Source organism: Rariglobus hedericola (assembly GCF_007559335.1).
Lineage (GTDB): Bacteria > Verrucomicrobiota > Verrucomicrobiia > Opitutales > Opitutaceae > Rariglobus > Rariglobus hedericola.
The window spans coordinates 669,276-784,618 of the sequence record NZ_VMBG01000002.1 but is presented as its reverse complement, the minus strand read 5'-3'; the positions used below and the strand labels follow the sequence as shown (position 1 = coordinate 784,618).

Annotated in this window: 96 protein-coding genes and 1 tRNA gene (2 of these 97 cut by a window edge); 51 read left to right on the top strand and 46 right to left on the bottom strand. The window is 61.3% G+C overall.

Annotated elements, in window-relative coordinates:
• The 6 genes from FPL22_RS13645 to ribB all read right to left on the bottom strand — a co-directional run.
• On the bottom strand, positions 1–1,946 hold the 5' portion of the coding sequence (locus FPL22_RS13645) for a right-handed parallel beta-helix repeat-containing protein (protein WP_162525312.1). The gene continues 331 nt to the left of window position 1, outside the view; 1,946 of the gene's 2,277 nt are visible here — the first part of the coding sequence; it begins with the start codon at positions 1,944–1,946; the stop codon falls past the left edge of the window.
• A gap of 147 nt (positions 1,947–2,093) precedes the next feature.
• A complete protein-coding gene (locus FPL22_RS13640; RefSeq protein WP_144230960.1) occupies positions 2,094–4,421 on the bottom strand; it encodes a right-handed parallel beta-helix repeat-containing protein in 2,328 nt (775 codons plus the stop codon).
• Between the two features lie 121 nt (positions 4,422–4,542).
• Positions 4,543–5,460 carry a signal recognition particle-docking protein FtsY gene (gene ftsY, locus FPL22_RS13635; protein WP_144230959.1) on the bottom strand — a complete coding sequence of 306 codons (918 nt, stop codon included), beginning with the start codon at positions 5,458–5,460 and terminating at the stop codon, positions 4,543–4,545.
• Positions 5,461–5,536: 76 nt separating this feature from the next.
• Positions 5,537–5,995, bottom strand: coding sequence for a transcription antitermination factor NusB (nusB, locus tag FPL22_RS13630; protein ID WP_144230958.1), 459 nt, complete (start codon positions 5,993–5,995; stop codon positions 5,537–5,539).
• Positions 5,992–6,465 (bottom strand): 6,7-dimethyl-8-ribityllumazine synthase, encoded by a 474-nt coding sequence (gene ribH / locus FPL22_RS13625; RefSeq protein ID WP_144230957.1) that lies wholly within the window; start codon positions 6,463–6,465, stop codon positions 5,992–5,994. Before ribH ends, nusB begins: the two co-directional genes overlap by 4 nt.
• Positions 6,466–6,515: 50 nt before the next feature.
• Complete coding sequence (gene ribB, locus FPL22_RS13620) at positions 6,516–7,619, bottom strand: 3,4-dihydroxy-2-butanone-4-phosphate synthase (RefSeq protein ID WP_144230956.1); 1,104 nt, start codon at positions 7,617–7,619, stop codon at positions 6,516–6,518.
• 106 nt (positions 7,620–7,725) lie between these two features.
• Here ribB and FPL22_RS13615 point away from each other — a divergent pair, with 106 nt between their 5' ends.
• Both FPL22_RS13615 and FPL22_RS13610 read left to right on the top strand, forming a co-directional pair.
• Positions 7,726–8,160: a hypothetical protein gene (locus FPL22_RS13615; RefSeq protein WP_144230955.1), complete on the top strand. Its 435-nt coding sequence runs from the start codon at positions 7,726–7,728 to the stop codon at positions 8,158–8,160.
• 18 nt (positions 8,161–8,178) lie between these two features.
• A complete protein-coding gene (locus tag FPL22_RS13610; RefSeq protein ID WP_144230954.1) occupies positions 8,179–9,054 on the top strand; it encodes a transglutaminase family protein in 876 nt (291 codons plus the stop codon).
• Positions 9,055–9,066: 12 nt separating this feature from the next.
• Here FPL22_RS13610 and FPL22_RS13605 read toward each other — a convergent pair whose 3' ends face one another.
• Positions 9,067–10,677: a Na/Pi cotransporter family protein gene (locus tag FPL22_RS13605; protein WP_144230953.1), complete on the bottom strand. Its 1,611-nt coding sequence runs from the start codon at positions 10,675–10,677 to the stop codon at positions 9,067–9,069.
• Between the two features lie 52 nt (positions 10,678–10,729).
• Positions 10,730–12,085 carry a replication-associated recombination protein A gene (locus FPL22_RS13600; protein ID WP_144230952.1) on the bottom strand — a complete coding sequence of 452 codons (1,356 nt, stop codon included), beginning with the start codon at positions 12,083–12,085 and terminating at the stop codon, positions 10,730–10,732.
• A 94-nt stretch (positions 12,086–12,179) separates the two neighbouring features.
• Between FPL22_RS13600 and FPL22_RS13595 the strand changes: the two genes are divergently transcribed.
• Together FPL22_RS13595 and FPL22_RS13590 are read left to right on the top strand one after the other, a co-directional pair.
• Complete coding sequence (locus FPL22_RS13595) at positions 12,180–13,817, top strand: ComEC/Rec2 family competence protein (RefSeq protein ID WP_144230951.1); 1,638 nt, start codon at positions 12,180–12,182, stop codon at positions 13,815–13,817.
• 32 nt (positions 13,818–13,849) lie between these two features.
• A complete protein-coding gene (locus FPL22_RS13590) occupies positions 13,850–14,134 on the top strand; it encodes a hypothetical protein (RefSeq protein ID WP_144230950.1) in 285 nt (94 codons plus the stop codon).
• A 9-nt stretch (positions 14,135–14,143) separates the two neighbouring features.
• On the opposite strand, the gene FPL22_RS13585 is transcribed toward FPL22_RS13590, so the two are convergent.
• Both FPL22_RS13585 and FPL22_RS13580 read right to left on the bottom strand, forming a co-directional pair.
• Positions 14,144–14,578 (bottom strand): hypothetical protein, encoded by a 435-nt coding sequence (locus FPL22_RS13585; protein ID WP_144230949.1) that lies wholly within the window; start codon positions 14,576–14,578, stop codon positions 14,144–14,146.
• Positions 14,579–14,841: 263 nt separating this feature from the next.
• Positions 14,842–16,188: an FAD-dependent thymidylate synthase gene (locus FPL22_RS13580; RefSeq protein WP_144230948.1), complete on the bottom strand. Its 1,347-nt coding sequence runs from the start codon at positions 16,186–16,188 to the stop codon at positions 14,842–14,844.
• Between the two features lie 158 nt (positions 16,189–16,346).
• Between FPL22_RS13580 and FPL22_RS13575 the strand changes: the two genes are divergently transcribed.
• Positions 16,347–17,273: an alkaline phosphatase family protein gene (locus FPL22_RS13575; RefSeq protein ID WP_144230947.1), complete on the top strand. Its 927-nt coding sequence runs from the start codon at positions 16,347–16,349 to the stop codon at positions 17,271–17,273.
• 61 nt (positions 17,274–17,334) lie between these two features.
• On the opposite strand, the gene FPL22_RS13570 is transcribed toward FPL22_RS13575, so the two are convergent.
• From FPL22_RS13570 to nuoB, 13 genes are all read right to left on the bottom strand, one after another.
• Positions 17,335–18,858 carry an NADH-quinone oxidoreductase subunit N gene (locus FPL22_RS13570; protein WP_203235158.1) on the bottom strand — a complete coding sequence of 508 codons (1,524 nt, stop codon included), beginning with the start codon at positions 18,856–18,858 and terminating at the stop codon, positions 17,335–17,337.
• Between the two features lie 16 nt (positions 18,859–18,874).
• A complete protein-coding gene (locus tag FPL22_RS13565) occupies positions 18,875–20,395 on the bottom strand; it encodes a complex I subunit 4 family protein (protein WP_144230945.1) in 1,521 nt (506 codons plus the stop codon).
• Between the two features lie 21 nt (positions 20,396–20,416).
• Positions 20,417–22,339, bottom strand: coding sequence for an NADH-quinone oxidoreductase subunit L (nuoL, locus tag FPL22_RS13560; RefSeq protein WP_144230944.1), 1,923 nt, complete (start codon positions 22,337–22,339; stop codon positions 20,417–20,419).
• Positions 22,340–22,352: 13 nt separating this feature from the next.
• Positions 22,353–22,658, bottom strand: a complete 306-nt coding sequence (nuoK, locus tag FPL22_RS13555; protein WP_144230943.1) for an NADH-quinone oxidoreductase subunit NuoK — start codon at positions 22,656–22,658, stop codon at positions 22,353–22,355.
• Positions 22,655–23,185 (bottom strand): NADH-quinone oxidoreductase subunit J family protein, encoded by a 531-nt coding sequence (locus tag FPL22_RS13550; protein WP_144230942.1) that lies wholly within the window; start codon positions 23,183–23,185, stop codon positions 22,655–22,657. The genes nuoK and FPL22_RS13550 overlap by 4 nt, the downstream gene beginning before the upstream one ends.
• Before the next feature lie 65 nt (positions 23,186–23,250).
• Entirely contained in the window at positions 23,251–23,790 is a 540-nt protein-coding gene (locus FPL22_RS13545) for a NuoI/complex I 23 kDa subunit family protein (RefSeq protein ID WP_144230941.1), read from the bottom strand.
• Positions 23,791–23,811: 21 nt separating this feature from the next.
• Positions 23,812–24,981, bottom strand: a complete 1,170-nt coding sequence (locus tag FPL22_RS13540) for a complex I subunit 1/NuoH family protein (RefSeq protein WP_144230940.1) — start codon at positions 24,979–24,981, stop codon at positions 23,812–23,814.
• 15 nt (positions 24,982–24,996) lie between these two features.
• Complete coding sequence (locus FPL22_RS13535; RefSeq protein ID WP_144230939.1) at positions 24,997–26,685, bottom strand: NADH-quinone oxidoreductase subunit G; 1,689 nt, start codon at positions 26,683–26,685, stop codon at positions 24,997–24,999.
• 22 nt (positions 26,686–26,707) lie between these two features.
• A complete protein-coding gene (gene nuoF / locus FPL22_RS13530; protein WP_144230938.1) occupies positions 26,708–28,066 on the bottom strand; it encodes an NADH-quinone oxidoreductase subunit NuoF in 1,359 nt (452 codons plus the stop codon).
• A gap of 17 nt (positions 28,067–28,083) precedes the next feature.
• Positions 28,084–28,572: an NADH-quinone oxidoreductase subunit NuoE family protein gene (locus FPL22_RS13525; protein WP_144230937.1), complete on the bottom strand. Its 489-nt coding sequence runs from the start codon at positions 28,570–28,572 to the stop codon at positions 28,084–28,086.
• 22 nt (positions 28,573–28,594) lie between these two features.
• Positions 28,595–29,830 (bottom strand): NADH dehydrogenase (quinone) subunit D, encoded by a 1,236-nt coding sequence (gene nuoD, locus FPL22_RS13520; RefSeq protein WP_144230936.1) that lies wholly within the window; start codon positions 29,828–29,830, stop codon positions 28,595–28,597.
• A 56-nt stretch (positions 29,831–29,886) separates the two neighbouring features.
• Entirely contained in the window at positions 29,887–30,516 is a 630-nt protein-coding gene (locus tag FPL22_RS13515) for an NADH-quinone oxidoreductase subunit C (protein WP_144230935.1), read from the bottom strand.
• A gap of 19 nt (positions 30,517–30,535) precedes the next feature.
• A complete protein-coding gene (nuoB, locus tag FPL22_RS13510; protein WP_144230934.1) occupies positions 30,536–31,048 on the bottom strand; it encodes an NADH-quinone oxidoreductase subunit NuoB in 513 nt (170 codons plus the stop codon).
• 212 nt (positions 31,049–31,260) lie between these two features.
• Here nuoB and FPL22_RS13505 point away from each other — a divergent pair.
• Positions 31,261–31,348, top strand: a tRNA-Ser gene (locus FPL22_RS13505).
• Between the two features lie 25 nt (positions 31,349–31,373).
• Here the strand turns inward: FPL22_RS13505 and FPL22_RS13500 are convergent.
• A complete protein-coding gene (locus FPL22_RS13500; protein WP_144230933.1) occupies positions 31,374–32,558 on the bottom strand; it encodes a sulfatase-like hydrolase/transferase in 1,185 nt (394 codons plus the stop codon).
• 96 nt (positions 32,559–32,654) lie between these two features.
• On the opposite strand from FPL22_RS13500, the gene FPL22_RS13495 reads away from it, so the two are divergent.
• The 4 genes from FPL22_RS13495 (at position 32,655) to FPL22_RS13480 (ending at position 35,867) form a co-directional block, all read left to right on the top strand.
• The gene (locus FPL22_RS13495) at positions 32,655–33,509 is read left to right on the top strand and encodes a hypothetical protein (RefSeq protein ID WP_144230932.1); all 855 of its coding nucleotides are present in this window, start codon (positions 32,655–32,657) and stop codon (positions 33,507–33,509) included.
• A complete protein-coding gene (locus FPL22_RS13490; protein WP_144230931.1) occupies positions 33,506–34,159 on the top strand; it encodes a class I SAM-dependent methyltransferase in 654 nt (217 codons plus the stop codon). The genes FPL22_RS13495 and FPL22_RS13490 overlap by 4 nt, the downstream gene beginning before the upstream one ends.
• A gap of 92 nt (positions 34,160–34,251) precedes the next feature.
• The gene (locus FPL22_RS13485; RefSeq protein ID WP_144230930.1) at positions 34,252–34,992 is read left to right on the top strand and encodes a dienelactone hydrolase family protein; all 741 of its coding nucleotides are present in this window, start codon (positions 34,252–34,254) and stop codon (positions 34,990–34,992) included.
• 80 nt (positions 34,993–35,072) lie between these two features.
• Positions 35,073–35,867 (top strand): sialate O-acetylesterase, encoded by a 795-nt coding sequence (locus tag FPL22_RS13480; protein ID WP_144230929.1) that lies wholly within the window; start codon positions 35,073–35,075, stop codon positions 35,865–35,867.
• A gap of 157 nt (positions 35,868–36,024) precedes the next feature.
• Here the strand turns inward: FPL22_RS13480 and FPL22_RS13475 are convergent, their stop codons facing one another.
• Entirely contained in the window at positions 36,025–37,404 is a 1,380-nt protein-coding gene (locus FPL22_RS13475) for a hypothetical protein (protein ID WP_144230928.1), read from the bottom strand.
• A gap of 28 nt (positions 37,405–37,432) precedes the next feature.
• Positions 37,433–39,088: a hypothetical protein gene (locus tag FPL22_RS13470; protein ID WP_144230927.1), complete on the bottom strand. Its 1,656-nt coding sequence runs from the start codon at positions 39,086–39,088 to the stop codon at positions 37,433–37,435.
• Positions 39,089–39,160: 72 nt separating this feature from the next.
• Here FPL22_RS13470 and def point away from each other — a divergent pair, with 72 nt between their 5' ends.
• The 4 genes from def to FPL22_RS13450 all read left to right on the top strand — a co-directional run bounded on the left by def (position 39,161) and on the right by FPL22_RS13450 (position 42,342).
• On the top strand, positions 39,161–39,757 hold the full coding sequence (gene def, locus FPL22_RS13465; protein ID WP_144230926.1) for a peptide deformylase: 597 nt from the start codon (positions 39,161–39,163) through the stop codon (positions 39,755–39,757).
• A gap of 111 nt (positions 39,758–39,868) precedes the next feature.
• Positions 39,869–40,942 carry a Gfo/Idh/MocA family protein gene (locus FPL22_RS13460; RefSeq protein WP_144230925.1) on the top strand — a complete coding sequence of 358 codons (1,074 nt, stop codon included), beginning with the start codon at positions 39,869–39,871 and terminating at the stop codon, positions 40,940–40,942.
• A 170-nt stretch (positions 40,943–41,112) separates the two neighbouring features.
• The gene (locus tag FPL22_RS13455) at positions 41,113–41,712 is read left to right on the top strand and encodes an LA_2272 family surface repeat-containing protein (protein ID WP_144230924.1); all 600 of its coding nucleotides are present in this window, start codon (positions 41,113–41,115) and stop codon (positions 41,710–41,712) included.
• A gap of 102 nt (positions 41,713–41,814) precedes the next feature.
• Positions 41,815–42,342, top strand: a complete 528-nt coding sequence (locus FPL22_RS13450; RefSeq protein ID WP_144230923.1) for a cob(I)yrinic acid a,c-diamide adenosyltransferase — start codon at positions 41,815–41,817, stop codon at positions 42,340–42,342.
• 78 nt (positions 42,343–42,420) lie between these two features.
• Here the strand turns inward: FPL22_RS13450 and FPL22_RS13445 are convergent, their stop codons facing one another.
• Positions 42,421–44,001: a PhoH family protein gene (locus FPL22_RS13445; RefSeq protein ID WP_144230922.1), complete on the bottom strand. Its 1,581-nt coding sequence runs from the start codon at positions 43,999–44,001 to the stop codon at positions 42,421–42,423.
• A gap of 129 nt (positions 44,002–44,130) precedes the next feature.
• Positions 44,131–44,454 (bottom strand): hypothetical protein, encoded by a 324-nt coding sequence (locus tag FPL22_RS13440; RefSeq protein ID WP_144230921.1) that lies wholly within the window; start codon positions 44,452–44,454, stop codon positions 44,131–44,133.
• 110 nt (positions 44,455–44,564) lie between these two features.
• Between FPL22_RS13440 and FPL22_RS13435 the strand changes: the two genes are divergently transcribed.
• The 16 genes from FPL22_RS13435 (at position 44,565) to FPL22_RS13360 (ending at position 64,033) form a co-directional block, all read left to right on the top strand.
• Positions 44,565–45,377, top strand: a complete 813-nt coding sequence (locus FPL22_RS13435; RefSeq protein WP_144230920.1) for a hypothetical protein — start codon at positions 44,565–44,567, stop codon at positions 45,375–45,377.
• Between the two features lie 97 nt (positions 45,378–45,474).
• A complete protein-coding gene (locus FPL22_RS13430) occupies positions 45,475–47,085 on the top strand; it encodes a peptide ABC transporter substrate-binding protein (RefSeq protein ID WP_144230919.1) in 1,611 nt (536 codons plus the stop codon).
• A gap of 137 nt (positions 47,086–47,222) precedes the next feature.
• Entirely contained in the window at positions 47,223–48,197 is a 975-nt protein-coding gene (locus tag FPL22_RS13425) for an ABC transporter substrate-binding protein (RefSeq protein WP_144230918.1), read from the top strand.
• 37 nt (positions 48,198–48,234) lie between these two features.
• Positions 48,235–49,272 (top strand): ABC transporter permease, encoded by a 1,038-nt coding sequence (locus FPL22_RS13420; protein ID WP_144230917.1) that lies wholly within the window; start codon positions 48,235–48,237, stop codon positions 49,270–49,272.
• On the top strand, positions 49,269–50,168 hold the full coding sequence (locus FPL22_RS13415; protein WP_144230916.1) for an ABC transporter ATP-binding protein: 900 nt from the start codon (positions 49,269–49,271) through the stop codon (positions 50,166–50,168). The genes FPL22_RS13420 and FPL22_RS13415 overlap by 4 nt, the downstream gene beginning before the upstream one ends.
• 6 nt (positions 50,169–50,174) lie before the next feature.
• Positions 50,175–50,984 carry a creatininase family protein gene (locus tag FPL22_RS13410; protein WP_144230915.1) on the top strand — a complete coding sequence of 270 codons (810 nt, stop codon included), beginning with the start codon at positions 50,175–50,177 and terminating at the stop codon, positions 50,982–50,984.
• A gap of 138 nt (positions 50,985–51,122) precedes the next feature.
• Positions 51,123–52,487 (top strand): type III glutamate--ammonia ligase, encoded by a 1,365-nt coding sequence (gene glnT, locus FPL22_RS13405; protein ID WP_144230914.1) that lies wholly within the window; start codon positions 51,123–51,125, stop codon positions 52,485–52,487.
• A gap of 99 nt (positions 52,488–52,586) precedes the next feature.
• Positions 52,587–53,027: a nickel-responsive transcriptional regulator NikR gene (gene nikR, locus FPL22_RS13400; RefSeq protein ID WP_144230913.1), complete on the top strand. Its 441-nt coding sequence runs from the start codon at positions 52,587–52,589 to the stop codon at positions 53,025–53,027.
• A gap of 79 nt (positions 53,028–53,106) precedes the next feature.
• Positions 53,107–53,907: an urea amidolyase associated protein UAAP1 gene (locus tag FPL22_RS13395; RefSeq protein ID WP_144230912.1), complete on the top strand. Its 801-nt coding sequence runs from the start codon at positions 53,107–53,109 to the stop codon at positions 53,905–53,907.
• Between the two features lie 6 nt (positions 53,908–53,913).
• Positions 53,914–54,573: an urea amidolyase associated protein UAAP2 gene (locus tag FPL22_RS13390; protein WP_144230911.1), complete on the top strand. Its 660-nt coding sequence runs from the start codon at positions 53,914–53,916 to the stop codon at positions 54,571–54,573.
• 101 nt (positions 54,574–54,674) lie between these two features.
• Positions 54,675–55,076 (top strand): GxxExxY protein, encoded by a 402-nt coding sequence (locus tag FPL22_RS13385; protein WP_144230910.1) that lies wholly within the window; start codon positions 54,675–54,677, stop codon positions 55,074–55,076.
• Positions 55,077–55,123: 47 nt separating this feature from the next.
• Entirely contained in the window at positions 55,124–58,822 is a 3,699-nt protein-coding gene (gene uca / locus FPL22_RS13380; protein WP_144230909.1) for an urea carboxylase, read from the top strand.
• A gap of 6 nt (positions 58,823–58,828) precedes the next feature.
• A complete protein-coding gene (atzF, locus tag FPL22_RS13375; RefSeq protein WP_144230908.1) occupies positions 58,829–60,556 on the top strand; it encodes an allophanate hydrolase in 1,728 nt (575 codons plus the stop codon).
• Between the two features lie 202 nt (positions 60,557–60,758).
• Positions 60,759–61,490 (top strand): RNA polymerase sigma factor, encoded by a 732-nt coding sequence (locus FPL22_RS13370; RefSeq protein ID WP_144230907.1) that lies wholly within the window; start codon positions 60,759–60,761, stop codon positions 61,488–61,490.
• Between the two features lie 303 nt (positions 61,491–61,793).
• Positions 61,794–63,623, top strand: a complete 1,830-nt coding sequence (gene recQ / locus FPL22_RS13365) for a DNA helicase RecQ (RefSeq protein WP_144230906.1) — start codon at positions 61,794–61,796, stop codon at positions 63,621–63,623.
• Between the two features lie 8 nt (positions 63,624–63,631).
• The gene (locus FPL22_RS13360) at positions 63,632–64,033 is read left to right on the top strand and encodes a hypothetical protein (protein ID WP_144230905.1); all 402 of its coding nucleotides are present in this window, start codon (positions 63,632–63,634) and stop codon (positions 64,031–64,033) included.
• A 7-nt stretch (positions 64,034–64,040) separates the two neighbouring features.
• On the opposite strand, the gene FPL22_RS13355 is transcribed toward FPL22_RS13360, so the two are convergent.
• The 7 genes from FPL22_RS13355 to FPL22_RS13325 form a co-directional block, all read right to left on the bottom strand.
• Positions 64,041–66,098 carry an ATP-binding response regulator gene (locus FPL22_RS13355; RefSeq protein ID WP_144230904.1) on the bottom strand — a complete coding sequence of 686 codons (2,058 nt, stop codon included), beginning with the start codon at positions 66,096–66,098 and terminating at the stop codon, positions 64,041–64,043.
• Positions 66,095–66,487: a response regulator gene (locus FPL22_RS13350; protein ID WP_144230903.1), complete on the bottom strand. Its 393-nt coding sequence runs from the start codon at positions 66,485–66,487 to the stop codon at positions 66,095–66,097. The genes FPL22_RS13355 and FPL22_RS13350 overlap by 4 nt, the downstream gene beginning before the upstream one ends.
• Positions 66,484–68,751 carry a PAS domain S-box protein gene (locus FPL22_RS13345; RefSeq protein ID WP_162525311.1) on the bottom strand — a complete coding sequence of 756 codons (2,268 nt, stop codon included), beginning with the start codon at positions 68,749–68,751 and terminating at the stop codon, positions 66,484–66,486. The genes FPL22_RS13350 and FPL22_RS13345 overlap by 4 nt, the downstream gene beginning before the upstream one ends.
• Positions 68,752–68,942: 191 nt before the next feature.
• Positions 68,943–69,659: an ABC transporter ATP-binding protein gene (locus FPL22_RS13340; protein WP_144230901.1), complete on the bottom strand. Its 717-nt coding sequence runs from the start codon at positions 69,657–69,659 to the stop codon at positions 68,943–68,945.
• A 175-nt stretch (positions 69,660–69,834) separates the two neighbouring features.
• Positions 69,835–70,812 carry a FecCD family ABC transporter permease gene (locus tag FPL22_RS13335; protein WP_144230900.1) on the bottom strand — a complete coding sequence of 326 codons (978 nt, stop codon included), beginning with the start codon at positions 70,810–70,812 and terminating at the stop codon, positions 69,835–69,837.
• Positions 70,809–71,645 (bottom strand): ABC transporter substrate-binding protein, encoded by an 837-nt coding sequence (locus FPL22_RS13330; protein WP_144230899.1) that lies wholly within the window; start codon positions 71,643–71,645, stop codon positions 70,809–70,811. Before FPL22_RS13330 ends, FPL22_RS13335 begins: the two co-directional genes overlap by 4 nt.
• Before the next feature lie 187 nt (positions 71,646–71,832).
• The gene (locus FPL22_RS13325; RefSeq protein WP_144230898.1) at positions 71,833–73,848 is read right to left on the bottom strand and encodes a TonB-dependent receptor; all 2,016 of its coding nucleotides are present in this window, start codon (positions 73,846–73,848) and stop codon (positions 71,833–71,835) included.
• Positions 73,849–74,418: 570 nt separating this feature from the next.
• On the opposite strand from FPL22_RS13325, the gene metH reads away from it, so the two are divergent.
• The 4 genes from metH to FPL22_RS13305 all read left to right on the top strand — a co-directional run bounded on the left by metH (position 74,419) and on the right by FPL22_RS13305 (position 86,802).
• Positions 74,419–78,333 (top strand): methionine synthase, encoded by a 3,915-nt coding sequence (gene metH / locus FPL22_RS13320; RefSeq protein ID WP_144230897.1) that lies wholly within the window; start codon positions 74,419–74,421, stop codon positions 78,331–78,333.
• Between the two features lie 144 nt (positions 78,334–78,477).
• Positions 78,478–84,285: a S8 family peptidase gene (locus tag FPL22_RS13315; RefSeq protein WP_144230896.1), complete on the top strand. Its 5,808-nt coding sequence runs from the start codon at positions 78,478–78,480 to the stop codon at positions 84,283–84,285.
• A gap of 207 nt (positions 84,286–84,492) precedes the next feature.
• Positions 84,493–85,431, top strand: coding sequence for a DMT family transporter (locus tag FPL22_RS13310; protein ID WP_144230895.1), 939 nt, complete (start codon positions 84,493–84,495; stop codon positions 85,429–85,431).
• A gap of 66 nt (positions 85,432–85,497) precedes the next feature.
• Positions 85,498–86,802, top strand: a complete 1,305-nt coding sequence (locus FPL22_RS13305) for a mechanosensitive ion channel family protein (protein WP_144230894.1) — start codon at positions 85,498–85,500, stop codon at positions 86,800–86,802.
• Here FPL22_RS13305 and FPL22_RS13300 read toward each other — a convergent pair.
• Positions 86,785–88,137: an endonuclease Q family protein gene (locus FPL22_RS13300; protein WP_144230893.1), complete on the bottom strand. Its 1,353-nt coding sequence runs from the start codon at positions 88,135–88,137 to the stop codon at positions 86,785–86,787. The genes FPL22_RS13305 and FPL22_RS13300 overlap by 18 nt on opposite strands.
• Positions 88,138–88,166: 29 nt before the next feature.
• On the opposite strand from FPL22_RS13300, the gene FPL22_RS13295 reads away from it, so the two are divergent.
• The 4 genes from FPL22_RS13295 (at position 88,167) to FPL22_RS13280 (ending at position 90,386) form a co-directional block, all read left to right on the top strand.
• Positions 88,167–89,129 (top strand): aldo/keto reductase, encoded by a 963-nt coding sequence (locus FPL22_RS13295; RefSeq protein ID WP_144230892.1) that lies wholly within the window; start codon positions 88,167–88,169, stop codon positions 89,127–89,129.
• Positions 89,130–89,169: 40 nt separating this feature from the next.
• Positions 89,170–89,631 (top strand): hypothetical protein, encoded by a 462-nt coding sequence (locus tag FPL22_RS13290; RefSeq protein ID WP_144230891.1) that lies wholly within the window; start codon positions 89,170–89,172, stop codon positions 89,629–89,631.
• A 92-nt stretch (positions 89,632–89,723) separates the two neighbouring features.
• On the top strand, positions 89,724–90,134 hold the full coding sequence (locus FPL22_RS13285) for a low affinity iron permease family protein (protein WP_144230890.1): 411 nt from the start codon (positions 89,724–89,726) through the stop codon (positions 90,132–90,134).
• A 78-nt stretch (positions 90,135–90,212) separates the two neighbouring features.
• Positions 90,213–90,386, top strand: coding sequence for a DUF1328 domain-containing protein (locus FPL22_RS13280; protein WP_144230889.1), 174 nt, complete (start codon positions 90,213–90,215; stop codon positions 90,384–90,386).
• A gap of 98 nt (positions 90,387–90,484) precedes the next feature.
• Here FPL22_RS13280 and FPL22_RS13275 read toward each other — a convergent pair whose 3' ends face one another.
• Both FPL22_RS13275 and FPL22_RS13270 read right to left on the bottom strand, forming a co-directional pair.
• The gene (locus FPL22_RS13275; protein WP_144230888.1) at positions 90,485–90,931 is read right to left on the bottom strand and encodes a DUF5069 domain-containing protein; all 447 of its coding nucleotides are present in this window, start codon (positions 90,929–90,931) and stop codon (positions 90,485–90,487) included.
• Between the two features lie 187 nt (positions 90,932–91,118).
• A complete protein-coding gene (locus FPL22_RS13270; protein WP_238991418.1) occupies positions 91,119–91,814 on the bottom strand; it encodes a DTW domain-containing protein in 696 nt (231 codons plus the stop codon).
• Positions 91,815–91,990: 176 nt separating this feature from the next.
• Here FPL22_RS13270 and FPL22_RS13265 point away from each other — a divergent pair, with 176 nt between their 5' ends.
• Together FPL22_RS13265 and FPL22_RS13260 are read left to right on the top strand one after the other, a co-directional pair.
• Positions 91,991–92,980 carry a L,D-transpeptidase family protein gene (locus tag FPL22_RS13265; protein ID WP_238991417.1) on the top strand — a complete coding sequence of 330 codons (990 nt, stop codon included), beginning with the start codon at positions 91,991–91,993 and terminating at the stop codon, positions 92,978–92,980.
• A gap of 250 nt (positions 92,981–93,230) precedes the next feature.
• Positions 93,231–93,698, top strand: coding sequence for a ferritin-like domain-containing protein (locus FPL22_RS13260; protein WP_144230886.1), 468 nt, complete (start codon positions 93,231–93,233; stop codon positions 93,696–93,698).
• Between the two features lie 136 nt (positions 93,699–93,834).
• Here FPL22_RS13260 and FPL22_RS13255 read toward each other — a convergent pair whose 3' ends face one another.
• Positions 93,835–95,040 (bottom strand): NAD(P)/FAD-dependent oxidoreductase, encoded by a 1,206-nt coding sequence (locus tag FPL22_RS13255; protein WP_144230885.1) that lies wholly within the window; start codon positions 95,038–95,040, stop codon positions 93,835–93,837.
• 82 nt (positions 95,041–95,122) lie between these two features.
• Here FPL22_RS13255 and FPL22_RS13250 point away from each other — a divergent pair, with 82 nt between their 5' ends.
• Genes FPL22_RS13250 through ung form a run of 3 tightly spaced genes read left to right on the top strand, consistent with a single transcriptional unit; the run spans position 95,123 to position 97,431 of the window.
• Entirely contained in the window at positions 95,123–96,004 is an 882-nt protein-coding gene (locus FPL22_RS13250; RefSeq protein ID WP_144230884.1) for a hypothetical protein, read from the top strand.
• Positions 96,005–96,016: 12 nt separating this feature from the next.
• Positions 96,017–96,706, top strand: coding sequence for a hypothetical protein (locus FPL22_RS13245; RefSeq protein ID WP_144230883.1), 690 nt, complete (start codon positions 96,017–96,019; stop codon positions 96,704–96,706).
• A 26-nt stretch (positions 96,707–96,732) separates the two neighbouring features.
• Positions 96,733–97,431: a uracil-DNA glycosylase gene (gene ung / locus FPL22_RS13240; protein WP_162525310.1), complete on the top strand. Its 699-nt coding sequence runs from the start codon at positions 96,733–96,735 to the stop codon at positions 97,429–97,431.
• A 98-nt stretch (positions 97,432–97,529) separates the two neighbouring features.
• On the opposite strand, the gene budA is transcribed toward ung, so the two are convergent.
• On the bottom strand, positions 97,530–98,312 hold the full coding sequence (budA, locus tag FPL22_RS13235) for an acetolactate decarboxylase (RefSeq protein WP_162525309.1): 783 nt from the start codon (positions 98,310–98,312) through the stop codon (positions 97,530–97,532).
• A 134-nt stretch (positions 98,313–98,446) separates the two neighbouring features.
• On the opposite strand from budA, the gene FPL22_RS13230 reads away from it, so the two are divergent.
• From FPL22_RS13230 to FPL22_RS13220, 3 genes are all read left to right on the top strand, one after another.
• Positions 98,447–100,096 carry a S8 family peptidase gene (locus tag FPL22_RS13230; protein ID WP_144230880.1) on the top strand — a complete coding sequence of 550 codons (1,650 nt, stop codon included), beginning with the start codon at positions 98,447–98,449 and terminating at the stop codon, positions 100,094–100,096.
• A 95-nt stretch (positions 100,097–100,191) separates the two neighbouring features.
• Positions 100,192–101,091 carry a hypothetical protein gene (locus tag FPL22_RS13225; RefSeq protein WP_144230879.1) on the top strand — a complete coding sequence of 300 codons (900 nt, stop codon included), beginning with the start codon at positions 100,192–100,194 and terminating at the stop codon, positions 101,089–101,091.
• A 53-nt stretch (positions 101,092–101,144) separates the two neighbouring features.
• A complete protein-coding gene (locus tag FPL22_RS13220) occupies positions 101,145–103,364 on the top strand; it encodes a hypothetical protein (protein ID WP_203235157.1) in 2,220 nt (739 codons plus the stop codon).
• A gap of 69 nt (positions 103,365–103,433) precedes the next feature.
• On the opposite strand, the gene FPL22_RS13215 is transcribed toward FPL22_RS13220, so the two are convergent.
• Positions 103,434–104,360, bottom strand: coding sequence for a D-2-hydroxyacid dehydrogenase (locus FPL22_RS13215; RefSeq protein ID WP_238991416.1), 927 nt, complete (start codon positions 104,358–104,360; stop codon positions 103,434–103,436).
• A gap of 198 nt (positions 104,361–104,558) precedes the next feature.
• Between FPL22_RS13215 and FPL22_RS13210 the strand changes: the two genes are divergently transcribed.
• Positions 104,559–105,734, top strand: a complete 1,176-nt coding sequence (locus FPL22_RS13210) for an MFS transporter (protein ID WP_144230877.1) — start codon at positions 104,559–104,561, stop codon at positions 105,732–105,734.
• A 124-nt stretch (positions 105,735–105,858) separates the two neighbouring features.
• Here the strand turns inward: FPL22_RS13210 and FPL22_RS13205 are convergent, their stop codons facing one another.
• The 5 genes from FPL22_RS13205 to FPL22_RS13185 all read right to left on the bottom strand — a co-directional run bounded on the left by FPL22_RS13205 (position 105,859) and on the right by FPL22_RS13185 (position 110,177).
• Entirely contained in the window at positions 105,859–107,148 is a 1,290-nt protein-coding gene (locus FPL22_RS13205) for a hypothetical protein (protein ID WP_144230876.1), read from the bottom strand.
• Positions 107,149–107,214: 66 nt separating this feature from the next.
• Positions 107,215–107,838, bottom strand: a complete 624-nt coding sequence (locus FPL22_RS13200; RefSeq protein WP_144230875.1) for a flavin reductase family protein — start codon at positions 107,836–107,838, stop codon at positions 107,215–107,217.
• 51 nt (positions 107,839–107,889) lie between these two features.
• On the bottom strand, positions 107,890–108,354 hold the full coding sequence (locus FPL22_RS13195; RefSeq protein WP_144230874.1) for a Rieske (2Fe-2S) protein: 465 nt from the start codon (positions 108,352–108,354) through the stop codon (positions 107,890–107,892).
• Positions 108,351–109,403 carry an amidohydrolase family protein gene (locus FPL22_RS13190; RefSeq protein ID WP_144230873.1) on the bottom strand — a complete coding sequence of 351 codons (1,053 nt, stop codon included), beginning with the start codon at positions 109,401–109,403 and terminating at the stop codon, positions 108,351–108,353. Before FPL22_RS13190 ends, FPL22_RS13195 begins: the two co-directional genes overlap by 4 nt.
• Positions 109,404–109,421: 18 nt before the next feature.
• Complete coding sequence (locus FPL22_RS13185) at positions 109,422–110,177, bottom strand: IclR family transcriptional regulator (RefSeq protein WP_162525308.1); 756 nt, start codon at positions 110,175–110,177, stop codon at positions 109,422–109,424.
• A 174-nt stretch (positions 110,178–110,351) separates the two neighbouring features.
• On the opposite strand from FPL22_RS13185, the gene FPL22_RS13180 reads away from it, so the two are divergent.
• The 4 genes from FPL22_RS13180 to FPL22_RS13165 all read left to right on the top strand — a co-directional run.
• Positions 110,352–112,556 carry an alpha-galactosidase gene (locus FPL22_RS13180; protein WP_144230871.1) on the top strand — a complete coding sequence of 735 codons (2,205 nt, stop codon included), beginning with the start codon at positions 110,352–110,354 and terminating at the stop codon, positions 112,554–112,556.
• 2 nt (positions 112,557–112,558) lie between these two features.
• Entirely contained in the window at positions 112,559–113,089 is a 531-nt protein-coding gene (locus tag FPL22_RS13175) for a S24/S26 family peptidase (RefSeq protein WP_144230870.1), read from the top strand.
• A 79-nt stretch (positions 113,090–113,168) separates the two neighbouring features.
• The gene (locus tag FPL22_RS13170) at positions 113,169–113,876 is read left to right on the top strand and encodes a hypothetical protein (protein WP_144230869.1); all 708 of its coding nucleotides are present in this window, start codon (positions 113,169–113,171) and stop codon (positions 113,874–113,876) included.
• A gap of 46 nt (positions 113,877–113,922) precedes the next feature.
• Positions 113,923–115,343: the 5' portion of a protein-disulfide reductase DsbD family protein gene (locus tag FPL22_RS13165; protein WP_144230868.1), read on the top strand. Its footprint extends 670 nt past the window's final position; 1,421 of the gene's 2,091 nt are visible here — the first part of the coding sequence; the start codon lies at positions 113,923–113,925; its stop codon lies beyond the right edge, outside the window.

Below are 115,343 nucleotides of genomic sequence, written 5' to 3'. Positions count from 1 at the left end.
AAGCTGCCCAGATCGAGATACGCCACGCGGCCGGAATTCCTTTTTTTGGCGAGAAACGAAATCCAATAGGTCTCTGACAATGCTCCGAATGTCTTGGTCAACGTGCGCGTGATCTCCTGATTGCCTCCGGTGGCATCGTAAATGCGCAGATGATTTCCCGTGGCGGGAAGACCCGTCCATGCCAGACTGCCCGTGAGCACCTCCGCTACTCCCGTGCCGGTGCTCGTCCAAGAACCAGTCCAGCCCAAGCCACCACTTGCCGATGTCAGCGTGCCGGTCGTGTAGTCAAAACCCTCATACGCGAGCAAGCCGCCGTGTTCGTGTGCTCCGATATCGGTCGCGCCGCCACTGGGCACGGGATTTCCGTCGAAATCCACGAGTGAACCAAACGATGCGCCGGCATCAATGGCGGGAGACGCAGTCTGCAGATGAAAATTCCCGCCGGCGGCATTCACCCAAAGCGGATTGGTTGTCACGGTGTTCGTGTCCTGACCTGACGCAGTTCGATAGGCAGTGATCGTCGCATGATCCGTTCCCATCCACTCCGCGAAGTCGCCGGTGGCCTGGTCCTCCACGATATTGTTGTCCGAAACAAACGTCTGTCCGGGCCCCGTTCCGATCGGACCGGTGAATCGCATGCGCCGGGCCATCGTTCCGGTCGACGACCAGATGATGTTGTTTCGGAATGAGCCCGACATCAGCACACGGAAATTCGCCCCGTAAAGCGTGTCATAAAACACGTTGTTATAGACATGGATGTTCGCCTGCGGCGGAGCCACCGCCGGGCTCGTGACATACGCGCCGATCGTAATGCCCGAGCCCAGACAGCGGTTCACCACGTTGTAGCGGATGGTGTTGTTTTCCTGGCCCAGATTTTCCCAGCTGCGCAACGCGTCGTTGGAACCGGCATCCTCGATGTAGTTGTATTCCACGACCGTGTTCTTGGTGTAAAAAGCGATGCCGAACTTCCCCTTGTAAACGCGGTTTCCAGAAATGAGACCTCCCGTTCCTCCCGAGGCATCCGCCACGATAATACAGCCTTTGTTCGTCGTGTTGCTCTCGCGACGAACCACGTTGTCCTTGATGATGAAGTTGCTGATCGGCCTCTTGATGCCGTTGATCTGGATGCAATCCGGACCGTTGTCTCCGCCTTCATCAAGCAGGTGATCGATCTCGTTGCCGATGATCTCCGCGCCCGCCCCGCTTTGCACGTAGATGCCGTCTCCTTCCAACCAGGCCAGCCGGCAATTAAGAACACGAACACCGTCGCTGCGGTCCGCAATGACGCCGGCGGATGCGAACTGTCCGTTCGAACTGGCGAAATAAAATTCACAGTTCTCGAAAGTGTGGTGATGGGAAAACGACACCACGACAGCCAGATTGTAGTTGGCCTTCTCGAGGCGCAGACCGGAAAAAGTCAGATAGGTCTTTCCCGTGCTGGAATGCACGACGTAGTTGCGCTGCGCCGCCTCGTAGATCTTGCCCGTGGTATTCGGACTGCCCGCGGGATCCTTCACATAAAGCGTCGTGGCCGCTGCATCCCAAAAATACTGACCGTCAAGCAAAGCCGCCTGCGTCAAGGCGCGGACCATGTAGGTGTTGTTCACCGTCACCATGCGCGTCTGCACGGGCAGCGGCCGGCTGTAAACGCTACCGCCCACCGTGGTCCATCCCGAGGACGGCAGCACGATCGCCGTCGTCAGGATCGGCTTCGCGCCGGTGCCGTAAGCTCCATAGATAATGCGATTGGCGGACGTGCCCGAATGGGACGGCACGAGCGTGGCATCGCTATACACGCCACCGGCTTTGAAGAGAACCTGATCACCGGCGACCAGCGAGGCCGCGTTAACCTTGGCGATGGTGGCCCACGCATTGGCGTCGCTCAAACCGTCGGCAAGATCACTGCCGCCCGGTTTGACATGATAGGTTGCGGCGAAAGCAGACATGGCCGAAAGCGCGCCGGCCAAGACGAGGGATAAACTGCGAATACTCAGCAGCATTTTCATTGTAGTTGGGTTTCAGGCATTGGGGAAAATGGAAAAGCTGCACGGGCTCTTCATGCCCGTGCGCTTGGAATCATGAAGCACGCCGTATCAGGGGCCGGATACGACCGCGCCGAACGACGTGCCGAAGCGGAGTTCATCCCACTCGCTGCTTTGCGAGGAGTTGCCCCAAGGACCGTGCTTGATCTTGACCGTGTTGAACGTGAAGCCCGGGTCGCTGCGCGTGGCCGCGGCGCTACCGACGGAGGGCTCGCCCAACGCGATCACCGGATCAACCCACACATAAACGATGTCGCCCGATGCCATCGCATCCACTCGAGCGACAATCAGATGAAGCCCGGCATAATTGGAACTCGTGATGCCCGTGTAGCTCGTGGACGGAGTTTTCACCTGCCAGTCTCCGCTCGTCGCCTTGAACACAAACCCGTTCATATCGAGATACGCTTCGCGTCCCGATGAGTATTTTTTGACGAGAAATGACAGCCAATAGGTTTCGCTGATCGCACCAAATGTCTTGGTGAGCGTGCGACTGATTTCCTGATGCGCCCCGTCGGTGTCATAAATTCGGAAACGGTTTCCAGTAGCCGGCAAAGCCGTCCACGCATGACTGCACGTCAGGATTTCTGTGATGCCCGCGCTTCCGCCGACCGTCCACGATCCCGACCAGCCGAGTCCGCCGTTGGCCGAAGTGAGCGAACCCGCCGTGTAGTCAAAACCCTCATAAGCGATCAGGCCGCCGTATTCGAGCGGCCCGATATCGGTCGCGCCGCCATTCGGAACCGGATTGCCATCAAAGTCGGTCGTCGCGCCGAGCGCGGCACCCGCGTTGATTGCCGGCGAACCGGCCTGCAGATGAAAGTCCCCCGAGCCCGGCGACACCCAGGCCGGAGATGCCGTCAGCGAGTTTGCTTCCTGACCGGAACCGGCCTGATAGGTCGCCAGATCGTTGTAGGTCGTGCCCAGCCAGCTCGCCATCACGTTGGTCCCTTTGTCCTGGATGATGTTGTTATCTGAAACGAAGGTCTGGCCGGCAATGATGCTGCCAACCGTGAACCGCCGCTGCGGAGACGCATGGGCGTCGGACCAGATGATGTTGTTTCGGAATTCGCCCGAGACGGGCACGGAAACACCGACGCCCCAATATGTGTTATAAAACAGATTATTGTAGATCCGTATGTTGGCCATCGGAGTCGCCGCATACGTGGCGTTGCCCACGTTGAGGCCAGAGTTAATGCTCCCGTTCACGATGTTGTAACGCAGCGTGACGTTGGTCTGACCTTCGTTTTCCCACATCCGCAAGGCGCTGCCGTTGCCACTGTCTTCGACGTAATTGTATTCGACGACCGTGTCCTTGGTATAAACGGCGATGCCGAACGCGCCCTTGAAAACCCGGTTGCCAGAAACCAGACCTCCCGTGCCGCGCTGCACAATGATGCAGCCTTTGGCCGTCGTGTTGGTTTCACGCCGCACGATGTTGTCCTTCACGATGAAGTTGTTTGCAGGGCTCTTTAGTCCGTTCACCTGAATGCCGTCGGGACCGTTGTCGCCGCCCTTGTCGAAGAGGTGGTCGATCTCGTTGCCGATGATCTCCACGTTGGCGCCGCTCTGCGCATAGATGCCGTCGCCCTCCAGCCACGAAAAACGCGAATCAACGACTCGCAGTCCGTCGCAGAGATTGGAGAGAACGCCGGCGGACGCATATTGCCCGTTGGAACTCGCAAAAAAGAATTCGCAGTCCTCAAACGTGTAGTAGCTCGCATACGTGCCCAGCACCGCGAGGCCGAGATTGGATTTTTCCAGCCTCAAGCCGGAAAAAGTCTGATAAGGTTTTTTTGCCGTCTTCGTCGGATTTGAATGCACCACGTGATCGCGTTGAGCGGCCTCGTAGATTTTCCCCGTCGTATTCGGGCTGCCGGCCGGATCTTTCACGTAAAGCGTCCCGGTCGCCACATCCCAGAAATACTCTCCGTCGAGCAAAGCCGCCTGCGTCAACGCGCGCACCATGTAGGTGTTATTCACCGTCACCATGCGCGTCTCGGTCGCGAGCGGACGGCTGTAAACGCCGCCGCCCACCGTCGTCCAGCCCGACGATGGCAACACGATCGCCGTGGTCAGGGTCGGTTTCGCACCCGCGCCGTAGGCACTGTAAATAATGCGATTGGTGGAGGTGCCCGAGCCCGACGGCACGAGCGTGGCATCGTTGTAAACGCCGCCGGCTTTGAACAACACCTGATCACCCGCGACCAGCGTGGTAGCGTTGACCTTGGCGATGGTCGCCCAGGCGTTGGCATCACTCAGACCGTCCGCCAGATCATTTCCGCCCGGCTTGACGTGATAGGTTGCAGCGATCGCAGAAACGGCGGACAAGGCGCCGACCAATACAGTCGTCAAACTACGAATACGCAGGGGCGTCTTCATTTTACCTCCGGGGTTTGGGGTTGGGGTGCGGACGAACTAACGCCACGGGGTATCGCGACCGCGCCATGCGTGCGCAACGACTGCGTTGGTTTACGCGTAACCAGACCCGATCGTGAGAAAACTACTCGGTGCCGAATACGGCCTTCGAATAATTCTCCGCGCTGAACGGCTGGAGGTCTTCCGGCTGTTCGCCGAGGCCTAGGAAATAAATCGGCAGCTTCAACTCGCGCCAGATGCCCACGATCGCGCCGCCGCGGCTGGTCCCGTCGAGCTTCGTCACGACGAGGCCGGTGATACCAAAACTCTTATGAAATACCCGGGCCTGCTCGATCGAGTTGGTGCCGAGCGAGCCATCCACGACGAGCCACGAATGATGCGGCGCGGTCGGATCGTTCTTCTGCAACACACGGCGGATCTTCGCCAACTCGTCCATGAGGTTGCTCTTCGTGTGCAGACGTCCCGCGGTATCGACGATGAGGTAATCACAGCCGCGCGCTTTCGCTGCCTGCATCGCGTCAAACGCCACCGCTGCCGCATCCGCACCCGTGTGGCTGGCGACGATAGGCAGATCGAGACGGGTCGCCCACGCTTTGAGTTGTTCGACCGCAGCCGCGCGAAACGTATCGCACGCGGCGAGCATAACAGATTTCCCGTCCTGCTTGAGCAACCAGGCGAGCTTGGCCGACGTGGTGGTTTTGCCGGAACCGTTGACGCCAATCATCACGATGACCGTCGGCCCGGTCGGAGCCTGAGTGAGTTCACGTTCGCTGCCGGCCAGAACGCGCTTCAAAACCGACGAACCGATGGCGGCCGCCTGCTGGCCGCGAAGATCTTTGTCCGCTTTGTAGGCAGACTTGATCTCGGTAAGAATCTCCTCGGTCGTGGCCACGCCGAAATCGGCGGTGTAGAGCGCTTCTTCCAGCGTCTCGAGCGAAGACGCATCGATGGAGCGTCCGCCAAAGATGCCGCGCGTTTTCTCCGAGATCGCCGCGACCGTCTTGGAGAAGCCGTCCTTAAATTTTTTGAATAAACCAAACATGATTTAACGCAGAGGTCGCAGAGACCGCAGAGGAATGGATTTTCTCCGTGTCCTCTGTGATCTCTGCGTTAAAAAATCATTCAGCCTTCTCGACCTTGCGCGAGTCGCGGCCGAGCTGGTCTTTCATGCGGTCCAGAATGCCGTTGATGAAACGCTTGGCATCGAGGTTTGAAAACTGCTTCGAAAGATCGATGGCTTCGTTGATCGAGACGACCGGCGGGATGTCCTTGCGATAGACCATTTCGAAAATGGCCAGACGCAGGATCGCGAGGTCGATCTTGGCGATGCGCTCAAAGTCCCAGTTATGGGCGAGCCCGCGGATGCGGCCGTCGATCTCGTTCACGTTCGTGACCACGCCGTTGATCAGCTCCTCGCCAAACGCGTAGTGCTCGCGCGGCTGTTCCTGCGTTTCGATGAACGTGCGGATGTCATCGGACAGGTTCTTCGGAGTATTCAAACTCCACGCGAAGAGATACTGCAGGGCGGCCACCCGGCCGTCACGGCGCTGGGCGAAAAGGGCTTTGTTGCTGCTCATTGGGAAAGTTTTTTCTTTAGCACGGCCATCTCAAGGGCGGCGGCGGCGAATTCGGTGCCGCGGTTGATGGAGCCGGTGGCGCGGGCCTCGGCTTGCGCGAGGGTGTTGACCACGATGACGCCGTTGATCACCGGCACGCCCGTATCGAGCGAGACGCGCATGAGCGCGGCAGCGACGGCATCGCCGACCATCTCGTGGTGGTTGGTATCACCGGCAATCAACACACCGAGACCGATCACCGCGTCGAAGCGCGCGGAAGCGGCCAGTTGCTGGGCGGCCCAGGGAATCTCGTGTGAGCCCGGGACGCGCACGATCTCGATGGCCGCCGGGGCGACGCCGGAATCCACGAGCCAGGCCTGGCCACGGTCCACGAGAGCATCCACCAACGTGCTGTTAAAGCGGGCGGCCACGATGCCGATACGATAATCGGCACCGGAAACGGACAATGGCTTGGGCGCGTCGAGACTCATGTGAAAGAAGTGAAAGGACAGGTGTGCGAAGGCGGACGTGCCTCGGCAACCTATTTTCCGCCGAGGGGGACGACCTCGACTATCTCCAAGTCGTAGCCATCCAAACCGACGACCTTGCGCGAGCTGTTGGACAGCAGGCGAATCTTGCGCAGCCCGAGGGCGGTCAGGATTTGGGCTCCGATGCCATAATCACGAAAACTCATGCCCGCACCGTGACGCGCGGCGAGCCGGTCGATCACATCGGCGCCGCCTTGCGCATGTTCCATATAGAGCACCACTCCACGGCCGGCATCGGCGATCGCCTCCAAGGAGCCCGTGAGCATGGCATGGCTGTCGCTGCCGCGCTGGCGGAAAAGATCCCCCAGTAAATTTTCGCTGTGCACGCGGACCAGCGTCGGCTCGGAATCGAGCCCCCCCAGCACAAACGCCAGGTGGTGGCGCCCGTCGAGTTTGTTGCGAAAAACATGCAACGTAAAATCACCAAACTCGCTTGCGAAAGGTCGGGTGCACACGACCTCCACCAGCTTTTCGCGACGGTGACGGTATTCGATCAGATCGGCGATGGAGACGAGTTTCAGCCCGAACTGTTGTTTAAACTTAATCAGCTCCGGCAAACGCGCGACCGTGCCGTCGTCGTTGAGAATTTCGCAAATGACCCCGCTGGGGTGCAGACCTGCCAGCGACGCCAGATCCACAGCGGCCTCGGTGTGGCCGGCACGCTCGAGCACGCCGCCATCCTTGGCGCGCAAAGGGAAAATGTGACCCGGCTGCACGAGTGCATCGGGCTTCGCGTCGGGATCGGCGAGCAAGGAAATGGTGCGGGCGCGGTCGTAGGCGCTGATGCCGGTCGTGATCCCCTCGGCCGCATCGACCGAGACGGTGAAGGCGGTTTTGTGCGATTCGCGGTTTTCCTGCACCATCGGGTTGATGCCGAGGCGACGCAGTTGCGATCCCGTCGTCGGCACACAGATCAGACCGCGGGCATGGCGGATCATCATGTTGACCGCCTCAGGCGTGGCCTTGGAAGCCGCCATGACGAGATCGCCCTCGTTCTCGCGATTCTCGTCGTCGGTCACGATGATGATTTTACCGTCCGCGATGTCCTGAATCGCGGATTCGATGGAGTCGAACGGGGAGGCTGCGGAGAGGGCCATGGGGTGTAACCGTCGCCAGACCCCGCCCCCGTGTCAATGAAGCGGGAACGACCCGCTGTTCTCAGGTTGCATGCAAAGAAGGCGCCTTTATGCATGGCTTTTTCACATGAGAAAATTCTTTGAGAACCTGGAGCTGATTTTGACCGCAGCCGGCCTGCTGGTGATTTTTGCGGTTCATTGGATTTTCCAACAAAGCGAACACCCGTGGGCGTTGACCGCGGCCACCGCCATCGCAGTGGGCGTTCTTCACGGGGTGATTTTCTGGATCGTGCGCACCCGACAGCGCCGCATCCGCCAGCGCACGCTTGAGGACGCCGAACGCATGTTAAAAGACATCGTGAACAACCAGCTCTGCGTGATTATCTTTGCGGCTGATATGCACAAAAAGGACCAAATGCCCTTCAAGACCGCCCATGCCCATATCACCAGTTCAGTGACCGCGATTCACGGCATGCTCGACAATCTCTCCGAGGAATCACTCAACCTGTGGAAGTTGAAATACAAAAGAGGACTTCCCCCCGAGCCGTCCGGCAGCAATTAATACACGCTGCGCGACTCCATGCGTTTTCGAATCACTCATCGCACTCTTTACCGTTACGCCGGCTCGGCCTCCGAATCGTTTATGGAGGCGCGTCTGACGCCGACGACCGACGACTGCCAGAAGCTCCTTTCCCGCCAACTCGTCTCGACCCCGGCGGCCAACATGCACAGCTACGCCGATTATTTCGGCAACACCGTGGAGACGTTCTCGATCGTGAAACGCCATCGCGAACTCCTCCTTGAAAGCGTGTGCGAGATCGAGACCACACCCTGCCCGCCGCCCGCCGCCGCCTTGGAAATCAGCATCTCCGAGGCCCGCCAGCTCTACCGCAGTGAGAAGCTGAAACTCTTCGAGTTTCTGATGCCGTCCGAGTCGATTACGATCGGCCCCGAGGTCAACGCCCTCGCCAACAAGCTCTTCAAACCCGGTGATCTGCTCGGTGTTTCGCTCCTGCGATTGAACAACTGGATCAAGACCAACTTTCGCTACGTCTCCGGCTCGACCCAGATCGATACGCCCGTCACGACCGCGCTCAAACAACGCAGCGGCGTGTGCCAGGACTTTGCCCAGGTGATGATCGCCATCTTGCGCTCGGCCGAGATTCCCGCGCGCTACGTCACCGGCTATATCGAAACCGAAACCCAGCGCAAAGCCTCCGAGGCCAAACGCGCTCCCGCGCTCATCGGTGCCAGCGAAAGCCATGCGTGGGTCGAAGTCTATCTGCCCGGCGGCTTCTGGTGGCCGCTCGACCCGACCAACGACTGCATCGCCGGCGAACGCCATGTGAAGGTCGCCGTCGGCCGCGATTATCACGACAGCACTCCCACCCGCGGCGTGTTCAAAGGCACCCACACCGAAAAGCTATCAGTCGCCGTGGTGATGCAGCGTATCTAAAACTCGCGCGGCTCACACTTCACCCGCCAGCGTGAACGTGTGTCCGATCGAGTTCACCTGTCCGCTGATGCGGCGCAGCGTATTGAACATGTCGATGAAGTGAACGCTCGCCTCAAGCGCCGCCGCATCGGCCGACTTCAACCGGTCGTAATGCTGTTTTTGCACCGTGATGCACCATTCCTTGAGCTCATCGCCTTCATGCAAAAATCCCTTCGCGAGTTCACGATCGCGCGTCGTGAGCACCGAGGCCGCCAGACTGAGCCGGTGCCCGACCTTGCGCGCCAGTTCCGCCAGATTCGCCTGATCCGCCGGGGCAAAGGATAACGGATGCTCCGCGTGTTTGATCACCTGGGCGCACCATTCTTTCTCGATGATGTCGCCCACCGCTTCCAGCTGGCTCGTGAAATGAAGCAGCCCGAACCGCAGTTCACTGTCGCGCGAATTGAGCGCCTCGGACGGGATGCGGCTCAGATAATTTTTTATTTTGGTATGCAGTTCGTCGATACGGTCGTCGCGCTTGCGCACACGCCGCGCCTGCTCCGCGGATCCCTGCAGATATGCGTCCCAGCAACCGGAGAACATAGCCTGGATTTCATCCACCAATCGCAAAATTTCTCGCGACGCGTTCGCCAGGGCAAACACCGGACTCGCCAGCGCCCGCTCATCCAAGTGCGTCGGGACCGATATGCCCGCACCTGCCGGTGGCGCCGGCTTGATGATGCGCTCCAGCCAGCCCGAAAGCAGTCCGGCAAAGACCAGGCCGAGCACCGCCGTGATCACGTTGAACCCCGTGTGCAAATCCGCGCCATGCCGCGTGAGTGAGCCTGGAAACGCCGCGAGCAATCGCAGAATCGGGTCGAAGGCCAGCAGCATCGCCGCAGCCACCACTCCCTTCAGCAGCAGATTGGCAAACGTGAGCCGCCGGCCCGGCAACGTTCCCCAGCCTGCGATCAATGAGGTAACGCCCAGCCCTAGATTGGTGCCGATCACGACCGCGAGCACCACCGTGATATCCACCGCGCCCGCTTCGCCCAATGCCAGCACCAGACCGATGGACGCTGTTGAGCTTTGCATCGCGACGGTCACCACGGCGGCGAAGAGAACCAGCGCCAGCCGGTAATGTGTGACCACGCCCATCAGCGTCTGAAAATCCGCATCGGCGGTCAGCGCGCGTGCCGCTCCGCTGGTCAGCACCATCGCCAGAAAAACAAAGCCCAGGCCGAGCACCGTCTGTCCGATTCCGCGCAGGGCTTCACTGCGCCCGTATTGGAAACACAACAAACCCACGACCAGCAGCACCGCGTAATAATCGAATAAATGAAACGAGATCAGCTGCACCGTCGCGGTGATGCCGATGCCCGCGCCCAGCAGAAAAATCAGCAGCCGGTCGCCGGACAATCGCCCCGCGTGCAACAACTGCAGCGTAAACAAAGTCTGAGCAGTGGACGAAGGTGCGACCGCGCCAAAAGTGAGTCCGCCAAGTAGTGCGACGCCACGGCGTTTCTGCATGGTTGCCGTCCAACGGTGGATGCGCTCGCCCGCCAACCGGTCGAGTCCTTTGCGTAGAAAGCGAATCCCGAAAAGGATCAGCGCCACTCCGCCCGCGATATCAATCAGCACCATCTGCCGACAAGACGTAATGGCTTTCGCGTGTCACGCAAGCCGCCACCGCCCGTCAGCCGGCGTTCTTTGCCTGCTGTTTCAATTCCGACCAACGCGCCAGCCGCTCCACGATGCGCGTCTCCAGCCCCGCGCTTTTGGGTGTATAGAGCGAGAGCGGCTTTTCGAGATAGTCCTGCCCCGAGATATTTTCCGGATAATCGTGCGAGTAACGGTAGCCTTTGCCGTGTCCGTTCTGCTTGCTCGCCGCGCCGCTCTTGTCGCGCAATGGCAGCGGCACGGGTTGCACCGGTCGCGATTTCAACGCGTGGTGCGCAGCCGCCAGCGCGAGCGTGGCCGAGTTGCTCTTCGGCGCGCAGGCGATGTGCAACGTGGCATGCGCCAGCGTGAGTTCCGCCTCGGGCAAACCGATGAAGTCGCACGCATGATGCGCCGCGACCGCCAGAGGGAGCGCGAGTGGATCGGCCAGACCCACATCTTCGCTCGCCAGAATCACCAGGCGACGCGCGATGAAGCGCGGGTCTTCGCCACCCGCCAGCATCTTGGCCAGCCAATACATGGCCGCATCCGGATCGCTGCCGCGGCAGCTTTTGATGAACGCCGAAATCGTGTCGTAGTGTTCATCTTCGTCGGCGTCGTAGCGAATGCGCCGCTCTCGGGCGAATACCTCCAGCTCCTTCTCGGTGACGTCGGCTTTTTCGGGCAGCGAAAGCACGATGACTTCCAACGCATTCAGCGCGCGGCGCAGATCGCCGTCACAGAGCACCGCGAGATCTGCGAGCACCTTGCCATAGGCAGTGCAACCACGGGCCCCAAGTCCGCGCTCCGTATCGGTCAACGCACGCGCCAGCACGCCGGCCACGGCGGCCGCCGGCAACGGCTCCAACCGGAACAGATGACTGCGTGATAGCAGCGGCGGATTGACGTAGAAACCGGGATTGTGGGTCGTCGCGCCGATGAGCCGCACGTAACCTTCCTCGACGTCAGGCAGGAGCAGGTCTTGTTGCGATTTATTGAAGCGGTGCAGCTCATCGATGAAGAGCAGCGTCGGCGTCTCGGGCATCTTGCGGGCGGTCGCAAGGATTTCGCGCAGCTCGGCCACGTTGGACATGACGGCATTGATGCGCACGAACCGGCTCTGCGTTTCGTGGGCGATCACTTCGGCAAAACTGGTTTTTCCGCAACCGGGCGGACCATAGAAAATGAGACTGCCGAAGCGGTTGCTCTTAATCAGGCGGGTGAGCAAACCGTCCGCTTGAGTCAGATGCTCCTGCCCAACGATGTCGGCCAACACACGAGGACGCATGCGAGCCGCGAGCGGCTGCGCCGAAGGACGCACTTTCGCAGAGGGCGCAGGGGCAGCCGGCGCGAGGGATTCTGCAAAGAAATCGGATTGGTCGGACACAGGCATTTTGAAACCACTAATTCCCCCCAAAGGGCACTAATAAAAGCCCATTCGCAAATTAGTGTTCATTAGTGGCGATTAGTGGTTCCAACTCAAATTCATGACCAGCCGCAGCCTCGGACACCGCGCACCACTTCTATGGGTGTTGCTGCCGTTGATGAGCGGACTCGTCGCGGCGAAACTCCAATGGCTTCCGCTCTCCCCGGTCTGGTGGATGAGCGCGGCCCTCGTCTCCATCAGCCTGGCCTTGGGTTGGCGACGGGCTTGGGCTCCGGGCGTGGTTCTCGGTATTTTCCTAAGTGGAGGCGCACTCTACGAAATCCGCCGCGACCGTTTGCCCGACTGGGACTCGCTGCCTCCGCGCGAAATCCGTGCGACTTTGGAGATCGACCGCGTGTTTCCGCCCAAACCGGAAATGCGCAGCCTGGGCGGACTCGGACGGCTCGTCTCGACCGACACACACCTGGCCGAACTCGCCGGCCAACCCGTTTATTTTTCCCTCGGTTTGAAACGCGGCGAGGCGCCTCCTCTTCGCTCAAGCCGGCTCGACATAACCGGCGTGCTGCAAACCCTGCCGCGAAATCCGGCCATCGACACCTTCGACGGCTATCTCGCCAGCCAGGGCATGAACTTCAAGCTGACACGGGCGCGCATGAACGCCGAAGTCGGAAAAGCCGGTGTGTATCAGGTTTTCTGCGACACGGCGCTCCGTCGTTTTAATAGCATCCTCGGTCGTGGTATCGAAACGCACCCCGAACAGGCCGGCGTATTGCGAGCCATGCTCCTTGGCCAGCAGCAGGAATTAAATGATACGCAAAAAACGATTTTCCGCGAAAGCGGAACGATGCACCTCTTTTCGATATCCGGACTGCACATCGCGGTGATCGCCGCGGTGATTCAGGGGATACTGATTTTGGTGCGGCTGCCATCGCTGGCACGCGTGGTGGTCGGCGGAATCCTGCTTTGGTTATATGTGGATATCACGGGCGGCACACCCTCGGCGGTGCGGGCGTTTCTCATGGTGATGTTTGTGCATGCCTCGCACACGTTGCGCGTGCCCGGCAATCCCTTCGCGGCACTGGTGGCGTCGGCCGTGTGCGTGTTGCTCTGGCAACCGATGCAGCTCTTCACGGCGAGCTTTCAACTCAGTTACGGAATCGTCGCCGCGTTACTGCTGCTCGGACTGCCAATGGGCGATTACTGCGTGGAGAAATGGATGCTGTTCCCCCACCTGCCCAAAGTGACCTGGCGGTGGTATCATCACTGGGTCGATTACTGCTGGCGCGGACTGCTCGGGTTGGTCGCCATCGGTTTGTCGACGACGGTCGTGAGCATGATCAGCGGCGTGGTGATCTTCCAGTTGTTCACCCCGATTTCGCTGCCGGCCAATCTCGTGCTGATTCCCCTGGGATCACTCGTCATCATTTCAGGATTCCTTTCCCTGCTGTGCGGACTGATCGGCATCGGATGGCTCTCCGTGCTTTTGAATCATGCGAGCACTTTACTGATGATGGTCATCGAACGCGGCGTGCGCTTTTTTGTCGATGTGCCCGGAGCCAGCCACGCGGCTCAATTCTCACCCGTCTGGCTGGGCTATGCCGCGTTCGCCGGACTGTTGGCTCTGATCGTCATGGGATACGCACTGGATTGGCGGCGAGCCTGCGGCGGGTTCTGGACGCCTTTTGCGTTCACGCTGCTCGTGTTGTTAGCAGGAATGAAATTGATCGCCGCTGCTTGATGTTCCCGCGCGACCGGCGCACGCTCGGTCTCATGAAAAGTGCCTACGAACTCGCCATGGAACGTCTCGAAAAGTCCGATCCGGATGGTGGCATCAAGCTCACTGCGGAAAAAAAGGCCCGGCTCGCCGAGCTCGATCTCATCTACAAAGGCAAAATCGCCGAGCGTGAAATCTTCCTCAAGAAGCGCATCGAGGATGCCCTCAACGAGGGAAAACTCGCCGAGGTGAACAAGATCGTGGACCAGATCGCGAGCGAACGCGTGCGTCTCGAAGAGGAACGCGACGACGAAAAAGAGCGCGTGCGTCGCAGCAAGTAAGCGGCCCGCTCAACGCGGCGCGGCCGACGTGTTGCTCCAATCGATATTGTAATTCGTATGGGTGTCCTGCGAAGCCGGGGCTGGTCCACCTGCAGCTGGAGTCACCATGGCGGTTCCGTTTTCCGTGCCCGGTCCGTTTCTTTTGAAAAGGAATCGATTGAGTTTATCGAAGGTCGTGCGCTTTTCCATTTTTGGCTGGCGCTGTGAAGCCGCGGTTTCGGCATCTTTCATACGGTCCTGATATTTCGCAACGGTATCATATTTCAGGATCTGATCTCCCTTCGGCTGGATGCTGGAGCGTTGGCCATCGTGGCTGTTCAACTCGCGATCACGCACCTCGGGCTTGGGATAATCTTTGCGATCAACAATGGTTTTATCGCGCTTCTCCTTCAAGTCGATGGGCGCGCGTTTATCGCCCAGTGCCGAGTCTTTGCGCTCAATCATATCGGGCGCTTGGAAACGCTGATCCTGAAGGTGGTCGTTGCGCAGAAAAGGACGCTGGTTGCTCTCACGTGAAGGAGCCATCGGCGCAGAGTTGTCCGCCTTGGGCGCGAGTGCTTCGTTTTGCTTGGCGGCGTCTATCTTCGAAGGATCCTTCGCGTGCACACCAAGGGGCAACGCGGCGGAAACAACAAAGAGGATCAGGGGTAAGACGGGCCTCATGGCAGAGCCGACAGTCAACCAATCCCCGACGGCGTGGACAAGGTTTATTCTGGCTCGGCCGTGCCTTCGACCACCCACTGGCGAGCCTCGGGAACCTGCGCAAAGAAGGCTTTGAGCACCGCGCTCAGATGATCGGCGTAGCGGTAATGTGCACCCATGCCCGTGCGTAACTCGGCCTCGTAGATAAACTTGTCGGCATGCGTGCTGTGCTCGAACGGCGTCTGGGCACCCAGCAGCAACGAGTAAACGTAGGCCGACGAACCGCGTTGCATGAGCTCCTTGGTGAGAGCGGCCTGTTCGTCGAGAAGTTCCTGATGCGCAGCATGCGTAATCTCGGGCGGCAGGTAAAAGCCGGCCTGAATGAGCGGCGTGTAACGATGTCCGGTGCGGTGGCGGTTGAGATCGCGCAGCTCGGCGATCGCCATGTTGTTCCAAGCAAAGTTCACACGCATGCGGCGGGTGGCGGTGCCTTGGTAGCCGTAGCGGTTGGCGCGATGGCGCAGGGCTTCGGCCAGCGGCTGCTCTTCGCTGAGGAAAGGCGGCGTGCTGCGGTCCACATGCACCCAGACGTCATCGGCGAGCGGCTTCGTGGAAAGGCGCGCGAGGCCAAGGCGGAGCGAGGCATCGAGCTCTTGTTGCGCCTGCTGCTGATAGGATTTTTCGGCGGAGCTGTGGCGCATGAGACGCGGCGAAATTTTCATCAACTCTCTACGGATGAGCCCGGCGGCGGCGCGGGCCTCGGGATGCGGCATCGAGTCGAGGTGCTTAACGGTGTTCGCCCACATGCGCGAAGACTGGACGAGCCCGACGTTGGTGCGCGTGGCCAGCGGAATGAAATAACGCGCGCGATCGAGTGCGTAGTTTTTGCGGATGCGGGTAACAACAGCGGGCTTCGCATTGACGGGCACGCGCACACGATCCGGTTCGGCCACGCCGAGCGCATCGAGGCGGGAGTATTCGGAATTATAAGCGGCGAATGATTTCGCCATGAGAGCCTGCCAGCGAGGCGCGAGATCCTCGGGAATACCGATCTCGGCGGCGGACGGCAGGTTGTCCGCGTTCATCGTGATGTAGCGCGTGGACGACTCCTGACCGTCGGCCATTTGCGCGATCTCGAAAAGTTTATACGCGAGCCACATCGAGATGTCATCGAGGGCGATGGCGAGGCCGCCGGTCAGGCCGCCGATGGACGCGTGGCCGTAATCGACAAACTTCAGGATGCGGTCGATGGAGGCATCGGGATCCGCGGGGTCGACCTTTTCCAGGATGGCGTGGATGCCCTCATTGCTGCGCGAATAGCGGGCCAGCACGGAAGCGAGCAACTCAGGCGTGACCTTGGGCAGGTCGGCGGCCGAGGGGGGAGGAACAAGAGCGAGGCCGGTAACCTTCATACGATGCAAAAAGCGGTGTAGGAAAACCCTCCGTGCTGAAAGGAAAATCTCCACTATTCCTCGGGAAGAAAGCCGGCGGTCTGCTTTACCTCAACGTGACACTAAATACGTCGCCAGCCACGAACGGAGTCTTTGAAATCGGGTCTGTTTTACTTCTTATGATCACCCGAATCCGCCCCTTTTTAATCTGCGTTCTGGCTGTTGTTTGCCTGGGATCCCCCTCTCAGGCCGCACCGCGGGCCGAGCATGTTTTCGTCATTAGTTTCGATCAAGCGGCGCCGGCCGGAATCAACCGGGCCAACATGCCGCTTTTCAAAGCCATGGCGGCCGAGGGTGCGCACACATGGGAAGCCTACACCATCGTGCCGAGCATCACCCTGCCCTCGCACGTTTCGATGCTCACGGGCGTCGGCATCCAAAAACATCAGATTCTCTGGAATGAGTGGGATGAGACGCGCCCGAAGCTCGCCGTGCCCACGATTTTCCACCTCGCCAAGGCCAAGGGCCTCAGCACCGCTATGATCGCGGCGAAGAACAAATTCCGGACCTTCGAGCAGGCGGGCGGGCTCGATACGTTCCTGATTCCCGAAGACGCCAAGGCCAAGGACATCGGTGCCGCCGTCGCCGATCTACTGAAAACCAAACAGCCCAATCTGATTTTCATCCATTTCGCCGACCCCGACACCACCGGTCATCAATACGGCGTGGATTCCGCGGAGAAAATGCAGGCACTCGCCGACTGCGACCAGGCGTTGGGCGTCATCCGTGCCGCGATCGCCGCCGCCGGTATTGCCGATAAGAGCGTGATGATTCTCACCGCTGATCATGGCGGCCACGACCGGCCCGCCGCCGAGATCGCGGAGCGTATCAAACGCGGCCAGCCTCCCTCGCCCGGCACCCATGGCTTACCTGATTCTTCGGATGTCATCATTCCCTGGATCGCCTGGGGTAAAGGCGTGAAACCCGGTTTCACCGTCACCGCGCCGGTGGTTCAATACGACACCGCCGCCACCGCGCTCTGGCTGCTCGATGTGCCGGTTCCCGAAAGCTTTTGGGGCCGCCCGGTGGTCAGCGCGTTCGAGTAAACAACCGTGGATTTCAGGCACAAAAAAAGCGCCGGCGAAAAGCCCGGCGCTTTTTTAATGGTTATCGTGACAGGAGCCACTCACCGAGTGCGCCTTGGTAGAAACCGAGAACGACGGTGGCAACGGCCAGCGAGGCCAGCGTCACGCCGGCCATGAGGCTCACCGGTGTGCGGGCGGGACGGGTGTCGGTCTCGCCTTCCAACACGGGCGCGGTCCACGTTTCGAAGTAGGCCGCCTTGATCCAGCCGAAGTAGTAGTAGATCGAAACGATCACGCCCACGATGGCGACGGCGAGCAAGCAGTAGAGACCGGCTTTGAAGGCCGCGATGAAGATGAAGAGCTTGCCCATGAAGCCGGCCAGCGGAGGAATGCCGGCGAGCGAACCGAGGCCGATCGCCAGCACAGCGCCGAGGAACGGGTGCGACTTGGCCAGACCCGTGTAGTGGTCGAGGTCTTGGTCTGCGTCATTCTCGCCGGCGACGTGGGTCATCACGCCAAACACGGCGAAGGACGCCAGCAGGTAGGCGAAGAGGTAAAAATAAACCGCGCCGGCGGCAAGCGGCTGGCTGCCGGCGGCAATGACCGCGATGAGCAGGTAACCGGCGTGGGAGACGCCGGAGAGACCGATCAGGCGCTTGACATTGTGCTGAGTGAGCGCGGCGAGATTGCCGAAAAGAATCGTCGCACCCGCCATGATGGAGAGCACCGGCACCGTCAGATAATAATACGAACCGAACACGCGCTGGGTGAGAATCAGGAGCACCGAAAAACCAGCGGCCTTGGAGGCGACGGCCAGGAACGCGGTGACCGGGGTCGGCGCGCCTTGGTAAACATCAGGAATCCAGATTTGGAACGGAACGGCACCGATCTTGAACGCGACGCCGGCGAGCACGAACACGATACCCACACTCGCCAGGAAGTTCTCGGGGTTGGCTTCGAGGAATACACGAAGCGCATTGAAGTTCATCGACTCGGCAGTGGAGCCAGGAAGCGTCGAGTTGCCCGCGACACCGTAGAGCAGGACGATGCCGAACATCAGGATCGCGGAGCTGAGCGCACCGGTGATCAGGTATTTGAGACCGGCTTCCAGCGAAAGCGGACTGGAGCGGAAATAACTGACGAGGATGTAGAAACCGACCGTGACGGTTTCGAGGGCGACGAAGAAGAGAACGAAGTTGTTACTCTGCGCGAGGAGCATCATCGCGGCGGAGACCACCATGACGATGTGGAAGAACTCGATGCGCGGCATCTTCTGCTTCGCGAGGGCCACCACGCCGAGGATGCTCACAAGGATCGACGAGAGCATGAAGAAGACCCGCATGAACTGGCCCTCCTGCGTGTGGCGGAGGAGACCGTTAAAGGTTTCGTAGGCGACGAACGGTTGGGCGGTGCGGAAGTTCCACAGGAAGCCGATCAACAGACCGATCTGGCCGACGATCGCCAGTGTGGGAATAACGACGTGGTGCTTCTTCGGCAGGAACACCTCGAGCACGAGGAGGAACAGCGCGAGACAGCCGAGGGAAATCTCGGGGGCGATGGCCGCCCAGCGGTTGTCGGCGGCGGCCTGGATGAGTTCGGGAGACATGGGCAAAATTACAGGATTACTGGCCGACGATGGTGATGATTGGACCCTTGGCCGGATAAACGATTTCCAACGCGGCGTTCAGCGGCGTGGAAAGCGACTTCGGCCAGAAACCGATGAAGAGGAGTGCAGCGATCAGGATCAGCGCCGGAATCTTTTCGGACCAGCGGAGATCCACCGGAGGTTTTTCCGCAATGACCTTGGCAAACGCCTCGGTCGGCTGGCCGAAGAAAACCTTGGCGGCGGCACGCAGTCCGTAGATCGCCGAGATCACCACACCGGACACGGAGAGCACCGTAAGGACCTTGGAGAATTGCCAGGCGGCGACGAAGATCGTGAGTTCACCCCAGAAGTTGGCGAGACCGGGAAGACCGATGCTGGCCATGGTGGCGGTGACGAAGAACGCGGCAAGGACCGGAGCCTTTTGCGCGAGTCCGCCCATCTCGGTGAGATCGAATGTCTGCGTGCGGTGATAAACGCTGGTCGAGAGCATGAACAGCAACGCGACCGAGAGACCGTGCGCCACCATCATGAGAACGACACCACCGGCACCGACCGCAGTCAGCGTGGCCACGCCGAGAAACGCGTAGCCCATGTGCATGACCGAGCTGTAACCGACCATCTGCTTGAGGTCGCGTTGGGCGATGGTGATGAAGCCGATCACCAGAATGTTACCGACCACCGCGAGCCAAGCCAGCGGCTGGGCCCAGTGAGCGGCACCCAGCGGCAGCAACGGCACGGCGATCTGCACCAGACCGTAGAGACCAAACTTCTTCAACACACCGGCATGCAGCATGGCGGCGGAACTCGGCGCGGCACCGTAACCAAGCGGCGCCCACGTGTGCAGCGGCCAGAGGGAAACCAGAATACCGAAACCAAACATGAGCAGGCCAAAAATATGGTTCTGCGTGCCGGCCTTGATGCCGCCTTCAGAAATCACCTGGCGCAGTGTGATGAGATCGAAGCTCTCGGCACCACTCTTGTAATAGATGGCGATCAAACCGAGGAGCGAAAGCATCGCACCGGCGGTGAGGTAAATCGTCATCTTCATCGCGGCGTAACCACGATCTTTGCCACCCCAGATTCCGACCATGATGAAGGTCGGGATCAGCGCGAGTTCGTGGAAAAAATAGAAGAAGAAGATATCCACGCTGGCGAAGACGCCCATCAGACCGGCCTGCATGACCAGCAGCAGCGCGAGGTAAGTCTTGAGACGCTCGGCACCGGACTGGATGGCATAGAGACCCGCGGCGAGACCCACGATGCCGGCGAGCACATAAAGGGGCAGCGCGATGCCGTTGAGTCCGAGGTGCAGCTTGATACCCAGACCTTGTAGACCGGTTTCGTAGAGCTCCTTGAACTCATAGCCGGCACCGGCGCCGAGCGGGAAGTGATACCACACGTGCAGCGCGATGAGCGCAGGTGCCAGGAAACCGAGAGCGGCGACGATCTTGGCAAGACGCGTCGGGATACCGGCGGAGATCACCAACGCAGCCGCGAGCGGCGCCACGATGGAGAGCAGAAGAAGATGGGAGAACATGACGTTTAAATCGAAAGGGCTTTAGTTGAGCCAACCGCCGGCGAAGGCCCAGAGAACGGCCGCGCCAAACAGGAACCAGTAAACGTAGGCGTGGAGGCTGCCGACATGCAGCGCGCGCGCGCCAAGACCGACCAAGCCGACCACACCGGCGGCACCGCGGATGATCAGGCCGGAAAGGAAAACCCGCTCCAGGAATTCAAGAATCAGCGCGAAACGCTGCTGAACCTTGGCGACATACCAGTTGTAAGCACCGTCGAACGAACCTTTCAAAAACGAGAGAAACGCGAAAAGCACTGGCGACTTGGCGGCGAGCGAATCGGCCGCCGCGGGCTTGTAGAGGGCAAAGGCTGCGCCCGCGCCCACCGCGAGAATCACGATGCTCATCACGTAAACACCCAGACCCTCGGCATGGGGAATCTGCGACCAGACGGCCTTGAACGAATCACCGTAGATCAAGCCGCCGCCTTCATGCGTGGTGTAACCGGCAACCACCGCGAGAACCGCGAGCACCACCAACGGCAGCGTCATCGAAATGCCGCCTTCGTGGGCGTGCGAAGCGTCGTCGCTGCGGGGAGCACCGAGGAAAACCAGCTTCCACATGCGAACCATGTAGAACGAGGTGAGGATCGCGGTGATGAAGAGCACCACGAACACGGCGTAGTTCTTTTCCTGCGCGAGGTGAAGAATCGCATCCTTCGAATAAAAGCCGGAGAGGAACGGCAGGCCGGCGATGGCGGCGACGCCGATGGTGAACGTGATGAACGTCAGCGGCATCTTCTTTGAGAGACCGCCCATCTTAAAGATGTCCTGTTCGTGGTGGCAGCCATGAATGACGGAACCGGAACCGAGGAACATCAGCGCCTTGAAGAATGCGTGAGTGGTCAGGTGGAACATCGCGGCGCCAGCGCCGGCGGAGATCAAAACGAGCTGGCCAACTTCACCGTGGGGCACGAGTTCGAGACGACCCAGACCGAACGCGGCGACCATGTAGCCGAGCTGTGACAGCGTGGAGTAAGCGAGAACTTTCTTGATGTCGCTCTGCGTGATCGCGCACAGCGCGGCGTAAAGCGCAGTAATCGCACCGATCCAAGTAACGACGTTGAGCGCAATCGGAGCGGCGGCGAACAGCGGCTCAATGCGGCACAACATGAAGATACCGGCGGCCACCATCGTGGCGGCGTGGATCAAGGCCGAGACGGGCGTCGGTCCTTCCATCGCGTCCGGCAACCAGACGTGAAGCGGAACCTGCGCAGATTTACCAACAGCGCCGCAGAAGAGCAGGAGCGCGATGATATTGTAGCTGGCGCCGGCTCCGCTGATTGCGGCGATCTCGGTCAGATTGACGGTGCCAAACGCGTAGTAAGCTCCGATAATGCCGAGCAGAAAGCCGAAATCGCCAACGCGATTGGTGATGAAAGCCTTCTTTGAGGCGTCGGCGGCGGTCTGCTTGGTGTGATAATGATTGATGAGGACGTAAGAGCTGAAGCCCACCAGTTCCCAAAAGATGAAAATCATGAACAGATTGTCCGCGAGCACGATGCCGAGCATCGAGAACATGAAAATCGAGAGACCTCCGAAGTAGCGGGCCTTGGCCTCGTCGTCATGCATGTAGCCGAGCGAGAACACGTGCACGCACAGGCCGACCACGCCGACGATGGAGATCATCAGCGCGGAAAGATCGTCGAACTTGATGCCGAGCGACAGCGTGAAGCTTCCGAGCGACAGCCACGCGGCGGACGCATCCACCGCCGCGTCACGATATCCGCCAAAGGCGAGCGTGAGTCCGCCGGCCGCGATGATGGCGGCGGTGAACGTCGAGACGAGCGCAGCGATGCCGCCGGCACGACGGAAGAAGAGGGCGATCACGAGGGCCGACGCGAGAGGCGTCAGCAGCGTGAGCAACGCGATTACAGTGGGCGAATAGCCGAAAACGGAATTAGACACGTTGGAAAGGGGATCAGTTTTTCAGCGCGTTGAGCTCCTCGACCTGGATGGTCTGGCGGCGACGGAAAAGGGCCACGATGATTGCGAGGCCGACCGCAACCTCGGCGGCGGCGACCGTGAGGATGAAGAACACGAAGACGTTGCCGTCATTGGTGCGGTTGAAGTGCGAGAACGCGACGAGGGCGACGGTCGAGGCGACCAGCATGAGCTCGAGGCACATGTAGATCACCAGCGTGTTCTTGCGGAGCAGAACCCCGAAGAAGCCGATCGCGAAGAGAATCGCACTAAGGATGAGATATGAATTGAGTCCGACGGTCATTTTACGTCCTCCAGGCCTTCAAATTTTTTGCTGAGCACGATGACGCCAAGCATGGCGATCAAGAGTAGAAATCCGACGATCTGCACCGGCAGCAGGTAGGTCGTGAAGAGTTGTTCGCCGTAAGCACGCAAGCTGGCGCCGACGGGCACCAAGGTCGCGGCGGATGATTCAGCGGCAGGCGTCTCGATCGAGACGTGTTTCGCGAAGGTGAAGACGCCCAGAACCAGCAGCACGAACGCAAACGCACCGGCAACGATGGTCGCCTTCTTGAACGGCTTGCGGTCACCGCCGTGGCTGTCGAGCAACATCACGATGAAGAGGAACAACGCGACGACCGCGCCCGCGTAAACGAACACCATGAGCGCCGCCAGGAGGAAGGCGTCGAGCAGAACGAAGATCGCGGCAACGCCGACGAGGCTGACCAGGAGGCTGAGCGCGGAGGCGACGGTGTTCTTGGTGAGCACCACCGCGAGCGCGGAGCCGGCGGTCAGCGCGGCGAAGAAATAAAAGAAAATGTCAGACGACATGGGCGTTTGGGAAAAGGAGTGAGTAGCGGGTGGTGAGTAACAGGCGTTACTCGCTGCTTTAAAAATCAGTGCGCGTTGCCGTGTTCTTCGGCGGACTTCTTTTTGTCCCACTTGAAGTGATCGTCGGGGAGCGTGCCGCCGAGTTCGTAGAGCTTCGCTTTGTTGTTCACCATCTCGGCGCGGGTGTAGCCGGACATGGAGAATTGGTTTTGCAGCCAGATCGCCTCCTCAGGGCAGACTTCCTGGCAGAGGCCGCAGTATATGCAGCGCAGCATGTCGATGTCGAAGGCCTGCGGAGCTTTCTCGACGTGGGCGTTGATGGAGTCTTCGGGGATCTCGCCGGGCGTGATACGGATGGCCTTGGGCGGGCAGACGAATTCGCAGAGCTGGCAGGACACGCACTTTTCGCGTCCGTTGGGATCCTTCACCAGCGTGGGAACGCCGCGGTAATTTTTCGGGATCTCGGGGCGCTGCTCGGGATATTGCAGAGTGACCGTGGGTTTGAGCAGGTGCTTAAACGTGGTCTTCAACCCGCCGAGAATCTGCGGGATGTAGGTGCGCTCGGCGAAGGAGAGCGGTTTGCGTTCGACTTGGATGACGGCCATGGCGCGAAATTTGTTGGGAAATTACTTTTTCAGATGCGCGAGAACCGCGATTCCGAGCGTGTAGATAATCAGATTGGCGATCGCCAGCGGGAGGAGCTTCTTCCAACCGATGGTCATCACTTGGTCGTAGCGGAAGCGCGGGAGCGTCCAGCGCACCCACATAAAGAAGAAGATCGAGGCAAAGACCTTGCCGAGGAAGATGCCGATGCCGATCAGGCCCATGACAAGCGGATGCGCGGCCCATGACGCGAAGCCGGAGAGCCAGTGGATCACATCGCCCAGCGGCAGGCCGGGGAGCGGATTCCAGCCGCCGCAGAAGAGGAGGATGAACACGGCCGAGCCGACAATCATGTGACAGTATTCCGCCACGAAGAAGAGCGACCATTTGAAGGCGCCGTATTCGGTGTGGAAACCACCGACGAGATCCGACTCGGACTCAGGCATGTCGAACGGCTGGCGGTTGGTCTCGGCAAAGAGCGCGACCAGGAAAATGAACGCCGACAGCGGGAAATAGAACACATACCAGACGCTGTCCCACGCGAAGCCGGAGCCGGACTGCAGTTCGACGACGCGGAAAAGACTCAGCGTGCCTTCGCCACCGGGAGCGTTGATCCAGAGAAACACCGGCAGCACGGAGAGCGTCATTGAAAGCTCATACGAGATGAGCTGGGCCGAGGCACGCACGCCGCCGAGAAACGGGTATTTGGAATTAGAGGCCCAACCGGCGAGGATCACGGCGTAAACACCGAGCGAAGAAACCGCGAACACGGCGAGGAGGCCGATATCCAGGTTGGCGAGGATGATGGGCACGAGTTTACCGGCCTCGTTAAAATACGCGCCGAAAGGAACGACCACGATGGTCGAAAGCGCGGGGATCATCGCGAGGATCGGCGCGGCGACGAAGTAGAACTTGTTCACGTGGCCGGGAATCGGGTCTTCCTTGAACGTGAATTTACCGCCGTCGGCCGCCAGCTGGAAAAGGCCGAGACGCTGGAACACGCCGATGCCGGGAATCCAGGCGAGGATCGGAGGCACGGTGCGGTTGGGGCCGGGGCGGCCCTGGAGCCAGGCGGAGATTTTGCGCTCGGCCATCGAACACGCGGCGGCGATGGGGAAGAGCACAAGGATCACGGCCGTGCCTTGGAGCACGAGACGGAGCCAGAGCGGGAGGTTGAAGTAAAAGTCGAACATGGCGGCGCGTCTGGATTAGGCGGTCACGGCGGCGGCGGGCGCGGCGGGTTTGAAGTGGAGGGTTTCGCCTTCAGCGAAAGGCAGGCCGGCCCACGGAGTGGAATCGAGGAGGAGGCCGGTCTCGGGGATGTTCTTGTATAGCATCGTGCCGAGCGCGGGGACTTCGGCGGCGATCACGGGCCAGAGCGTGCCGAGCTCGGAGGCAACCGGCGAACCGGCGGCGGCGGAAAGCGTGGCGAGAGCCGTGAGGTCGTTGTGCGCGCCGGACAGCGGAGGAACCGCTTGTATGAATTTCTGGATACGGAACTGCTGGTTGATGAACGTGCCGGCTTTTTCAAAAACCGTGACAGTCGGGATGACGACCTTGGCGGCGGCGCTGGTGGCGTTGGCGTGGGTGCCGAGGTAGATCACGGAGACCTTGGCGAGCTGCGCGGCGGTGAGGCCGGCGGCGAGGAGGTCTTCATTGATCGCGACGACCGTCTTCACTTTGCCGGAGTCGATCTCGCCGGAGAGCTGCTTGAGCTCGGCGCAGGGGAGCTGGGAGATCAGGCCGGTGACGAGGGCGCCACGGGTGTTGGGATTGCGGTCGGCGGAGATGAGGAGCTTGTCGCCCTCCCCCACCCGCTTCACCAGATGCGCTTGCGCGCCGAGGGCGGCGGCGAGTTTCTTGGTGACGAATTGTTCTTCGACGGAGCTGCGGCCGGAACCGACGACGGAAATCGCGCCGGCGGAGGTCTTGAAGATCGCTGCGGCCTGAGCTACGAGCGCGTCGAGGGCAGTGCCGGACTTGAGGCGGTCGGCGGACTGGACCTGTTTGTAGAGGACGCGGCCGGAGTCGGGCATCCAGGTTTCGTTCACCTCGTCGTTGCGGCGCGGGGTGATGCGGTAAATGACGCCTTCGCGGGACCAGACGACGGAGTTAACGCCGGCGGAGGACTCGGTGCAGATGGAGTTGGTCTGCTTGAGGAACCAAACGCGCATCTTGAAACGGAAGTCCGTCGAGGTGAGAGCGCCGACGGGGCAGATATCCACCGTGTTGAGAGAGTAGTTGTGATCGAGCTTCTTGTCGGGGTGGCAGGTCAGCGTGGAGTAGCTGCCGCGGTCCACGAAACCGAGGACGTCCTGGCCGGCGACGTCGCGGGAGAAACGGATGCAGCGCGAGCAGAGGACGCAGCGTTCATCGTCGAGCGTGACGCGCGGTCCGAGCTGGGTGCGCTTGGGCTTCACGTTCTTTTGCTCGATGAAGCGCGAGTAGCCGCGGCCGTAACCGGTGGCCTGCTCTTGGAGTTTGCATTCGCCGGCCTGGTCGCAGATCGGGCAGTCGAGCGGGTGATTGATGAGGAGGAACTCCATCACGCCTTCGCGGGCGTCTTTGACCATCGGGCTGGTGGTCTTGACGTGGAGGCCGGGGGAAACGTTGGTGCCGCAGCCGATCTGGGGGCGCGGGATCCAGTTGATCTTCTGCTTGCCGGTAGCCGGGTCCATGATCGGCACCTTGGTGGCGGGATCGACGGCGGGCATGCCCATTTCGATCAGGCACATGCGGCAATTGCCGACCACGGCGAGCTTCGGGTGGTAGCAGTAGTGGGGCACGTCAACGTTCACGAGGCGGGCGGCTTCGATGACGTTGGTGCCCTTGGGCACGGCGATCTCCTTGCCGTCGATGTTGACGGTGACGAGGTCGGGTTTGGCGGGCTGGATCATTGCGAAAGGTAGTCGAGGTGGATCAGACGAGGACAGTGCGGTCGGCAGGAAGGGTTTTCTTCACCTCGGAATAGGCGTCGAACTCGTCTTTGAACTTGATGGTAAAGCTCTGGGTGGGCCACGAGCAGGCTTCGCCGAAGGCGCAGATGGTGCGGCCAGGAATCTGGTCGGCCACGCTCTTCAGCAACGCGCCGTCTTGCGGGCGGGCGTCACCGTTGACCATGCGCGAGGAGATTTTTTTCATCCACAACGAGCCTTCGCGGCAGGGCGTGCATTGTCCGCAGGACTCGTGGGAGTAGAACGCGTTGATGTTGGCGAGGGCCTCGACCATGTTGACGGTGTCGTCCATGACGATCACGCCGCCGGAGCCGCCCATCGAGCCGATCATCGCGAGCGAATCGAAATCCATGGGAACGTCTTCAACGCCCCAATCGTAATCGACCATGTCGGCGCCGACCTTGCGCTTGCCCTTGTAACGTTCGCCGAACTTCAGAACTTTCGCCGAGGAACCGCCGGGGATGACGGCCTTGAAGGTGCGTCCGGGAAGCGGACCGCCACAGACGTCGTTAAGCAGCTGGCCCATCGTGATGGTGCCGGCGGGGAACTCGTAGTAACCCGGACGCTGGACATGGCCGGAGACGCAGAAGATGCGCGTGCCGGTGTTGCCGGGCGTGCCGATCTTGGCGTAGGCCTCGCCGCCGACGTCACAGATATACTTCACTTGGCAGAGCGTCTCGACGTTGTTCACGATCGTCGGGCACTGGTAGAGACCGAGGACGGCGGGGAAATACGGGGGCTTGATGCGCGGGTTGGCGCGCTTGCCTTCGAGGGATTCGATGAGACCGGTTTCTTCGCCGCAGATGTAGGCGCCGGCGCCGCGGTGGACGTAGATTTCGCAGGAGTAACCGGTGCCGAGGATGTTCGGGCCAACGAAGTTTTTGGCGCGGGCTTCGGCAATGGCTTTTTCGAGAATGCGGGCGCCTTCAGGCATTTCGCCGCGGATGTAGATGTAAGCCTGTTTAACGTTGTTCGCGAAACAGCTGATGATCGTGCCCTCGATCAGCTGGTGCGGATCCTGGTGCATGATGTAACGATCCTTGAAGGTGCCGGGCTCGGATTCGTCGGCGTTGACGATGAGGTAGATCGGCTTGCCGCTCTTCCGGTCAACGAGACCCCACTTCACGCCGCAGGGGAAACCGGCGCCGCCGCGTCCGCGCAGGCCGGATTTTTTGACCTCGTCGATGAGCTCCTCGGGTTTGCGGCCGACGGATTTCTTGAGGACTTCATAGCCGCCGTTGCGGAGGTAGCACTCGATGTCGTTGGTGTAACCCGGCTCGTCGATGTGCTGGAAAATGATGCGTTGTTGGGCGGGAGCAGACATGGCGGTGAGCGTAAGGGTTACTTGCGGGCGGCGGCCTCGGCCTTGATCTGGTCGGAGAGCTGTTTGGCTTTGGTGGCGTCCACTTTGGTGTGGAGCGTTTCGTCGATGAGGACGACGGGCGCGGTGCCGCAGGAGGCGAGGCACTCGACGAACTCGACGGTGACTTCGCCGTCGGGGGAAATCTCGCCGCGGTGGGTGGAGAATTCCTTCTCGAAGGTTTCGCAGGTTTTGAAGCCGCCGCTGAGGGCGCAGGAGAGCGTGCGACAGACCTTGATGTGGCGGCGGCCGATGGGCGCGCGGCGGAACATCGGGTAGAACGTGACGACCTCAAGCACGTTGATCGGCTGGAGTTCCAGCTTGGTCGCGATCCAGGTGATCGCCTCGTCGGAGATGTGTCCGGCGTCCTCTTGGATGAGGTGCAGGAGCGGCAGCGTGGCGCTGCGCTTCACCGGATAGTGCGTAATGACTTCGTCGATACGCTGGAAGGTTTCGGGCTTGAGATTCATCGAAGCGAAATAAGAAAAAGGATCACCGGTCGCACTCACCCATGACGAAGTCGAGGGAGCCGAGGATGGAGACGACATCGGAGACCAGGTTGCCTTGGCAGACCTTGGGAAGGACGGAGAGATTACAGAAGCTGGGGCTGCGGATCTTCATGCGGTAAGGCACGCCGCCGCCCTTGCTGACGATGAAGAAACCGAGCGCGCCCTTCGGGTTTTCGGCCTCGAAATAGACTTCGCCAGCGGGCATCTGCGGGCCCTCGGTGGTGATCATGAAGTTGTTGATCAACTCTTCCATCGAGGTGAGCACCTTGTCCTTGCGGGGGGCGAAGATCTTCTTCGCGTCCTCGGCGTAGTAGGAGCCGGAGGGGAAGTTTTTGAGGACTTGGCGGACAATGCGGACGGACTGGCGCATTTCCTCGCCACGGCAGAGATAGCGGTCGTAGCAATCGCCGGTCGTGCCGACGGGGACGTCGAACTCGTATTGTTCGTAGCCGGAGTAAGGCTTGTCCTTGCGGAGGTCGAAGGCGACGCCGGAACCGCGGAGGTTGGGGCCTGTGAGACCGTAGCCGATCGCGTCTTCCTTCGAGATGATGCCCACGCCCTGGGTGCGATCGGTGAAGATCTTGTTTCGCGTGAGGAGCGTGAGGATCTCTTCGAGGATCGGCAGGAACTGGTCGCAGAACTTGCCGACGCGGTCATTCCAACCCTCGGGGACGTCGCGGGCGACGCCGCCGATGCGGGTGTAACTGGTGGTGAAGCGGGCGCCGGTGAGCTCTTCGAAGAGCTTGTAGAGTTTTTCGCGCTCTTCGAACGAGTAGAGGAACACCGACCACGCGCCGACATCGATGCCGTAGGCGCCGAGACCGAGGAGGTGGGCGGAGATGCGGGCGAGTTCGCAGCAGATGACGCGGATCGCCTCGCAGCGGGCGGGCACCTTGAGGTTGGCGAGTTTTTCAACAGCGATGGCGTAAGCGACGTTGTTGGCGAGAGGCGCGAGGTAGTCCAACCGGTCCGTGTAGGGCACGAACTGGTTGTAGGTCATGTTCTCGGCGATTTTTTCGTCACCGCGATGAAGGTAGCCGAGGATCGGATCGCAGGCGGTGACCATTTCGCCGTCGAGCTCGAGCTGGAGGCGGAGCACGCCGTGCGTGGACGGATGGGACGGGCCCATCGCGAGCGACATTTTCTCGGTCTGGAATTCCTGAGCGGCCGCGTCGGCGGTCTTGGCGGCGTTGTCGGGAAAAGCGTATTCGGTGGCCATCGGAAATTGGGTCTAAGGTCGAAAAGGTCTGTCGGTCGTTGCGCGGGTCAGGCGGTTTATTCGGAGGCCGGTTTTTCGCGGCGCTCGGTCCAGCTTTCGTCTTTGGCGCGAGGCTCGGCGTCGGTCATGTTCATCTCGCCGGACGAGGCGACGAACGGTCCGCCCATCATCGGCGCAGGCTTGACCGAAGCTTTCGTAAGATCCGCCACCTCAAGGTCGGGCAGCGGAGTTTGAATGCCTGCCAGCGGGAAATCCTTGCGCAACGGGTGATACGGATAGCCGTCCCACATCAGGATACGACGCAGATCGGGGTGATCGGAAAATTTAACGCCCAGCAGATCGTAGGTCTCACGCTCGTGCCAGTTGGCGGTGGGCCAGATGTGCGAGACAGTCGGCGCAACGGGATCTTCGTCGCTGGCGCAATCGGATGCGATGCGCACATAGCCGTGGCCGGTGGTGGAATAAACGTGCCAGACCGTCGTGAAACGCGGGGTGGCTTCGACGCCGTTGTCGATGGCGGTGACGTCCACCAAGAAATCGTAAGCGAACTCGTCGCGCAGGTATTTAAGAGCGGCAACAACCTCGCCCATGGGAAGGTTGAGCGCCGGATGATCGCCGGAAGGGCGCAGGGTGGCGGCAGGGAACTTGGCCTGAAGGGAGGCGGTGACGTCGGCGGGCGCGGTCATGGAAAGTATGCGGGGAAAATTAAGCCGACTGCAGGAGCGTGTTGGCCGAAGGCTCTTTTTTGATCTTCGACTGGAGCTTCATCAAAGCGTCCAACAACGCTTCGGGGCGCGGAGGACAACCGCTGATATATACATCCACGGGAACGATTTGATCGACACCTTGCAGGGTGGCGTAGCTGCGATACATGCCGCCAGAAGAAGCGCAGGCGCCCATGGCGATGACCCACTTCGGCTCGGCCATCTGGTCATAGATGCGGCGGACGTGCGGAGCCATTTTGTAAGTAACCGTGCCGGCTACGATCATACAATCGGCCTGGCGCGGGGAGAAACGAAACACCTCGGCGCCGAAGCGGGCGATGTCGAATCGGGCGGCGGCGACGCCCATCAGCTCGATGGCGCAGCACGCGAGGCCCATCGGCATGGGCCACACGGAGGAGGAGCGCAGCCAGTTGATCACGGCATCGGCACGGGTGACAACAATGTCACCCTCGATCTTCGTGTTGTATGCCAGTTCGTTATTAGCTGAAACCATGGTCGTTGGTCGTGGTTAAAAGGTCCTAAACCGGCGAACCGTAGCACCCGTGCAAGGTCGCGCAAGACGCATTTCGGAAACGCAACCGGTATGAGTCCGCGGCGAACCGAAGATCAGATTTTTCACCATTGACCCGCGCGGAGTGAACCGACTTCCTCTGCCCTTCGCCCATCGGACAGAGCTCTTCGGAGGTTTGTCCAGAACATCAAAACGGAGAGGTGGCAGAGTGGTCGAATGCGCTCGCTTGGAAAGCGTGTGTAGGGCAACCTACCGAGGGTTCGAATCCCTCCCTCTCCGCCAGTTTTTAAAAAATACCCGGCCTTAATCAGCCGGGTTTTTTATTGGTCAAATTCCTGACCTCGCCAGGGTCGGCCGCCAAATCAAACGCCAGCCACGGCGTGCCATCCGTGTTGAAAACTTCTTTCCGCGTAGCCGATCGCCAGCCGCGCCAAGTCCGGTCGCATTGATAAGGGAGCGCAACGACACTCGGCATCGAAATCTCCGCCCGGTCCCGCTGACAGGTCCATGACCGGCCTTCAGACCATGCGAGCGTCATTGCCGGTAAATCCAGCAGTGAGACCGGTTCAACCGAGCAGCCGTGCGGATTCCCCTCCCCGGGCTCGACGCTCGGTGCACCGCGCACCAACAATGGCACGCGCACGCTTTCCTCGTGGGGCCATCCCTTGCGAAACAACCCGTGCGCGCCGTGCATGTCTCCGTGCACCGAAGTGAACACCACGATCACATCCTCGGGCAGCGCGGCAACCAATCGACCGATCGCGCGATCAGTCGCCTCAATATGCGCATGATAACCCGCCAGTTCACGCGTGGCTTTTTCCGCCACCGACACAGGCACGTTATCCGCCAGCACCATAGCGCGCGGCTCGACGCCTGCCGCCGGCGCATCATAAGGCGGATGAGGAGCCTCCAAACTCACGACGGCAAACCATGGTGCGCCCGGCAGTCGCGCGCTACCGCCAAGCCACTCCCCTGCCCGTTCGCACAGCACGTCGCTTTGATAACCACAGAACCGCACCGGCTCCGGAAGCCGTGTTCCGTGCAGCCAGGGATCGTTGAGCAAAAACCCGCCCTCGAATCCTTCCCAAAACTGAAACCCACCGCGCGACTCCGTCGGCACAATCATCTTTGCATGCGTCTCGCCCACCAACGCCGCCGCCGGATCGCGTTGCGCCAAATGCCACTTTCCAAAAAACGCCGTCGCATACCCCCGGTCGTTCATCTCATGAGCAATCGTCCGCGCCTCCACCGGCAGCGGATCGTAGTAATCGCGCACGCCGTTTTCCGGTGAACGCACACCGGTCAACAACGCCGCACGGGCAAACGGCCCGAACGGATGCGGAGTCACCGCCTGCGTGTAATTCACCGATCGCGCCGCCAGCGCATCGAGGTGAGGCGTGCGCGCATTCACGTCACCCGCATAACCGCACGCCTGCGCCCGCCACTGCGTGGTGACGATCCACAGGATGTTGGGCGCGGCCGTTGACGACATACCGTCATCAACGCACACCGCCGCCCCGCCGCGCAAACCTTCAACGCAAAACCAGCCTTTGCTTCCAACCGATCCCCACGCTTCAGTCATCGTCGCATGCCGCAGTCCCGCACATCGCGACGCCCGCCTTGGTGGCAATGGCCCTCCACGCTTTCCCTCGACGCCCCGTTCGTAGCCGTGCTCTGGCAGGCTCTCTTCGCCCGCAAACTCGACGTGCACCTCGACTGGCACGACCCCGTTTTAATCGGTCTCGCCGTGTGGATCATCTACGCGGCCGATCGGTGGATCGAAGGCTGGCGGCTCGACCCGAACACCGTGCAAACGCGTCGCCATGAATTCTACATTCGCAACCGCTGGCCGGTCTTCTGGGTCGGTATCGCCGCGATCATTGCGACCACCGTCATCGCCCTCGGACGCCTGGATGAACGCGAATTCAAAGCCGGCTTCATCCTGCTCATTCCCACTGTTCTGTATTTGTTTTCGCACCAGCTGGTTCATCGACATCATCCGCTGCGCCTGCCCAAAGAAATCGTCATTGCGGTGATCTTCGCCATCGGCTGCGCACTCGCGCCCGCCGTCCTCGCACCCGAAAAAATCACATCACTCATTATTCCCGTCACGCTGTTCGGACTTCTCTGTTTCTCCAATTGCGCGCTCATCGCCTCTTGGGAAAAAGAAGTTGATACGCTGCACGGCCAGACCTCCCTCGCCCTCCAACTCAAGGGCCGGTGGACGCTCATCCATGCGCTGCCATGGCTGCTGTTGATCGCCGGATTACTTTCTGCCGTCCTCAATTCCGACCCAACCCACCCCGGCGCACTCTGCACCGCGGCGAGCGGTCTGCTCCTCGGTCTGCTCGATCTCGCGCAACCGCGCATCGGTCGTGAAACCGCGCGGGCCTTGGTGGATTTCACGCTCATCACGCCCGTCGTGTTGTTTTTCATCCCATGAAAACCAACGGCTACGATCCACTCGCCCGGTTTTATCGGTCACTGGAATTTCTCGCCTTTGGCCGCGCATTGGAACGCGCACGCTTCCAGCACTTCGAGCAGTTGCGCGGACGCCAACGTATCTTGCTCCTCGGTGACGGCGATGGCCGCGGCCTCGCCCTCGCATGCCAACTTGCACCCCATGCGCAGATCGACTCGGTCGATTTCAGCGCCGGCATGCTTCGACGCGCCGCCGATCGCCTCAGTCCGGCGGATCGCCAGCGCGTCACCTTGCTTCAGGCCGATGTTCTCACCGCTGAATTTCCGCGCAACACTTACGACGCGGTCACCACGCTATTCTTCCTCGATTGTTTTTCACCCGAACAAATCCGTGTCTGTATCGACCACGTGCGACCGTCGCTCAAGCCCGACGCCATCTGGTTGTATGCGGACTTTGCGTTGCCTGTCGTCCGTGGCTGGGCCCGAACCCGCGCACGCATCTGGCTCGCGCTGATGTTCACCTTTTTCCGCTGGCAAACCGGCCTCGCCATCAGGGAACTTCCTCCTGCCGAAGCACTGCTCAAAACCGCCGGATTCCACCTGCTCGCCGAAACCTCCCGCCAAGGCTGCTTCCTCCGCAGCGCCGTGTATAAAAACCAGTTTGTAACTTAATAAGTTACAAACTGACTGATCGGATAACGGGTGCAGGCGTCCACGATGCGGCGGGTTGCCAAGGCGGTTGGGGCGTGTTGCGCTCGGCGGCCATGACCATTCGCGAACCCGAAGTCGTCGATCTTCCCACGCCGCGCGGCTTGATGCGCACGCAGGTGTTTCGTCCCACTGGCGACGGACGTCATCCGGGCATCGTTTTGTATTCGGAGATTTTCCAGATCACCGCACCGATCCGGCGCACCGCCGCGTTTCTCGCCGGCCACGGGTTCATCGTCGCCGTGCCCGAGGTTTACCACGAATTCCTGCCCGCCGGCACCGTGCTTGCCTACGACCAAGCGGGTGCCGACAAAGGCAACGAACTCAAATACGCCAAGGAGCTCGCGTCCTACGACGATGACGCCCGCGCAGCCGTCGCGTATTTGAAAAATCATGACAACGGCAACGGCCGCGTCGGCGCCATTGGCATCTGCCTCGGCGGACACCTCTCTTTCCGCGCCGCCATGCTGCCCGAAGTCAACGCCACGACGTGTTTCTACGCGACCGACATCCATCAGGGTTCGCTCGGGAAAGGAAAGGCCGATGACTCGCTCGCCCGCATTCCCGACATCAAAGGTGAACTCATGATGATCTGGGGACGCCAGGACCCGCACGTGCCCGGCGAAGGTCGCGCCAAAATCTACTCCGCCCTCACTGCGGCCGGCACGACGTTCACCTGGCACGAATTCAACGGCGCCCACGCCTTCCTCCGCGACGAAGGCCTTCGCTATGACGCCGAACTCGCGCACCTCACAATGGGCATGACCGTGGATTTCTTCCGTCGCCGGCTGAGTTAACCCGCGCCGGATTGGGAATCTGTTTTCAGACGCACCCGCCTGACGCTGCCTGCGCAGCGCACCAAGCTGATGCCTTCCCCATGAAACGATTTCTTATTGTCAGTTTGCTCTGCGGTCTTTTTTCCGGATCTCCTGCCTTCGCCACCAAGCCAGAATCGCTCGATCTCTACCTGCTCATCGGCCAGTCAAACATGGCCGGCCGCGGTGCACTCAGCGAAGCCGATCGCAAACCCGATCCGCGCATTTTCGTCCTTAACAAAGAGAATGCCTGGGTGTCCCAAGGTGAGCCGATTCACTTCGATAAACCGGGCATGACCGGCGTGGGCCTTGGGTTCACGTTTGCCAAACTGGCAGCCGCAAAAAATCCCGGTGTAACCGTCGGCCTCATTCCGTGCGCCGTGGGCGGCACACCAATCGCGCGTTGGAAGCCCGGTGCCGATCTCTACGAAGCGGCACTCGCACGCGCCAAGCTCGCCCAGCAAAGCGGACGGCTGAAAGGCATTCTCTGGCACCAAGGCGAGTCCGAGTCAGGCGATGAAACCAAGGCGCGTGCTTACGCGGAAAATCTCGCCGAGGTCGCCGCCGGCTTTCGGCGTGATCTCAATGCGCCTGACGTCCCGTTCATCGCGGGCGAACTGGGAGAGTTCCTCTACACGCGCAAGGGCGACAAATCCCCCTTCGCGCGCGTGATCAACGAACAGATCAACACCCTGCCTTCGTTGATCCCGCATGCCGCCGCAGTTTCCTCCGCCGGGCTCGGCCACAAAGGCGACGAACTGCACTTCAGCTCGGAAGCGCTGAAGGAATTCGGCGCGCGCTACTTCGCCGCGTTGCAGTCATTGCAGGCAACTTCGTCGCGCTCAAAAAAACCTTAATCGCCCCTCCAAAAAAATGACGGCTGTAACCGGCCGCGAGTTCGCGACGTCTGGGTAAAGGTAACCGGCAGGCAAGGCCGGCTCACATACATATAGGGATACAAAGACGGCGCACTGGGGAGTGCGCCGTCTTCTTTTCAGCCGTGCGTCGTGCGACTCACTGCTGGATGCGCAGCGGGAGTTTGCGCAGGCGCAACGTGAGGTCGTCGAACTGTTTGGCCGTGGGACGGCTCGCCAGATCATCACCCGTGCGGATGACCTGCGACGGCAGGAAGTTATTCACCAGCGCGCAGTATTCGCTGTTCACCATGATGCCGAGGAGCTCGCCCGTTTTGCTCAGCACAAGGTCTCCGCGCGACGGCGAGAAATCGCCAAACAGGCGGCGAACGAGACGGTTGTCCATGCGCACATAGCTCGGATTCGCCGGATCGAGTTTGAACGGAATTTCGCCGTAGCCAGTGCCGCCATTCGCGATGAGTAAAGCCTCGGTGTATTTGAACGGCTCGAGTGCAATAGGATAGGCTTTCACGCCCAAGGCCGCCTGCTGTTCGGCCGTGACCGGCATGACAGCGACGCGCGGATCAACTGCGAGAAATGTGAGGCGCTCAGACGTCGTGGAGTAACCGTCCTTGCGGAACTCGGCTTTCAACGTGTTCCAGTTCCAGTTGATTTCGCTCAACGTGAACGGCGTGTCGTTGATATGAAACAATGCGAACGTATCGCGTCCGTCGGTCACGAAGATCGTGCGCGTGTCCTTGTTCTCCGTCTTCACGCCGAAGAGCCCGGGGCGCGTGCCGACAAACGAGGTCTGCACGCGATTGGCGAGGAAGTCGTTGAAGAGAATGTTCACATTGATCGGACGGTTGTCGCGAATCTCCTTCGTGAGCGCGGTGGAGCTGTCGGCAAGCTGGCCGACGCCTTGCGCCAGCTGCGTGGTGGCCGCCTGCACTTTGATGCGTTCCTCACGCTCGGCCTCGACTTGAACCTTCAACGATTCGGCCGCGGTGCGGAGCAACTGTTTCTCCTGCTCGGCGACGCGCACAGACACGTTGAGATCCTCAATCTTCGCACGGGCCTCGGCCTGCTGTTTTTCGAGGGCGGCGAGTTCCTTCGCCTGACGCTCGGCCTCGGCCTGGCGCTTCTCGAGGTCTTTGCGCAACTGGTCGAGCTGCTCCTTGGTCAACGACGCATCGGCGGCGGCCTTGGTGTATTTCGAGGAAAGGTCATCGGCCTTCGCACGCGTGTCGGCGAGCGCGGTGGAGGTTTCGGCGAGGGACTTATCGCGATCGCTGAGAGTCGTCTGCGTGGTCTGCAACTGCTGCGAGAGCTGGTCGCGCTGGGTGCGTTCGTCCTCGAGCGAAAGCTTCATCAGGGAGACGATATCGTCATCCTTGGTGGCGGCGCCGGCTCCCGGCGTTACGCTTGCGGGCGGCAGCGGCGCGGCGGGTTGGACCGGCGCGGCCTTTTGCCAGTCGGTCAACGCCAGCAGCGTGAGCAGCAGGAAGTCGCAGAGGATGAGAAGGAGTGTTTTGTTCATGGCGCCAAGGCCTGAAGAGTGTGGGGCATCAAGCCACCGCGATCACCGGTTTCGACTCGGCCTGGCCGGCCAGGATCAGGCTGCGTTTGTAGGGACGCACATGACGGATCTTAATCAGCGCAACGCAGCAGATGCCGAAAAGGTTCGAGGAATAGGCGGCGAGCAGGTTCGGCTGGATGACGCCGAGCACCTGAAGCACGAGCGCGGTGGCGGTGCCGGCGATGCCGATGTAAAGGCCGCCGTCGAAGAGGTTCTCTTCGTTTTCCATGAGACGGAGTTTGAGGAGCGCGGGCACGGCCTGACGGTCGACTTCGCGGATCTTGGAGAGGCAGTAAAGATACATGCCGATCTGGAGCAGGGCGAAGAACCCGATGGTGAAGAGAGTTGAAGTATCCATGTTAAACGTGGGAGCCGTGGGCGTGAGAGAGGCAGGGTCGGAAATATTGGCGAGGACGGGAATGGTTAACTTGAGTTGAAATTCGGAAGGTGCGGGTGTTTTGAGCAGGAAGGGTTCCGTGCCGAGCACGAGCAGCGCGGCGGTCAAAATCGCAAGCGCGCCGCTCTTCACCCGAGGCAGCGAACGGTCGCCAGTATCATCAAAGAGCAAACTCTCCAGACCGCGAAATACACAGAAGGCTCCCAACAGAAACCCGAGATACTTGGCGATCAGCGCCAGCTTCGGGTAGAGCAACGCCATCAATGTAATCGGGCCGAACGACGGGGCGGGCTGGCGGTTGACCGGCACTTGGCGCGCAAGCAGCTGCTCCGTGGCGCCCTGGCCGAGCGTGAGAGCCAGCTTTAGATCGTCCATGCCCGGACGACCGTATTTCAACAGATACGTCGCCACGCGATCCGCCGACCCGGTGAGCAACGCGGCGGCATAAATCACCGGCAGATCGTCGGACGCGGCGCGCGCGAGCTGTGCGAATTCTCCGGTGGTTTTCACGCTGTCGGTCACCCGCATCAACTCGGTGAGCTGAATCCAATCAAGCCGACGTCCCAGCGAAAGCAGGTCGATGAACGCGGGCTCCAATTCGCCCAGGTTGTTTTGCGTCGCAGCGGTCTGCGCCAAATCGCGCAACTCGCGTTGAAGCGGAGCTGAAAAATGATCGCCCTGATAAAGCAGCGCGGAAAGCAGCACCACGGCATCGAGCGTCTGGCCGCCGGGCTTGGTCGCAGGCACAAAGCGCCCCGCCTCGGGAACGTCGCGCACGCGCAGCAACGTTTGCACGCCTTGCGAGCGCGAATTTTTCAGGTAGGCGAGCAGGCCGGCGCGGGATTTTTCGGTGATGAAAAACGTGAGGACGGGTGTGCTCGCGCTGCGGCCGGTGTTTTCCTTAAGGCTGAAAAGCGGATCGAGAAACGGATCCCAGCCGCCCCACGGCACGAGTTCGGGCTGGCGGTGGGTAATGTTGTCAATCGCCGTGGCTAGCGCCGGTGCCTGCGGGTCACCGAGGGTGCGCGACGCGGCGAGCACGAGTGCGGCCGGACCGGGTTTCTCACGGTCGAGCAATTGGCGTCCGAGCCGGGCCACGGTGGATGTGCCTTCGCCGGCCTCCTTTAAGAGCGCGGGGGTGACCGACTTCAGATTGACGGGCACGATCCACGCCGCCGCCAGCAGCAACAGGCCGGCAAGCATCCAGATCGAAGCTGATCCGGAAAAGGGAGAACGGGAGGACGTCATGCGCGTTAAAGTATTCGTTTGCCGCACGCGCATGGCAAATACACGTTACGCGGCCTTAAACATAGAAGACACATGGCCCTCCGAATTGTTCGCTACAACGACCCCGTGCTCCGCAAAAAGGGCGAGCCCGTGAAGGTTTTCGACTCCGCTCTCGCTCTCTTTTCGGAGCAGATGGTGGCCACCATGCACACCGCGTCCGGCATCGGGCTCGCCGCGCAGCAAGTCGGCAAGGCGCTCCAGTTCTGTGTGGTGGACCTGCGCGCGGCCGATCGTGACTTCGAGTGGGAACTCGATGGCGCCCGACCGCCGCTGGAATTGTTCATGCCGCTCGCTCTGGCCAATCCCATTGTGACCGTGCTGCCGTCCGAAAAAACCGTTTACGAGGAAGGCTGCCTGTCGTTTCCGGATATCCGCGGCGATGTAATCCGGCCCGATGTGATCCGCGTGGTGTTTCAAGATTTGCAAGGCACTTCACACACTCTGGTTTGCGATGGCTTGCTCGGACGCTGCATCCAGCACGAGGTCGATCATCTCAACGGCACGCTCTTCATTGATCGTATGGAGAAAAAAGTGCGCACGGGCATCGAGAAAGAGATCAAGGAACTCGCGAAAGAAACCCGTGAACAGGGCGAAGCCGAGGCGGGCGCCACCGGTTGCAGCGAAAAATAAGTCCGGGCAGACCGGTGGTTTCATACCACCGCTGAGACAGTTTGCAGGATTCCTTCCCTCGCCTCACGCGGGGGATTCAGTTTGGATTCTGGGTAACCCTTTCCCCTTACCATGAGCCAAAAATCTGACGGAATGAACTACGCCCCTCAGGGCAAACCCCGCCCGGTCGTCAAACCCGGCGAATTCATTTTCGCCGCCGTCCATCTCGATCACGGCCACATCAACGGCCAGTGCAACGGCCTCGTCGAAGCCGGAGCGCAACTCAAGTGGGTTTACGATGCCGACACCGCCAAGGCCGAAGCTCTTGCTTCCCGGTTTCCCAGCGCGAAGGTCGCCCGCTCGCTGGACGAAGTTCTCGCCGATCCCGCCGTGCAGCTCGTGGCCGCCGCCGCCATTCCCAATCTGCGTGGCGCCCTCGGTTGCCGTGTCATGGAAGCCGGCAAGGACTACTTCACCGACAAGACGCCGTTCACCACCCTCGATCAACTCGCCGAGGCCAAGGCGGTCGTCGCCCGCACTGGTCGCAAATACGCCGTGTATTTCAGTGAGCGCCTGCACGTTGAATCCGCCATGTATGCCACCGATCTCGTCCAACAGGGCGCCATCGGCCGCGTGATTCAAGTAATCGGCCTCGGACCGCACCGCCTCGGCACCGGCCGCCCCGACTGGTTCTTCAAAAAGGAGCAATACGGCGGCATTCTGTGCGACATTGGCAGCCACCAATTCGAACAGTTCCTCACCTTCACCGGCGCGACCGACGCCACCGTGACCAACGCCGCCGTCGCCAACTACGCGAATCCCGACACGCCGGAGTTCGAGGATTTCGGCGAGGCCAGCCTCGTCGGCAACAACGGCACGTCCAATTACATCCGCGTCGATTGGTTCACTCCCGCCGGCCTCAGCACTTGGGGCGACGGACGGATGACGATCCTCGGCACCAAGGGCTACATCGAGCTGCGTAAATACGTCGATGTGGGCCGCGAGAAAACTGGCAATCATGTCTACCTCGTTGATGAAAAGGGTGAACAGCATCTCCACGTTGAGGGACAGGTCGGCTTCCGTTACTTCGGTGAACTCATTCTGGACTGTCTCCACCGCACTGAAAAAGCCATGACGCAAGCTCACGCCTTCAAGGCCGCCGAGCTCTGCCTCAAGGCCCAGGCCGCCGCGAAAAAAATCGCCTGATTTTTTTCGCGAACACCGGGTATTTTTCGCGGTCAAAGAGTCACGTGCAATGGCACGTTTTTTAACTCCTTGCTTACAAAAGCGGGCGTTAAAGAGCGTGCTTTTTTGCGTCAATTAATCAGACTCATAACGTGATCCTACCCCTGCGATCACGTTAGCCCCTACCCCCAATGAAATCGCTAAAAGCCGTCTTGTTTCTGTCCGCCATTGGAAGCCTGTTTGTTTCCGCCCGCGCCGAATCTTTTTTTCAAGCCTCACTCTGGGCACCCGAGCCGCAGCTCGTGGATTCGACTGAAGATGTTTCCGGTATCCGCCTTCAGATCTACGGCGAAAATCGCAACGTAAAGGGCCTCGATATCGGTTTCGCCCATTCCACCACCGGCGACTTCACCGGCTTGGGCGGTATTTTCACACTTTATAACTACGTCGGCGGCACCACCACCGGTGTCCAGTGGGGCGTCGTCAACAACGCACAAGGTGAAGTGAGCGGCTGGCAAAGCGGCTGGGTGAACCTTAACCAATCCAAGGTCACCGGTCTGCAAACCGGTCTGCTCAACTTCAACGCCCTCGCCACTGCGAACATGTCCGGTCTGGGCATCGGCCTCGTGAATGTCTCCAAGCATGTTTACGGCATTCAGTTTGGCTTCATCAACTATGCCGAAAGCCTCAAAGGCGTGCAGATCGGTCTGTGGAATCAGGTCAATACCCGCGACTGGGACCAGTTTGACCCGCTGCCCAAGGTTTTCCCGATCATCAATATCGGCTTCTGATTTCACCGGCTCCGCCAAGTCAGGGTTCACGCCTCGGGAATAATTCCCGGGGCTTTTTATTTTCCGTTGGCGAAAAGCCCGCCGCGCCGTGAAGTTCGCCGCATGTCATCCATCGCGACCCGCACCGGCGACGACGGCACCACTGGCTTTCTCTACGGCCAGCGCGTGCCCAAGGATCATCCGCAAATCGAAGCCGTCGGCGCTTTTGACGAGCTCAACGCCGCCGTGGGCTTCGCCAAGGCCACCTGCGCCGACGCGGCGCGTCGCACCGAGCTCGAGCGCATCCAGAAAGATCTGGTCAATCTCATGGGCGAAATCGCCTGCGCGGAGACGGACGCCGCCCGTTACGCCGAATCCGAGTTTCCCAAGCTCACCGATGCCGATCTCGTGCGTATCGACGAAGCCGTGGCCGCGGTCGAAGCGCAAAACGTGAGATTCGACGGCTGGGCCACGCCTGGCGCGAACCTCCACGCCGCCGCGCTCGACTTGGCGCGCACCACCGCGCGTCGTGCCGAACGCCGTCTCGTCGGCCTGCCCGCTCAGGGCCGCACCGTGCGTCCGCTGCTCGGTCATTACATCAACCGCGTGTCCGACCTCCTCTGGCTCTTCGCACGGCAGGCCGAGATGTGAGGATTTAACAAAAAACGCCCGCCTCCAAAAAAGAGGCGGGCGTTTTGTATTCGGATACCCGTTACAGACTGACCGGACTCAGAGCAGGTCGGCCGCGAGTTCGGCGAGCTTCGAGCGTTCGCCCTTGGTGAGCTTTACGTGTGCGGAGATCGCGTGGCCCTTCATGCGGTTGTGGCAGTAAACGAGACCGTTGCTGCGCGCATCCACATACGGGTTGTCGATCTGGGCCGGATCGCCGATCAGCACGATCTTCGAACCTTCGGAGATACGCGTGATGACCGTCTTCACTTCGTGCGGCGTGAGCTGCTGCGCTTCATCCAGAATGAAGAAGCGGCGGGCAATCGATCGGCCGCGGATGAAGCAGAGCGCCTCCACCTCGACGAGACCGCTCTTAATCAGACGCTCGTATGGTTTCATCGGAGCGGCCGGACCATGACCACCGCCGCCATGATTGCCACCACCGTGGCCGCCACCATTTGGACCGCCGTGACTGGAGACGGACTCCTGGCGCGATGTTTCCAAGGCGCTAGGCTGTTTCTTCTGCTGTTTCTTGGAGACTTTCTTCGCGGCGAATTGCGGCTCCTTCGTGGGCTTCGAGGGCATGAGCACCTCAAGCGCGTCGAAGTAAGGCTGAAGCCAGGGCTTCATCTTTTCCTCCATCGTGCCGGGCAGGAAACCGATGTCCTTGCCGAGTGCCATGACCGGACGGGAGATCGACACGCCGTCGTAGAGCGAGCGGTCGTCATGCGTCTGGTGGAGCGCGCAACCGATCGAGAGCAGGGTCTTGCCCGTGCCAGCCTTGCCGAAGCAGGTGATCAGCGCGATCGAATCATCGAGCAGCGCGTCCATGAAGAACTGCTGTTCAAGATTGCGCGAGCGGATCGAAATGCCACCGGGAGCTTTGATGCTTTCGGGAATACGCAGACGCTTCACGAGGCCTTCGCCGTAGTAGCGGGCGGGCATCGTCTTGCCCTCGTCGGAACGAAGGAGCACGTATTCGTTAAGGTAGAGACCCTTGGCGGTGTCTTCATCGAGGCTGAATTCGCCTTCGGAGCAGAAGCGCTGGATCTCGTAGATCGTGACCGGAATCTCGCGATAAGCGTCCTCGTCATCGGTCTCGGGGACCTTGTCGTTGAGATAGTCCTGCGCTTCGAGACCGACGGCGCGCGCCTTGAGGGCGACGTTGACGTCCTTGGTGACAAGGATGGTCGGCGGCGAATAGCGCTCCTGCACAAAGAGCGCCGAGGCGATGATGCGGTTGTCCTTCTTCGAAAAGTCAGAGAGCACCGCGCGCAGCTTTTGCATCAGCGGCGCATCACGCATGGCGGTGTTGTCCGCCATGTAGGGATTGATGATGACCGAAAGCGTGCCGCCCGTTTCCAGCTTCACGCCTTCGTGCATGGAGCGCGAATCGGGCAGAAGCTCCGAGAGGATGCGGTGCACGCGGCGGGCATTGCGGCCGCGCTCGGTGGACTGCTCGGTTTTGATGGCATCCAGTTCTTCCAAAACCTCGACCGGTATGGCCAGGTTGTTGTCCTCGAATTTGAATATCGACTGCGGGTCGTGGAGGAGGACGTTGGTGTCCAGGACGAAGGTCTTCGCCTTTGCAGAGACCTTGAGCTGCGTTTTAGAGGCTTTAGCCTCGCTCAGGTGTTCCATTTAAGGGTGGTGGATAACTTGTGAGTAAGTCTGCTGACAGAACGTATTCTGTCCATGCAAGAGTTGAGCCAGTTCCAATATTTTTCATGGCCGTAACGTTTTCTTCAACGCATACGGCGTGCCGGAATTTCAAGCGTAGGGGCGCCACGGTTCCTCGCCCTCGGCGCGCGGTTTCACTTTCACCGGAGCCCACACGCGCAACAAATATTCCGCGAGATTACGCAGGCTCGTGCGACGCAGGCCTTCGCGTTGAGCGCGCTCGCGAAACGGCGACGCTACCGCCGAGCGTTCTTCAAAGTAGCGCCACAATTCACCTTCGAGCTCGATCGCCGCGGTGTGCGGATCACGCGCACGCGCGGAAATACCGCTGACCTTGTCATGCCAGTGACGCTTCTCGTCAGGTTTCTCCTGAAGGTAATCGAACACCATCTGCTCGGCACGGTTAAGGCTCATCGCCGCGAAACGTGCGCACGCTCCGCCGAAAAACAACCGCAAACCCGCCGCCCACCGTGACATTGCTTTTAAACCGCGCCGGCCTACGGTCGTGACAAATCCCCTTCTCCATGTGGTCCAAACTTAAGGAACAGTTTCCGCTCATCCTCATCCTCGCGCTGATCATCGGCGGCGCCGTTTATTACGCCAACACCCGCATCATCGCACTGCAGGCCGCCCAGCAGGAAGAGCTGTCCACCCTTCGCCAGCAGCACGCGTCCGAGCTTCAGGCTTCCGCGGAACAGACGCGCCGCCAGATCGATGCCGTCAACACGCTCCTCAAGGATGCGATCTCCAAGCGCTCCGCCGATGCGTTCATGAATGACGAGGAGTTTGCCAAGGCCAACGAGGCCAAGGTCAACCAGCTTGCCGAAGCCATCGCACAAAAAATCCAGCCGTTCAACCCGCTGCCCAAGACCCCAGAGGAAGCCGAACGCGTGCAGAACGAGCAGGTAGACAAGGTCTCCAATCGCCTCTCCGAACGCATCCAACCCATCCTCGCCGACATCGCCAAGGATCAGCACCTCACCCGCGATTCGCTCGCCGGTTACAGCCAGAAAATTTCCGACCAGGTCGGCATCGTGCTCACCGCCGAACTCGCGAAAAATCAGGTCCTCAACAACAACCTCGCCGAGACCCAGGCCGTCGCCCGCGAATCCCTTACGCTCTCCCACGAGATCACCGCGCTTTACCTGAGTTCCTTGAAAGATCAGGGCATCCTCACGCGATTGCTCACGCTGCCGGCCAACGTCGTGAAAGACGCCTCGCAGTTCAGCATCATCACCAGCAACGAGCGTAAAAAGAAGGAAGAGGAACTCGTCGCCAAGATGGCCGACATCCAGAAGCGCCTCGATGCCCAGCTCGCTGCGTCGCCCAAGAAATAAACCTCCCGCTTCTTCGCCGTCTTCACTCTACTAGCCACGCCTCGACCGCGTGGCTTTTTTCTGAACTTTTCCCGCCTTTCACCAGTCCATCTCACGCATGACCCGACGCTTTCTCCCTGTTGCCGCCGCACTCCTTCTCCTGACCTCGTCCGCCTGCAAACGCGCCGAGACCCGCGTCACCGCCGGAGATCGCACGCAGACGCTCCACCTCGGCAATCTCTCCGAACCGTCCGATCTGGATCCGCAGCTCATCACCAGCATCACCGACGCACAGGTCTCGATCGGCCTGATGGAAGGCCTCACCGCCATGGACCCCAAGGACGCGCACCCCGTCCCCGGCGTTGCCGAAAGCTGGGAGGTCTCCGCGGATAACCTCACCTGGACGTTCCACCTGCGCGCGAACGCCCGCTGGTCCAACGGTGATCCGGTCACCGCCCGCGATTTCGCTTATTCGATCCAACGTATTCTCTCGCCCAACCTCGCCTCCGAATACGCCTCGATTCTCTACAGCCTCCGCGGAGCCGAAGCCTACAACACCGGCAAACTCACCGATTTCTCGCAAGTTGGCGTCCGCGTGATCGACGACCACACGCTTGCTCTCACGTTGCACACGCCCGTCGCCTACCTGCCCTCGCTCGTCATGCACCAGTCGTGGCATCCCGTTCACAAAGCCACCATCGAGAAATTCGGCCGCATGGATGAACGCGGCACTCGTTGGACGCGCCCCGGAAACTTCGTGGGCAACGGACCTTTCACCCTCGACGCCTGGGAGCCCAACCAGGTCCTGCGTCTCGTGAAGAGCGAAACCTATTGGGACCGCGACGCCGTGCGCCTCAAAGCGGTTAACTTTTATCCCATCGAGGATCGCGCCACGGAGGAAGCGTCGTTCCGCGCCGGACAACTTCACGTCACCGCCACCATCCCGCCCGACAAAATCGCCACCTACAAACGCGACCAGCCGCAGCTCCTCCGCCAGGAGGCGACGTTTGCCAGCTACTTCCTCACTTACAATACTACCAAGGCCCCGCTCAACGACGTCCGCGTCCGCCGCGCCCTCGCCCTCGTGATCGACCGCGCCGCTCTCTGCGAAAAGGTGCTGCTGGGCGGTCGCACCCCTGCCTACACCTTCACCCCGCCCGGCATCGCCGGCTACGAAGCCACGCCCGGTTTCAAAGAAGACATCGCCGAAGCCAAAAGACTTCTCGCCGACGCCGGCTTTCCCGATGGGAAAGGTTTCCCGCGCCTCGAACTCCTCACCGCCAAAGGCGGCAGCAGCCAGATGCCCGAAGCCATGCAGCAGATGTGGAAGACTCATCTCGGCATCGACATCGCCATCGTGCTCCAAGAGGGCCGCGTGTTCTTCGATTCGTTGCGCACGCACAGTTTCGACATCGCGCCCGCCGGCTGGGTCGGCGACTACCTCGATCCCACGAGTTTCTTGGATGTTTTCCGCACCGGTGGCGGCAACAACCACACCGGCTGGTCGAGCGCGGCCTACGACCGCCTTCTCGCCGAGGCTCTCAAGGCCGGCGACAACGCCGTGCGCTATCCGCTCTATCACCAAGCCGAGCAGCTCCTCATCAACGATATGCCAATCGCCCCGCTCGTTTACGGACGCCGCAACTACCTCGCTTCTCCCAGCGTGCGCGGCTGGGAACCGAACGTTCTGGATCTCCATCCGCTCAAAGGCGTCTACCTCGTTCCGTAATAGATCTCGTAGGGCCTCACCTCGCGTGAGGCCGCGTCCACTGCTCAATTCCGCACAACGGACGCTGCGGGCATGGGACCTGCTTAAATGCGGTCGGTAATACTTTTTGCCAAAAACGTAACACTAACGAAAACATCATGCGCCTACGTCATCTCCTCCTCGCCGCCGCGGTCAGCACCGCTTCCCTCCTTTCCGCCGCTCCCCTCAAGATCGCCTACTCCGACTGGCCGGGCTGGACCGCCCTCGCCATCGCCGAACAAAAGGGCTGGTTCAAGGAAGCCGGCGTCGACGTCGAACTTCTCTGGTTTGAATACGGCCCGTCCATGGAGGCCTTCACCGCCGGCAAGGTGGACGCCGTTACCATGACCAACGGCGACGCCCTCGTCACCGGCGCCGGCGGCGGTAAAAACATCGCCGTCATCGTCACCGATTATTCCAACGGTAATGACATGATCGTCGCCAAACCCGGCATCAAGTCCCTCAAGGATTTCAAGGGCAAGAAGGTCGGCATCGAGATCGGTTTCGTCGAACATCTCCTCCTCCTCAACGGCCTCAAGAAAGTCGGCCTCACCGAGTCTGATGTCGAACTCGTTCCCACGCCCACCAATCAGACTCCGCAGGTCCTCGCCTCCGGTCAGGTGGACGCCATCGGTGCCTGGCAGCCCAACTCCGGCGAAGCCCTCAAAGCCGTCCCTGGCGCGACCGCCATCTACACGAGTGCCGATGAACCCGGCCTCATTTACGACGTCATCGCCGTGACCCCGCAAAGCCTCGCGCAACACCGCGCCGAGTGGGTCAAGGTCGCCAAGGTCTGGGACAAAGTCGTCGCCTACCTCGCCGATCCGAAAACCAAGGAAGACGGCATCAAGATCATGGCCGCCCGCGCCGGTGTTGATCCGAAAGAATACGCGGCCTTCATGCCCGGCACCAAGTTCCACACGCTCGCCGAGGGCTCCAAGGTTCTCAGCGCCAAGACCACCGGCTTCGACTCCGTGCTCGGTTCCTCGAAGATCGCCAACGACTTCAACGTGAAGAACGAAGTATATAAGGAATCGCAAGACGCCGCCTCTTACATCGACGCCTCGGTCTCCGCCGACGCCCTCAAGAAGTAAGCCGGTCCTTCGACTCCAGTCCTCGAACTCGTCACTCATGCCGCACTCCCGCTGGTTCGCCGTCCGCCAGGAGATCTCACCGTCTCGCCGGCGCCTGCTGGGAGTCGCGGCATTTTTATTGCCGCTCCTCTTGTGGAGCATCGTCAGCTACGTCCCGTTCATCTGGCATCCCAACATCAAGGTCGCCGACGCCGGTGACGTTTCCTGGCTCCGCGTTGATACCCAGCTCAACCGTCACGAATTCGCCGAGTTGGTCACCCAAGCCGAAGCCGCCGGCACGCGCCCACCCGCCGGCATCCGCGCCAACCCGATTTATCTGCCCGCCCCTCACGAGGTCGGCCGCGCGCTCTACACCGCGTTCACCACCAAGCCCGTTCTTCGCGGCGATCTCTGGCTCCACGAGAGTCTCGCCATGAGCATCAAGACGATCTTCTGGGGCTTCGTCATTTCCTCCGCCATCGGCGTCCCGCTCGGCATCCTCTGCGGTTCGTTCGTCTCCGCCTCGCGCCTCACCGAACCGTTCGTGGACTTCGTGCGCTACATGCCCGCGCCCGCCTTCGGCGCGCTCATGGTCGCCGTCTTCGGCATCCACCTCGAACCCAAGATCGCCATCATCGTTATCGGCACATTTTTCCAACAGGTCCTCGTCGTCGCCAACACCGTGCGCAAAGTCGACGGCGGTCTCCTCGAAGCCGCGCAAACCCTCGGCGCCAAACGCCGCCAGCTCGTCCTCCGCGTCATCCTCCCCGCCAGCCTGCCCGATCTCTACAACGACCTGCGCATCCTTCTCGGCTGGGCGTGGACTTACCTGATCGTAGCCGAGGTCATCGGGGTGAGCAGCGGCATCACGTTTTTCATCAACCAGCAGGCCAAGTATCGCAACTTCGACAACGTTTACGCCGCCATCCTCATCATCGGTTTCATCGGTCTCGCGACGGATCAGGCACTCGGCTGGATCGGCAACCGTCTCTTCACCTGGAAAAATCCCCGCCCGAGCCGCTTTCGCACGTTCTTCACCCGCCTCTTCGCCGGCCGCGATGTCCTCCTCTTTCCGGATAAGCCCTCCTCCACATGAGCGCCCCCGATTCCCTTCCCGACTACCGCACGCAATCCCCCGAGGTCGCCGCGCGCTTTGCCAAAATCAAAGAGCGCCCCGTCGTCATGGAGATTGAAAACCTCGGCCGCCAATTCCCCGGCGAACACGGTCCCGTCACCGCCCTGCGCGACATCTCCCTGCAAATCCACCGACGCGAATTCGTCTGCGTGATCGGCCCTTCCGGCTGCGGCAAATCCACGCTCATCCGCATCATCGCCGGCCTCGATGATCCCACTTCCGGCCGCATGCTCGTGGACGGAAAAGAAACCTCCGGCCCGTCCCCCGAGCGCGGCATGGTCTTCCAAGGCTACACGCTCTTTCCGTGGCTCACCGTGAAGAAAAACGTGATGTTCGGCCTGGAAATGGCCGGCAAATCCGTGAGCGAGGCCGAGGGCGAAGCCCGCCAGTGGATCGACCTCGTCGGCCTCTCCAAATCCGCCGACACCTTCCCGCACCAACTCTCCGGCGGCATGAAACAACGCGTCGCCATCGCCCGCGCCCTCGCGCCCAATCCCCGCGTCCTCCTCATGGACGAACCGTTCGGCGCCCTCGACGCGCAAACCCGCGCGCAGATGCAGTCCCACCTGCTCGACATCTGGCGCAACGTTGACGTCACGATTCTTTTCATCACCCACGATCTCGACGAAGCCATCTTCCTCGCCGATCGCATCATCGTCCTCAAAGCCAACCCCGGCGAAATCCAAGAGGTCATCGAGGTCAACGTCCCGCGCCCCCGCACGCTCGGCCAGCTCCAATCACCCGAGTTCCAAGCCACCCGCCGCCGCCTCGACGAGTTGATCCACCCCAAACTCCACGCCACGTCCGAACACCTGCCCATCGTCCGTCTTACCCAAGTCGGCGACGACGTCGAATAACCCGTCATGCCGTCCACCCGTCGCCGCACGCGCTCACCGCTTCTCTGGTCACACCTCACGTGGCCCGAGATCGGCGCGCTTATCGCCGACGGCCCTCGCTCCGCGATTCTCCCGTGCGGCGCCACTGAGCAACACGGTCCGCACCTCGGCACCGGCATGGACACCGCCCTCGCCACCGACGTCTGCGCCGCCGTTTCCGCCGCCACCGGCGTGCCTGTCCTTCCCTCGCTTTCCTACGGCTGTTCGCTCGGCCATTCCCACCGCTGGCCCGGCACGCTTGCCTTATCGCCGCAAACGTTGATCGCCCTCGTTACCGACATCGGCGACTGGCTCTGGCACGCCGGCATCCGCCGCCTGTTCATCGTCAACAGCCACGTCACCAACTCCGCCCCGCTCCGCTGCGCACTCGAAGTCCTGCGCGCCCGCCACGACGGCTTCATGATCGCTGTGATCAACACCGCCGAAGTCAGCCCGCGCGTCCGCGAAACCTTCTTCGCCGACGCAGCGGACTGGCACGCCAACCAAGCCGAGACGTCCCTTATGCTCGCCCGCGCTTCCGTCCTCGCGCGGCCCAAACTTCTCGCCACGTCGGACGACCCCGACCGCACCACGGGGCTCATTTTCGCGCACCCCGTCAACCGCACCAGTCTCAACGGCGTCACCGGCACGCCCTCGCGCGCGACCGTCGCGCAAGGCAACCGCCTCTTCGCCTGGATCGTCGCCGACCTCACGCAAACCATCCGCCGCGCCCTCTCCGAAAACGCCCCGCTCGACACCCCGTATTTCACCAACGGACCGAACCCACTTGTCACTTAATAAGTGACAAACCCCTTACCCCGCCCACCGGCCATCCGCGCCTCCCAAGGCCACTGCCGTGCCCTCATCCCTCCCTTTCTCCGAACCTTCGCGTCCTTCGTCTCCTTCGCGAGACCCACTTCCGAAACCAACTCCTTCATGAAATCCGAATCCGAAATCCTCGCCCTCCAAGGCGACCTCAAATCCAAAGGCGTCAAATACGTCGTCGGCGCCTACGTGGACATCCACGGCGTCCCCAAGGGCAAATTCGTCCCCATCGATCACTTTGCCCACTTCGCCCACGGCTCCGAACTCTACACCGGCTACGCCCTCGACGGCCTCGGCCAGTCCCCCAACGACGACGAAATCGCCTCCCTTCCCGACCTCGATCGCGGCATCATTTTGCCTTGGAACAAAGAGGTCGCCTGGTTCCCCGCCGACAACACGTTCCATGGTGAACCCTACGACATCAGCACACGCGTCGCGTTGAAAAAAGTCCTCGCCGACGCCGCCAGCCTCGGCTTCGGCATGAACCTCGGCATCGAGTGCGAAGTTTACGTCGTCAAGCTCGGCCCCGACGGCAAATCCCTCCTGATGCCCAACCCCGACGACCGCCTCAACAAGGCCTGCTACGACGTCCAGGGTTTTATGGATCGCTACCCTTGGCTCAACAAAGTCTCCACCGCCATCAACGACCTCGGCTGGGATCTCTACTCGCTCGACCACGAGGACGCCAACAGCCAGTTCGAATTCGATTTCAACTACAGCGACGCCCTCACCATGTGCGATCGCTACGTCTTCTTTCGCATGATGGCCCGCCACTACGCCGCCGAGGAAGGCCTCCTCGCCACCTTCATGCCCAAACCCTTCGCCGACAAAACCGGCAACGGCGCGCACTTCAACATGTCGCTCTCCGACCTCGCCACCGGCGCCAACGCCTTCAAGTGCGACCCGAAAGACGACCCGCGCGGACTCGGCCTCACACCCGTCGCCTACCACTTCATCGCCGGCATCCTCCGCCACGGCCCCGCCATCTGCGCCGCCATGGCTCCGACGGTGAACAGCTACAAGCGTCTCGTCCGCCGCGGACTCATGAGCTACTTCTCGTGGGCTCCCGTCTTCAACAGTTTCGGCACCAACAACCGCACCAACTCCGTCCGCGTCCCCATGGGCGGCGGACGCTGCGAAAGCCGCAACGCCGACTCCGCCTGCAACCCGTATCTCGCCGCCACCCTCGCCCTCGCCGCCGGCCTTGAAGGCATCCGCGAAAAACTCGATCCGGGCGCCCCGCAAGAGGACAACCTCTACGAACTCAGCGCCGAGGAATTCGCCAAGCGCAACATCCAGGAGCTGCCCCGCACGCTCGACGAAGCCGTCAAAGCCTTCGCCGCCGACCCGTGGGTCACGAAGGTCCTCGGCCAGGGTCTCCGCGACGAGTTCATCGCCTACAAATCCGAAGAGTGGCGCCAATACCACCAGCAGGTCAGCGCCTGGGAAATCGACCGCTACGCCCGCATGTTCTAAAAAAATAGTCGCGCGAAGCACGCGAAGGAAACAAAGGTTCGAGCCGGTTCCGCTCCAAATCTTCGCGCCCTTCGCGTCCTTCGCGCGACACTTCTCCTCATGACCGCCGCCGCCAAAAAAGACCGCCTCGCCCGCTTCAGCGTTTCGCTCCCCGAGAGCCTCCTCGATGAGCTCGACGCGATGGTGCAGAGCCGCGGCTATGCGAGCCGCTCCCAAGCCGTCGCCGCCCTCGCCCGAGACGGTCTCATCGAAAACGCCGCCCGCCTCGGCACCGAGTCCGTCGCCGGCACCATCAGCCTGGTTTACGACCACACCACCAAGGGCCTTCAAACCCGCCTGGCCGAGATTCAACACCGCCACTACCTGCTCGTCGTCTCCAGCATGCACGTTCACCTCGAGCACCATAATTACATGGAGGTCCTCCTCGTTCAGGGCAAAGCCTCCGACCTCCAGACCTTGGCCAATGAGCTGACCACCTGCCGCGGCGTCCGCACCGGCAAGCTCAACCTCACCGCCACCACCATCCCGCCTCTGCTTTAAGCGCGGAAAAAGACCCATCATCAGGCTGGACTGGCATTGTTCGTGCAGTATTACTTTTTTAATATTTCGTAACACCGCCATGCCGCTCCTTACGCCACCCGCTCCTTCCGGCACCTCCTTCACCACGCCGCGCCCGACCGGCCCGGTCCCGCAGCCCGCGCCCATTCCCGCCGACCGCCTGCTCGTCGAGGAAACCATTCCTGGCGGCTCCGCCGTGTCTTTCGTAGTCCGTCGCCACACCACGCTCCGCCTCACCGCCCTCGAAGCCGGTGCCAACATCTCCTTCCTCTGCTTCAACCGCGCAGAGCCCGTCGACCGCTACAACATGGCCGACACGCTCAAGGGCCAGCACACCTCCAAGCTCACCACGGGATGCATGCTCTACTCGGACATGGCCCGCGCCCTCTTCTCCATTACCGGCGACACCCTCGGCTGGCACGACCCGCTCGGCGGACACGACACCGCCGCCCACGTCGAAAAGAAATGGGGCAAGAAGAACTACCAGACCGCCCGCAACGACTGGCACCGCAACTCCCACGACCACTTCCTCATCGAGCTCTCCAAACACGGACTTAACGCCCGCGACCTCGTCCCCAACATCAACTTCTTCAGCAAGCTCTCCACCGACTCCGACGGACGCCTGAGCTTCGTCCCCAACCACTCCAAAGCCGGCGACCACCTCGACCTCCGCGCCGAGCTCGACGTCCTCGTGATCCTGACAACCTGTCACCACCCCATGGATACACGCCTCGCCTACGGCCCAGCTCCCATCCGACTCCAACTCTACCGCACCGACCCGCCCTCCGCTACCGACTACTGCCGCACCTACCGCCCCGAAAACGAGCGAGCCCTCTACAACTCCGAACTCTTCTCCCTCTGACCGGCCATGAGCACGCTCATCTACACCGAATCTTCGCTCACTCCTGCCGACGCCGCCTACCGCCATGTCATCCCCGCCGGCGACTTCTGGATGCACGAAATCAAAGCCGGCCAAGTCCTCCGCATCCTCGACCTCGAAGGCAACCAGGCCGCCGACACCCTCTTCTACGCCGCCGCCGACTTCCGCGAACGCTACAGCGCCCAGGACACCATCCGCGAAAACGGCGGCATCTATCTCACCACCGGCACCAAGCTCTATTCCAACGAACTAAACGTCCTCGCCGAAATCACCGCCGACACCTGCGGACGCCACGACACCCTCGGCGGAGCCTGTTCCTGCGAAGCCAACACCCTCCGCTACGGCCACGGCACGCGCCACATGCACTCCTGCCGCCAGAGTTTTCTCCTCGGACTCATGACCTGGCCCGGCAGCACCTTCGACCTCAACAAACGCGACATCCCAGCGAACATAAACTTCTTCATGAACGTCCCGGTGACACCGGAGGGCGGCCTCCAATTCGCCGACGGCGTCTCCTCCCCCGGCAAATACGTCGAGATGACCGCCCGCATGGACATCGTGGCCCTCATCAGCAACTGCCCCCAACTCAACAACCCCTGCAACGGCTGGAACCCCACCCCCGTCGAAGTCCTCATCTGGAATCCCTGAATATGTCTCGCGAAGGATACGAAGGAAGCGAAGGACCAAACCAAAGTAATCCCCTCTCAGAACCTTCGATCCCTTCCCCTCCTTGCGAGACCCTCTCCGTCATGAACCAAGAAGAAATCGGAAAAGCCATTCTCGACGCCGCCTTCACCGTGCACACCAAACTCGGCCCCGGTCTGCTTGAATCCGTATACGAAGCAGCCCTCGTCCGAGAACTCATCAAACGCGGATTCACCGTTGAGCGACAAAAGCCCATTCTCGTCCACTACGACGACGAACTTCTCGAAGAAGTCGCCTTTCGCGCCGATCTCATCGTCAACCACCTCGTCCTCATCGAGCTCAAGTCCGTCTCGGAGGTCACCGATCTCTTCAAAAAGATCACCTACAACTATCTTCGTCTCATCCCGCTCCAACTCGGCTTTATCATCAACTTCAACGAAGCCCATCTCAAAAACGGCATCACCCGCATAGTCAACGGAGCCGAAGGCAAGCCCACCTTCCGTTGACACCTTCCTCCGAACCTTCGCTCCCTTCGCCTCCTTCGCGAGACATCATGTTTTCAAAAGTCCTCATCGCCAACCGCGGAGCCATCGCTTGCCGCGTCATCCGCACGCTCAAGAAAATGGGCATCGCCAGCGTCGCCGTCTATTCCGACGCCGACCGCCACAGCCTCCACGTCTCCCAAGCCGACGAAGCCATCCACATCGGCCCGTCCCCCGCCGCGCAAAGCTACCTCGACGCTGACAAAATCCTCGCCGCCGCCAAGGCCACCGGCGCCCAAGCCATCCACCCCGGCTACGGCTTCCTCTCCGAAAACGCCGCCTTCGTCGAAGCCTGCGAAGCCGCCGGCATCGCCTTCATCGGCCCCCGCGCCGCGCAGATGCGCCAGCTCGGCCCCAAACACTCCGCCCGCGCCCTCGCCAAGGCCCACGGTGTTCCCCTTCTCCCCGGCACCGACCTCCTCCCCGACCTAGAAACCGCGAAACGCGAAGCCGCCCGCATCGGCTACCCCGTCATGCTGAAAAGCACCGGCGGCGGCGGCGGCATCGGCATGTCCCTCATCCGCAAACCCGCCGAACTCGCCCCCGCCTTCGAATCCGTCGTCCGCCTCGCCAAAAACAATTTCAAGGACGGCGGTGTCTTCCTCGAGAAATTCGTCGAGCACGCCCGCCACATCGAAGTCCAGATCCTCGGCGATTCCCACGGTCACGTCGTCGCCCTCGGCGAACGCGACTGCTCCGTCCAACGCCGCAACCAAAAGGTCGTCGAAGAAACCCCCGCCCCCGGACTCACTGCCGACCAACGCACCGAACTCCTCGCCTGCGCCGCCCGCCTCGGCACCGCCGCCGGCTACACCAACGCCGGCACCGTCGAGTTCGTCTACGACAACGCCACCGGCCATTTCTACTTCCTCGAGGTCAACACCCGCCTCCAGGTCGAACATGGCGTCACCGAAGAAGTCACCGGCATCGACCTCGTCGAATGGATGATCCTCTCCGCCGCCGGCGAACTCGACCTCCGCAACTACGTTCCCTCCGCCACCGGCGCTTCCATCCAAGTCCGCCTCTACGCCGAGGACGCCGGCAAAAACTTTCAACCCGCCGCCGGCACGCTCACCGACGTCCACTTCCAGTCATCGGCGCGCATCGAAACCTGGGTCGAGACCGGCAGCGAAGTCTCCGCCTTCTACGACCCGATGATTGCCAAGATCATCGTCCGCGGCACCGACCGTGCCGACGCTCTCGCCCGCCTCGATTCCGCCCTCGCCGACACCCGCGTCTACGGACTCGAAACCAACCTTCCCTACCTCCGCCAGATCATCGCCAGCGAAGGTTTCCACACCGGCTCCGTCACAACCAAATACCTCAACGGCCTCCCCTTCGTCCCCTCCACCATCGAGGTCCTCGAAGGCGGCACGCAGACCACCGTCCAAGACTACCCAGGCCGCATCGGCTACTGGGACGTCGGCGTCCCGCCCTCCGGCCCGATGGACAACCTGTCCTTCCGCCTGGCCAACCGCCTCGTCGGTAACCCCGACACGGCAGCCGCCCTCGAACTCACCGTCAACGGCCCGTCCCTCCGCTTCAACACCGCCGCCGTCGTCGCCCTCACCGGTGCCCACATGCCCGCGACGCTCGATAACAAACCCGTCGCCCCCCACCGCGCCTTCCGCATCCGCGCCGGCCAAACCCTCCGCATCGGCTCCGTATCCGGCGCGGGACTACGCGCCTATCTTGCGATCCGCCACGGCCTCGACGTGCCCGACTACCTCGGCAGCAAGTCCACCTTCACCCTCGGCCTCTTCGGCGGACACTCCGGCCGCGCCCTCCGCACCGGCGACGTCCTCCGCGTCCACACCTCCACGCCCGGCGGCGTCACCACCGACGCCCCGCTTCTCCGCGCCCCCGCCGCCATCCAGCCACCCCTCACCCGCGAATGGTCGATCGGCGTCCTCTACGGCCCGCACGGCGCCCCCGACTTCTTCACCGAAGCCGACATCTCCGTCCTCCTCACCACCGCCTACGAAGTCCACTACAACTCCGCCCGCACCGGCGTCCGCCTCATCGGACCCAAACCCGAGTGGGCGCGCCGCGACGGCGGCGAAGCCGGCCTGCATCCGTCCAACATCCACGACAACGCCTACGCCATCGGCGCCGTAGATTTCACCGGCGACATGCCCATCATCCTCGGCCCCGACGGACCGAGCTGCGGCGGCTTCGTCTGCCCCTTCACGATCGTGCAAGCCGAGCTCTGGAAAATGGGCCAGCTCAAGCCCGGCGACAAAGTCCGCTTCGTTGCGCTCACCGCCCAACACGCCCGCGAACTCGCCTACGCCCAGGAATCCACCATCGAAACCCTCCGCCCCTCGCGAACCTCCAAGCCATTGTCTCGCGAAGGATACGAAGGAAGCGAAGGTTCAAACCAAAGTTCTAAAACTCCGAACCCTTCCTCCGAACCTTCGCTCCCTTCCCACCCTTCGCGAGACACCCCTCCGGAGCCCGCCGTCCTCCACGAACTCCCCGCACGCCCCACCGCGCCCGCCGCAGTCTATCGCCGCCAAGGCGACGCCAACCTCCTCATCGAATACGGCCCGCTCCAGCTCGACATCGCCATGCGCATGCGCGTCCACGCGCTGCAAACCTGGCTCGAACGCCACAAGGTCCCCGGCCTCATCGACCTCACCCCCGGCATCCGCTCCCTCCAGGTCCACTTCGATTACCGCCTGCTCCCCATGGAGCGCCTGCTCGAAATCCTCCTCCGCGCCGAAAGCGAACTCCCCGCCATCGACGACATCGAGGTCCCTTCGCGCATCGTCCACCTCCCGCTCTCCTGGGAAGACGAGTCCACCCTCCTCGCGATCCGCAAATACATGCAGATCGTCCGCAAGGATGCCCCGTGGTGCCCGAGCAACCTCGAGTTCATCCGCCGCATCAACGACCTCCCCAACCTCGAAGAAGTTTACCGCATCTGTTTCGACGCGAGCTACCTCGTCCTCGCCCTCGGCGACGTCTATCTCGGTGCCCCCGTGGCCACGCCCGTCGACCCGCGTCACCGCTTAGTCACTACAAAGTATAACCCCGCCCGCACGTGGACGCCCGAGAACGCCGTCGGCATCGGCGGCGCCTACCTCTGCATCTACGGCATGGAAGGCCCCGGCGGCTACCAATTCATCGGCCGCACCTGCCAGATGTGGAACCGCCACAAACAGACCGCCGACTTCACGGACGGAAAACCCTGGCTCCTCCGCTTCTTCGACCAAATCAAATTCTACCCTGTCTCCAACGCCGAGCTCACCCAGTTCCGCGAAGACTTCCCGCAAGGTCGCGTCAAACTTCGCATCGAAGAAACCACCTTCAAACTCCGCGACTACCAGCGCTTCCTTTCCGAAAACGAAGCTACCATCACCGCCTTCAAGACCCATCAGCAGCCCGCCTTCGAAGCCGAGCGCCAGCGCTGGATCGACTCCGGCCAGATCAACTTCTCCGCATCCGACGAATCCGCTTCCTCGCTCGACGAGTCCGCGATTCCCGAAGGCTGCGTCGCGCTCCCCGCCCACATCCCCGGCAACGTCTGGAAAATCCTCGTTTCCCCCAACGACACCGTGACCGAAGGCCAGCCGCTCGTGATCCTCGAATCCATGAAAATGGAAGTCACCGTCTCTGCGACCCGCGCCGGCGTGATCCGCGAAATCCGCTGCGCCGAAGGCCGCCCCGTCAACGCCGGCGAAACCCTCATCGTCCTCGAAGGCTAAATTCACATGAGCACCGATACCGCGATCTGGATTCATCGCCTCAACACAGCCGAACAAGCTCGCTTCACGCCCACCGCCTCGACGGGCCCGTTGGCTGGCCTGACCTTCGCGATCAAAGACAACATTGACCTCGTGGGCATCCCCACGACCGCCGCCTGCCCGGGCTTCACCTACACTCCCTCCGCCTCCGCCCACGTCGTCCAAAACCTCCTCACCGCCGGCGCGCTTCCTGTCGGCAAGACCAACCTCGACCAATTCGCCACCGGCCTCGTCGGCACGCGCTCACCCCACGGCGCTCCGCGCTGCGTATTCAACTCTGACTACATCTCTGGCGGCTCTTCCAGCGGCTCCGCCGTCGCCGTCGCCTCCGGACTCGTCGATTTCGCCCTCGGCACCGACACCGCCGGCTCCGGACGCGTCCCGGCCGCCTTCAACCAGATCATCGGACTCAAACCCACCAAGGGTCGTCTCTCCACCCGCGGCGTCGTCCCCGCCTGCCGGTCCCTCGACTGCGTCTCGATCTTCGCCCGCGACATCGCCACCACCACCCGCGTCCTCGCCGCCGCCGAAGGCTACGACCCCGCCGATCCTTTTTCCCGCCCCAAACCAAATTGTCACCTAATAGGTGACACTTCCTCCGGGAAACCCCGCCTCGGCGCCCCTCGCGCCGATCAGCTCGAGTGGTTCGGCAACACCGAGTCGCCTGCGCTGTTCGCCACCGCCCTCGACCGCCTGCGCGCTCTCGGCGCTGAAATCATCGAGGTCGATTTCGCGCCGTTCCTCGACGCCGCACGCCTCCTCTACGAAGGCCCGTGGACTGCCGAGCGTTATGCGGCCGTCGGTGAATTCATCGAGCAACACTCTGCCACGCCCGAAGCCGCACGCGCCGCCGGACTCGATCCCACGGTCGCCAAAATCATCCTCGGCGGAAAAACCGCATCCGCCGTCGACGCCTTCCGCGCCACCTACCGTCTCGCCGAACTCCGACGCGCCGCCGACACCATCCTCCCCACCGTCGACGCGCTCGTCGCTCCCACGGCCGGCACGATCTACACCGTCGCCGAAATGGAAGCCGATCCGATCCGCCTGAACTCGAATCTCGGCCGCTACAACAATTTCATGAACCTCCTCGACCTCTGCGGACTCACCGTCCCCGCCGGTCGTTACACGTTCGGCCCCGGCTTCGGCATCACGTTCATCGCCCCCGCCTGGCAAGACGCACAACTCCTCGTCCTCGGCGCCCGCTATCTCGGCGAAAACACCCAACCGGTTTGTAACTTAATAAGTGACAAACCCGCCGCTCCCCCTTCGCCCGCGTCGCCCTCGCCAGTCGCATCCGAGATCACGCTCGCCGTCTGCGGTGCGCACTTGCGCGGGCAACCCCTCCACCACCAGCTCACGACACTCGGAGCCCGCTTCCTCGCCGCAACCACCACCTCGGCGCGTTACCAACTTTACGCGCTCGCCCACACCACGCCGCCCAAACCCGGACTCGTGCGCATCGCCTCCGATGAATCCGGTGGCGCTCCCATCGCGGTGGAGACTTACGCGCTCACCCTTGAAGCCTTCGGACGCTTCACAGCCGCCGTTCCCGCGCCCCTTGTTATCGGTAATGCCGAACTGAATGACGGAACGTGGGTCAAAAGCTTTCTCTGCGAACCTCACGCCCTCAACGGCGCTCGCAACATCTCCTCTTTGGGCGGCTGGCTGGCTTATTTGGGCAGCCCCCGCTGAGACCGGATTTTTGGTCATGCAGCGTGCACGACGGATGAAAAATCCATCGCGCATTATGCAATAGAGAGGCATAGGTAAACCGCCTGATGCCTATGTTTATACCTATGATTTAGAATAGGTTAACTCAACCCCAAGGCCGGTGGCACGAGTCTAGTTATATGGGTATCCGTTCGACACATTTTAACTTCAACGGAATCCACCCATGAACACACAAGCGACCGCCCGCCCCGTCCGCACTTACACTCCGGCCAAACCTGAATCCGCCGCCGAGTCCGCTTACGACACCATCCTCGTGACCCGCTTCAACGCCGGCGACGAAGCCGCCTTCGTTGAAATCATGCAGCGTTACCACAGCCGCCTTTTCAGTCTCGCCCACAACCTTCTCCGCAACGCCGCCGATGCCGAGGAGATCGTTCAGGACGCCTTCATCCGCGCCCACCGCGGCCTGGCCAACTTCCGCGGCGATTCCTCGCTCGCCACCTGGCTTTACCGCATCGCGCTCAATCTTTCCCGCAACCGTTACTGGTATTTCTTCCGTCGTCGTCGTCAGGACTCGCTCTCCCTCGAGCGTCCGTTGTCCGACGAATCCGATGCGACGTTCTCCGACTTGATCGCTTCCGAGGAAGCCGATCCGGCCCACGAGACAACCACCAACGAGTTCGTTTCCCTGATCTCTTTGTGCATGGACAAACTCGACGCCTCGCACCGTGAAATCCTCACCATGCGCAACGTGCTCGATCTTCCCTACGAAGACATCTCGAAGGCCCTTCGCATCAACGTCGGCACGGTTAAGAGCCGTATCGCCCGTGCTCGCGAAAACCTCCGCAAGCTCCTCGCCGATTGCGCTCCCGAGTTCGGCCCCGAGTCCGCTCCCGGCGACTTCTTCGAGAGCGGCCGCGTCAGCCACGGTCACCATACCGTCGCTTACGCTTAACCCCCCCTTTGGTCCGGCAACGGATCATTAACCCCGTATAGAATCTTGTTTGTAGGTAGTGTGTGTAGACCCGGCGGATCATCACTGATCCCGCCGGGTTTTTTTGCGTCCTTGGAGTCCTTACGCCGACAACGCCGACGTGGCGCACCGCGCCGAACGCCCCTCGCGCTTTTTTGTTACGCCGTAAAACCAAGCAAGTTTGTCACTTAATACGTTACAAACTGGTCCGGGATATCCGGATTTTTCCTGCGATTCACCGTTGAGGCATCACGGACGGGACCCAATCTCGGGCTCGATTCTCCCGTGCCCGAACTCCTTCAAACGCTCCACACCACCTTCGGCTATCCCGAATTCCGTCCGCTTCAGCGTGCGATCATCGAAACCTCACTCGCCGGCCGCGATGTGTTTGCTCTCCTGCCCACCGGCGGAGGCAAATCCCTTTGCTTCCAAATCCCCGCTCTTCACCGCCCCGGCCTGACCATCGTCGTGTCGCCGCTCATCGCGTTGATGAAGGATCAGGTGGACCAACTCCAAGCCGCCGGCGTCGCCGCCACGTTTCTCAATTCCACGTTGTCATCGGCCGAAGCCCGCTCGCGTCTCGCCGGTCTCCATCGCAACGAATGGAAGCTCCTCTACGTCGCCCCTGAGCGTCTCATGCTCGATAACTGGCAGGAAAACTTAAAAGCCTGGAACGTCGCCGCCATCGCCATCGACGAGGCTCACTGTGTCTCCGAATGGGGTCACGATTTCCGCCCCGAATACCGCCAGATTTCGAAGCTCCGCGAACTCCTGCCCGACGTTCCGTTGATGGCTCTCACGGCCACCGCCACCGAGCGCGTGCGCGTGGACATCATCAAACATCTCAAGCTCCGCGATCCGTCCGTTTTCGTCGCGTCCTTCAACCGCCCCAACCTCACCTACAAAGTCACGCCCAAGGAAAAACCCACCGACCAAATCATCGCCTGGGTTAAAAAACGCGAAGACGAATCCGGCATCGTTTACTGCGCTTCCCGCGCCGCCACCGAGCGCGTCGCCGAGGCCCTCGCCGGCAAGGGCTACAGCGCCCGCCCCTACCACGCCGGCCTCCCCACCGACGAACGTGCCCGCAACCAGGAGCTCTTCCTCCGCGACGAGGTCCGCATCATGTGCGCCACGATCGCGTTCGGCATGGGTATCAACAAGCCCAACGTCCGCTGGGTCATTCATTACGATCTCCCCAAAAACATCGAGGGCTACTACCAGGAAACCGGTCGTGCGGGACGCGATGGTCTGCCCGGCGATTGCCTGCTGCTTTTCTCCGCCGGCGATGCCGCGAAACAAACGCACTTCATCGATGAGATGACCAACGAGCAGGAGGCGCAGGTCGCCCGCAACCAGCTCCGCCAGATCATGCGTTACGCCGAGGGCTCCGGCTGCCGTCGAGGCGAATTGCTCGCCTACTTCGGCGAAAAATTCCCCCTCGATAACTGCGGCGCCTGCGACAATTGCTCCGAACCCCGCGACCGCTACGACGGCACGCTCCAGGCGCAAAAATTTCTCTCCTGTGTTTATCGCATCAATGCCGCCTCCCGCTTCGGCGTCGGCATCAACCACGTGTGCGAAGTCCTCACCGGCGCCGATACCGACAAAATCCGCCGCTGGGAACACGATCGTATTTCCACCTACGGCATCGGCAAAGATTTCCCCCGCCCCGTCTGGGCCGGTGTCGGCCGCGAACTCCTCCGCCTCGGTCTCCTCGCCCAAAGCGAAGGCGAATTCCCCACGCTCCAGCTCTCCGCCGACGGCATGGCGTTCCTCAAAGAAAAACGCACCCTCACGCTCACCAAGCCGATGGAGACGCCCAAAGTCCGCAAAGTCGTCCGCCGCGAGGGCGACATCGAGTGCGACGAAATCCTCTTCAGCCGCCTGCGCGACCTCCGCAAAAAACTCGCCGACGAACGCAAGGTTCCCGCCTACGTCATCTTTGGCGACGCCACGCTCCGCCAGATGGCCCGCGAGTATCCACAATCTGATGACGCCATGGCCGGCATCTTCGGCATGGGTCAGAAAAAACGCGCCGAATTCAGCGAAGTTTTCTCCAGCGAAATCTCCTCCTACCTCCAGGACAATTCGCGCATGACCTTTAACAACTGATCCGCCCCGTGGATACCGTGCTTCTCATCCGTCTCGCCGGCCTCGCGCATCTCGTATCGCTCACCGCGATGTTTTACGCGCCAGTCAATCTGCGTTGGGATGAAGAACTCGCAAGCCTGCCCCGTCTGCTGCGCCAGATGTGCAACGTTTACCAAGCCTACACCGGCGTCACCATCGCCGCACTCGGACTCGTCTCGCTCTTCTGCGCGCCCGATCTCGCTTCCGGCATTCCGCTGGCGCGCGCGGTGTGCGCTTACATCGCTTTATTCTGGGGTGCGCGCCTCCTCCTCCAACGCACTTACGACTTCGCACCGCATCTGAAAAGCGTGTGGTTGCGGCTCGGCTACCACGGTCTCACCGGCTTGTTCGTCGTCTTCACGAGCTTCTACGGCTGGCTCGCGCTTCGCTAGCCGGTGCTCACTCGGCGAGCACTTTTTTTAACAGCACCAGCAAGGTTTCCGCCGTGTAGGGCTTGTTGAGAAAATGCTTCACCCCACCGTCCTGCCCTGCGGACAGACTGCATTGGGCGTTGAGCCCGCTCACCCCGATGATACGCACGGACGGATTGATGCGGCGCAGCGCGGCAATCAGCATGGGGCCGTCCATCGCCGGCATCATCATGTCGGTGATCACGACGGCCACCTCCCGGCTTTGAAGGACGTAAATCCCCAGCGCCTGCACCCCGTCCTCGGCCGTGATCACACGATAGCCAAACGCTTCCAACGTATGTTTCATGATGTCGCGGATCGAACTTTCATCATCCACGACTAGCACCAGTTGGCCTTCGCCCGATGGAGCCGAATCCATCGCGCCTTGCGCCGGAGCCTCCGCTTCTTCCTCCACTTGGGCGGGCAGATAGACGCGAAACGTCGTCCCCTCGCCCGGCTCGCTGTGAACAGTCACGAAGCCTTCGTGGCTGCGCACGATGCCCAGCACGGTCGAAAGACCGAGCCCCGTGCCCTTGCCCAGCTCCTTCGTGGTGAAAAATGGATCGAATATCCGGTCCAGAATATTCTTGGGGATGCCGCAACCCGTGTCGGCCACTTCGATCAAAACATAGCTGCCGGCGGTCGCACCCGGATTCATCGCGGCAGACTGCTCGTCGAGTGTCGCGCATGACGTCTTCAGCGTGAGGCAGCCCCCATCGGGCATGGCATCGCGGGCGTTCACGCACAGGTTGAGGAGGACCTGGTTAAGTTGAGTCGGATCACTCACGACCGGCCAGAGATCGGCGCCGAGGCTGCTCTCCAGCCTGATATTTTTCGGGAAGGTGCTTTCGATGATGGCTTCGACTTCGTTGATGATGTGCCGCACTTGAATCAGCACGCGCTGGCCGTCGACACCGCGTGCAAAAGAGAGCACCTGGCGCACCAGGCTGGCGGCGCGTTTCGCGCTCCGCTCCATGTTGTCGATCATCTTGGCCGTCTTGGGGTCGATGCTGTTGAAGCGCAGCAGCTCCACGCCCATCATGATCGGGGCGAGCAGATTGTTCAGGTCATGCGCTATGCCGCCGGCCAGCGTGCCGATGCTTTCCATGCGCTGCGCCCGCAGAAACTGCTGCTCCAGCGTTTTCCGCTCGGTGATGTCGGCGATCACCGAGATGAAGTATTTCGCCGCGCCCTGATGATCGCGCAACAGCGTCGTGACCACGCTCACCCAGAACACGGCGCCGTTCTTGCGCAGGTAGCGTTTTTCCGCGGAAAAATCCGTCCGCGCGTGGCCCAGCATCTCCAGGCGCGCCTGGTCGCCCGCCACGCGGTCTTCATGCATCGTGAGTTCGATGAAGGTGAGGCGCAGCAACTCCTCCCGCGGATACCCGGTGATCTCGCAGAGCTTGTCGTTCACCCGCAAAAAGCGTCCGTCCACGCCCACGTGCGCGATGCCCACCGCCGCCTGCTCGAAGGTCGCGCGGAAGCGTTCTTCGCTCTCGCGCAGGCTCTCCTCCATCCGCGTGCGCTCGGCGATGTCCTTCTGCAACGCCTGGTTGCTCTGCTCCAGTTGCAGCGTCTTTTCCTCCAGTTTCCGAATGAGCGTCTCGCTATAGATTTTCAGCGTGTCCTGCTCGCCGCCGACCGAGTCGAAATGCGTCACGGGCTGCGCCACCGCCGGGGCGGATTGCACCGTGCGAATGCGCGTCAGAAAATCCTCCGGCTCCGCCGGCTTCAGAATAAACGCGTCCGCGCCGAGACTGAACGCCAGTTTCTCGTCCTGCTCCTCCGTATAGGTCGCCGTGTAAACGATGAAGGGAATCAACCGCAGTGCGGCATCCGATTTCCAATGTCGCAGCAGCGTGTAACCGTCCATCACCGGCATGAGCAGATCTGACACGATCAGCTCGGGCGGATGCTGGCGCGCCTTGACCAGCGCCTCGGCACCGTGCCGCGCCGTCTCGACCTCAAAGCCGTGGCCGGTGAGCAGCGCCTGCAGGTAATAAACATTCTCCTCCTTGTCGTCGACGATGAGAACGCGCGTCATGATGGGGGTGTGGACGAAGACGTTGGACCGACGAAGCGTTCGATCTCCGCCACAAATGTGTCGGGATTGATCGGTTTCTCGATGTAGCCGTTGCAACCGGACTCCAGTGATTTCTCCCGGTCGCCCACCATCGCATACGACGTCACCGCGATGATCGGCGTGGCCTGCAATGCCTCGATCCGGCGCAACGCCCGGGCCACCGCGTAGCCGTCCATGCCGGGCAGCTGGATATCCAGCAAGACGAGATCGGGCCGGAGCGTTTGCGCGAGTTCGACCCCGCCCGGACCATCGAACGCAGCGGTCACGTTGTATCCGTTTTTCTCCAGCAGAAACGTCGCGAGGTAGCGGTTCTGCTCGTTGTCTTCGATGAGGAGGACGTTGCGGCTCATGACTCTGCTTGGGGTTGAAGCGGAAGGGTAACCATAAAATCGCTGCCACGAGACCACTCGCTGGATGCCGTAATTTCGCCGCCCATCAACATGACCAGCCGGCGGCAGATAGCGAGCCCGAGTCCCGTGCCTTCATGCTGGCGCGAGAGCCCCGTGTCGATCTGGCGGAACGGCTGGAACAACGTGGCGAGGTCGTGCGGCTTTATGCCGATGCCAGTGTCCGTCACACGCAGGCGCACCGTCGAGGCAAGCCCTTCGACGTCGAGCTTCACCCTCCCTTGGTCGGTAAACTTGATGGCGTTGTTGAGCAGGTTGATCAGCACCTGCTCCACCCGCCGCCGGTCACCGGTCATCGCACCCGGACCCGGCGGGAACTGCACCACCAGCTCCAGGCCTTTCTTTTCGGCCAGCGGCCGCACCGAGGCCGCCACGCGCTCAACCGACTCGCGCAAATCAAACGGCTCCGCGCGCACCTCCAGCTGGCCCGCCTCGATCTTCGAGATGTCGAGCACGTCATTGATCAACTCGAGCAGGTGCCGCGCACTGCCGCGCACCATGCCGAGTTGTTTGGTTTGCTCGGCGTTCAGCGGGCCGGCGAGCCCCTGAAGCACGATGCCGGTGAAGCCGATGATGGAGTTGAGCGGCGTGCGCAGCTCGTGCGACATCGTCGCGAGGAATGCCGATTTGAGCCGGTCCGCCGCCTCCGCCCGCACCAGCGCCGCCCGCAACTCATCGGTGCGCGCCACGACCTTGTGCTCCAGGTTCACGTTGAGTTCCCGCAACGCATCCTCCGCTTTTTTCCGCTCTGTGATGTCGATCGACAGCACAAAGATGCCCTCCGGCACCGGCTGGCATCGCACGTCAAACCACCCGCTTGTCCCGTCCATGAACCGGAACTCGATCTCATCGTGAAGCGCCACGCGCTGCTCCAGACAGATCTTGAGCATCGCAAAAACCGGACTGTCCTCGATGCCCGGCCACGCCTCGGACATCGTCCGGCCCAGCAATTCCGCGTTCGGCCGGCGATTTTGAATGGCCGCCGCGTTGTTCAGATAAAGATACCGCCAGTCGTGCCCGAGCAGCTGGCACCCTTCCAGAATGCTGTCGAGCGTGCTGCGGTAGCGTTCTTCGCTCGTATGCAACGCCTCCTCGGCACGCTTGCGCTCGGTGATGTCGATACCCACGCCGACCAGGCAAAGCCGCCCTTCCGATTCCACGCGCCGCCCCGTGAAAAAATACGGCGTCTTGCCGCCGTCCTTCGACAAAAAGGGCGCCTCGATCGAGGACTCCCCGAGTCTGAACACCTCACCGATGCGTTGCTCCAGGGCGGGCTTGTCCTCCGCTGCAAAAAAATCGAGCGGCTGCATGCCCGCGAGTTGTTCACCCGAGTAACCCGAGACGCGTTCAAAGTTGCGATTCCACCGCAGGAACCGCCCGTCCATATCGTAGAAATACAGAATGCCCGGCATGCTCTCTATCATCGTGTCCGAGAACCTCCGCTCGTTCTGCGCCCGCAACTCCGCCGCATGGCGTTCATTCTCACGCGCGAGGTTTGCCAGCGCGAAGGCGATGTCGGTGGCAGCTTCGTTTAAGAGTGCCATTTCCTTGTCCTGAAAAAAATCCTTCTCGTCGGAGTAAACGCTGAGCACGCCGCCCACCTGATCATCGACCCGGATCGGAATCGCCACCGACGCCCGAAACCGGCGGCGGATCAACTCCGCTCGCCATGGGCTCGTGGCCTCGTCGTTCAGCATGTCGTTGCAGACATACGCATGCTTGCTGCGAAACGCCCGGCCCGACGGTCCCATCCCCTCGGGCCGCTCGTCGGCATAGACCTGGATGTTTTTGATGTAGTCGTTTTCATCGCCCGCCACGCCCAGCGGCTCCAGTCGCTCCGTCTCGGGATTACGCCAGCCGATCCAAGCCAGCCGGAACCCGCCCTGCTCGACGAGCACGTCGCACACCCGCTTGAAAAGCTCCTCACGCACCGGCAGGCGGACGATCGCCTGGTTGATGTGTCCCAGCGCTGCGTTGAGGCGGTTGAGCCGGCGGATTTCGCGCTCCTGCTCACGCAGCGTCGCATACCGCGACTCCGCCGTGCCGAACGCATACCGCATCAAAAGCAGCAGCAAAACCGACGTCACCGCCACAAAAGCGCAGCCCTTGTAAACACTCAGCTCAACCAGCCGCGCCGGATCTGCCACCCATAAACCCAACGCCCGGTCCGACAAAAAAATCCACAGCGTCGCGACCACCGCATACACGCCCGTAATCCATCCCGCCGGTGAACGCAGCCGGCGTAATATCCGCATCGTGGGTCCGGAAGCGCTTACAGGCATGCCACGCCTCCCCTCGCCCGTTTCTTTTTCATCCGACCGCAACACTGCGATACGTTCATGGGCATGAACTTGAGCATTCCCGACCTCGCTGCGGATTTCGAGCCGAAACCTTCAGCTCACGATAATTCGAGGATCAACGTCTCGCCCATTCGCGCCGTCACGCCGAATACCTCGCGCAACAATTCAGGCGTCAGCACCTCGCGCGGTTTTCCCACCGCCCTCACTTTTCGCCCGCTCAACACGACCACCAGGTCCAGGCAATGCGCCACCCGCAGGTCGTGCAGCGACATCACTACCGTCGTGCCCACCTCCTTGAGTTCGTTGGCCAGCATCAACACTTCCAACCCATGCCGGGGATCGAGCGATGCCAGCGGTTCGTCCCACAACTGCAACTTCGCCCCCGTCACCAGCGCCCGCGCCAGCATCACGCGCTGACGCTCCCCGCCCGACAACTGGTTCACCGGACGCTCCGCCAGTCCCATCAAATCAAACCGCGTCAGTGCCGCTTCGACGCCCGTATCGTCATCACCGTGCGCGTAGCGCCCTTGCTGCACGACCGCGCGCACCGAAAACCCAAACTCAAATCGCGCCTCCTGCGGCACCCAAGCCAGCCGTCGAGCCCGCTCCATAATCGCAACTTTTTCCACCTTCACCTCCCCCCACGATACTTCACCCGCCGACATCGGCAGCAACCCCGCCGCCGCCTGCAGCAACGTGGATTTCCCCGATCCATTTGGCCCGACCAATCCGACCAACGCCCCGCCCGGCAGCTCCAGACTCACGTCCGTCAACCGCCCCGCCACGCTCACATTTTTTAATGTCAGTGCGTTCATCGATTTAGACCTTCGTCACAGAGCCAAGCCAGAGGCTGCACCGAGTTCCACCGAGTCCCATCCCTCCGAACTCTGTGAAGCTCTGTGCTCACTCCTTCCGCCTCTGTGAAACAACTCCGATATCTGCGCCCATCTGCGCAATCTGCGGTTAAAAAATTCGTTATCATCGTCGTCATCACGCGCGCCTCCTCAACAGCCACAGAAAAAACGGTCCGCCGATCAACGCCGTCACGATCCCCAACCGCAGCCCGCCACCGAGCCGCCCCACCAAATCACACCCGAGCACAAACACCGCGCCACCTACCAGACACAGCGGCACCAACCGCCGGTGTTCAGGACCGACGATCAACCGTAACCCGTGCGGCACCACCAACCCCACAAAGCCCACGATGCCCGCCACAGACGTCGCCGTCGCCGCCAGCACCGTCGCCAGGGCCAGCAACACGCGCCGCAACCGCTTCACATCCACGCCCAGACTCTGCGCCTCCGTCTCACCGAGACTCAGCAAATCCATCTGCCGCCCGAGCGGCCACAACACCGCCGCCGCCACCAGAATCGGCAGCGCAGCCAGCACGTGCAACCAGCTGCGATCTTCCAATCCGCCGAGCAGCCAGAATAGCAGCTGCGCGTTGCGTTCCCACAACGCCACGCCGTGCGACAACTGGTAACTCGTCACCGCGCCGAGCAACGCGTTGAGCGCCACGCCGGCCAGCAACAAGCGTTCGCTGCTCGCCCCTCGCTTCGCCAGCACCAGCACCGCCAGCGTTGCCACCACCGCGCCCGCCACCGCCGTCAACGGCAGCACCCAGAGCCCCGCCAGCGTCCAGCCCCACACGATCGCGGACACCGCGCCCGCCGCCGCGCCGCTGCTCACGCCGAGCAGATCCGGGCTCGCCAGGCTGTTTCGAAAATACGCCTGCATGATCAACCCGCCCGCCGCCAGCGCCGCGCCCGTCAACACGCCCGTGATCACCCGCGGCAGTCGCAGATCCAGCAACACCGTCCGCGCCAATTCATCCGCGCCCGTCAATCCGGCCCACAACTGCGCCCATGAAAATTCCAGCTCGCCCCAGCCCAGCGACACGAACACCAGCACGATCAACACCGCGCCCAGCGCCGGCAGGACCCAGCGTTGTTCGCCGCGTCGCGTCACTTGAACACCTCCGGATGCAACCCGCGTGCGAGCCGTTCATACGCCTCGATGCGATGATGCGAAACGCTCGCCAGCAATGCCGAGGGCAACACCACCGCGCGCCCGTTTTTCACCGCCGCGACATGCCGATACGGCAAAATTCCCCGCAGCGGCGCCAACGCCTCCTCCACCGTTCCCTCACCGCCCAGCACCACGGCATCAATCGGCCACACCAGCATTTTCTCCGACACTTCCGGCGCGACGCCCTTCATCCCGCCCAACGTCGTCGCCAGATTTTCCGCCCCCGCATGATCACACAAATCTTGAAACGTCGTCCCCGCCCCCGACAACAGCCCATACGTCGAGGCGTTCACCACGCGCACCGGTTTCACGCCCTTTAACTTTTCCCGCAACCGCGCCATCCGCGCCTCGCACTCAGCGATTAATTCTTCCGCCCGCGCCTCGCGCCCGAGTTCCTTCCCAAGCGTCCTTAAATTTGAATACACATCCGCCAGCGTCGCGTAACGATCGAACACGATCACGCGCACACCTGTCTTTTTCACGTTCGCGACGAGTTCCGCGCGGCTGTAATCGGCAAACAGCACCAGTGTCGGTTTATAGCGCAGGATCGCCTCGCTGTCGCCCGCCGAGATGCTCGGATACGCCTTCGCCTGCTCTGCCACTGAAGAGAACTCCGCCTGCTTTGAGATATGGCTCAGCGCCGCGATCTGCGCCGGCTCGGCCAACGCGATGAGCAGCTCATCCGTCCCCACCGTCTGCGAAACCACACGCACCGGCGTCACCGCGTGCGCGAGCTCCGACAGACAGATAAAGAGAATGAGCAGCCGAATCATGGGAGCACCTTAGGGTGTTTTTATGAAATAAATTAGGTCGGCGTGAGTGGGAAACGGGGTTCGGCCAAGGCGGCCGAGGTGGAGGCGGGCCAGAGGCCCGTGCCACCGAGGCCAACGCCGGCCCAATCCTGTTTCCCGCTCACTCGCAGAGTTCGACGCCCTAAGGTATTGCATAAACACACCCTGATTAGAACTGCACCGAAGCCCCAGTATAAATAAAGCGGCCCAGTCCCGGATAATACGAATCCGTGCCAAACGACGTGGACGCATACGACACCGTGGTGCGGTCGAAGATGTTGTTCACGCCCGCATACACGCTCCAGTTTGTCGTCGCCCGGAAGGTGATCTTCGCATCGAACACTTCCTCGGATTTCACCTTGGGCGGATTCGTCGTCGCGTAGAAATCATCCATGTAACTTTCGCCCAGATGGCGGTGCGTCACGCTGAGCGTCCAGTTCTCGACCGGCTTCACGAACACCGTGTTGGTGAGACGCCACTCGGGCACCTGACGCAGCGGCCCGGTCAACACCGTGCCCGCGCCTTTAACGAGGTCCGCGTCCACGAAATCGATCTGCGAACGGAAGCCCGCGATCTTCGCCGTGTAGCCGACATTCGCCTGCGCGCCCACGCGACGCGTCTCGGGCAGATTCTGGTTTTGGAAGACGGGGAAACCGTTGAAGAAAATCTCGTCCTCGGTTTTCAGATAATAAGTGGAGACGCCGCCATTCCAGCCGTCGCGCTTCACGTTGGCGCCGACTTCGAAGTTGTCGCTCGTCTCGGGCTTCAGATTCGCATCGAAGAAAACCGGCGACGGGAAACCCTGGTAATATGCCATCTCGTCGGTCGCGGGGAAACGATAGGTGCGGTCGTATTTCGCATAAAAACGCAGCGTCTCGGTCGGACGGTAGTTCACCGCCAGCTGCCATGCATCCGCCGTGTCGCGACGCTCGCCGGTATCGTTGACCACGCGCTCGCGGGCCTCGGTTTTATTCCACTCGTGGCGATAGCCTGCTGAGAAAGTGAACTGCTCGCTCGCTCGCCATTCGGAGAGCAAATACGGGCTCAACACGAAGCGTTTCACGGTGCTGTCCACCGGCGTGGTGCCGACCACGTCAACACGGTCGTGGTTCACATCGATGCCCGGCGTGAACGTGAAATCATCCGTCGTGATGCGCAGTTTTGGTGCGAAGAAATAACCTTCGAGATCGCGGTTGTATTGGGTCGCGAACGGGAGGTCGGCAAACGCGTTGAAATACTCGTCAGCCAGACTCACGCCGGCGTCGGTGAGGAGTTTAACCGGGGCATCCGCCGCGCCGTATTCGTTGCTCACGGCGATGCGGCGATATTCAGTCGTGCCGTTGCCGATCGATGTGCCAATCTGCGTCGGGTCCTGATCCAGCTGAGCCTTCGTGAGCGCGCCGGGCTGATCGAACTCAGTGTCCTGATACGACAGATTCAAGCGCGTGACAGAGTTCTTCTGATTGTCGTAACCGAAGCCGAGCGTCGCATATTTATTCTCGTAACCCGAGTGATCGCGATAGCCGTCCGACGTATCGTAACCGCCCGAGAGCGTCGCCCACGCCTTGCCCACACGCTCGGTGTAGCCGCCGGAAATTTTAAACGTGCCCTCGCTGCCGACGAGCACCTGCGCGCCGCCACCGCTTTTCGCGGGAGCACCGAGCGTGTTGATTTTGATGACGCCGCCCACGGCGTTGTCGCCGTAGAACGCGCCCTGCGGACCTTGGATGACCTCGACCGACTCGATGGACTGGAGGTTGAACTGGAGCCAGTTGAACTGGCCTTGGTCGGGACGATTCGTACGGATGCCGTCAAGGAGGACGAGCGTGCGGCCGTTGCCGATCGCGCTGGAGCCGCCGGTGCCGCGCAACGAGATGTTCGCGCTGGTCGGGCTGCTCACGAAGGAATTGAACTGCAAGTTCGCCTGGCTCTCGAGCAGGTCGATGAGATTGGTCGCGCCGCTCTCGCGGATCTGGTCGCGCGTGATGACCTGCGTGTAGGCAGGGACGTTGAGCGGATTTTCCGGCACGCGGCGCGCGGTGACGACCACCTCGGGCAATTGGATGGGCGGATTATTTTTATCCGACGCGGAGTCGACGTCAGCGCGCAAGGAAACGAGCGGCGCCACAACGGCGCACGCGAGGAAAAGGCGACCCGGAATACGGGCGCGCAAAGAGCTGTTCATAGGAAGTCTGCTACTGGCCAAGGCAAGAGCAGGCCCCTTCCGGAAAATGTAGCCGGGGTCGCTGACCCCGGTCCGAAAAAGCAGCTACTCTCACGCTTCATTTTTGCGATGAAGGAAACGTCCCGCTGCGCGCAATCGCATCGAGACAGGTGAGACTCCGCAAAGAGGATGTTCGGACTCCGCATATGTGGCCCGACCTCCTGCGGCCCAAGCCGGTTTGTAACTTAATAAGTTACAAACGAGCCTGGCTGACAGGGAGTCGTGCGTCCTCGCCCCTCGCCTTCACCGAGACTCGCGTCTCGATTGGCTTTGGACCCGTGCGCCTGAAGGCACGGGTTGTGGGTCTGGATTGATGCGATACCGCAGCGCAACTGTGGCCGGTTCTCACGGCCTTCTCCGCCTCTGCAAAGTGATTAAAAAGAACGACGAACCACGCGGAAGCTGTTGCCCCGTCCTTCGCGAATCAAGCCCCAATCCATAAAACATATCAACACATCCGCATACGAGGATATGTTTCTTGCATTTACCGCGCCATTGCGTTCCCTTTTTTGCGTTAAACCCTCTCAAGCCATGTCGTCAGCCTCGCCCAAAATCTCCTCCGCCGAAATCGATCTCCGCCGCCTCCTCTCCGAGCGCGTCGCCATCATCGACGGCGCGATGGGCACGACCATCCGCTCCTACAACATCACCGAGGAGCAGGCCCGCGGCGACCGCTTCAAAGACGCCCCCAAGGATCTCAAAAACAACGGCGACATCTACTCGCTCACCCGCCCGACCGAGATCGGCGACATCCACCGCCGCTTCCTCGAGGCCGGAGCCGACATCATAGAGACTAACACTTTCTCTGCTACCAGCATCGGCCAAAGCGAGTTCTTCATCGAAGACCCCCGCGAGCACGGCGGACGAAAAGATCCCGCATTCTACCAGGGCGTGATCGAAAACAAATTTCTCCAGGAACTCGCCCACGACATCAACTTCCAGTCCGCCCGCCAGTGCCGCGAGTGGGCCGACCGCATCGCCAACGCCACCGGCCGCCGCCGCTACGTCGCCGGCGCCATCGGTCCGCTCACGGTTTCCCTCTCCAACTCTCCCGACGCCGACGACGCCGGCTTCCGCGTCATCACGTTCGATCAGGTCAAAGCCGACTACCGCCGCCAGATCCGCTCCCTCATCGCCGGCGGCTCCGACCTGCTTCTCGTCGAAACCATCTTCGATTCCCTCAATGCCAAGGCCGCCCTCGTCGCCATCGAGGAAGTCTTCGCCGAGGACAACATCCGCCTCCCGCTGATGATCTCCGCCGCCGTCGGTCGCGGCGGCGAGACCATGATCTCCGCGCAAACCGTCGAGGCGCTCTGGAGCGCCGTCCGCAGCCATCAACCGCTCTCCATCGGCCTTAACTGTTCCATCGGCCCCGACCTCATGCGGCCGTTCCTCGCGGAACTCGCCGAGAAAGCCCCCGACACCTTCATCTCCGCCTACCCGAACGCCGGCCTGCCGAATCCGCTCACGCCCACCGGCTTCGACCTCGAGCCCGCCGACATGGCGCGCTACATGGGCGAATTCGCCGACAGCCACCTGTGCAACATCGCCGGCGGCTGCTGCGGCAACACCCCCGAACACATCGCCGCGATCGCCCAAGCCCTCGCCCCCAAGTCCCCACGCAAACCCATCGCCACCCGCGTCCCCTCCTCCGTTGTAGCCGGGGTCGCTGACCCCGGTCCGAAATCCCCCGTCGCCTCCGCCGCCGATCTCTCAGCTATCAACTCTCAGCTATCAGCGCTCCCACTGAAGCTGTCCGGCTCGCTTCCCTTTACTCAGCAGCTCGGCTCCTACTTGATGGTCGGCGAACGCACCAACGTCGCCGGCTCCCCCAAATTCGCCAAGCTCGTCAAAGCCGGAAACTACGAGGAAGCCGTCTCCGTCGCCCGCCAACAAGTCGACAACGGTGCCAACGTCATCGACGTGTGCATGGACGACGGTCTCATCGACGGCGTCGCCGCCATGACGCGCTTCCTCCAGCTCATCGGCTCCGAGCCCGAGATCGCCAAAGTCCCCATCATGGTGGACTCCTCCAAATGGGAGGTCATCGAAGCCGGCCTGAAATGTCTTCAGGGCAAAGGCATCGTAAACTCCATCTCGCTTAAAGAAGGAGAAGCCAAATTCCTCGAGCAAGCCCGCGCCATCCTCCGCTACGGTGCCGCCGTCGTCGTCATGGCCTTCGACGAAAACGGACAAGCCGCTTCCTACGCCGAAAAAATCCGCATCTGCGAACGCGCCTACCGCCTCCTCGTCGATCAGGTCGGTTTCCCGCCCGAAGACATCATCTTCGATCCCAACATTCTCACCGTCGGCACCGGCATCGAGGAGCACAACAACTACGCCGTCGATTTCATCGAGGCCACTCGCTGGATCAAAGCCAACCTCCCCCACGCCAAAGTCAGCGGCGGCGTCTCCAACGTCTCCTTCAGCTTCCGCGGCAACAACCCCGTGCGCGAAGCCATGCACGCCGCGTTCCTCTACCACGCCATCAAGGCCGGCATGGACATGGGCATCGTCAACCCGTCGATGCTCGAAGTTTACGAAGAGGTTGAACCTGAACTCCTCGTCCTCGTCGAAGACGTCATCCTCAACCGCCGCCCCGACTCCACCGAACGCCTCGTCGAATACGGCGAAAAACTCAAAGCGTCCGCTTCCGGCACCAAAGCCGAGGACACCAAGGTCGAGGAAACCTGGCGCAAGGGCACCGTCGAAGAACGCCTCTCGCACGCCCTCGTGAAAGGCATCGACCAGTTTATCGACACCGACACCGAGGAAGCCCGCCAGAAATACGGCAAGCCCCTCACCATCATCGAAGGCCCGCTCATGGACGGCATGCGCGTCGTCGGCGACCTCTTCGGTGCCGGCAAAATGTTTCTCCCGCAGGTCGTCAAAAGCGCCCGCGTCATGAAGAAAGCCGTCGCCTACTTGCAGCCCTACATGGAGGCCGAAAAAGCCGCGCTCATCGCTTCCGGCGGCGTAGCCAAAGCCCAGGGCAAGATCATCATGGCGACCGTCAAAGGCGACGTGCACGACATCGGCAAGAACATCGTCGGCGTCGTCCTCGCCTGTAATAATTACGAGGTCATCGACATGGGCGTCATGGTCTCGTGCGAAAAAATCCTCGCCGCCGCCAAGGAGAAAAACGCCGACATCATCGGCCTCTCCGGACTCATCACGCCGTCCCTCGACGAGATGGTCCACAACGCCAAAGAAATGGAACGCCAGGGTTTTAAGATCCCGCTCCTCATCGGCGGCGCCACCACCTCCGCAGCGCACAACGCTGTCAAAATCGCCCCGCACTATTCCGAACCCGTCATCCACGTGCTCGACGCCTCACGCGTCATCGGCGTCGTCTCCCAACTCCTCAACCCCGACAACAAACCCGCCTACGTCGCCGACATCCGCGCCAAGCAGGAAAAGTCCCGCTCCGACTTCGCCAACCGCCGCGAACGCAAACCGCTCCTCTCAATCGAGACCGCCCGCGACCGCGCCCAAAAGTTCGACTGGGCCGCCATCGACATCCCCAAGCCCGCCTTCCTCGGCACACAGGTTTTCCGCGACGCCTCCGTGAAAGAACTCCTCGAAAAAGAGTTCATCGACTGGGGTCCGTTCTTCAGCGCCTGGGAACTCCACGGACGCTACCCGCAAATCCTCACCGACGAAGTCGTCGGCGTCGAAGCCACCAAACTCTTCAACGACGCCCAAGCCCTCTTCGAGCGCATCATCGCCGAGAACCGTTTCCAGCCGCAGGCCATCCAAACCTTCTGGCCCGCCAACAGCGTCGGCGACTCCGTCGAAATCTACACCGACGAATCCCGCACCGAGGTTCTGCACACCTTCCACTTCCTCCGCCAGCAACAGGAAAAACCCGCCGACCAGTTCAACCACTGCCTCGCCGACTACATCGCGCCGAAGTCCAGCGGACGCCCCGACTACCTCGGCCAATTCGCTGTCACGGCGGGACCGGGAGTCGAAACCTTCTCCCACGAATTCAAAGCCGCCGGCGACGACTACAACGCGATCATGGTGCAAGCGCTGGGTGACCGCATCGCCGAAGCGATGGCCGAGTTCTTCCACAAAAAAGAACGCGACCTCAGCGGCTTCGGCCTCACCGAAAACCTAAGTCCCTACGACATCATCCGCGAAAAATACCGCGGCATCCGTCCGGCCCCCGGCTACCCCGCGTGCCCCGACCACCGCCACAAACCCCAAATCTGGAACCTCGTTCCGGTGGAGCGCGAAATCGGCATCAACCTCACCGAAAGCTGCGCCATGTATCCCGCCAGCAGCGTGAGTGGTTTCTACTTCAACCACCCCGAGTCGAAATATTTCGCCGTCGGAAAGCTAGGTAAAGACCAACTCGAAGACTACGCCACCCGCACCGGCATTCCCCTCGTCGAACACGAACGCTGGCTCGGCTCCTACCTCGACTACGACCCGAGCTAAAACGCTCATCGCAGACATTACACAACCCTATCAATAGCTAGATCTAGCTATACGATCGACGTATCCAAAAGTTCGGAGTTTTTGCAGATTGATCACTTGTAAGCGCCATCGGGGTGTTCTTGCTCATGCCCTCATTCCACAGCCATGCCCGCTCCACGTTCACGTCGTCAGCTGATTGCCATCTTCTCTGCATTAAGTCTGCTGCTGGGGCTTTGGTTCGTGCTCGGGCTTGATTGGAAAAAAGCACCCGCTTCCACCACGGAGCCTATACCCACCGCCGTCTCTCAAACGGCATCAGGCGCGCCGACGACGCCGGTCCATGTTTTAAAGGCAAGTCCCGTTAGCGCGGTCTCGCCCCGTTTATTAGCGCCCATCTCCACCGATAAACTGGCACTCGTGCCAGCGGTAAAAGATCGCTGGTCACAAGCTCCCGTCATTTCCGAAGCCATCACTATCGATCCAGTGGATCGCACATTTCGTCATCGAGTCCGCATCGTCCGCACGGGATTCAAATATCCTTTGCTCCGTATTGAAGAAACGCTCCGTAAAGATGCGCAGACAGGAGTAGATGTCCTCGTCAAACAAACCGCCATGGTCGCAGACCATGTTTTGGTTACAGCCACCGCCGGAACTGACCGGATTGCCTTGGTTTCAGCGATAACCCGCGCCGGTGGAAAAATTCGTTCTGCTCAACCCGCAGCACAGCTCTATCTTGTCGAGACCCGTGATCCTTTTGATTTGAACAGCCTCCAGCAGACGATCGAAGCCCTCAAGGCGGCTTCCTCTGTCGTCGCCGTTGTCGAACCTGATTTTATCGTTCACGCGACTGCCACACCGGGCGATTCATACTATCCGCAACTCTACGGATTGAATAACACCGGGCAGGATGGGGGCGTAATCGATGCAGACATTGATGCTCCCGAGGCATGGGAACTCACCACCGGCTCCCGATCCATCCGCGTCGGCGTGATCGATACCGGCATTAATTATACCCACCCGGACCTTGCTGCCAACATATGGACCAATCCGGCTGAAATCGCCGGCAACGGTATCGACGACGATCACAACGGTTACGTGGACGACGTGCGCGGCTGGGACTTTGTTAACAGTGATGCGAATCCTTGGGATGACGACGGCCACGGCACGCATTGCGCGGGAACCATCGGAGCGCTCGGCGACAATGACGTGGGCGTTGTCGGCGTAAACTGGCAGGTCAGTCTGGTTCCCATCAAGTTTCTCGACTCACACGGCGACGGCGCCACCTCGGATGCCGTGGCCGCAATCACCTACGCAACAAACCTGGGACTGGAGCTAACGTCCAACTCCTGGGGTGGCGATGCGTATTCACAAATCCTCTACGATACGATCGCCCAGGTAAATGCGGCGAATCGTCTGTTTGTGGCCGCGGCGGGCAACGATGGCCGTAACAACGATGTCCTCCCCGCTTATCCCGCATCCTTTAATCTCCCGAATATCATCTCCGTGGCGGCCACCGACCGTTCGGATGCACTTGCTTCGTTTTCCGACTACGGCGCGAGCTCCGTCGATCTCTCAGCCCCGGGCGTCGGTATCTACAGCACCAGTAATGAGAATATATTTTTTTATGTCGTGGATAGCGGCACCTCCATGGCTGCTCCGCATGTGTCAGGTGTTGCCGCGCTGGTTCTGGCTCACAACGGCCCGCTTACCGCCGCCAAGCTCAAGTCGATCCTGCTGGCCAACGTCGATCCCATACCATCGATGAACGGTCGGTCCGTCACCGGCGGGCGCCTGAATGCAGCTGCCGCGGTCACCGGCCGCAACCGCACCCTGCACCACTTCGTGTTCGATCCGTTGCCTGCAACATTGATCCGCGGAGTTCCTGTCACCGTGCGATTACGCGCCATCTCTGCCGATGGGCTGCCCGCAGGTGGCTTTAATTCGCCGGTTACGCTTGGAGCCACCGGCACAACATTGGCCGCCCCCGTGGTTGCTACCGGGTGGATCGGAGGCGTTTGGACCGGACAGATCACTCCCGCGGCTTTTTCGGCTTCGGCGCAGCTTACCGCACCCGCAACCGGAATCGCCCCAGCCATCTCAAGCAGCGTATTTTCGGTGATCACCGGCCCTCTCGCGCAATTTACATGGGACCCGATCCCTTCGTCACAATTGACCGATACGCCCTTCGCCGTAACGCTTCGCGCCGCCGATGCAGGCGGAAATCCTGTTCTTTATTCCGGGCCGGCAACCCTCTTCGCCCTTGTCCCTCGCACACTGGCACCGACGAGTTCCTCCTCCACCGACTCCTATCCTTTCGCGTCCAGCTATGGTCGCGCCAGCCGCCAGCAAGTCATTTATCCTGCTTCCGAAATAGGCGGCATTCCCCGCCGGCTCATTTCGTTGGATTTATATGTGGGCACCAGTCATCCAGCCGCCCTGTTTCGTAATTGGACGATACGGCTAAAAAACTCATCTAAAACCTCCATTTCCAATCCGGTATTCGACTCCAAGGGATGGACCACTGTCCACGTTTCAAACGCTGCCCCGACCTCCCATGGCTGGCACTCCTTTGTTTTCTCAACGCCGTTCGACTACGATGGCAGCAGTTCTCTCTTGGTGGATTTTAGCTTCGTAAACACAGCCACTGACTCGAACTACCTGAGCTCATCATCTTCCTATCATTATCCCGCGAACCGATCCATCACCAAGTCCGATTCAACAGCCTTGGATCCTTTCGCTTACACTTGGGGCACTTTGTCCTCTTTTGCTCCAACCATCCGCTTCAAAGATCTGGAGGCCATTCCTGTCCGTCCCTCCTCCGCATCTCTGGTGAATGGCGTTTGGAGCGGTTCGATGTCGTCCCCCCATGCCTCAAATGAAATCCAGCTGCGCGCCCACGACGCCGCGCCCGAGGCAACAGGCTATTCCAATACATTCAGTGTATCCACTCCGCCACGACCTGCCGCTCTTCCGCCGCTCACCGAAAACTGGGAGGCGGGCTCCCCATCCGCAGCCTGGAGCCTGAGTGGCAGCGACAATAACCTGCCCGCGATCACCACCGCCCATCAACCCCACGGAGACGCCAAACACCTGGTCATCGCGTCTTCCAACTACAGTTTGGCCATGCGAAAAGAGGCGACTCTTACGCTAGACCTTGCAGGTCGCACAGGCGCGTTGCTTAGCTTTTGGGCCAAGGGCTTCAACGAAGTGGCCAACGCGCCTTCCTCCAACCCGTTTACCGGCTCGGCCAATTTTGATGGCGTGGCGATCAGCAATGACGGCGTGACATGGTATGAAATTCAGCCTCTGCGCGCACCGGCACTCACCAATGCATGGAGCCAGTTCACGATAAATCTTGATGCCGCCATCGCAACACACGGCATCGCCTACACATCCGGATTTCGAATTCGGTTTAGCCGGTATGGCGATAAATTCCCTCCGGATGGTGGCATTGCATTGGATGACATCTCCATCACCGCAACCCCGGTGAACCGGCCCGTTTTGTCGCTTCAGTCAGTGCTCGCAGAATCGGCTTCCCAAGTTAGCGGAACGCTTTCCTTGGCCACTGCGAGATCATCGCCTACTGTGTTCAGCCTGATCTCGTCAGCGCCGGCCAAACTGTCCCTGCCTCCGACGCTCACCCTGCCCGCCGGAGAAACCAGCGTCACATTTACCGCTACTCCCATTAATGATGAGCTCTTCGACGGTCACCGCGTAATCACGGTTACCGCCAGCCCGCCGGAGGGCGCCGGTCTGTTCAACGGATTCACGGATGTAACCATTACCGACGACGACGCTTCGGCCATGGGGCTCGTGATCACACCCGCAATTTTTGCGGAGAACACCAATCAGTCTGTCACCGCAACCCTCACCCTCCAAACGGCATCAGCCGCTGCAGTCACGGTGTTTCTTAATTCCAGCGATCCATCGGCCGCTTCGGTGCCCGAAACCCTGTTGCTGAGCCGCGGACAGACAACCGCGACGTTTACGATCACCCCGATTAACAACACTCAGCTCAACGGAAACAGAACCTGCACCTTATCGGCCACTTTACTGGGCACAACGCCTGCCACGGCTCAGTTCACGGTCACTGATGACGAAGCCGCTGTTTTAAAAGTAGACGACTACTCTTTGTTCGAAGGAGCCACGCGCACCGGATACGTTCAACTTACCGGTTCACTACTGGCTCCGATGAGCGTCTCACTGACCTCCGCCAACCCCGCCCAGCTCACTGTTCCTCCAACCGTAATCATTCCGGCAGGTGCCACCTCGGTTGGTTTCGTGATGACGGCTGTCGAAGACACCCAAATTGAAAACATCGTGGATGTCGGAGTCACGGCCACCGCGGCAGGATTCACCTCGGCCACTGCGACCATATCTATTTCCGATAACGATGCGGATCGCTTTGCATTTAATGCGATCGCCAGCTCTCAAATCGCCAATCGGTCATTCTGGATAACCGCTCAACCCCTCAACAAAGACGGTGCCAGAATCGTAAATTTTAACAGCTCCATCCCTTTAAAAGCGATGGGCTCTAATGGTCTTCTTCCCATCACGCCGGCAAACTTGAGCTTCAGCGAAGGATTTGCCGCAACTTACGTTTCCATTAACGCGCAAGATACCGCAGCCAGCCTGATCCTGGATGATGGCAGCGGACATACCGGAACCAGCAATACGTTTCAACTGGGTGTGGGCGCACACACCAACTTTGCTGTGACTCTGTCTCCATCTACAGCGCCCGTGGTCGGACGCCCTGTTCAAGCAACGATCATTGCCCAGGATGCTTACGGCAACACCATCACCTCGTTTGCAAGCTCGGCTGAGCTTTCCGTCGGCCCAGCCTCTCGTGTAACTGGAAACCAGACATCCAGCACGATCCTTCCGTTTATCACCGCTAGTAGCAAAGTCGGCCGGATTCAGGTCATTTACTCACCCCAACAAATAGGTCCGGCAGGCGCACTCAAATCACTCGGGCTATACCTCTACGCAGCACAAACCGGCACCCAGCTTCAAAACTGGACCATCAGACTGAAGCATTTTTCCGCGCTCCGCTCGATAGGCTGGCAATCCAATGACTGGACCACTGTTCATGGAAGCACGGTCACCTTGCCCCCAGGAAGTAGCGGATGGGTCGACTTCCCACTTCCAACCGCATTCAATTATGACGGCGTAAGCAACCTGATGGTGGATTTTAGCTTCGATAATACCGCGACCAACTACAATTCGACATGCTCTGTTCGCACTTCAGCAGAGAGTGAGATACGTCTGATCACCAGCGAGTCCATGGCCTATGGCGCGCCCTCTACCTGGGTCGGAATTAATCCCAGCCCTTCACATAATTATGTAACGGCAGACCTGAGAATCGGTCGTGCCAACTCCGTAACCGTAACCCCCGGAACAACCATTCCGTTTTTAGGTGGTAACTGGACGGGGGATGTTTCGTTGGGTTCTGCGTCCAACTCACCGATTACACTACAAGCCCGCCGAAACGGCATCTTTGGACAAAGCTCTCCCTTCGTCATACTGGAGCCTCTGCCCGATCTTGACGCCGACGGTCTACCTGACGCTTGGGAAACTACACATGGATTCAATCCCGACTCCGCTACGGCCGATCATGGCCGCCTCGGTGATCCCGACCTCGACGGCATTCCAAATCTCCTCGAATACGCGATGGGCCTCGATCCCAACTCAGCGGAAGCACAGGCCCCCACCACCAGCACCACCGCGACGCATCCCGAGTCCGGACAAAGCCACCTCGTCTATACCTATCGCCGCTTAATTTATCCCGGCGCGCTTACCTACACCGTGACCACGTCGACGAACCTTACCACGTGGTCCGCCCCCGCCACCGCACCCGAAGTGCTCTCAACCGTCGCCAATCCCGACGGCCTCACCGAAACCGTAACCCTTCGCATCAACCCTGCCCTCGGCACCGGCCGCGTGTTTGTCCGCCTCCAAGTCGACGCGCCCTAACTCGTTATTGCCAACCCTCCTCGCCTAACTCTATTAACTCCCTCACCCATGCTCCATCAGCATAAAGTCCGTGTAACCGCACTCGCTCTCTGGCGCGCCATTCGCGTCAGCGGATGCGCGGCTGCACGGTCGGTGATCGTTTCTTAATCCCACAACCAAGAAACATCTCCCCTTCGCAACCGCGCCCGATTCCGGCGCGGTTTTTTTATGCGCCGTCATCGGACCGGTTTCGTCCTCACGACAACCGCCATGACCTCCGTCTCATCACCCGGCTCCACGACCAACCGGTCCCACCGCAACAGTATCTTGATGATGCTCGGCTCCGCCGCGTGCTTCATCACCAACGTGCTGCTCATCCGCGCCCTCGCGAGCTTCGGCAACGTGAGCGTCTGGGTTGTCGTGTCCGCCCGTTTTCTCGTCGGCATCGCCCTCGTGTTCACGCTCTACCGGCGCGAGTTCCAACCTCGCAATCTCTTCACCAACCCGAAGCTCGTCGAACGCGGCGTCCTCGGCGGCATCTGCACGTTTGGGTTCTACTATACCGTCGTCCATCTCGGCGCCGGTCGCGCCACGTTCATCAACAACACCTACGTCATCTGGGGCGGATTCTTCGCCGTCTTCGCCCTGCGCGAACATCTGCGCCCCGCGCTCCTCACTGGTGCCGTTGCTGCGCTGCTCGGACTCGGCCTGCTCACCAATCCGTTTTCCCACGGCACCCACACCGGCTGGCTCGACGCCTTCGCACTGCTCAACGCCTTCGGTGCCGCGTGGATCGTCGTGACCATCCGCAAGCTCCACGCCCGCGAACACACCTCCACCATCTTCGCCGCCCAATGCGTTTACGGCCTGCTGATCTGCGCCGGTCCCGCCGTGGCCCACCTCCCTTCACTCACTCCGATCACGGCCAGCCTGCTGATTCTCGCGAGCGTATCCGCCGCAGCAGGACAACTCCTCATGACCCACGCCTTTCGCAATCTCTCTGTGTCCGAGGGTTCCCTCCTGCAAATGCTCGTGCCCCTCGGGATTGCCATCGGCGGAGTCACCTTCTTCCACGAACACTTCACCGCTCTCGAACTGCTGGGCGGCACCCTCATCCTCGCCGGCACCGCCGCATCCTCGTTGATGAAGCCCGCGATCCGTTCCTGATAAAAACTGCCGCCGCCTCTGATCGCGTCTAGCCAGATGCGGCGGCACGCCTTTGAATGGACGGTGATGGAATCGTTCATAGACAAATTCACCCTCTGGTTGCAGGCCCATGGCGCCTCGCTCGAACAATCACTTTGGCTCGCCCGTGCCTCGTCCGTTGTCGCCATGCTCCTGCTGGCCTTCGCCGCCAACTGGATCGCCAAGCACATCATTCTCCGGACGGTTAAATCCATCGCCAAGCGCACCACCGTCACGTGGGACGACGTGCTGCTTGAAACCGGCGTGTTCACCCGGCTCTCCCACCTCGCTCCCGCCCTTGTCATCGATGCGCTCGGCCCCGTTGCACTCGGGCACAACTCCGAGACCCTCGCCGCCGTCGAAACCGCCACCAGCATTTACCTGCTCATCATCGGCCTGATGGTTCTTCACGCCCTCCTCAACACCGCGCAGCTGATCCTCGGTCGCACCACACGCGGCGCGCAGATTCCCATCAAGGGTTTCACTCAGGGCATCATGCTGCTCGCCACGCTCATCACCGGCATCTTCATCCTCGCCGCCCTCATGGGAAAATCGCCGGTGTATTTCCTCTCCGGCATCGGCGCCCTCACCGCCATCATCATCCTCATCTTCAAAGATGCCATCCTCGGCTTCGTCGCCGGCATCCAGATCTCCGTCAACCAACTCGTCCGCGTCGGCGATTGGATCGAGATGCCGAAAAACGGCGCCGACGGCGATGTAATCGATGTCTCCCTCACCACCGTCAAGGTGCGCAACTGGGACAAGACCATCACCACCATCCCGACCTACTCGCTCATCTCCGACTCCTTCAAAAACTGGCGCGGCATGACCGACAGCGGCGGTCGCCGCATCAAGCGATCGCTCTACATCGATATGCATACCGTGGCCTTCGCCACCGAGCAGCAACTCGCCCGCTGGAACGGCCTTCGACTGCTCAAGCCCTACCTCGATGAAAAACTAGCCGCCATCGCCTCAGAAAAGAATCAGCCCGGCCAAGACACCGGCGTGCTCGGCAATGGGCGCCGGCTCACCAACCTCGGCACCTTCCGCGCCTACTGCATCGCCTACTTGAAAGCTCATCCGGGTATCCATCAGGACATGACGTTCCTCGTGCGCCAGCTCCAGCCCACCGAACATGGCGTCCCGCTTGAACTCTACGTTTTCACCACCGATATCCGCTGGGCTTTTTATGAGGATGTGCAGTCCGACATCTTCGATCACTTGCTGGCCGTGATCGGACAATTTGACCTGCGCGTTTTCCAAAACGCATCGGGCTCCGACATCGAAGCGGCCGCGAGCGCCCTTCGCAGCCGTCCCGCGTTGGCTCAAGGACCGTTAACTGATGCCCAGTGAGAACTGGTCGTCGCCGCCCGCCCGCTTAAGTTTCGGCGGCTTCCGTCCGGGCGGCTGTGTCCGCTGGCCAACGATGATTCGCGCCAGTTGCGCCGTGCCCACGCGCGCGATTTCATCATGCGTGGCCTCGGTCAAAATATAGCGCTCATTCCCCAGCTCTTCCAACAACCGCGCGTGCTGTTGCTGCACCGCCTTCGCGCTGTCGTCCACCCCGAGCACGTCCGACAACACTTCCGCCAGCGGAAGAATCATCATCCACGGCGGCGCATCCGCCGGAAACACCGGCTCCGCCCGATCCGCGATCTGCTCCACGCGATCTCGCGATCCCATCGCCAGCTTTCGTCCACAGGTCGGGCACAGCATCCCATCGACCGATTCCTGACAAATCCCGCACCAGTTGCGGAAGTAACGCGTGCGCTCGATCGCATACTTCACCGTGCTCACCACGCGCCCCGATCCGATTCCACGCAGAGCCGCAAAGACCGCCTCATAATCCGTCGCACCCTCGATCAACGTCACCTCGCGCCCGATGTTCTCCAACGAGTGCGCATCCGAATTTGAATACAACCGTCGCCCGTCCAAGCCCGACACCCGCCGGCACATCGGCGGCGTGGAAGTCAGCCCCGTTTCAACCAGTGTCACGTGCGGCGCGAGCGAACCAAATTGCTCCACGAGCGTTCCATCGCCACCGCCCTGACTCCCGCAGATCGAGAAAAACGGATTCAACCAATGCGCCGGAGCAAATTCCGAGCCTTCGCCGTGCTCCAGCACCATCTCCAGCAACTCGCGCGACGACAGCCTCACCCGCGGACGCCCCTCGTTAAGATCACCGTAAGGCGAAAGCTTCCGATGAAACGCCCACGCCACGTCAAACGTCGGAAAATAAACCAGGTGATGCGGTCCGCGTAGTTCCGCCGTTCCCGCCGGTGAACAATGAATCTCCGTGCTCAACAAAAACCGCAGCGGCCTGCGCAGCTTCTCCGACAACTGCGCCGACGCCGCTTCACCGAGCTCTTTCCGCAGCGCAAAAAATCCCGGCTGGCTTTTCACCGGCTGCAAACCCGCCTCCAATTCCCTTAACCAGTCCGGCTGCACGCAATCGCCCGTGCCGATCAGATCCACGCCCTTCTTGCGCGCATAGAGCGAAATATTCTCCAGAGTCATGTCCTTCGACACCGCGCTCGCATAGCGGGAATGAATGTGCAGATCGGCGGCCAGAATCATAACGATAAACTGTGAGCTAATGACGCGTCTGCCTTGCCCGCAACAGAAGCCTGCTGCTGCAAATTTGCAGGAAAAAGCATTCTCTTGCGGCCCCGTCATGAAGACGTGCACGCTGGAAATCACATTCTGCTTACTACCCCATGAAAACCTACCGCATCCCCAAGACCGACCTCACTGTTTCCCGCATCGCCTATGGTTGCATGAAGATCGGCGGCACGTGGGATCATGAGCCCATCTCTTCCGAAATCGAGAAAACCGCCCGCGACACCGTCGCCGCCGCGCTCGACTGTGGCATCAACTTCTTCGACCACGCCGACATCTACACCGCCGGCAAATCCGAGACGCTCTTCGGCCGCATCCTCAAATCCACTCCCGGCCTCCGCGACCGCATCGTCCTCCAGTCCAAGGTCGGCATCCGCTTCGCCAACGACGCCTACCTCAGCGGCGAACCCGCGCGCTACGACTTCAGCTACGACCACATCATCCGCTCTACCGAAGCCATCCTCGCCCGCCTCGGCGTCGATCATCTCGATCTGCTGCTCCTCCATCGCCCCGACCCGCTCGGCGAACCCGCCGAGGTCGCCCGCGCCTTCGACGAACTACTCCGCTCCGGCAAGGTCCGCCACTTTGGTGTGAGCAACCACACGCCCGCCCAGATCGAGCTGCTGCGTCACTACGTCCGCCAGCCTCTCGTGGTAAACCAGCTCGAATTCTCCCTCGCCCAGCCCGCCCTCGTGGTCGAGGGCTTCATGGCCAACCGCACCGGCGCCATGGCCGAGGCCAACCTCGCTTCCGGCACCCTCGATTACTGCCGTCGTCACGAAATCCTCGTTCAACCGTGGTCACCCGTGGGCGGAGGCAAGCTCTTCAAGCCCGACCACCCCGCCGCTCCGCTTATCACCGAGCTCGCCGCAGCGAAAAAAGTCTCCGCCGAGGCCATCCTGCTCGCCTGGATTCTCCGCCACCCCGCCGGCATGCAACCGATCATCGGCACGACCAAGGCCGACCGCGTTCGCGCCAGCACCGCAGCCGACGACGTCGTGCTCACCCGCGAAGAATGGTATTCGCTGCTCGCCGCCGCCCGCGGTCAAAAGGTTCCTTGATAACAAACCGGCCTGCTTTTTGCTCAACCGGCAATCCACCATGAGCGCCGCACATGACGTAATGAATTACGGATACATGATCGATTCCGATCGGAAGGTCATCTTCCAAGCCTTCGAAGGACGGTTCTCGCTCACCCAGATCATCGCCTGCGTCCGGCGCTTGTGGAACGATCCGGCCTATTCGAAAACGTATCCCGGCATCGTGGATATCTCCCGCATGACGCCGTCAGCAGGTCTCGATGATTTGAACGGGCTGGTCGATTTCCTGAAGTCCGAAACCCAGACGAGCACCAGCCGGTGGGCGGTCATCACTTCATCGCCGGCCGCCACCGCCGGTTCGATGGTGTATAAACGCATCATGGCCGGCCGCCACGTCTTCGAGGTGTTTTCCACGTGGGAATCCGCCTGCGAGTTTCTCCAGCTCGAAATCACCGAGCGCCCCGCCATTCCGTTCCTGCCCGATATGGGCGGAGCGGAACCCACCCCTTCGGTCGTGATCTAATTCCGGCCCGAAGCCGCGTTACCTGTTTGGGTTAAGTCGGTCTAGTAGGAGGCTGCGTGGACACATCCCGTCCCCTCCCTCTCTCCGCCTTAATGAAAGCCAACCGACCGCACTCTTTTTTCACCCGCTTCGCCAAACGCATCGCGCGCGCCTCGGGCCAGCCACTCGCCTTCGGCATCGCCGTGCTCGTGCTGATCATCTGGGCCGTGTCGGGACCCTTGTTTCATTTCAGCGACACCTGGCAGCTCATCATCAACACCGGCACGACCATCGTGACGTTCCTCATGGTGTTCCTCATCCAGAACACCCAGAACCGCGACTCCGAGGCATTGCACCTGAAGATCGACGAACTCATCCGCGCCAACAGCCGGGCGCACAATGCGCTGCTCGACCTCGAGGACCTTGAAGAAGCCGAACTCGACCGCATCCGCGCCGATTACGAGAAACTTGCCGAGGCCGCGCGAAAAACACTCCACACCCGCAAGACCTCACCCCGCAAATAACCGCCGTGCTTACCCGCCGCAAAGCGTGTCGGAACCGGTTTACCCAAAGCCGGTCTGCCGGAACAACCTCCTCTCTTTATGCTTAAATGGGCCCTCATCTTTTTCCTGATCGCACTCGTCGCCGGCGCACTCGGCTTCACCACCATCGCGGGCGCTTCGATCGCTATCGCGAAAGTGCTTTTCTTCATCTTCCTCGCCTTGGTGATCATCTTCGTGGTCGCGGCGATTTTCATCGGCAAAAAAGTGCTTTGACCGGTTTAGGTTAGAACATCGGTCGTGCCATTGGCACATAGTGAAGCCCGCACTCCCCTTTCATCACTCGAGTGCGGGCTTCATCGTTGTCGGTCAGCTTACTTCAGCACGGAGGCATGAAATGCCGCCCAGTCGTCGATCGCGTTCAACTCGACCGCTGAACCCTGGACACTGCCGTCATCCGGATAACCCGCGGCCTTGAGCACAGCTTTGCGCGTCTCGTCATCGTGATGATAGCCGAGCACGACCGAGTTGAGCTTGTAAACATTCGCACGGTCGAGCTTCACGCCCGCCTGCGACTTCACCCACGATTCGAACTGCGCATACGAAGGCTTTTCCTTCGTGATAAAATCGCGCACCGCGTCCGCCTTCAGGCCGAGCATATCGATCACGATTTGATCGAAGCCCTTGCCGATGCCGGGATAAGCCGGATCCAGTTTGCCGCACGCCTCAAGCGACACTTTCAGCCAAAGACGGGGGAGGTGAAGCACGCCAAGCGGACCAGCCGCGCTGCAAGGAATCATCGGAACAATGGTAGAACTCATATGAATTAATTCAGGGTTAAGTAAGGGCTGACAGAACATCGCGACGTAAGCCGACTCTTCCACGCTTCGCAAACTCCCCTCGCATTTACCGCCCAATGTAACCCAGCGCTAACCGTCACCGAGCCCTCCCCGAAATCGGAACCCTCCGTATTCCGATCTCCGTCCTCCGTCCCTCCGCTCTCAAGCCTCACGCATCCTTTAACACTCGGGCCACCGCCGTCCGCTCCTTCAGCAATGCGCTGAACGCCGCCTTCTCGTCCGGCGACTGCGGATGCATCCGCGCGATCACCTCCGGCATCACCGTGCGCAATGGCGACGTCGCCAGAAAATCCGCCGCCATCACCGACTGCCCGCGCGTCCGCAGCCCCGCATACACGTGTAACTCCAGCTGCACCCGAAGCGCATCGTGCACCTCCTTCAGCCCCAGCGCCGACAACACAAACAACAACGCCTCCATCGTCGAAAACTGCCCCGGCCCCTGCTGCGCGCGCAGCAGATACCGGCTCGTCCCCGTCATCGGCAGGCTCACCCGCCGCCCCCAGCCTTCGACATCTTTCTTCATGTCGGCCGCCTCGCCCCAGCTGCCGTCCAACAACAACACCTGCACGTTGTCCACGTTCACGCCCGTCGTCGGCATCAGTTCGCCGAGCGGATGCAGCACCCACAGCTCTTTGCCTTCGCGCACCACACTCTCCCGCGCCGGCGTCGCATCGTGCCGCCACACATGCGTGCGCGCACCCGTCACCACGCGCTGGATCAGATGCCCCGTGCTGCTCGGCCTAAAAAATTCCCGCGAATGCATCATCACATCCACTGCCAGCGGACACTCCACGATCCTCAGCCCTTCGCATACGCACCAGCGCGGCACATGCTGGCAACGCACGCACCTCAACGTCGGATTATTAACAACACTTCGTCCCATTTACCTCGGTTATCCCGCGCACCCGACCCGATTACAAACAGAGTTTCCATCACCCGCCGCCGGAGCACGCACTCCAACTCATAAACAAGAACCACCTCGACGCCCCGCTGTCCGCAGGGAAAACTCCGCCCTAACCCGTGCCTTCGCTCCGTCTCCTCATCACTCTTTTCAGCCTCGGCCTCACCACCGCCGCTTTCCTCCCCGCGCAACCCGCCGCGCCTTCGTCGCCGCTCGTCGAATTCACCCCACCGCCCGCCCCCCGCACCTACCCGCGCCCCGTGGAATCCTGGCTCGAAGCGCAGATCGCCCTCGCCCGCCACGGCTTTTCCAGCGGCCCCATCGACGGTGTAGCCGGCGCCCAATCCGCCGCCGCCTTGCGCGCCTTTCAAGAATCCGCCGGCCTCAAGCCCACCGGCCGCCTCGACGACTCCACGCAGGCTGCCCTCCTGCTCGACACCCCGCCACTCACGCAGCTTGCCCTTACCGAAGAGGACCTGGCCACGCTTCTGCCATTGGGCAAAACCTGGCTCGAAAAATCCCAGCAAACCGCCCTCGCTCACGAAACACCGCTCGAGCTCGTCTCCGAACTCACCCACTCCAGCGCACGTTACCTCCAGTCACTCAACCCGTCCGTCAACTGGAACACCCTCGCCGCTGGCACCCCGCTTTCCGTTCCCGCCATCAAGCTCGCTCCGTTCACCGCCAAAGCCGCCCGCCTCGAGGTCCGCCTCGCCGACAACGTCCTCCAAGCCCGCGACGCCGATGGCAAACTGCTCGCGCACTTTCCCGTGAGCATCGCCAAGAAGGTCGAGAAGCGCCCCGTCGGCGAACTCCACGTCACCGTCGTCATCCCCGATCCCAACTATACTTTCGACCCCGAGACGTTCACCGAATCCGCCGAGGCCCAGACCCTCGGCCGCAAACTCATCCTCGCCCCCGGCCCCAACAATCCCGTTGGCGTCGCCTGGATCGGCCTCGACCGCCCCGGCTACGGTATCCACGGAACCCCTACACCCGAACACGTGGGCCGCACCGAATCCCACGGCTGCTTCCGCCTCGCCAATTGGGACGCCCGCACCCTCCTCTCCCTCGCCTGGACCGGCCTGCCGGTAACCGTGCTCCCGTAAGCCGTCCGCGGCTTGCCCTTCATCGGGCAAAATGAGCGGAACGCATTTTCTCCGCCTTGCAGAGTGCAGTCCAAACGACTGGTGGAATCCCCCATTAAAGCCTTAAGGATCTCATAATATGAAGCTTGGGAGAGTTGGCACGACCTAGGCATTTATAGCCGCATCCACCGTCAAAAGGACGCGGTCTCATGTCTCTCATGTGACGGGCCTCCCGACGACCACACCCTTAACCCTGTAAAATCCCAATACCATGAACTCCAATATCAAGAGCACCATCAAGACCCTCAACGACCTCATTGAAGTCGTCAAAGACGGCCAGCAAGGCTTCAAGACATCCGCTGAAGATGTGAAGGTTCCCGAGCTCGCCCGCGTGTTCGATCGCTACGCCAAGCAGCGCGCCGAATTCGCCGCCGAGCTTCAAGCCCGCGTGGTCGGTCTCGGCGCCGATGTCGAAACATCTGGCAGCCTCAGCGGCAGCATCCACCGCGGCTGGATCAACCTGAAATCCGCCCTCTCCTCCAACGAGCCGCACTCCGTCCTCGAAGAAGCCGAGCGTGGCGAAGATTCCGCCGTGGCCGCTTACCGCAAGGCCCTTGAGGCCACCCACCTCGATCTTCCCACCCAGGAATTGATCAGCCGCCAATACGCCGACGTGAAGGCCGCCCACGACCACGTCAAACAGCTGCGCGACGGCTCGACCTACCGCAAAGCTTCGTAAGAAACCCTGCCGCCGCCCTCTCAACGCCGCCACCTTCACCGGTGGCGGCGTTTTTATGCACCATTCCTTCCGTCCTGTTTGGCTTCTCACCGCGCCTCTGCGCCTCTGCGTTAAAATCCGCCTCTCCTCCGGATCTTCACCGACCAAAACGAAAAATCTCCGCATCGCGGTTCTCTTTCCCCAAATACAGATCCCGGATGATCTCCGCCGCGATCACGCTGTAGGTGATTCCGTTTCCTCCGTATCCAAGCGCAAAATATGTATGCGGACGCGCCGCATGCCCGCCGATATACGGCAACCCGTCCTTCGTTCCGCCAAACGTCCCCGTCCACGCATAGGCACTCTCGAATGACGTGATCTTGGGAAACAGCTGACGGAACCTCCGCACCAACGCCGCCGTCTTCGCCGGCAACAACGCATCCCGCGCCTTGGGATTTCGAAACGGCTCGTCATAACCGCCGATGATCGCCCGGCCATCCACCGTCGTGCGCAGATAAAAATACGGGCGCGCCGTCTCCCAGATCAACCGGCCGCCCGGCCAGCCCTTCATCTCGCTCAACGGCTCGCTCACCAACGCATACGTGCTCGCCATCTCGGTGACTTTTTCAGGCAGATATTCCTGCGCCTCGTAACCCGTCGCCATCACCTGCTTCTTTGCCCGCACGCGCGCACCGCGTTCCGTCAGCAACTCCACGCCACGCGGTTTCATCACCCGACTTGTCACCCGTGTGCGATCATAGAGCCGCGCCCCTTTTTTCTGCGCAGCCAGCAGGAGAAACTGTGTGAAACGATACACATCGATCTGCGCCGCATCCTTCGACCAGATCGCCGCCTCGTGGTTTAAGCTGCTCTCCGCCGCGATTTTTTCCCAATCCCACCACGCCACATCGAGCCCGTGTTTTTCCCGCGCCTCGAATTCCTTTCGCAGCCCTGCCACATCACGTGGCGTGCTCGCCAGATAAAGGCTCTCCTTTTTTTCAAACCCGCACGAATCACCGATCCGCTTCGTCAGGCGTTTGATTTTTTTGAGTGAATCGCGGCATAGCAGATAACTCCGCACGGCGTGATCCTCGCCCACCATGCCGATGAGTTTATGCAGCGGGGTATCGATCTCATATTGCAGCAACCCAGTGCTCCCCGAAGTGCTGCCGGTTCCCATGTCACGCTTGTCCAGAACGACGACATCGACGCCCGCCTCCGCGAGATGATACGCCACCAACGCCCCCGTGATCCCGCCACCGATCACCACCACCTCGCACGAAACGTCAGCCTCCAGCGGAGGATAATTCGCAATCAGCCCATTCTTAATCGGCCAAAACGGGCAACCGGAAGTGAGATCCATATGAACCACACAGAGCTCCAACCGTGGAACCAGTTCCCTGCTCGCATAGCCCACCGCCTTGATGCAAACCAAAGGCCACCCCATGAAAAAGCCCTTTCATAAAACGCTCCCGTTTCGCTCTCTTATTTTCCTCCTAGTTCTACTAGGTCTCGCCGCCGTTATCATCCCCACGGTCGGCCGCGTCTCCCATCCCGCTTACAAAGTAAGCGACGGCTCAAACCTCCGCCAGATCGCCCAAGCCAGCCTCATCTACGCACAGTTACATAAAGACCGCCTCCCAGAAGCCACCGACGTCTGGGACTACGCCCGATTGCTCGCCGAATCCGACATCCTCGACAATGGCAGAATGTGGCAATCCCGCATTGATCCAGCAACTGAATCAACCACTAGGTCCACTCTCTCCGTCCTCGCTCCAGCAGTAAAAGGAAACGCCCGAGTGATCAGCCCCACCTTCCGCCAAATCAAACCCAGCTTTGCAGTCGTCTTAGGCAAAATCACCACCTCAGCTCCCGCCAGCACACCAATCGCATGGACCCGAGGACTACAGTCCGACGGCACTTGGGCCAAACACAGTCCCTACGGCGGCGAAGGAGGCCACATCGTGTTTTTAGGGGGCAACGTCAGTTATTTCAAAAACCTCGGCTCCACCACTGCCGCCGGCGAACTCGTCCGCTATGACGGCAAAGGCACGACGAACAACATCCTTGAGGCCCTGCCTCCCGGCACGCGCATCGGCGAATACATTCCAACGCCCGAAGAAAAGGCGACTTGGAACGGCCCACGGATACCATTGAGTGAACGCGCAAGGAACTACACACCGCTCATCACGCTAATACTGCTATGGGGGCCGTTCCTCGTCATCAGTGTTTACCGTCTTACCAAGGGTATTCCCGGAGGAATCACGATTCTTCTCTGGCCGATCCTCCTGACAGTTCTCGCAGCCATCATCATTCCGACCTGTTGAAGAACTGCACACATGAAACCCGTCGCCCCTAAAAGTTACCTATCAACTATTCTGTTGGCCGTAGTCTTGCTCGTCTTACTGGCTGGTATTCTCATCCCGACGTTAGGTCGTGTTAAGAGTGTCCCAAGGGGTCCAGACTCCTCAAACATCCGTCAAATCGGACAAGCCAGTCTGATTTACATGATGTCGAATAATGATCGATTTCCAGAAGCAACGCATGTTTGGGATTTCGCCCGTCAACTAGCTGAATCAGGCGGACTGGATGTCGCCTCCATGTGGCAATCTAAAGTCGATCCGGCGTTCAATGATTCTGCCGACGTGCCCCGCACCGTTTTAGTGCCCGGCGACTCTCACCCGAGGCAACTCGATCCCCTGTTCCGCCAGATCAAACCCTGTATTGCCGTCCCCCTTGGAAAGCTGACCAACGAAATGCCATCATCTACGCCCATCGCATGGACTCGCGGGCTTCAACTCGACGGAACGTGGGCAAAGCATAGTCCGTATGGAACTGATGGCGGATATATCGTCTTCATGGGTGGAAACGTGGCCTTCTACAGAAACCTCATATCCGACGACGACAAATTGCTCCGCTTCGACGGCAAAGGGAAAACATCAAACATTCTGGATGCATTGCCTCCCGGATGCCGCATCGGCGAATACGTCCCGACTCTCACCGAACAATCAGAATGGGCAAAACGTTAAGAGTGCTCTCTTCTCAATGCTCTGAAATGTCCCATTCTCCGCTAAGCCTCCCCTCTGCCTGGCACTCCGTCTTTGAACACGGCTACACGCGCGAACAATTCGCAGCCCTCTCCGCCGCCGTCTCCGAAGCCTACGCGACGTCCGATGTCTTTCCCTCCCGCGAAAATCTGTTCCGCGCGCTCGAACTCGTCCGGCCGGCGGATGTGAAGGTCGTCATCCTCGGACAAGATCCCTACCCCTCGCCCGGCAACGCCCACGGGCTTTCGTTCTCGGTGCCGCCGTCCGTCAAACTCCCCGCGTCGCTCAAGGCCATCTACGCTTCGCTTGCCCGCAGTTTTCCCGACTGGAAAGCGCCGGCCAACGGTCATCTCGAACCGTGGGCCCATCAAGGCGTGCTGTTGCTCAACACCATTCTCACCGTCCGCTCCGGCGAACCCATGAGCCACGCCAAACTCGGCTGGCAGGCGTTCACCCAAGCCCTCCTGCGCACCATTCAAGCCGAGTCACCGTTCGTCGTCTTCATGCTCTGGGGTGGCAAAGCCGAGGTCTCGGCCCGTCCGCACATCGACACGTCGCGCCACATGATCCTGGCCGACCAACACCCGTCGCCCCTCGCGCAAAACCGGCTGCCTCCCGAGCAAAAGTTCGCCGCCAACGGCCACTTCGCCAAGGCCAACGAACTCCTCGTCTCCCGCAACCGCCCGCCCATCGACTGGTCGCTTTGACCCGACATTTTAACGCAGAGACACAGAGGCGCAGAGCCGTCCGATCCGTTTATCTCCGCGCCTCTGCGTTAATAACTCCGCCTCCCCTGCGCCCGCGCTCACTTCCGCTCCGACTCTACCGCGTGCAGCACCTTCGAGTTGTCGCCGGTCAAATCCAGCGCATCAAACGTCGCCAGCTCAGGCAGCTTCACGGCCAACTGCCGCAACACCGCCACTTGCACCGTCACGTCTTTACCCGTCACCAGCCCGAGCACGTGGCCGCCGGCGGTGCGGTCGGCCGATAGATAGTGGAAGTGGTAGCCGGGCACATTCAGGGTCTTCGCATACGTCGGACACCAAAGGCCGACGAGTGTCCCTTCCGTCTTCGCAATCGTGAACAAGGACTGCGTTTTCACGGCTTCAGCGAGGGTTGGATACGGTTCTTTCTGCCCGGACACACTGCGTGTGCGCACTTCGTCAAACTTCCCCATCACGCGCACCGCATAAAACACGTTCTTCGAGGGCAGGACCGCATCCACCCGAGCCTGGACTTCGGCAAGGGTGAGCCCTGCCGGCACCTCCAGCTTGATGTCAGCCTTGAACTCCGCGACCGCCACAAAGGGCGTTTTCACCGTGTCCGCCGGCTCGCTCACTTTTCCGTATCCGTCGATACGATACATTTTCCCATCCAGCAAAATCAGTTCGCCGTCGAGCGCCTCAAACGTCCCCAGCCCGAAGTCACCGTGCCGCTTCACTTCGGCCAGCGTCACCGAGCCTTGAAAATGCCCCTTGAGCAACGCATCGATGGTCGACCATTGCGTGACCGTCCCCGGCGCCGCCGCATGCGTGAAAGCCGGCAGATTCAACGCCACCACCGCCATGCACATGAAAAGCTTCTTCATGCACGCACGCTGCAATCCGCCCTTCCGAAAGCAATAAATCATCCGTGGAAACCTCGGCTCGCACACCGCGTCTAGCGATTGAAGTTTCGCCACCTTCACCCACCTTTACCCAAGCCGATTCGCACCGCCTGTTCATGAGCCGCTCCCGAAATCCTTCCTTCGTCCCCCTTGCAGGCGGCCTGCTGCTCATTCTGGTCGTGTTGTTTTTTCTCACGCATCGCTCCATCGAGCCCATGCCCGCGCCCATCGAGACGACCGTGAGCGACGCCGACTCCACCACCACGCTCACGGCACCCGACGCTCCCGCCGCGAATGACGAAAACCTCGCCCGGGCCGCGAACGTCGCCGCACTTTCGGAAAAACTTTCCACCCGCCTTAACCATCCGTCCGTGCGCGCGCATGAGGCCGTGCTCATCTTTAAGAACGCCGACGGCTACGGCCGCTTTCTCACCCGCGCCGCACAATCCGGCGTGATCGTCGCCGGCCGCATCGATGCGCTCAACATCCTGCGGGTGCGCATTCGCGCTTATGATACCTTTGCCGCGGAACTCCTCGCCCGCGCCGCCGATTACGGCGGAGTCAGTGCCAACCTATTCGTCCAGATGCCACCGGTGCCCGAGGAGCGCGTCGCCAGCCGCCAGATCGCCGTGGGCAACAATCTCCTCGCCACCTTGGGCATCCCCGCCGGCACCGACACGTCGGCGTGGGGCCGCGGCGTCACCATCGCGGTTTTGGATGGCGGCGCGTTGCCCGATCCCACGCTCGGCGCACGCCTGCGCTACCTCGACATCGGCCTGGGCTACGCGGGCACCGGCAAGACCGGTCTTCACGGCACCGCCGTCGCTTCGCTCGCCGCCGGCTCAGGTCTGGACGCGCCCGGAGTCGCCCCCGCCGCTTCGATATTGAGTATCCGAATATTTGATACTGATGACAAGAGCGACATCTTCACCGTCACGCAGGGCATCGTCACCGCGGTCGATGCCGGCGCGCAGATCATCAACCTCAGCCTCGGCGGCTACTCCACGTCCGAGGCGATCAATCGCGCGATCTCCTACGCGCAGGCCAAGGGCGTGGTGATCGTGGCCGCCGCCGGCAACGACGGCGCGGGCCGCCTCCACTGGCCCGCCGCCGATCCGCGCGTCATCTCCGTCGGCTCGACCGATGCCACCGGCCGCCAGGCCTCGTTCTCCAACTCCGGCGCGCAACTTCACCTCACCGCGCCCGGCATCGGCATCCAGGCCGCCAGCCTCAATAACGAGCGCACCCTCTTTAGCGGCACCTCGGCGAGCGCGCCCATCGTCTCCGGTGCACTGGCCGCCCTCATGTCGCAGTCGCCCGGGCTTACCGCCGTGCAGGCCGTCGAAATCTTGCAAACCCACGCCGACGACGGCGGCGCCGCCGGCACCGATGCCAACTACGGTTACGGCACGCTCAACCTCGGCTGGGCCCTCGCACGCAATGATCGGTCCCGCGTCGATGTCGCCGTATCCAGCCATCACTACAATCCCGAGACCGCCTCGCTCGAAGTCGTTGTCCAAAACCGCAGTCAGCATGAGGTGCGCGCCGGCACTTTGAGCGTCACCCTCAATAAGCAGACGCCCGTCGCTTATGTGCTCGGCAACCTGGGCGCGGGTCAAAGCACGACTTTGTCGCTCCCCATCGACGCCGCCACCGCCGCCGCGCCGATCAGCATGACGACATTACTCGGCACGCCCGACGACATGATCGACGCCGTTCCCGCCAATAATATTCGCGCCAGCCTGCTTGATCTCAGCGGACGTTAACCGCCGCTTCGTCTCCACCTCTTATCTTAATTTTCCGCGCTTCGCGCCTTTGCGTCTTTGCGTTAAAAATTAACTCCGCTACCACTGGCGGCTCCATGTTCTCCGGCCTCGCCCGCACCGCCGCCATTCTGGTCGCCTTCCTTCTCGGGGCGCTGATTCCGCAGGCGCATGCTTTCTCGGGAGCGATCCAGTGGTTGATCATGGGCATGCTTTTTCTGGTTTTCCTGTGCACGAACTGGACGCGCCAAAGCCTCCAGCGCAGCCATCTGCTTTTGCTCGCGGCCAATCTCTTCATGGCCTTCGCCGGACTCGCGCTCGGCTGGCTGGTCGGCGGGCGCGAGGTGGGACTCGCCGGTTTCTTCGCGGGTATCGCGCCCACCGCCGCGGCGGCCCCGGTCATCATCAGCTTCATGCGGCGTGACGTCACCTATGTGACTGCGGCTTTTTTGGTCACCAATCTCGTCGTCGCCGCGCTGCTTCCCGTGCTCCTGCCGTGGGTGCTCGGCGAGGTCGATGCCACGCTGTTCCTGCGCGTCACCGGCACCGTGGCGCTGCTCATTTTCACTCCCATGGCGCTGGCGCTCATCGTGCGACGAATTTATCCGTCCGCGGTTCAGTGGCCCGCCCGACTGCGTGACGTTTCCTTCGGCGCCTGGGTCATGACGCTCTTCCTCGTAATGGCCAACGCCTCGCACTTCCTGCGCACTCAGGCCGATGTTTCGCGCCTGATGCTGGTGGAGATTGCCGCCGTCACGATCCTCATCTGCGCCGCCAATTTCGCGCTGGGTCGCTGGATCGGCGGACGCATCTACGGTCCCGAAGCCAGCCAGTCGCTCGGCCAGAAGAACACCAGTTTCACGCTCTTCCTCGCATTGACCTACGCCAGCCCGCTGGTCGCCCTCGGGCCCACCTGCTACATCCTCTGGCACAACCTCTGGAACTCCTGGCAGCTGCACCGTGTGCATCGTAAAACTCCCCAACCGCCCGCCCCGTAAAGCTGTTGCCAGTGCTCAGCTGCAGACAATACTGCCGCGACTTAAATTTATCCATGGCCACCTCACACGTCTGGAAATTCTTCCGCATCGGCGGTCTCGACCAAGTTGCTATCGAATCCGGCGCCGATCTGGTCGCGCTGAAAGACTTGGATCAAAAACTCTGGGTCGCTCTGAGCTGCCCCGTAAAAGGTCTCGAGCTCGACGAGAAAACTCTAGCGCTCATCGACACCGATAAAGACGGGCGCATCCGCGTCCCCGAGTTGCTCGCCGCCATCGATTGGGCCGCCCTGCATCTCGAAGACCTCGGCGTTCTCCTGCGCCGCAAAGACGCCCTGCCCCTCGCCGCTTTCAAAGCCTCCACCCCTGAAGGCAAGTCCGCCCTCATCGCCGCCAAACGCATTCTCTCTAATTTCGGCCAGCCCGAGGCCACCGAGATCACCCTCGCCCAAGCCTCCGATACCGCCCGCATCTTCTCTTCCACGCCTTTCAATGGCGATGGAGTCATCACTCCCGACTCCACCACCGACGAAGCTCTCAAGCTCCTCGTCGCAGACATCGTCGGCACCATCGGCGGCACCACCGATCGCTCCGGTGCCTCCGGTATCGACGAATCCCGCGTCGCCACCTTTTACGCCGACCTCACCGCCTTCGCCGCGTGGTCCGAAAAAGGCGCCTCCGCCGACGTCCTCGCTCTCGGCGCCGATACCTCCGCCGCCCTCACCGCCATCCAGGCCGTGCGCACCAAGGTGGACGATTATTTCTCTCGCACCCGCCTCGCCGCCTACGACGCCCGCGCCCTCGCCGCGCTCAATCGCTCCGAGACCGAATACCTCGCTCTCGCCGCGCAAGACCTCTCCATCACCACCCAGGAAGTCGCTGGCTTCCCCTTGGCGCGCATCGCGGCCGACCAACCGCTCCCTCTGCTCGCCGCCGTCAACCCCGCTTGGGCCGCCGCCCTCGTGACGCTTCACGCCACCGCCGTCACACCCGTGTTCGGTTCCGCCAAGACCAGCCTCACTGAAGCCGACTGGACCGCCCTCAAAGCCAAAGTCGCCGCCTTCGAAGCCTGGGCCGGTTCCAAAGGTGGCGGCTCTGTCGAGAAGCTCGGCCTCGAGCGCGTCAAAGCCCTCCTCGCCGCCGACCAAAAAGCCGCACTCCTCGCACTCATCGCGCAGGACAAAGCCCTCGATCCCGAATTCGTCGCCATCACATCGGTCGAAAAACTCCTCCGCTTCTCTCGCGACTTCCGCGCGTTGCTCAATAATTTCGTCAACTTCTTCGAGTTCTTCTCTCCTGACCACTACGCCAACTTCCAGGCCGGCACGCTCTATCTCGATACACGCAGCACCGAGTTCTGCATCAAGGTTGCCGCTCCTTCGCCCCTTGCCGCGATGAGCAAAGCCTTCATCGCCTACGTGGACTGCAAACGCGCCGGTGAAGCCCCCATCAAGGTCGCCGCCTGCTTCACCAACGGCGACAGCGATTACCTCTTCGTCGGTCGCAACGGCGTCTTCTACGACCGTCAGGGCCGCGACTGGGATGCCTCCATCACCAGCATCGCCGACAACCCCATCAGCATCCGTCAGGCGTTCCTCTCCCCGTATAAAAAATTCGTGCGTATGATCGAGGAGCAGGTCGCCAAGCGCGCCGCAGCCGCCGATGCCGAGAGCAACGCCAAGCTCGCCACCGCCGCCGAGACCGCCGCCAACGCCGACAAAAAGGCCGCCGGTCCCAAGCCCGAGCCCAAGAAAATGGACATCGGCACCGTCGCCGCGATGGGCGTCGCCGTCGGCGCGATTGGTGGTGCCCTCGGCGCCATCGCCACCGGGCTCGCCAAACTCACTTTCTGGCAACTCCCGCTCGTCTTCATCGGCCTCATTGCAGTCATCTCCGGCCCTTCGATGCTCATCGCGTGGCTGAAGCTCCGTCAGCGCAACATCGGCCCCATCCTCGAAGCCAACGGCTGGGCCATCAACGGACGCGTGAAGATCAACATTCCGTTCGGCACCAAGCTCACCGAACGCGCCGTCCTCCCCAACGGCTCCAAGCGTGACCTCAACGATCCCTATTCCGACAAAGAAGCCATCCGCCGCCAGAAACTCATCTGGACGCTCATCGTCGTCGCGATCCTCGCCGCCAGTGTCATCCGCTGGGACGAACAAAAAAACGGCCACTACTTCTGGCAACCCGCCCCCAAGCCCGTCGTCGTCGTTGCTCCCATCACCCCGGTCGTCGAAGCCCCCGTCGCCAACACCCCCGCCCCCACGCCCTAACGGCAGCATCGGCCTTAAGCCTCGCTTTCTGAAGAAGGCCCGACCACCCGCGTCGGGCCTTCTTCATATCTACACCACACGGTCATCCATCGCGCCCGTCTCGCCTTCGGCAAATTTCTTAAAATTTCCCACGAAATGTTTCACCAGCGCCACATCCTGGTCACTGCGTCCGCCCGCCGTGTGCGGCGTGATAAAACAATTTCGCGTCGTCCATAACCGGCTCGACGACGGGAGCGGTTCCTCGGCGAATACATCGAGGTAAGCCGCGCCCAGCTTGCCGTTTTCCAGCGCCTGCATCAGCGCATTTTCATCCACCGTCGTCCCGCGTCCGATGTTGTAGAAACGCGCGCCCGGCTTGCACGCCGCCAGCCGCCGCGCGTTCACATAATTCCGCGTCGCTTCGTTATCCGGGAGCAAGTTTACGACATGATCCGCCTCGCCGAGCACCGACGTCACACGTTCCTCCGAAATCACAAACACGCCGCGCTCGCTGTGCGCCTTCCGCCGCACCGCATAAATCTTCATACCAAACGGCGCCAGCAACTCCGTCAGCCGCCGCGCAATCGTGCCGTAACCAAGCAGCAGCACCGTCTGCCCGTTCATCAATACCGACGCCGACCTCCGCTCGAAAAACTTCCACTGCTTGTCGCCCCGTTGCTCCGCGTATGACTCAAGCAATTGACGCCCGAGCGCCAACATCATCGCCATCACGTGTTGCGCGCACGGCTCCGCAAACACCGTCGAGCTCGTCGAGAACACCGACCCGCGCGCCTTAAAATTCTCCAGGAATTCCGGCGTGTCGTAGCGCCCGTAACCCGCGCTCGTCACCGCCACCCACTTGATCTTCGCACGCTGCAAACACTCCGCCGGCTCAGGCTGCCCGAAGACCACATCTGCCTCCGCGATACCTTCGTCGCTTTTCCCGGCCTTGAGCACCGAAGCCAGCCGCTCCTTGGCAAAAATCACCCGATGCCCCATCGCGCCGTCCACCAGCATCTGCTCCGCCCGCTCATTCAACGCCGCATTGCACCAGATCGTATGACTCATAGTGCCCGAAACTCTACGCCTCCCGCGTCGCACGCCCAGTCATAACTCGCCTCCGCGGCTCCGCTCTCCGTGACCTCCGCAAACTCCGTGTTAAAAAAATCTCCGCCCCTTGCCTTCACCCCGCCCGCGTGCTCCTTGGTTCGCTCCATGTCCGCTTCCGCATCCGCCCCGCTCATCCGCGCCCGCCTCCTCACGCTGCTCTCCTACGGCGCGATGATGAGCCTCGCCATCGGCCTCAACCTGCTCCCGGTCTTCCTCACCACACTGAGCACGACTTACGGCGGTGCCGCGGGCCTGAGCGGTGAACAACTCGGTCGTCTCGGCGGTCTCGCCTTTGCCGGACTCGTCGTCGGCATCGTCATCACCGGGCCGCTCGCCGACCGCCACGGAGCCAAACCCTTCGCGCAATTCGGCCTCGCGCTCATCGCCATCAGTCTCGTCGCGATGGCCTTCGCGCCCACCTACACGCTGCTCCTCTTCGCCGTCTTTGCCCTCGGTCTCGGATCAGGTGTCCTCGACATGGTGCTCAGTCCCATCGTTTCCGCGCTCAACCCCGCGAACCGTTCCGTCGCCCTCAACTGGTTGCACTCGTTCTACTGCGTGGGTGCCGCCGTCACCGTGCTCGCGGGTTCACTCGCCCTCGCCGCCGGCTTCGGCTGGCGCGGCTCCTGTCTCGTGCTTCTCCCGTTGCCGCTCGGTCTGCTCGCCGCGTTCGCCCCGCTAAAGTTTCCCGATCTTCCGCATGAAAGCGTCCGCACCTCGGTCCGCTCACTCTTCACGCACCGCTGGTTCCAGTTCGCGGCCATCGGCATTTTCCTCGGTGGCGCCACCGAACTCGGCATGGCCCAGTGGCTGCCGGCCTACGCCGAAACTTCCCTCGGTTTCCCCACATGGATCAGCGGAGGTTCACTGCTCCTTTTCTCCGTCGCGATGGCACTCGGCCGCATGGTGGTCGGCTTCGCCGGCACCCGCTTCAACTCCTTTCAACTCATGGCCTGGAGCTGCGCCAGCACGGTGGTGCTTTTCATTCTGGGATCATTTCTTCCGATTCCCTCGCTGGCTCTCACCGCCTGCATACTCGCCGGCTTCACCGGCAGCTGCCTCTGGCCCACGATGCTTGCCGTGACCGCCGACCGTTATCCCCAAGGCGGCGCGAGCATGTTCGGCGCGCTCGCGGCACTCGGCAACGCCGGCGGCATCTTTATGCCCTGGCTCGTCGGTCTGATCGCCGACCACAGCAACCTCCACTGGGGCCTCGCCATCTCCGCCCTCGCCCCCCTCGCGATGCTCCCCCTCGTCCTCCGCCTGCGAGCCCCGCACTAACCCGGCCGGCCCCGCCGTAGCTCTACATCAAAAGCCTTTCGCCAAAAAGCCGGTTTGTAACTTAATAAGTTACAAACCGGCTTTTCCTTTTGGCTTTGAATGAGATAAGAACGCTCAAACTCCTTTAAACCGTCCGCCTGCGGACGCGTTCCGCCCGCGCGTTGATCTGGGCGATCAGCTCCGTGTGCTCGACGGCCTCGCGGTCATCCACGTGCACCAAGCCTGCGCCGAAGGGCGGCACTTCATCAGACTCATCCGCCCAACGCGCCCATTCGTAACCCACCAACGCCGGATGTGCGCACGCCGCGGTGAGCGCACGCCGGCCATCGCGTAACATACGCTCAAGCCGCGTCGGCCCTGAATGCGGTTTGAACGACGCACTGCGAAACCGTTCGTTGGACAACCCGAACGCCGTGAGCAGCAGCGGCATCTTCGTCGCATCCGCATACAGCCGGGCCTGCGCTTCAAAATCCGGCCCGTGGCAATGCCACGACACCACATCCACCTGCGGATACACGCACTCGCCCAACACGTCTTCCCCGGGCGGCTGCGTGAACCGGCAACCCAGAATCAAATGATCGGGATCATGCCGGCGCAGCGCCGCTGAAGTCGCCGTGAAATAACGATGCGCGAACTCCTTCGTGAAGCGTGCGTGATCACGCAGATAACCCGCCGTGGTGAGCGGTCGCTCCGCCAGCGTGCGTTGGCGGATGACTTCCTTGTTGGGCAGCTCGACGCTCCACTCGCGCGCCAGGCCCGCGAGATCGCCCGCATGCGGAGCCAGCACAAATTCCCACGCCGCATGATACGCCGAAAACCCCGGCTCCAGACTCAGGCAGACTTGCAGCAGCGACGGCCGGCCTTCCTTCACTTCACCCCAGCCCAGCGCATCGTCCGTGTAATAACCGATGAAATCGGTGCGCCCCGCCCAGGGCGCGGCCGCCGTCGCGGCCTGCGTCTCGCACACCGCGAGCCAGCCCGGATCAAACACATCGGGCAGGTGCGTGCCGAGCAGATGGATCACCGGAACACCCGCCCCGCGAAAATCAACCACCGCCGTCGCATAAAGCCCCGCCACCGCCAGCATCGGCTCAGCCCACGGCCCCAGTGTATTCACCTGCCAATTACGCAGGCGTTGCAACGCCGCCCGAGCGAACCCTGACGGATCCTCCAGGCCGTGCACGCGCTCCACCGCCTGCGCATAAGCACCGCGATGTGCGGGCGGCACCCCGGCGCGACCGTGGCGGTTGACCGCCGCCACCGCCTTCGAAAAAAACGGCCGGTCAATCGGGTCGAGTAACCACCACGGACCGGCGGCCGTCTGCCCGACGCGGAAAAATCCTGCGCGCCCCCGCAGGGACTCAGGTTTAAATGAAGACAAAGTGAGGGACTCCGCACTGCGGCTTTTCGCCATGAGCACGGACGCTAGCCGCAAGCATCCGCCGATGGGAAGCCCGCAGACGCGCGGACGTCCATCTCTTTAGAATTTTACCGGTCGGTCCGGACGGCGCAGATCGAAGCGGTCGCGCGTGGTCGCGTAGTTGTCGCCACCGAGACGCCCCACGGTATCGAGCAACGCCGGATCAATTTCGCCATCCACGCCCAACACGCCATCCGTCACGTGCGCCGCAACGATGCGGCCAAACACCACGTTCGCCGCCCCCGCGCCTTCACCGATCGGCAGGATCGTGTGGAGCGTGCACTCAAACGACACCGGAGCCTCCGCCACCCGCGGTGGCTTCACGCGTTCCGACACAGCTTGCGCGATGCCGAACGCATCGAACTCGCTCTCGCCATACGGCAGCAGCGCGGCGCAGGCGTTCATTTTTTCAGCGAGCGCGTGCGACACCAGATTCACCACGAACTGACCGGTCGCCTCGATGTTGCGCACCGTGTCCTTCTTCGTGCCATCGCGTAGATTGACCGCCGAAAACATCAGCGTGGGCGGGTTGCCCGTGATGCCATTGAAAAACGAAAACGGCGCGAGGTTGGTGCGTCCTTCCGGCGAGATGGTCGACACCCATGCGATGGGGCGCGGCGTGATACTGTCGGCCATCCAGCCATACGCTTCGCGCGGGTCCAGCTTCGTGAAATCGAGAAACATGATGTATCCACCGTGCACAGCTGCGCGAGGGACGCAACGCGCCGCATCCACTCACACCACCAAGATCAGGTCCCCCGTTTCATTCACGCGGACTTCGTAGGTCATCACGCGGCTTTTCGCGTCGTAGAGGCCCTTGCCGGTCACGAGGTCAAACTCCCAGCCATGCCACGGACAACGCAACACGCGGCCGGAAAAATCAGGTAGGAATTCCGACACCGCACCCGGGCGGTGCGTCCCGTGCAAACTGCCTTTGCACAACTCGGCGCCTTGGTGCGGACAATAGTTTCGCACGGCGTGATAGCCGTCCTTCAGGTGAAAGATGCCGATGGAAAGATGTCCGATCTGCACAATCTTTCGCGCGCCCTCCGGCACCTCGTCGGCCCGACCCGCGACGACTTCGCGCGTGCGTTTTTTCGGAACGGCACCCTGGGGATCACCCGCCAGCGCAAACGCCTTATCAATGGATTTCAGCGGTGCCGCCGTGCCGGCTTCACATGGGCGGGAACCGCGGTTCACGACACACCCTCCGCGTTAACCCGCACGGGCAGGCCGTAGAGCTCGGCCGCATTGTCGTAGAGAATGCGTTGCTTCATCAGCGGAGGCAACGCTGAGGGGAACGCGCGCTGGGGATCATCGAAATCCCAGTGCGGAAAATCCGTCGAAAAACACAGCGTCTTTTCCGCCTTCACCATCTCGTAAAGCTGCACCAAGTGCGCGGGATTTTCCGGTTCTTCGACCGGTTGTGTGCTCAGCCGGCAATGCCTCAGCACATACTCCGATGGAGCCTCGCGCAACCAGGGAACCGTGCTGCGCAGCGCCTTGAAGTTTTTATCCATGCGCCACAACAACGGCGCCAGCCAGCTCACGCCGCCTTCGACAAAAATCGTTTTGAGCCCGGGGAATTTCTCAAACGTTCCCTCGGCAACGAGACTACCGACGTGCGCCTGATAGGTCAGCGGGAGTGAATTGTGCCACTCAAAATAACTCGAAGGACGCCCGACCGGCGTGCTCGAACGCAACGAGCCTTCGAACCCGGGATGAACCGCAAACACCAGTCCCATCTCGCAGCAAGCTTCGTAAACCGGATCGTAAGCACGATGCCCGAAGAGATGCAGGCCCTCCCCGCACGTCAGCACTTGCACCATCTGCGGATGCGCTCCCAAGCGACGGATTTCCGCCGCGGCACCCGCCGGATCCGCCATGTTCACACAGATCGATCCGAGGAAACGCGGATCATGCCTCAGATAGGTTTCGATGAGCCAGTCGTTCGCCGCGCGCGCCAGGGCGTTGGCCACATCGATCGAGTGAATCAGCGACACGCTCATACCCGGTTGCGGTTGGAGCACACCGTAGGTGATCCCGAGCGGATCGAGGTGAAGCCGCACCACATCCGCCGGCGTCTCGGACACCACATCCCGCCGGTCCACGCCAAAGGGATTGGCATAACCATGACCGGGACTGCTGTCTTGCCGCATGGCCACGGCCTCGCGAAAAGCCGCGGGAATAAACGGTGCGAGCGGACACCGGCTGTTGGGGTAAACGTGAATATCGCAGTCGATGATCATAATTAAAAATCGTCGCCGCTAAAGGCTCTGCGCGGAAAGTTTCCCTGCGGCCTTGAGCACCAATCCGACGAAATGCTCCTCGCCCTCGCGGTTGACCAAGCCCGGTGGCACCGCCAGCCCAATCGCGCCCTGAAGCACTCCGGTGGCGTCGAAAACTGGGGCCGCAAACGAATACAGATCTTTGCTATTCTCGCACCGGTTCACCGCGTAGCCCTGGCGCCGGATGCCGGCGAGTTCCGATCTCAGCTCGCGCACGGTGGTGATCGTATTCGGCGTGAGTCGCTTCAGTTCGCCCGACTCGAACGGCAGCCGCTTGAGCGCGAGAAACAGTTTTCCAAATGCCGTCGCGTGGCGCACCAACCGCTCTCCCAACCCCAGCGCATGCGGCGGACGCACACCGCGATAGAGGTCGCTCATGATGATCAACGGCGCTCCCTGATGCGGCACCGCGATATAGGAACTGCTGTGCGCGGCCTCGGACAAGGCCCGCAACACCGGCCCGCCGTGCACGCGTAACGGCAGCCGCTCGGCAAAGGGGCCGGCCAGCGCCAGTAACCGGAAATCCGACCGGTATTTATGTGTGTCGGCCGACTGCGCCACATAGCCCGCGTCCAGCAGCGTGCGCAGCAAACGATGCGCATGGCTTTTCGGCAGGCCCATATCTTTGGCCAGTTCCGACACGGAAAACTCTTCCGCCCCGGCCGCGATGATCTCCAGCAGCCGCAATCCATTCACGAGCGTATGATTGGCGGACGGGGCGGTTCCAAGAGGCATGCCACCGTTCAATCCGATAACCGCGACCACCTCAAAACAGTTCCAATATATAGAACGATGACCGGCCAACCTTTCTCGCATGTGATCGCGTCGCGACCACACGACCTGCGTCCACAGGATAGACTGGATTCCAGCCGCCCGTTGCGGCAACTTGGCCGCTTTTAACCACTTCCCATGGCGATCCATTTTATCGAGGCCCAGTCTCTTTTCATCCTCCAAGCCGGTGCCTCCACCTACGCGATCAAGGTGACGGAGCACGGCTTCCCGATTAATCTCTACTGGGGACCCGCTCTAGCGGCCTCTGCCTTAGGATTGGATAATGTCCGTCTGCGCGACCGCGCCTTCAGCCCCACACTCGCCGGCGCCAACCAAGGCGTGAGCCTCGATACGCTGCCACTGGAATTCCCCACGTTCGGCAATTCCGACTTTCGCGAGCCCGCGCTGGATGTTTATCAGCCGCAGACCGGTTCACGCATTCTCTCGTTGCGCTACGACTCGCATCGTATCGAAGCGGGCAAACCCGCCCTCGCCGGCCTGCCCTCCACCTTTGTGGAAACACCCGCCGATGCCGACACGCTCACGCTTGTCCTCATCGACGCCCTGCTCGGGCTTCGCGTGGAGTTGCTCTACACAGTCTTCGCAAACCATCCCGTCATCACGCGCTCGGTGCGCATCGTGAACGCCGGCACCGCCCCGCTCGAAGTGCGCCGCGCTTTGTCGGCCTCGATTGATTTCGACAGCTCTTTCGCGAATCACCGCTTCATCCAGCTCTCCGGCGCCTGGGCGCGCGAACGCGACACGCATATCTCCGCACTTCGTCCCGGTGTTCAGTCGGTCGAAAGCCGCCGCGGCACCAGCAGCCACCAGCAAAGCCCGTTCATCGCCCTCGCCGAACTCGGCGCCAACGAAGAGCACGGCTCCGTTTACGGCTTCAACCTCGTTTACAGCGGCAACTTTCTCGCGCAGGTCGAGCTCGACCCGTTCTCCACCGCCCGCACTCAGATCGGCATCAACCCGTTCGACTTCGCGTGGCAGCTCGGGGCCGGCGACACGTTCCAGACGCCCGAAGCGGTGCTCGTGTTTTCGCCCGAAGGCCTCGGCGGCATGTCGCGCGCTCTGCACCGGTTTTACCGCAGCCACCTGCTGCCGGTCGCCTGGCGCGACAAGCCCCGCCCGATTCTCGTCAACAACTGGGAGGCGACTTACTTCGACTTCAATGCCACCAAGCTCGAGGCCATCGCCACCGCCGGCGCGGAGCTCGGCGTGGAGTTGTTCGTCCTCGACGACGGCTGGTTCGGCAAACGCGACGACGACCGCACCTCGCTCGGCGACTGGGTCGTTGACCGCAAAAAACTTCCCGGCGGCCTCAACGACCTCGCCCGACGCATCAAGGCCAAGGGCGTGGAATTCGGCCTCTGGTTCGAACCCGAGATGGTCTCGGTCGACAGCGACCTTTACCGCGCGCATCCCGACTGGTGCATCCATGTGCCGCAGCGTCCCCGCACCGAAGGCCGCCAGCAGTTGATCCTCGATTTTTCCCGCGCCGAGGTGCGCGAAGAAATTTATCAACGCATCGCGCAAATCCTCCGCGACACGCCCATCACCTACGTGAAGTGGGACATGAACCGCCACATGACCGAGACCGGTTCGGCCGCGCTCCCCGCCGGACGCCAGCAGGAAACCGCCCATCGCTACGTGCTCGGCCTTTACGAGATCATGGAGCGCTTCACCCGCGAGTTCCCGCACATCCTGTTCGAGGGCTGCTCAGGCGGCGGCGGGCGCTTCGACCCCGGTATCCTCGCCTACATGCCGCAGATCTGGACGAGCGATAATTCCGACGCCATCACCCGCCTGCGCATCCAATACGGCACCAGCCTCGTATATCCTTTCAGCACCATGGCCGCGCACGTCTCCGCCGTTCCCAACCACCAGGTCGGTCGCAACACCCCGTTCCGCACGCGTGGTGACATCGCCTTCACCGGCGCGTTTGGCTATGAACTCGATCTCGCCGCCTTGCCCGCCGACGAAAAAGCCGAGGTCAAACGCCAGACGGCGTTCTATAAGCAGATTCGCCCCCTGCTTCTCACAGGTGATCTTTACCGCCTGAAGAACCCCTTCGAATCCCAGGAAGCCGCTTGGATGATCGTCGCCGCAGACGCGTCCCAAGCCCTCGTCACCCATGTCAGCGTGCTCTCCGAGCCCAACGCTCCGCACCGCTACCTCAAGCTCCGCGGTCTCGACCCGAAAAAGAACTACCGCGTCCGTCTCGACGAAATCGAAACCGTGATGGCCGGCGATGTGCTCCTTCACTCCGGCCTGCACGTTCCCGGCGCGTCCGCCGATTTCATCAGCCACCAGTGGCATCTCATCGCAGTTTGATCATGCCCGACCGACCGCCATTTTTAAACCTCCCGTCCTCGGCGTTGAGCATCGCGCTGGTGTTGGCGGCATGGATGACCGGCGGCTGCTCGACCGGCACGACCGCCTCGCAGACTTCCGAAACGAACTTCGTCGTGAGCGTTCCCCACATCGAGCGCATGGATGTGAGCATCTGCAAAGGCGACAACACGGCCATCAACCGCCTGCTCTCTGGACGCGCCGAATCGTTCGCAAAAAAAATCGACCATGGCAGCGTCTGGTATGGCGAAGGCCTTTCGATGGAACCGTTGCTCGAGCCCGGCTCATGGATCGTCACCCGCCCCCACCCTTACACGAAACTCCGGCCCGGCATGGTCGTGCTCTACACCACCACTGCGGGGCGTCAGGTCGTGCACGCCCTCGTCCGCCGCACTTCCGAAGGTTGGGTGGCCGTCGGTGTGAACAACGATGAAACGGACCTCGAATTCGTCACCTCGACGAACTTCGCCGGAGTGATCGCCGGCGTCTTCACCCCCGCCCGTCCGCAACCGTAAGCGCGACGCCTCCCCACCGGCGAGCGACGACCACTTCCCGCTCGCTCGCGCCCATCCTCGCAAGCACGCTGCCCGGTTTATGTCCGCCGTAGTCCCAGTTCACGATGAAGCCCCGTGGAAAGCCGGCCTGCGCAGCGCGCGCGCCAATCTCATTCCCGGACTCGTGCTGCAGGCCTTCGCGCTCGCCGTGGTGTTGGGTTATTATTTTCACGCGCCCACACGCACCGGCCTCACCCGGCTCGCCGAGCTGCGCAACGATACCGGAGTGCTGTTCGGCATTTTCACCACCGGACTGTGCGGCGGACTTCTGCCGCTGCTCTACCTGAAAGCCGCACCTTCCACGCGTCGCCACATCACCTGGCCGCAAGGCTGGGGCCTCACCGCATTTTGGTCCTACAAAGGTTGGGAAATCGCCCTCTGGTATGGCTTCATGGCCTGGACTCTCGGCGAGGCCGCCGATGTGCGCACGATTGCCGCCAAGAGTCTCCTCGACCAGTTTGTGTATTGCCCGATCTGGGCCATCCCCACGACCGCCCTGGTCTATCTGTGGTGTCAGAATGGTTTTAACCACCATCTGCTCATCGCTGATCTGCGCACCCCGCGTTGGTATGCGCGCCGCGTGCTACCGTTGCTGCTCGCCAATCTCGGGGTCTGGCTGCCGCTCGTGTGCATCATCTACGCATTGCCCACCCCTCTCCAGCTCCCGTTGCAAAACATCGTGCTCTGCTTCTTCACCCTCATGCTCGCCCACATGGCGCGTGAACCTTCCCTGATTCCGGCGGAATAAACCCCGGCACTTTTGCCTCTTACGCGGTCTTAGACTATCTCATCCCATGCTTTTTCGCGCTCCTCTCTTTCTGCTGGCCTTCGTTTTCGCCCTGATCGCCCCCGCCGCGCACGGCCAGGTGAAAGCCTCACTCGCCGCCGCTGATCAATCCATCCAACCCGGCCGCGCATTCACGGTCGCCCTGCGCCTCGACCATGAAAGCCACTGGCATTCCTATTGGATCAATCCCGGCACCGGCTACCCCACCTCGCTCAAGTGGACTCTCCCCGAAGGCTGGACCGCTTCCGAAATCCAGTGGCCCACGCCCGCCGTCACCCGCGACACCAACGGCATGATCACCGGCAACGGTTATGATGACGTCGTCTACCTGCCCGTCACGATCACGCCACCCGCCAATCTCAAGGCCGGCGAAACCATCACCCTTTCCGCCGAAGCCAAATGGCTCATGTGCGCCGAGGTCTGCGTGCCCGGCAAGGCCGCCGTCTCGCTCTCCCTGCCCGTGCAGGCCAACGAACCCGCCGCCGACCCGAACCACGGAAAAGCCATCGCCGACACCCTAACCGCCCTCCCCCGCGCGATCCCCGGTCTCACTGCCCGCGCCTCCCGTAGTGGAAATGTGGTGACACTCCGCCTGATCGCCGCCGCCGACATCCCGCTCCCGAAAATCACGAAGCCCTGGTTCTTCTCCACCGACGAAACCATTCAGTTCGACGAACCCCAAACCGTGCGCGATGCCGCAGCCGGCGAAGTGCTCGCCATCGATCTGCCCGTCTCGCCCAGCCTCACGACCCCGCACACCCAGCTCACCGGCGTGCTTCGCTTCGAAAACGGCTCCACGACCACCGGCCTCGCCATCGACACCCCGATCACCGAGGCCCCCGCCTCCGGTCTCTCAACTCTCAACTCTCAACCCTCAACTCCGGCCAGCGCTTCGCTGGCCGGCACCCTCGTCCTCGCCTTCGTCGGCGGCCTCATCCTCAACCTCATGCCCTGCGTCTTCCCCGTGCTCGGCATCAAGATCCTCGGCTTCGTCAACCAGGCCGGCGCCGACCGCCGCAAAGTCACCCTCCACGGCCTCGCCTTCGCCGGCGGCGTGCTCCTCTCCTTCTGGACCCTTGCCGGCGTCCTCGCCGCCTTCCGCGCCGGTGGCGACCAACTCGGCTGGGGCTTCCAGCTCCAGTCACCCGCCTTCGTCTTCGCGCTTGCCGCCGTCATGCTCATCTTCGCCCTCAGCCTGAGCGGCGTCTTCGAGTTCGGACTCCGCGCGACCGCCGTCGGCACCGGCCTGCAAGCCAAAGACGGCTTCACAGGTTCCTTCTTCACCGGAGTCCTCGCCACGGTTGTCGCCACGCCGTGCAGCGCCCCCTTCCTCGCTCCCGCCCTCGGTGCCGCCCTCGCGTTACCAATCATCTCATCGTTCGCCGTCTTCACCGCCATCGCCCTCGGCCTCGCGCTGCCCTACCTGCT

What these genes read in the sequence shown, in the direction of transcription:
- ribB (WP_144230956.1), bottom strand. Translation starts at nt 7,619, where the DNA reads ATGGCCCTCTCCGCAGCCTCCCCGTTCGACTCCATCGAATCCGCGATT.
- FPL22_RS13310 (WP_144230895.1), top strand. Translation starts at nt 84,493, where the DNA reads ATGCGCCGTCATCGGACCGGTTTCGTCCTCACGACAACCGCCATGACC.
- nuoK (WP_144230943.1), bottom strand. Translation starts at nt 22,658, where the DNA reads ATGACCGTCGGACTCAATTCATATCTCATCCTTAGTGCGATTCTCTTC.
- FPL22_RS13370 (WP_144230907.1), top strand. Translation starts at nt 60,759, where the DNA reads ATGAACACACAAGCGACCGCCCGCCCCGTCCGCACTTACACTCCGGCC.
- FPL22_RS13410 (WP_144230915.1), top strand. Translation starts at nt 50,175, where the DNA reads ATGCCGTCCACCCGTCGCCGCACGCGCTCACCGCTTCTCTGGTCACAC.
- FPL22_RS13535 (WP_144230939.1), bottom strand. Translation starts at nt 26,685, where the DNA reads ATGATCCAGCCCGCCAAACCCGACCTCGTCACCGTCAACATCGACGGC.
- nikR (WP_144230913.1), top strand. Translation starts at nt 52,587, where the DNA reads ATGACCGCCGCCGCCAAAAAAGACCGCCTCGCCCGCTTCAGCGTTTCG.
- FPL22_RS13290 (WP_144230891.1), top strand. Translation starts at nt 89,170, where the DNA reads ATGAGCGCCGCACATGACGTAATGAATTACGGATACATGATCGATTCC.
- FPL22_RS13210 (WP_144230877.1), top strand. Translation starts at nt 104,559, where the DNA reads ATGTCCGCTTCCGCATCCGCCCCGCTCATCCGCGCCCGCCTCCTCACG.
- nuoF (WP_144230938.1), bottom strand. Translation starts at nt 28,066, where the DNA reads ATGTCTGCTCCCGCCCAACAACGCATCATTTTCCAGCACATCGACGAG.
- glnT (WP_144230914.1), top strand. Translation starts at nt 51,123, where the DNA reads ATGAAATCCGAATCCGAAATCCTCGCCCTCCAAGGCGACCTCAAATCC.
- FPL22_RS13225 (WP_144230879.1), top strand. Translation starts at nt 100,192, where the DNA reads ATGTTCTCCGGCCTCGCCCGCACCGCCGCCATTCTGGTCGCCTTCCTT.
- FPL22_RS13180 (WP_144230871.1), top strand. Translation starts at nt 110,352, where the DNA reads ATGGCGATCCATTTTATCGAGGCCCAGTCTCTTTTCATCCTCCAAGCC.
- FPL22_RS13255 (WP_144230885.1), bottom strand. Translation starts at nt 95,040, where the DNA reads ATGGATCTCACTTCCGGTTGCCCGTTTTGGCCGATTAAGAATGGGCTG.
- FPL22_RS13245 (WP_144230883.1), top strand. Translation starts at nt 96,017, where the DNA reads ATGAAACCCGTCGCCCCTAAAAGTTACCTATCAACTATTCTGTTGGCC.
- FPL22_RS13275 (WP_144230888.1), bottom strand. Translation starts at nt 90,931, where the DNA reads ATGAGTTCTACCATTGTTCCGATGATTCCTTGCAGCGCGGCTGGTCCG.
- atzF (WP_144230908.1), top strand. Translation starts at nt 58,829, where the DNA reads ATGAGCACCGATACCGCGATCTGGATTCATCGCCTCAACACAGCCGAA.
- budA (WP_162525309.1), bottom strand. Translation starts at nt 98,312, where the DNA reads ATGAAGAAGCTTTTCATGTGCATGGCGGTGGTGGCGTTGAATCTGCCG.
- FPL22_RS13385 (WP_144230910.1), top strand. Translation starts at nt 54,675, where the DNA reads ATGAACCAAGAAGAAATCGGAAAAGCCATTCTCGACGCCGCCTTCACC.
- FPL22_RS13415 (WP_144230916.1), top strand. Translation starts at nt 49,269, where the DNA reads ATGAGCGCCCCCGATTCCCTTCCCGACTACCGCACGCAATCCCCCGAG.
- FPL22_RS13220 (WP_203235157.1), top strand. Translation starts at nt 101,145, where the DNA reads ATGGCCACCTCACACGTCTGGAAATTCTTCCGCATCGGCGGTCTCGAC.
- FPL22_RS13350 (WP_144230903.1), bottom strand. Translation starts at nt 66,487, where the DNA reads ATGAGCCGCAACGTCCTCCTCATCGAAGACAACGAGCAGAACCGCTAC.
- FPL22_RS13450 (WP_144230923.1), top strand. Translation starts at nt 41,815, where the DNA reads ATGTCATCCATCGCGACCCGCACCGGCGACGACGGCACCACTGGCTTT.
- FPL22_RS13610 (WP_144230954.1), top strand. Translation starts at nt 8,179, where the DNA reads ATGCGTTTTCGAATCACTCATCGCACTCTTTACCGTTACGCCGGCTCG.
- FPL22_RS13330 (WP_144230899.1), bottom strand. Translation starts at nt 71,645, where the DNA reads ATGATTCGGCTGCTCATTCTCTTTATCTGTCTGTCGGAGCTCGCGCAC.
- FPL22_RS13420 (WP_144230917.1), top strand. Translation starts at nt 48,235, where the DNA reads ATGCCGCACTCCCGCTGGTTCGCCGTCCGCCAGGAGATCTCACCGTCT.
- FPL22_RS13470 (WP_144230927.1), bottom strand. Translation starts at nt 39,088, where the DNA reads ATGACGTCCTCCCGTTCTCCCTTTTCCGGATCAGCTTCGATCTGGATG.
- FPL22_RS13525 (WP_144230937.1), bottom strand. Translation starts at nt 28,572, where the DNA reads ATGAATCTCAAGCCCGAAACCTTCCAGCGTATCGACGAAGTCATTACG.
- FPL22_RS13445 (WP_144230922.1), bottom strand. Translation starts at nt 44,001, where the DNA reads ATGGAACACCTGAGCGAGGCTAAAGCCTCTAAAACGCAGCTCAAGGTC.
- FPL22_RS13295 (WP_144230892.1), top strand. Translation starts at nt 88,167, where the DNA reads ATGAAAACCTACCGCATCCCCAAGACCGACCTCACTGTTTCCCGCATC.
- metH (WP_144230897.1), top strand. Translation starts at nt 74,419, where the DNA reads ATGTCGTCAGCCTCGCCCAAAATCTCCTCCGCCGAAATCGATCTCCGC.
- def (WP_144230926.1), top strand. Translation starts at nt 39,161, where the DNA reads ATGGCCCTCCGAATTGTTCGCTACAACGACCCCGTGCTCCGCAAAAAG.
- FPL22_RS13500 (WP_144230933.1), bottom strand. Translation starts at nt 32,558, where the DNA reads ATGTCGTCAACGGCCGCGCCCAACATCCTGTGGATCGTCACCACGCAG.
- ribH (WP_144230957.1), bottom strand. Translation starts at nt 6,465, where the DNA reads ATGAGTCTCGACGCGCCCAAGCCATTGTCCGTTTCCGGTGCCGATTAT.
- nuoD (WP_144230936.1), bottom strand. Translation starts at nt 29,830, where the DNA reads ATGGCCACCGAATACGCTTTTCCCGACAACGCCGCCAAGACCGCCGAC.
- FPL22_RS13455 (WP_144230924.1), top strand. Translation starts at nt 41,113, where the DNA reads ATGAAATCGCTAAAAGCCGTCTTGTTTCTGTCCGCCATTGGAAGCCTG.
- FPL22_RS13515 (WP_144230935.1), bottom strand. Translation starts at nt 30,516, where the DNA reads ATGACCGCGCCCGCCGACGTCACCGCCTCCCTTCAGGCCAAGTTCCCT.
- FPL22_RS13585 (WP_144230949.1), bottom strand. Translation starts at nt 14,578, where the DNA reads ATGATTGAGCGCAAAGACTCGGCACTGGGCGATAAACGCGCGCCCATC.
- ung (WP_162525310.1), top strand. Translation starts at nt 96,733, where the DNA reads ATGTCCCATTCTCCGCTAAGCCTCCCCTCTGCCTGGCACTCCGTCTTT.
- FPL22_RS13190 (WP_144230873.1), bottom strand. Translation starts at nt 109,403, where the DNA reads ATGATCATCGACTGCGATATTCACGTTTACCCCAACAGCCGGTGTCCG.
- FPL22_RS13305 (WP_144230894.1), top strand. Translation starts at nt 85,498, where the DNA reads ATGGAATCGTTCATAGACAAATTCACCCTCTGGTTGCAGGCCCATGGC.
- nuoB (WP_144230934.1), bottom strand. Translation starts at nt 31,048, where the DNA reads ATGGTTTCAGCTAATAACGAACTGGCATACAACACGAAGATCGAGGGT.
- FPL22_RS13285 (WP_144230890.1), top strand. Translation starts at nt 89,724, where the DNA reads ATGAAAGCCAACCGACCGCACTCTTTTTTCACCCGCTTCGCCAAACGC.
- FPL22_RS13480 (WP_144230929.1), top strand. Translation starts at nt 35,073, where the DNA reads ATGAAACGATTTCTTATTGTCAGTTTGCTCTGCGGTCTTTTTTCCGGA.
- FPL22_RS13280 (WP_144230889.1), top strand. Translation starts at nt 90,213, where the DNA reads ATGCTTAAATGGGCCCTCATCTTTTTCCTGATCGCACTCGTCGCCGGC.
- nusB (WP_144230958.1), bottom strand. Translation starts at nt 5,995, where the DNA reads ATGAGCAGCAACAAAGCCCTTTTCGCCCAGCGCCGTGACGGCCGGGTG.
- FPL22_RS13205 (WP_144230876.1), bottom strand. Translation starts at nt 107,148, where the DNA reads ATGGCGAAAAGCCGCAGTGCGGAGTCCCTCACTTTGTCTTCATTTAAA.
- FPL22_RS13230 (WP_144230880.1), top strand. Translation starts at nt 98,447, where the DNA reads ATGAGCCGCTCCCGAAATCCTTCCTTCGTCCCCCTTGCAGGCGGCCTG.
- FPL22_RS13590 (WP_144230950.1), top strand. Translation starts at nt 13,850, where the DNA reads ATGAAAAGTGCCTACGAACTCGCCATGGAACGTCTCGAAAAGTCCGAT.
- FPL22_RS13570 (WP_203235158.1), bottom strand. Translation starts at nt 18,858, where the DNA reads ATGTCTCCCGAACTCATCCAGGCCGCCGCCGACAACCGCTGGGCGGCC.
- FPL22_RS13640 (WP_144230960.1), bottom strand. Translation starts at nt 4,421, where the DNA reads ATGAAGACGCCCCTGCGTATTCGTAGTTTGACGACTGTATTGGTCGGC.
- FPL22_RS13490 (WP_144230931.1), top strand. Translation starts at nt 33,506, where the DNA reads ATGAAAACCAACGGCTACGATCCACTCGCCCGGTTTTATCGGTCACTG.
- FPL22_RS13170 (WP_144230869.1), top strand. Translation starts at nt 113,169, where the DNA reads ATGTCCGCCGTAGTCCCAGTTCACGATGAAGCCCCGTGGAAAGCCGGC.
- FPL22_RS13485 (WP_144230930.1), top strand. Translation starts at nt 34,252, where the DNA reads ATGACCATTCGCGAACCCGAAGTCGTCGATCTTCCCACGCCGCGCGGC.
- FPL22_RS13250 (WP_144230884.1), top strand. Translation starts at nt 95,123, where the DNA reads ATGAAAAAGCCCTTTCATAAAACGCTCCCGTTTCGCTCTCTTATTTTC.
- FPL22_RS13540 (WP_144230940.1), bottom strand. Translation starts at nt 24,981, where the DNA reads ATGTTCGACTTTTACTTCAACCTCCCGCTCTGGCTCCGTCTCGTGCTC.
- FPL22_RS13325 (WP_144230898.1), bottom strand. Translation starts at nt 73,848, where the DNA reads ATGAACAGCTCTTTGCGCGCCCGTATTCCGGGTCGCCTTTTCCTCGCG.
- FPL22_RS13600 (WP_144230952.1), bottom strand. Translation starts at nt 12,085, where the DNA reads ATGCCTGTGTCCGACCAATCCGATTTCTTTGCAGAATCCCTCGCGCCG.
- FPL22_RS13595 (WP_144230951.1), top strand. Translation starts at nt 12,180, where the DNA reads ATGACCAGCCGCAGCCTCGGACACCGCGCACCACTTCTATGGGTGTTG.
- ftsY (WP_144230959.1), bottom strand. Translation starts at nt 5,460, where the DNA reads ATGTTTGGTTTATTCAAAAAATTTAAGGACGGCTTCTCCAAGACGGTC.
- FPL22_RS13260 (WP_144230886.1), top strand. Translation starts at nt 93,231, where the DNA reads ATGAACTCCAATATCAAGAGCACCATCAAGACCCTCAACGACCTCATT.
- FPL22_RS13425 (WP_144230918.1), top strand. Translation starts at nt 47,223, where the DNA reads ATGCGCCTACGTCATCTCCTCCTCGCCGCCGCGGTCAGCACCGCTTCC.
- FPL22_RS13390 (WP_144230911.1), top strand. Translation starts at nt 53,914, where the DNA reads ATGAGCACGCTCATCTACACCGAATCTTCGCTCACTCCTGCCGACGCC.
- FPL22_RS13580 (WP_144230948.1), bottom strand. Translation starts at nt 16,188, where the DNA reads ATGAAGGTTACCGGCCTCGCTCTTGTTCCTCCCCCCTCGGCCGCCGAC.
- FPL22_RS13495 (WP_144230932.1), top strand. Translation starts at nt 32,655, where the DNA reads ATGCCGCAGTCCCGCACATCGCGACGCCCGCCTTGGTGGCAATGGCCC.
- FPL22_RS13575 (WP_144230947.1), top strand. Translation starts at nt 16,347, where the DNA reads ATGATCACCCGAATCCGCCCCTTTTTAATCTGCGTTCTGGCTGTTGTT.
- FPL22_RS13460 (WP_144230925.1), top strand. Translation starts at nt 39,869, where the DNA reads ATGAGCCAAAAATCTGACGGAATGAACTACGCCCCTCAGGGCAAACCC.
- FPL22_RS13565 (WP_144230945.1), bottom strand. Translation starts at nt 20,395, where the DNA reads ATGTTCTCCCATCTTCTTCTGCTCTCCATCGTGGCGCCGCTCGCGGCT.
- FPL22_RS13185 (WP_162525308.1), bottom strand. Translation starts at nt 110,177, where the DNA reads ATGCCTCTTGGAACCGCCCCGTCCGCCAATCATACGCTCGTGAATGGA.
- FPL22_RS13315 (WP_144230896.1), top strand. Translation starts at nt 78,478, where the DNA reads ATGCCCGCTCCACGTTCACGTCGTCAGCTGATTGCCATCTTCTCTGCA.
- FPL22_RS13550 (WP_144230942.1), bottom strand. Translation starts at nt 23,185, where the DNA reads ATGTCGTCTGACATTTTCTTTTATTTCTTCGCCGCGCTGACCGCCGGC.
- FPL22_RS13435 (WP_144230920.1), top strand. Translation starts at nt 44,565, where the DNA reads ATGTGGTCCAAACTTAAGGAACAGTTTCCGCTCATCCTCATCCTCGCG.
- FPL22_RS13175 (WP_144230870.1), top strand. Translation starts at nt 112,559, where the DNA reads ATGCCCGACCGACCGCCATTTTTAAACCTCCCGTCCTCGGCGTTGAGC.
- FPL22_RS13340 (WP_144230901.1), bottom strand. Translation starts at nt 69,659, where the DNA reads ATGAACGCACTGACATTAAAAAATGTGAGCGTGGCGGGGCGGTTGACG.
- FPL22_RS13545 (WP_144230941.1), bottom strand. Translation starts at nt 23,790, where the DNA reads ATGGCCGTCATCCAAGTCGAACGCAAACCGCTCTCCTTCGCCGAGCGC.
- FPL22_RS13395 (WP_144230912.1), top strand. Translation starts at nt 53,107, where the DNA reads ATGCCGCTCCTTACGCCACCCGCTCCTTCCGGCACCTCCTTCACCACG.
- uca (WP_144230909.1), top strand. Translation starts at nt 55,124, where the DNA reads ATGTTTTCAAAAGTCCTCATCGCCAACCGCGGAGCCATCGCTTGCCGC.
- FPL22_RS13615 (WP_144230955.1), top strand. Translation starts at nt 7,726, where the DNA reads ATGAGAAAATTCTTTGAGAACCTGGAGCTGATTTTGACCGCAGCCGGC.
- FPL22_RS13355 (WP_144230904.1), bottom strand. Translation starts at nt 66,098, where the DNA reads ATGACGCGCGTTCTCATCGTCGACGACAAGGAGGAGAATGTTTATTAC.
- FPL22_RS13430 (WP_144230919.1), top strand. Translation starts at nt 45,475, where the DNA reads ATGACCCGACGCTTTCTCCCTGTTGCCGCCGCACTCCTTCTCCTGACC.
- FPL22_RS13475 (WP_144230928.1), bottom strand. Translation starts at nt 37,404, where the DNA reads ATGAACAAAACACTCCTTCTCATCCTCTGCGACTTCCTGCTGCTCACG.
- FPL22_RS13440 (WP_144230921.1), bottom strand. Translation starts at nt 44,454, where the DNA reads ATGAGCCTTAACCGTGCCGAGCAGATGGTGTTCGATTACCTTCAGGAG.
- FPL22_RS13200 (WP_144230875.1), bottom strand. Translation starts at nt 107,838, where the DNA reads ATGTTTCTCGATTTCACGAAGCTGGACCCGCGCGAAGCGTATGGCTGG.
- FPL22_RS13605 (WP_144230953.1), bottom strand. Translation starts at nt 10,677, where the DNA reads ATGGTGCTGATTGATATCGCGGGCGGAGTGGCGCTGATCCTTTTCGGG.
- FPL22_RS13215 (WP_238991416.1), bottom strand. Translation starts at nt 104,360, where the DNA reads ATGCTGGTGGACGGCGCGATGGGGCATCGGGTGATTTTTGCCAAGGAG.